The organism is Azospirillum formosense, from assembly GCF_040500525.1.
GTDB lineage: Bacteria > Pseudomonadota > Alphaproteobacteria > Azospirillales > Azospirillaceae > Azospirillum > Azospirillum formosense_A.
Map to the genome: position 1 here is coordinate 1 of NZ_CP159405.1, position 110929 is coordinate 110929.

Below are 110929 nucleotides of genomic sequence, written 5' to 3' on the forward strand. Positions count from 1 at the left end.
ATGGACGACCACAACACCGACAAGGAAAACGCCGAACTGCTGGACCGCCCGGTCCAGCTGGCGCTGCGGCTGGATTCGCCGCTGCGCGGCGACGTGAACAACGACCGGGCCCTCATGGCCTATTCGCTGTTCGGCCTGTCGAAGGACAAGGTGGAAAGCCTTCCCACCTACGACGACGGCAAGGTGAAGATCGAGGTGCGCGCGCCGCGCGACGTCGGCGTTGCGACGATCTGGGACAAGTCGGTGCTGATCTACGCCGTCTCGCTGCTGCGCGAGAAGATGGCCGAGGGCAAGATGGGTCCGGAGGTCGGCAAGCTGCACTTCACCACCAGCGACCTCCAGCGCATCGTCGGCAAGACCGCCGGGGGCAGCGCCTACGACAAGATCGAAGGGGCGCTGGAGCGGCTGCAGGGCACCCAGATCAAGACCAACCTGGAGGCCGGGGGCGAAGGCGAGAGCGGCGCCTTCTCTTGGATTTCCGACTACAAGCTGCTGTACCGCCGCGGCAAGAAGGACGGCGAGCGGCAGGTGCGCGGCCTCACCCTGGTGCTGTCGAACTGGGTCGTCAGGGCGGCGCTTGGCAACAACCTGCTGACCTATTCGGAAGATTACTTCGCGCTGAAGCCCATCGAGAAGCGGCTCTACGAGATCGCCCGCGCCCATCTGGGCCACGGCACCGCCTTCTGGATGGCGCTGGAGCCGCTGCGCAAGCGGGTCGGCTCCGACAACGACCTGCGCAAGTTCAAGAACGCGCTCGGCCCCGTGCTCCAGGCCGACCGCATCCCCGGCTACGGCGTGCGCATCGTCGAGGCGGCGGAGTACAAGGAGCTGATGACGGCGCGCGGCGCCTCGATCGCCCGCGTGCTGAACGCCGACCTGCCGGTGATCTTCTGGCGCAAGGACGCCGGCGAGCCGGAGAGCTGGATCGACATTCCCAGGGTCGAGTTCGACGAGGTGGTCTGACCCCCCTCCCCTGCCCTACTCCGCCAGCAGCCCGTCACGGAAGGTCCGGGCGGCGTGGCTCAACCCGCGCTCGCGGTGGCGCAGCAGGCGGAAGGGGCGCTCGGGCAGCGGGAAGGGAACGCGGTGCAGACGCCCGGCCGCCAGCGCGCCGCGCGCCACCAGATCCGACAGGGCGGTGGCCCCCGCCCCGGCCATCACCGCCGACAGCACCGCCTCGTTCGAGGGCAGCTCCAGCGCCACCGGCAACTCCTCCGGCGCCCTGCCCCGCCCGCGCAGCGCCTCCTCGAACTCGGAGCGGGTGCCCGACCCGGCCTCGCGCAGGACCCAGGGGGAGCGGTTCAGCTCCTCCAATGGCAGGTCGCTCCGCCCGCGCCAGGGGTGGCCGTCCCCGACCAGCAGCAGCAGGCGGTCGCCGGGCAGAAGGTCCTGGTCGAGCAGCGGGTCCGCCACCTCCCCTTCCACCAGCCCGAGATCGGCGGCGCCGTCCAGCACGGCCTTGGCGACTTGGGCGGTGTTGGCGGCCTTCACCGCGACGTCGACGTCCGGATAGCGCTGGTGAAAGGCGACGAGCCGTTCGGGCAGCCAATAGCCGGTGATGGTCTGGCTGGCGTGGATGGCGATGCGGCCGCGCTTCAGCGCCGACAGGTCGGCCAGCATCCGCTCCGCCGCCTCGGCGCGGGCGAGCACCGCGACGGCCTCGCCGAGGAACAGGCGCCCGGCCTCCGTCAGCTCGATGCGGCGGCCCACCCGGTCGAACAGGCGGACGGCGTGCCGCGCCTCCAGGCTGGAAACGGCGGCGCTGACCGCGGATTGCGTCAGATTCAGGGTCGCCGCCGCCCGCGTCACATGCTGCTGCGTGGCGACCGCCACGAAGATGCGGAGCTGTTCGAGAGTCATGCGGTCCCCTGCCTTCCAACCGTTCGATAAATCCGAATGATTCGTCCATTATAATCCGTTGGAACGAACGGTCCACAGGGCGCAGCTTCCCGGCATCGGAATTCGAGGACGCCATGCCCAACCTTCTTCCCCCATCGCCCCGCCGGACCCTGGCCACCCTGTCGCCGGGGATTCTGCTCTGCTCCGGCGTGAGCGGCGCGGCGCTGGCCTTGCAAAGCCTGGAGCAGCAAGTCTTCGGGCAGGCCTGGCTGGAGGCGCTGGTCCTGGCGATCCTGATCGGGGTGGCCCTGCGCAGCGTCTGGGCGCCGGGACGGCGCTGGCAGGCGGGAACGGACTTCAGCGCCAAGACGCTGCTGGAGGTCGCGGTGATGCTGCTGGGCGCCTCCATCGATCCGCAGACGATCCTGGCCGCCGGGCCGGGGCTGGTGGCGGGAATCGCCGGGGTGGTCGCCCTGGCCCTGGCGGTCAGCTACGGCATCGGCCGCCTGCTGGGATTGCCGCCGCGCATGGCGGTGCTGGTCGCCTGCGGCAACTCCATCTGCGGCAACTCGGCCATCGCGGCGACGGCGCCGGTGATCGGGGCGCACGGCGACGACGTGGCGGCGGCCATCGCCTTCACGGCGGTGCTGGGGGTTCTCGTGGTGCTCGGCCTGCCGCTTCTGGTGCCGCTGCTCGGGCTCAGCCCGATGCAGTACGGCGTGTTCGCCGGGCTGACCGTCTACGCGGTGCCGCAGATCCTGGCGGCGACGGCGCCGGTCGGCGCGCTGAGCGTCCAGGTCGGGACGCTGGTGAAGCTGCTGCGCGTGCTGATGCTGGGACCGGTGGTGGTGGCGCTGGCCCTGATGGCGCAGCCGGAAGGTGCTGCCCGGGATGGGGGCGCCAGGACCCGTCCCCCGCTGCGCCGTCTGGTGCCCTGGTTCATCCTCGGCTTCCTGGCGCTGGCCGGGCTGCGGGCGGCGGGGCTGATCCCGGACGCCGCCCTGGCGGTCAGCCAGAGCGCGGCGGGCGTCCTGACGGTGCTGTCGATGGCCGCCCTGGGGCTTGGGGTGGATGTGCGGATGCTGTCGCGGGCCGGCCTGCGCGTCACCGCCGCGGTGGTGCTGTCGCTGGCGGCGCTGGGCGCCATCGGGCTGGGGCTGATCCGGTTGCTGGGGATCATGTGAGCGCGGATGGCGGCGCGTCGGGGCGGCAGCGCTTGCAGGGACGGAAGCCCGCCGCCTGCGCCGCCGCCGCGTCCGGGTGGAAGGAGACGTTCTCCCGCTTGGCCCGCCGCGATGGGCAGGAGGGGCGGCAATAGACGCCGGTGGTGCGCACCGCGTAGACGAAGCGCCCGTCGCCGTCATGGTCTCGGCGCGTCACCGCGCCCCACATCGCCTCCTCGTCCATGATGCCCTCCCGATCCTGCCGCCGGGATCGTCGCCGATGCCCCGAAGCGGGGCCACCCGTTTCCTGCGCCACGCAAAAAGACGGCCGGCAGGGGTCTGCCGGCCGCGAGGTTCGGGGAGGGAGGGACGCGAGGCGGGGTGCCTTACTTCTGGATGCCGATGACCTGCTGCTGGGCCTTGTTGCCGATGCCGGCGGAGAGGTTGGAGACGGTGCCGAGGTTCTGGTTGAACAGGGCGCCCGGCGCGCCGAACTGCATGGCCTTGACCTGCTGCTGGGCGGTGTTGCCGATGCCGACCGCGCTGTTGCTGACGGTGCCGGCGTTGCTGTTGAAGCTGCCCAGGGCGAAGGGCGCCTTCGCCCCGCCGCCGCCCGCCTGCATGCCGAAGACCTGCTGCTTGGCGGTGTTGCCGACGCCGGCGGCGAGGTTGGAGACGTTGCCCAGGTTGGAGGCGGTGCCGAAGGGCCCGGCCAGCCCGCCACCCGCCTGGACGCCCATCACCTGCTGCTGCGCCTTGTTCTGGATGCCGGCGGCGGTGTTGGAGATGACGCCCAGGTTGCTGGCGTTGCCCAGCGGGATGCCGCCGGTCATCAGGTCGCCGGCGAAGGCCGGGCCAACGGAGGCGGCGGAGCACAGGACGGCGACGGCGGCGGCGATCAGGGTGGTGCGGCGCATGGTGTGGTTTCCTTCCGGTGTCTGGGGAGTTGGTGTCTGGGGGAGTTGGCTGCCGGTTCCGTCTGCGTCGGCGCCCGGCCTGTCCGATGACCAGACCCTACGCCCCGCTGCCCATCCCCGCTGTGGCCTGCGCCACACTGTGGGACAGCTTTTCCAGAAGGCCGTTATTCCCGCCCATACCGTTGAGGTGCGGGGGATTTCCTGTACGATCCCCCGACGCCTTTTCCGGCACCCGCCCTAGTTCCGTGCGGGGCCACCACAACGATGCGAGACGGCGCAATGCTTCAGACACCCGACCGGCTGGACCCGGAGGTCGTGATCTTCGATTTCGACGGCGTCATCATCGACTCCGTGCCCACCAAGAACGGCGGCTTCGCCATCCTCTACGGCATCGACGATGCGGAGACGGAGGAGCGGATGCGGCAGACGATCTGGCGCAACGGCGGCCTCAGCCGGTTCAAGATGCTGGGGATCCTGGAGCGGGAGATGTTCGGGCGCGACCCCGGCCCGGCGGAGATCGACGAGCTGGCCCGCCGCTACGCCGAGATCGTCGATCCGCGCGTTCCCGATTGTCCGCTGATCGCGGGCGCCGAGACGGCGCTGGACCGGCTGGACGGCACGCCCTGCCACCTCGTCTCGGGCACGCCGCACGAGGTGCTGATGGGCACCGTGCGCGCCAAGGGGCTGGAGCGGCATTTCCGCAGCATCACCGGCTCTCCCAACGTGAAGGCGGAGGTCTTCGCGCGCATCGTCGCCGAGGGCGGGCACGACCCGGCGCGGTCGCTCGCCATCGGCGATTCCCTGACCGAGCTGGAGGCCGCCCGCAAGGCCGGCATGGCCTTCGTCGGCGTGGTGTCGGAAGGGTTGCCGAACCCCTTCCCGCCCGACGTGACGGTGGTCGGCGACCTGCACGGGCTCGCCCAACGCCTCTGAGCGGAGGCGTTGCGGAAAACGGTCTCATCGGGGTATTGTTTATGAGCCCAACAATTCATAAATGATTAGGGCAACCTATGACGAAAGGGAGGTCAGTATGCCCGTGCCGAAAGAGGCTGCCGAAGCCGCCCGTGACCGTTATCTGGCGATCCTCAGCGGGTACCCCGGCATGACCCGCGCCGAAGTCACGAAACTGTCCGACGACTACGCGATCGCGGTCAATTTCGCGTCGGGCATCCCCGACGATCTTCCCAAGGATCTGGACGGCGTGCCGGTGATCGCACGCACCCAGTGACGCTGATCCGACGATACGTCCGGTGACACGCAAACGCGACGCCCGGTCCAGACCATGGACCGGGCGTTTCGTTTGTCCGGCGCTCAGGCCGGGTTGGATGGGGTGGTGGCGTCGGCGCGCTCGGCCGGCCCCTTGTTCATCGCCATCGCCATCATCTGGCTCGCCTGCGCGGTGCAGGTCGCGGCCAGCGTGCGCACCGTCTGGCCGCCTTCGACGAGAAGCCGGCTGAGCATGGGGCCGGGCGCTTCGAAGGTGCCGATGAAGACCCGCTCCTCCTCCCCCTTGCCGGCGAAGCCGCGCTTGAACAGGTGGACGCCGGGGTTGACCTGGGCGTTGACCCCGTGCAGGTCGTAGCGCTTCCCGCCGTTGGCCTTCACCCACTGCATCGCCTTCCAGTGGACGAGGAAAGCCGCGTTCAGCGGCAGTCCGGCCTCCGCGGTGGCCGAGTTCTGCATCAGCGCGGTGTCGCCGAGCAGCGACACCACCACGCCGGCCACCGGCTCGCCGTTGTGTGAGGCCATCACGGCGTGCATCTTCATGCCATCGGGCAGGGCGCGGTGGACCTTCGTCAGGGTGCGGCTGTCGAAGGCGCGGAAGCCCTTGCGGCGCTGCGTCTGGATGAACAGGTCGTCGATGGCGTCGAGGATCTCCGGCGAGGAGCCCTCGACGATTTCCAGCCCGGCCCCCTCGGCCTTGGCGAGGCCGCGGCGCCAATGGCGGGACAGGTCCTTGTGGATCGTCGCCTCGTCGCGGGTCAGGTCCATGATGAAGGTGCGGTAGGGGGCCTTGGCGTCGCTGTGCCGCATCCCCAGCGCCTCCATGGCGGACAGCGCGCGGGCGCCCTCCCCTGCCCCGTCCTCGACGCGCGGCAGGACGCGCAGGAACAGGCCGCGCCGGACGCTGTACTCGGCCTTCATCGCCTCCATGATGGCCAGGAACGCCTCCGGATCGGCTGGGCGGCCCTTGGGGCGCCACAGCGGCCCCCACATGACCAGCGCGATGCCGCCGATGCCCGGCACGCGGCGGACCAGCAGCTGCGCCGCGGCGATCGGCTGGCCGTCGCGGCGCAGCACGATGTGGCTGAGGTCGCGGCCGGGATGGGCGATGCGCCCGAAATCCCAAGTCTGGAAGATGTTGGCGTCATCGAAGCCGTTCATGACGGCGTACCAGCCGCCGCGGTCCATACGGTCGACTTCGACAGCCGGTGAAGCGTCCAGGCAATCGCCCCCAAATGCGTCGGTGTGAATCTGGCGTTTCCCCAGCGAAGTCACGTCGAGCCTCTCGCGTGGTTGGTCGAATGGGCGCAGTCGGGGCGGACGTGGAACCTCGCCCGTCCCGCTTCCCTGGCCGGAGGCCAGAGCCGTCGCATCGTCGAAGGTCGAAGCTCCGCGGAAGGTCTTAGACAATTCACGCGTGGCCTACGGACTTTGCGATCGTTCACAAACAATAGGAGACGCACGGGAAAATCACACAAACCCTGATGGGTTCGCGCAAAATCCCACTGGATTATTCTCTGTGGCTAAGCGCTTTTTCTGGGGATTGCATGGATACGCCCGTATCGAGCGGTATGCTGCAATGCAATACGACCAATTTGACGCCGGTCGGGCGGATTTTATCCGGTGCCGGCGTTCAGAACATGGTCAGTTGGATGATGCCGTCCGCGCGGGCGTGGCGTTCCGCCGCGTTGGCGGCGGCGTCCTGGGCGCCCTCCTGCGACTGGGCGATCCCGACGGCGATGCGCTCGCCGGCCACCGACACGGTCCAGGTCCAGCGTCCGTCGGTCCGCCACGACACCGCCAATTCACAGCCGTGCGCCTGACACACCAGTTGCCGCACCGACCAGTTCGCCGCCATTCGCGCAACCCCACAGCCCCGGTGCCGCCGCCGGCCCCGCGGACCCAGTTATGCACCGGAGCGGTCCCCTTCCGCCAGTGCCGGCTGCGGCGAGGCGGTGGACGTCAGCGTTTGGCGAAAGCCGAGGCCCGCACGGCCCTGACCCGGTTCGCAGCCGTGGGCATGGCTGTTCCCTTCCAACCGCGCCCGATTGACGGGACCCGGCTCCATCGCGAGCATCTGCGCGTTGGGAGCCGTACGGGCCGCCGTCAGGGCGTGGACGCCGGTGTAGGCTGCCATGACGAACACGACGCGCGCCGGCGTGGCGAGACGCTGCCAGAGGCGCAGCGATGCCGGCTCGCACCGCCCGCGCCACCCCAGGCTCATGCAGACGAGATCATCGTTTCGCTGCTGGGATCGCGGCGATGGCCCTGCCGTGCCTTCTCCAGCACCCCGGCGTCGAGAAGGAGCAGCCGGTCGGCCGCTGGTTCCGCCGGTGTCGTCGACCGCGACGCAATCGAAGTCCGTAAAAAGGCCGGGGTCGTTCTTGGCTGCCGCCATCACGGAATTGATCGCCTGCTGGGCATGGGCCTGATGGCCGAAGCCGACCGGAAACACCGCCGCGCATTTCAACCGCGACGGCGGCGCCGGAGCCCGGCGGAACAGAGGTGAACCGATGGTGAAGACTCCCGCGCCGGTGAGTTCCTGCAGCCGCCACTGCCCGAAGACGGGATGGAGTCACGGGCGCGGGTGATGCCATCCTTGTCCGTCGCCTGGAAAGGCATGTGGACCAGCAAGCCCCCCGGACGCAACGCGGCGTGGAGGCAGGGAGGAAGGGCATCCACCTCCGCCTGGGAAATACGCTCGATCGCATCTGGCAGGAGGCGGTCCGGGAGAGGGCCGGTTGCTGCGGACCACGGGTAGACACCCATTGCGAGGGTTGGGACGACTTGATAGCTTCCGGGACGACTCCGGCAAATGGGGCGACGAGGGGGCAATGACCGGCGACGATTTGAAGCTGCTGCGCGAGAGGCGCGGCCTCACCCAGACGCAGATGGCCGCGTTCGTGAACGAACTGACCGGCCGCCGCTACGACAAGCAGAGGCTCAGCAAATGGGAGACGGGGCGCGAGCCCCTGCCCCGCGACGTGCTGGGCCGGCTGCTGCTGCTGTCCCTGGAGCAGCCGGCGACCGAGACGCCGCGGGCCGGCACGACCATCGCCGTCGGCCTGCAAAAGGGTGGCACGGCCAAGACGGCGACCTCGATCAACGTCGCCTTCATGTTGGCCCGGTCGGGCAACCGCGTGCTGCTGGTGGACGCTGATCCGCAGGGCAACGCCACGGTCCATGTCGGCGTGCCGCAGACCGACGTGGTGGCGCTGACCGAGCAGGGCAGGGTGCTCTACCACGCGCTGATGGGCAAGGCGAAGCTGGCCGACGTCATCCGCCCGACCAGTGTGGAAGGGCTGGACGTCGTGCCGTCGAGCATCGCGCTCGCCAGCGCCGACACCGAACTGCCCGGCAACCTGACCAACGCCCAGACCGCCATGGCGGAGATGCTGGACGCGGTGCGGGGCGCGTATGATTTCATCCTGATCGACTGCGCGCCGAACCTGGGGGCGGTCACCATCAACGCGCTGACCGCGGCGGACTATGTGCTGATCCCCTGCCAGGCGGAGCCGCACGCCATCCTGGGCGTCAACGCCTTCCTGGACACCGTGACGAAGATCCAGCGGCGGCTGAACCCGAACCTGCGCATTCTCGGCGTGCTGCCGACCATGCTCAATCCCCGCCAGACCCAGGACCGCTCCTCGCTGGAGGACATCGGCCGGCTGTGGGGCGAGGATTACCGGGTCTTCCCGCCGGTGCCGCGCGCGACGATCTACGCGCAGGCCGCCGGAGCCAACGTCATCACGCTGGACGCCGACATCGGCGCGCCGGGCGTGGAAAGCTACGCCGCCATCGCCGGTGCCCTTCTGAAGGCCACCGGACGCATCCGGGAGTCGTCCGATGCCGCCTAAGAAGCTGACCCGCCAGACCGCCGCCACCGTCCTGCAGGCCAAGAACACCGCCCCGGCCCTGGAGACCGACCGGCTGTTCGGGCTGACCGGCGCCCTGCCCCGGCTGATCGAGGCCGACGTCGCCGCCATCCGCACCGACCCCAACCAGCCGCGCACCGTCTTCGACGAGACGGCCCTCGCCTCGCTGGCCGCCTCCATCGAGCGGCACGGGCTGCAGCAGCCGGTGCTGGTGCAGGAGACGGCGGAGAAGGGCGTCTACCGCCTCGTGGCCGGCGAGCGTCGCCTGCGCGCCCACCAGATGCTCGGCCGCCCGACCATCGCCGCCATCATCACCAAGGGCAAGGCGGAGGAGATCGCGCTGATCGAGAACGTCCAGCGCGTGGACCTGGACGCCATCGATCTGGCCCGCGGCCTAACCCAGCTCATCGACAGCCACGGCTACGCCCAGGCGGAGGTCGCCGCGGTCCTCGGCTGCTCGGAGGCCGAGGTGTCGAAGCGGCTGAAGGTGCTGGACCTGCCCACCGACATCCTCCGCGAATACCGGGAGAACCCCGACGCGGTGTCCCGCTCAGCCCTGGTCGAGCTGGCCTTCGTCGGTGACGAAGGGGAGGTGCGGCGGCTGTGGCAGTCGGCGCGCACTGGCGGGCTGACGGTGCAGTCGGTGCGCGCGGCGCGGGCGTCCAAGGCGCCGGGAACCGCGGAGCCGATGCGCGTGCTCGGCCGCTCGATCAACCGCATCGAGAAGGAGCTGAAGGCCATCGACGCGGTCAGCAACGCGATGCAGAAGGAACATCGGGAGCTGCTGCGGGACCTGCGGATGCGCATCGACGATCTGCTGGGGGAATGACCGCTTTCGAAATCGAAAGCGTCTTAAGGTTGTAGTTCTTAGAGATTGAAGCAACCTATAAGGGCTTTCGAAGTCGAAACGTGAAATGCCCCCAGGGCGTCAATCCTGGACGGTATTGCCCCCACCCCGACCCTCCCCCGCCAGCGCAGGGGAGGGGGCAAAAAAAGTCCCTCCCCTGCGCTGGCGGGGGAGGGTTGGGGGCAAAGCCCCTGCAAATCATGCAAAGAAGCACCGCGTGAACGGCGCCGTGCTTTGCCTTACACGGCCTGCTGCGGGCGCATGTCCGCCGGGTCGATGCCGGCGATCGCGACCGGCTTCTTCATGGCGTCGCGGCGGAAGGGCTCGCCCAGCTCCTGGTTCAGGATCACCTCGACGAAGGTGGTGATGCCGCGGCCCTGGTCCTCGATCGCCTGGCGCAGGGCGGCGGTCACCTCGTCCTGGGTGCGCGCGGTGACGCCCTTCAGGCCGCAACCCTCGGCCACCTTGGCGTAGCTGAGCTTGGGGTTCAGCTCCGTGCCGACGAAGTTGTTGTCGAACCACAGCGTCGTGTTGCGCTTCTCCGCCCCCCATTGGAAGTTCCGGAAGATCACCATGGTGACCGCCGGCCATCCCTCGCGCCCGATGGAGGACATCTCGTTCATCGAGATGCCGAAGGCGCCGTCACCGGCGAAGCCGACCACCGGCGTGTTCGGGCAGCCGATCTTCGCCCCGACGATCGACGGGAAGCCGTAGCCGCAGGGGCCGAACATGCCGGGCGCCAGATATTTCCGCCCCTCCTCGAAGGTGGGGTAGGCGTTGCCGATGGCGCAGTTGTTGCCGATGTCGGTGGACAGGATGGCGTCCGCCGGCAGGGCGGCCTGGATGGCCCGCCACGCCTGACGGGGCGACATGCGGTCGGACTCGCGCTCGCGCGCCTCGGCGTTCCAACTCGTTCCGGGATCGTCCTCCTCATGGTCGAGCGAGGACAGGAGCTGAAGCCACGCCGACTTGGTCTGGTGGATCAAGGCGCGGCGCTCCAGCCGGCCCGCGTCCCCGGCGCCGGGGGCGAGTTGCGCCAGGATCTGCTGGGCGACTTGGCGGGCGTCGCCGCAGATGCCGACCGAGACCTTCTTGGTCAGGCCGATGCGGTCGGGGTTGATGTCCACCTGGATGATCTTGGCGTTCTTCGGCCAATAGTCGATGCCATAGCCGGGCAGGGTGGAGAAGGGGTTGAGCCGCGTGCCGAGCGCCAGAACGACGTCGGCCTTGGCGATCAGCTCCATCGCCGCCTTGGACCCGTTGTAGCCGAGCGGCCCGACCGACAGCGGGTGGCTGCCGGGGAAGGCGTCGTTGTGCTGGTAGCCGCAGCAGACCGGCGCGTCCAGCCGCTCCGCCAGCGCGATGCTGTCCGGAATGGCTCCGCCGATCACCACCCCGGCGCCGTTGAGGATGACCGGGAACTTCGCCTCCGACAGCAGGCGGGCCGCCTCGGCGATGGCCTGCCGCCCGCCCGCCGGGCGCTCCAGCCGGACGATCTGCGGCAGCTCGACGTCGATCACCTGGGTCCAGAAATCGCGCGGCACGTTGATCTGCGCCGGGGCGCAGCCGCGCCACGCCTTCTCGATGACGCGGTTCAGCACCTCGGCCATGCGGCTGGGGTCGCGCACCTCCTCCTGGTAGCAGACCATCTCCTTGAACATGGCCATCTGCTCGACCTCCTGGAAACCGCCTTGGCCGATGGTCTTGTTGGCAGCCTGCGGCGTCACCAGCAGCATCGGCGTGTGGTTCCAGTAGGCGGTCTTGATGGAGGTGACGAAGCCGGTCACGCCGGGTCCGTTCTGGGCGATCGCCATGGCCATTTCCCCGGTGACCCGGCTGTAGCCATCGCAGATCAGGGCGGCGTTGGTCTCGTGCGCGCAGTCCCAGAACCGGATGCCGGCCTTGGGGAAGAGGTCGGAGACCGGCATCATGGCCGATCCGATGATCCCGAAGGCGTGCCGGATGCCGTGCATCTGAAGGACCTTCACGAACGCTTCCTCGGTGGTCATTTTCATGGTGCGCATCCTCGTTTCATGGATGGGTGGCGTGGGATGAAAGGGGAGGGTGGCCAGGGTGATCGGCCGGCGGTCAGCCGGCGATCACGCGCGGCATGGCCCGCTCGCCGGGGCCGGGACAAATGGCCGGCCGGTGCACGGCGATCAGGGGGGCGTAGCCGTCGGTCCCCTCCGGCATCGGCATGGCGAACCAGCGGTAATGGCGTCCGCTCCAGACGAGCAGCCCTTGGCTCAGGCCGTGCCCGTCCACCGCGAAGCGGTCGATCAGGCGTCCCGCGAGGCCGGCGGACAGCGGTTCGTAGACAATGCCGGGGCCGGAGCGGAACCCGACGCGGGGGCAGGAGGGCGAGCCGCAGATGTAGAGGCTCCGGGCGTCCATCGCCTTGGCGCGGGTCATCAGGAGGGCCAGGGCGGGGCCGTGATCGGTGTGGTCTTGCGGCATGTCTGCTCCTTTCCCGATCGAGGGATGAAGAGGCGGGGCCAGAGTGGAGGGGTCAGGCTTCCCCGGCGCCGTAGAAGAGCGTCACGGTGTGCTTCGCCTCGGCGAAGAAGAGCCAGCGCTCGGCGATCACCCCCAGGGCGGCGGCGGCGGCGGCCAGCAGAGCCAGCGTGCCGGAGAGGGCGCCGGGGCCGGCGACCAGCGCGCCGAGGCTCAGCGCCGTCGGCAGGGCGAAGGCGGCGAGGCGGGTGATCAGGCGCAGGCGGACGGCGTGGCGGCGCCCGACGCGGAAACCCATTTCCTTCAGCAGGTAGTTGTCCTCGCTGTGCGGGGCGTCGAGCAGGCGGACCCGCCCGATGTGGCCCAGCCCAGTCGCCGTCTCCGCCGTGCTGACGGGGCGGGCGGTGGCGCAGTGCCGCCAATGCCCCTCCTTGGCCGCCCAGGCCAGCGCCACCGACGCCAGGGCCAGCAGGGAGGACCAAGCCGACGCCTGCCCCGCCACACCCAGCAGCGCGTTCAGCAGCAGCGCTCCGGTCATCAGCGACAGCGCCAGATAGGTGCGCGGCACCCAGGGGTTGGCCCACTGGCGGATGGGCTTCAGCGAGGCGTAGATCATCGCCGTGCAGTAGACGGTGACCGCCGCCATCGCCGCGGTGATCCAGCCGGCGACGCCCGCCACCCCGCCGCCATCGGCAGAAAGGACGATCCAGGCGATGGCGAAGACGCCCGCCGGCAAGAAGGTGGCGACCGCCGCCACCCCTTCGCGCGACAGCCAGGAGCTGCGCCACTGCGACAGCGCACGCCACGCCCGCTCCGGACGGCCGAGATGGGCCAGCGAGGACAGCAGCCCGGCCACCACCAGCCCCAGGGCGAGGGCGAGGGCGGCGAGGCCGAACAGCGGGCTCGCCGGCAGCAGGCCGAGGGGCGCCAGCAGGCCGAGCAGGGCAAGCAGGCCATAACCGGCGCCCGCAGCGCTCGTGAAGAAGATGATGGAGAAGGCCGGATGCATGGAACTCCCTCCCTCAGCGCGCCAGGATGCGGTCGGCCCATTTCAGCAGGCCGTGGAGCGGCAGGTCGTCGTTGGCGCTGTCCTTGGTGACGCGCTCGTCGAGCGCCAGGGCGGGGCGGGGCCGCGGCGGCAGGTACTTGTTGGTCGGCTCGTAGCCCAGCTCCGGCATCAGGTCGTAGCCGCCGCGCTCCGCCACCAGCTTCGAGACGGCGGAGGACGGGTCGGCGAGGTCGCCGAAATGGCGGGCGGAGGTCGGGCAGACCATGACGCAGGCCGGCACCCGGTCCGCCTCGTGGAGGTTCTCGTTGTGGATGCGGTCGATGCACAGCGTGCATTTCTTCATCACGCCGACGTCCTGGTCGAACTCCCGCGCGCCGTAGGGGCAGGCCCAGGAGCACAGCTTGCAGCCAATGCACAGATCCTCGTTGACCAGAACGATGCCGTCCTCGGCCCGCTTGTAGGAGGCGCCGGTCGGGCAGACGGTCACGCAGGCCGGCTGTTCGCAATGCAGGCAGGAGCGCGGGAAGTTGGTGGTGCGCGACCCGCAGCCGCCCTGCTCCGACCCCGCCTCGAAGCTGTGGATGCGGTTGAACCACACCCCGTCCGGCCCGGCGCCGTAGGCGTCGGTGTCGGTCAGCGGCGCCATGTGGCCGCCGTCGTTCCACTGCTTGCAGGCCACCGCGCAGGCGTGGCAGCCGACGCAGGTGTCGAGGTCGATGACCAGCCCCAGCCGGGGGGCGCCGGGTTCGCGGTTGGGAAGGCTCGTCATGCGCGGGTCCTCCGGAATACGGCGCCGGTGCGCAGGATGGCGGGCGGCGGCTCGACGCCCGGCGGCATGGCCTGGGCGGGGAAGCGCGGCATCGTCTCGGCCCGCTCCTTCGGCGGGGCCTTCTCGACGCGGACGCGCAGGTCGTACCAGGCGGCCTGCCCGGTCACCGGATCGGCGTTGGCGTAACGGTAGCCGTTGCGCTCCGGCAGCAGTTCGGAGATCAGGTGGTTGAGCAGGAAGCCCTTGGTCCCTTCCGGCGCGTCGGTGGACAGGTTCCAGGCGCCGGAGCGCTTGCCGATGGCGTTCCAGGTCCACACCGTCCCGGCCTCCACCCCGTCCATCAGATGGACCGGCACCCGGATGCGCCCGGTCGGGCTGGTCACCCAGGCCCAGTCGCCGTCGGCGAGGCCAAGTTGCTCCGCGGTGGAGCGCGCGATGTAGAGGCTGTTGCGCGCCAGGATCTGCCGCAGCCAGGCGTTCTGCGAGCCCCAGGAATGGTACATGGGCATCGGGCGCTGGGTGACCGCGTGCAGCGGGAAGGCACCCTCGTCCAGCCCCTCCTCCTCCAGCGGCGGGTACCAGAAGGGCAGGGGGTCGAAGTAGGTCTCCACCCGCCGCCGCTTGTCGGCGGGCGGCACCACCGCGCCGTGCCCGCGCGCGGCGAGGCGGAATTTCTGGAGCGGCTCGACGTAGAGCTGGAGGATCACCGGCTCCGGCTTGTCGAGGAAGCCCATGCGGGTGGCGGTTTCCAGATAGGCCTGGTTGGCGTGCTTGAAATAATGCTGCTCCGGCGGCAGCTCAAAGTGCCAGAAGCAGCCGTTGCGGACGTAGCGGTCGAGCTGGTCCGGGTTGGGGGCGCCCTTGCCGGCGTCCGTCCCGTCGGCGCCGCGCCAGCCGGCCAGCGGGCCGATGCCGGGCTTGCGCTCGTGGTTGGTCATGTAGTCGGGATAGCCGCCGGGGTAGCGCGGGCTGCCATCCTCCCGGACGAAGGCGGGCAGGCCGAGGCGGGCGCCCAGCTCGATCAGCACGTCCTGGAAGGGCCGCACGTCGCGGTCGGGGGTCAGCACCGGCTGGCGGATGGAATCGCCGGGGCCGTGCGCGCTGCCGATCGGGCGGTCGAGCAGGGAGATGCAGTCCCACCGCTCCAGATAGGTGGTGTCGGCCAGCACGAGGTCGGCGTAGGCCACCATCTCCGACGCGTAGGCGTCGCAATAGACGATGAAGGGGATGCGGTATTCGCCGCTGTCCGGGTCCTTGTCGGACAGCATCCGCATCGTCTCGGACGTGTTCATCGACGAGTTCCAGGCCATGTTGGCCATGTACATGAACAGCGTGTCGACGCGGTACGGGTCGCCCTCCCAGGCGTTGGCGACGACCATGTGCATCAGCCCGTGCACCGACAGCGGCGCGTCCCAGCTGAAGGCTTTGTCGATGCGCAGCGGCTGCCCGTCCTCGCCGACCAGCAAATCCTCCGGCCCCATGGGGTAGCCGAGCGGCATCCCGTGGATGGCCTTGCCGGGGCCGGTCTCGCCGCGCTTGCCGGCGGGCTTGGGACCCGGCGGGGCGGGGCGGGGGTAGGGCGACTTGTAGCGCCAGCCGCCCGGCACGTCGATGGTGCCCAGCAGGATTTGCAGGATGTGGATGGCCCGGCAGGTGTGGAAGCCGTTGGAGTGGGCGGAGATGCCGCGCATGGCGTGCATGGCGATGGGCCGCCCGACCATCCGCTCGTGGCGCCGCCCGGCCCAGTCGGTCCAAGGCTGCTCGATGGTCAGCGTCTCCTGGAAGGCGAGGTGGGCCATCTCGGCGGCAATGCGGCGGATGGTGTCGGCGGGGACGCCGCAGCGCTCGGCCACCGCCTCCGGGGCGTGTTGCGGGTCGAGGTAACGCTCGGCCAGCAGATGGAAGGAGGGCACGGCCCGCCGCCCGTCGGGCAGGGTGACGGCGCCGACCAGGGCCGGGCGGATATCGGCCGCGGTCGCCGGGACGGCGCGCTGCTCCACCGCGTCCCAGGCCAGCGGGGCGCCGTCGGCGTCGCGGGCGAACAGGCCGTCGTCGGGGGCGCCGGGGGCCTGGATGACCAGCCAGGGGGCGTTGGTGTAGCGGACGAGATACTCGGCGTCGATGCGGTCGGCGCGCAGCAGCTCGTGGATCAGGGCGAAGACGAACAGCCCGTCGCTGCCCGGACGGATGCCGACCCACTCGTCGGCAATGGCGGAATAGCCGGTCTTGATCGGGTTGACGGAAACGATCTTGGCGCCGCGCGCCTTCATCTTCGACAGGCCGATCTTGATCGGGTTGCTGTCATGGTCCTCGGCCACGCCGAACAGCAACAGGTAGCGGGTGTTGTCCCAGTCCGGCTCCCCGAACTCCCAGAAGCTGCCGCCCAGCGTGTACATGCCCGCCGCGGCCATGTTGACGGAGCAGAAGCCGCCGTGCGCCGCGAAGTTGGGCGTGCCGAACTGCGCCGCCCAGAAGCCGGTCAGCGACTGGCTCTGGTCGCGCCCGGTGAAGAAGGCGAGCTTGCTGGGGTCGCTGTCGCGGATCTTGCCGAAACGCTCGGTCAGGATGGTCAGCGCCTCGTCCCACTCGATCTCACGGAACTCGCCGGTGCCGCGCTCCCCGGTGCGCAGCAGGGGCTTGCGCAGCTTGGCCGGGGAGTTCTGGGTCATGATGCCGGCGGACCCCTTGGCGCAGATCACGCCGTGGTTCACCGGATGGTCCTTGTTCCCCTCGATGAAGCGGAGCTGGCCGTCCTTGATGTGCACTTTGATGCCGCAGCGGCAGGCGCACATGTAGCAGGTGGTGTATTTGACCGTGTCGGAGACGGTCGGCGAGGGGTCGATGTCCTCGCGCGGCGACTGGTAGCGGTCGAGCCAGCCGCGCGCGTCCTCGGGCGCCGCCGGCCCGCTCCTTCGCTGGAACCCCTGGGTGAAGGCGAACCCGCGTGCGCGCTGGCCGCCGACGTCGTCGATCTTCGCCATCCTGTTCCGTTCCCTTCCGGAATGCCTCCCCCGTTCTCTCCCGGCGGAGGGCCGGGAGAGGGGGCGGTGCTGCCGTGCCGTTCTTCAAAAAGGCCGCTGCGGGCTCAGTCCGCGAGTTGCCGCGCGCCCGACCGTTTCGCGGCCTCGGCCATCAGCGCGTCGAGGGCCGCCGGGAGGTCGCCGGGCACGTCCACCACGACGGCCCCGGCGCGTTCCAGCGCACCGCGCTTGGAGGCGTAGCTGCCGCGGTCGCCGGTCACGATGGCGCCGGCATGGCCCATCTTCTTGCCCGGCGGGGAGGCGCGGCCGGCGATGAAGGAGACGACGGGCTTGTCCGTCTTCGCCACCAGCTCCGCCGCTTCCTCCTCCATGCTGCCGCCGATCTCGCCGATCAGCGCGATGGCGTCGGTGCCCGGATCGTCGATCAGGGCGGCCAGCGCGTCCTTGGTCGTGGTGCCGATCATCGGGTCGCCGCCGATGCCGAGGAAGGCCGACTGCCCGTACCCGCCGCGCACGAGGTTCAGGCAGACCAGCGTGCCCAGGCTGCCGCTGCGCGAGATGACGCCGACCCGGCCCGGCTGGAAGACGCGCGGGTTGAAGGCGGGCATGATGCCGACGAAGCATTCTCCCGGCGTCACGATGCCGGCGGTGTTCGGCCCGATGATGCGGGTGCCGTGCTCCGCCGCCGCGGCGTGCATCTCCATCACGTCGTGGGAAGGGATGTGCTCGGTCAGGCAGACGACGGTCTTCGCCCCGGCCTCGATGGCGTCGGTGGCGGCGGCCTTGGCGGCGGCGGGCGGGATGAACATCACCGACACGTCGAAGCCGCCGTTCGCCATGGCCTCCTTCGCGGTGGCGAAGATGGGCACGCCGCAATGGCTCTGCCCGGCCTTCTTCGGGTTCACGCCGCCGACCACGGTGGTGCCGTAGGCCTGCATCTGCTCGGTCCAGAAGGTGCCCTGCTTGCCGGTGATGCCCTGCACCAGGACCCGGTCGCTCTTGCGTACGATCATCGCACGGCCTCCACGGCTGCCGAAATGGCGTCTTCCATCCGGTCGTAGGGTTCGATCCCCAGCTCCTCGCGCACCATGCGCACGGCCTCGTCCTCGCCGGTGCCGTGGATGGAGAAGAAGACGGGGACGGTGGGGTTCAGCGTCTTCCAGGCCTGGATCACGCCGCCGGCCATCACGTCGGTGCGGGCGAAGGCGCCGCAGAAGTTGACGACAAGGCTTTTGACGCCGGGGTTGGACAGCACGAGGTCCAGCGCCTCCGTCCCCTTGGTGTAGGCCTCGCCGCCGATCTCCAGGAAGTTGGCGGGGCGCCCGCCGGCGTGGCTGACCACGTCCATGGTCGTCATGGTCAGCCCGGCGCCGTTGGCCAGGACGCCGACGTTGCCCTCCAGCTCGATGTATTTGAGGTCGAGCGCCCGCCCGCGCTCCTCCAGCGCCGACAGCGGTTCCTTGGCGCCCAGTTCGGCGATGTCCGTTTGCCGGTAGAGCGCGGCATCGTCCACCGTCAGCTTGCAGTCCAGCGGCACGACGCGGCTGTCGGCCAGCAGAGCCAGCGGATTGATCTCCAGCAGCTCGGCGTCGTGCTGGCGGTAGACGCGGTAGAGATCGACCAGCATCGCCGCCACCGGCACGGCGGCCTCGCCGAGGTCCAGCCCCAGCAGCAGGCGCCGCGCGTCCGCCGGGCCGAAGCCCTTGCGGATGTCCACCGCCATGCGGCGCAGGGACTCGGGGCGGGTCGCCGCGACCTCCTCGATGTCCATGCCGCCCTCGGTGGAGAACAGCACGAGCGGGCTGCGGCTGGCCGGGTCGTTCAGCACCGCGGCGTAGAATTCGCGGGCGATGGCCGCCTGCTCCTCGACCAGCACGCGGGCGACCGGGAAACCGCCGATCTCCATGCCCAGGATGGCCTGCGCCGCGGCGGCGGCCTCCTCCGGCGTGGCGGCCAGCTTGACGCCGCCCGACTTGCCGCGCTTGCCGGTCGGCACCTGCGCCTTGACCACCACCGGCCCGATGGCGCGGGCGGCGGCCTCGGCCTCCTGCGCGCTGGCGCAGAGGCGCCCCTGCGGGACGCTCACCCCGGCGCGGGCGAGCACGGTTTTTCCAGCCTGTTCCTCGAAGTTCATCGTCGCCTCCGTCAGCGTCCGTGGCGGGACCAGAAGGGGCCGAACAGGGCCTCTTCGCTCGGCTTGTCCTCCGGGATCGGGCGGACGAGGTGGGTGATGTTGACGAAGTGCTTCCAGCTCAGATTCTCGGAGATGGAGTTCTTCTGCCAGCTCCCGCAGCCCATCGAGAGGGTGAAGTTCAGCCCGCTGTCGAAGCCGCCGCCGTTGCCGAAGGTGTGGGCGAAGTTGACCAGCACGCGCACCACGTCCAGCTCGTCGGCCAGCCGCTTGGCGTGCGCCTCGTCCCGTGTGTGGATGCCGCAGGAATGGCCGCGCCCCTGGTGGTCGAGGATCTTGCACACCTGATCGACCGCCGCGTCGAAGTCCGGCACCCGGTAGACGGCCAGCACCAGCGACAGCTTCTCGCCGGAGAAGGGATGCGCCTTGCCGACGCCGGTCTCCTCCACCAGGAAGAAGCGGGCCCCGCGCGCCTTGGGCGCCAGTTCGAACGCCTCGGCCAGGATGGCGGCGTCCTTGGCGATCAGCTTGCGGTTCAGCTTGCCGTTCTCCCACAGGCGGGACTGCACGCGCTCCCGCTCCTCCGCGGTGCAGAGGTAGGCGCCGGCCTCCTCCAGCGCCGCGATGGTCGCGTCGTAGACGGAGTCGAGGACGACGAGCGCGTTCTCCGACGAGCAGGAGGTGGAGTTGTCGAAGGTCTTCGACGCGCAGATCTTGCGCGCCGCCTCGGCCAGGTCGGCGCTCTCGTCCACGATGACCGGGACGTTGCCGGCCCCGACGCCGATGGCCGGGGTGCCGCTGGAATAGGCGCGGCGCACGTTGTCCTGCGAGCCGGTGACGACGACGAGGTCGACCGCCTCCATCAGCGCCTGGGTCAGGCCCTTGGTGATGGGGGTGGGGATCATCTGCACCAGATCCTCCGGAGCGCCGATGCGCGCCAGCTCGGCCCGCATCAGCTCGACCGTGCGGCCGGTGGCGGCGGAGCCCATGGGGGAGGGGGCGATGATGATGGCGTTGCGGCCCTTGACGGCCATCATCGCCTTGTTGACCGGGGTGGCCGCCGGGTTGGTGGAGGGGGTGACGGCGCCGACGACGCCCAGCGGCTTGGCGATCTTGACGATTCCCTTGGCCGCGTCCTCCTCGATCACGCCGACGGTGCGCACCCGCATCAGGTCGCGCAGCGTGCCGAAGGTCTTGCGCTGGTTCTTGACGATCTTGTCCGCGACGTTGCCGAGGCCGGTGTCGGCCACCGCCAGCTCCGCCAGGGCGCGGGCGCGGCCCGGTTCGTAGATGGCCCAGGCGAGCGCGGCGACGGCGTCGTCCACCCGCTCCTGCGTCGCGTCGGCGAAGGCGCGCTGGGCGGCGCGGGCGCGGGCGACGAGGGCGGCGATGGCCTCCTGGTCGGCGCTGGCCGGCGTTCGGTCGAGCATGATGTTGTCCATTGTGCTTGTCTCTCTCCCTGAAGGTTCGTTCGTTGGTTCGGACGGTCAGGCTTTGAGCACCCGGTGTGGCGGCTCCTTGGAGGCCGGACCGCCGTGGGTCGGGTCGCTTTGAGCCGTGTCCTTCGGCGGGCGGCGGAGCAGGGGCTTGCCCGACGGCCACATCGACCAGACGAGGAAGGCGGCGGCCAGGGCCAGGATCGTTCCGCTGATCGGGCGGCTGACGAAGACCGCCATGTTGCCGTCGTAGTTGGCGAGCGAGGTGAGGAAGTACCGCTCGCACAGCGGGCCCAGGATCACGCCGACCACCAGCGGGGCGGGCGGGAAACCGGTCCGCTTCATGACGTAGCCGGCGATGCCGAAGGCGAGGCAGACATAGACGTCGAAAAGGTTGTTGCGCACGCCGTAGGCGCCGACGACGCTCAGCACGATGATGAAGGCGCCGAGGATGGCCGGCGGCACCCGCATCAGCGTCGAGAAGACCCGCGCCACGCCCATCGCCGCGACGATCATCAGCAGGTTGGCGATCAGCATGCTGGCGAAGATCGTGTAGACCAGCGAGGCGTTCGAGGTGAAGAGGAGCGGGCCGGGGTTCAGCCCGTGGATCAGCATGGCGGCCAGCATGATCGCCGTGGCGGCGCTGCCGGGGATGCCCAGGGTCAGCAGCGGGATCATGGCGGTGCCGGTGGTGGCGTTCTTGGCCGCCTCCGGGGCCGCCAGCCCCTCCTCCACGCCGGTGCCGAAGCGGTCGCCCTTGCCCGACGCCTGCTTCTCCACGCTGTAGGCGATGACCGAGCCCACCGTGGCTCCGGCGCCGGGGATGACGCCGATGGTGCAGCCGAGCCCGGTGCCGCGCAGGATGGAGGATTTCACCCGCCACAGGTCGGACAGGCCGATCTGCTTGCCGGGCTTCGTGGCGATGGAGCGCGCGCCGCCGGCCCGCTTGCAGATCAGGTCCACCACCTCGCCGATGGCGAAGAGGCCGATCATCACGACGGTGAAGTTGATGCCGCTCTCCAGGTCGGGGACGCCCAGCGTCAGGCGGGGCATGCCGTACATCGGATCGACGCCGACCGTGCCGATCAGCAGGCCGAGGAACATCGAGAGCGCGCTCATCAGCGGGGCGTGCTTGGCGATGGCGATGACGCTGATCAGGCCCAGGATGGTGGCGGCGAAGAATTCGGGCTGGTCGAACTTCAGCGCGAAGCTGGCGAAGGGCGGCGCGCCGAAGGTCAGCAGCAGCGCGCTGGCCAGCCCGCCGAAGGCGGACGCGGTGATGGCGATGCTCAAGGCCCGCGAGGACAGGCCCTTGCGCGTCATCGGGTAGCCGTCCCAGCAACTCGGCAGCGAGGCCGGCGTGCCGGGGATGTTGATGAGGATCGATGAGATCGAGCCGCCGAACACGCCACCCACATAGATGCCGCCGAGGAAGGACATCGCCGTGACCGGCGGCAGCAAATAGGTGAAGGGCAGGGCGATGGCCATGGCGTTGACGAAGGAGATGCCCGGCAGCGCGCCGGCCACGACCCCGAGCATCAGGCCCGAGACGAGAAGGACGAAGTTGTACGGGTCGAGGGCGCCGGCGAAGCCACCGGCCAGATTGGCGAGGATATCCATGGGACGATCCTTCCGGTGGCCGGCTCAGTAGATGCCGAGCAGGCGGTAGAGCGCGACGGTGAAGTCGTCGAAGACGCCGTGGCCGCGGTTCAGCGGCATCTGGGCGAGCAGGACGAAGACGTAGAGCAGCACGACGCAGCCGATCCCGGTGACCAGCGCCAGCGTGAGCGGGCGCCGGATGCCGCCGATGACGCACCACAGGGCGACGAAGGCGAGGGTGGCGACCGGAAAGCCGAGCTGCGGCAGGGCGATGCCGTACAGGATCACCAGCCCCAGCCCGATCATGGCCCGGCCATTGGCGTAGCCTACGTATTCCTCGTCGATCGGTTTCTGCTGGTGGACCGCGCGGCGCAGCGCAAGGAGTTCCTTGGCGATCCAGATCAGGGCGCACAGCCCGACCGCGCCCAGCATCAGCCGGGGCCATCCCGTCGGTCCCACCGGGTCCGGCAGGCCGGCGATCATGGTGCTGTCGCGCACGATGTGTTGCGAGAGAAGAAGCGACCCGAGGAGCAGGGCCGAGGGCGTCGCCAGCCGGCGAAGACCGTGGGACAGGGGAGTCACGGTTCCCTCCCTGAAGAGCGATGAAACGGGTGGGGCGGATTTGGAACCGGACTCAGCCCGGCGTCTGGCCGACGGTCTTCGTCGCGAAGCGGTCCAGATAGCCCTTCACGGTTTCATAGAAGGCCTTGACCTCCTCCTTGGCCTGGTCCGGCGTCACCAGAGTGTCGACGCAGGTGAAGGTGTCGGCGCAGAAGGTCTTCCATTCCGGGCTCGCCAGCACCTTGGCGGCGGCCTCGTGCAGCTTCTGCACGCGCTCGGGCGGCGTGCTGGCGGGCACCGCCAGCGTGCGGAAGTTCGGCAGGTCGCCGATGTCCAGGCCCAGCTCCGCCGAGGCCGGCACGTCGGGGAAGGAGGGGTGGCGCTGCTTGTCGAACACGACGATCGGGCGCAGGTCGCCGGATTTCAGGAACTGCGCGACGTCGCCCGGCTCCTCGTAGATCGCGTCGGTGTGGCCGCCGATGGGCGAGGCGTAGCGCTCCGACGGGCGGGCGAAGGGGACGTTGGTCACCGGCACGCCCTGGGTGCCGAGATACTTCAGCGTGATGTCGTCCTGCGTGCCGTAGCCGGAGGTGGCGACGCGCAGTTTGCCGGGGTTGGCCTTGGCGTGGGCGGCGAACTCCTCGTAGGTCTTGAAGGGGCTGTTCTTGGAGACGTAGAGCATCGACGGCGAGTTCTGCATCATCGCCACATAGACGAAATTGTCCGGCTTCGCCGTGCCCAGGCCCGACGCCCAGGAGGAGACGGACAGGGCGATCAGCGTGCCGACCGTGTAGCCGTCGGCCGGGTTGGTCAGGACCCGCGTCAGGCCGGCGTTGCCCGACGCCCCGGACACGTTGACGACGGGCATGGCGACGCGGAGATGCGGTTCGGCGAGGCGGGCGAACTGGCGCGCCATCAGGTCGGCGCCGCCGCCGGCCCCGAAGGTCGCGATGACCTCGATGGGGCGCGACGGGTAGTCGTCGGCGCGTGCGGGGGCGGATGACAGGACGGGCGACAGCAGCGCGGCCACCGCCGCGGTGAGCGTCAAGGCGTTGCGGAGCATTTGCATTCCCTCCCAGGGTTTGTTTTTTTGGCGGGGTTCGTTTTTCTGGCCGTCAGGCGTGCAGGCCGGGTGCGGCGCCTCCCTTGGCTGCGGTGGCGGGATAAGGCGCGCCCGGTGTTCCGGAAGGGCGGCGCCCGGCGGCGATCTGGGCTATGGCGGCGGCGGCGATGCGGGCCGCCGGCGGGTCGGCGCGCGAGGTGAGGACGATCGGCACCGCGGCGCCGAGCACGATGCCCGCGGCGACCGCTTCCAGGAAATGCACCAGCGCCTTGAACAGGGCATTGCCCGTCTCGATGTTCGGCACCACCAGGATGTCGGCGGCCCCGGCGCAGGGGTGGGTCAGATTCTTGATTCGCGCCGCCTCGGCGGACACCGCGAGGTCGAGCGCCAGCGGCCCGAACACCGTCGCCCCCGGCACCTCCTGTTGGCACAGGCGGGTCAGCCGGTCGGCGTCCAGGCTGGAGGGCACGCGCTCGGTCACCTCCTCGGTGCAGGACAGCAGCGCCACGCGCGGATCGTTGCCGCCGACCAGCCGCCACAGCTCCACGGCGTTGCGGATGATGTCCAGCCGGGTCGTCAGGGACGGCGCCACGTTGATCGCCGCGTCGGTGATGATCAGCTCGCGGCCCGATCCCGGCAGCGTCATGTGGAAGGCGTGGGTGAAGCGGCGCCCCGTGCGCAGCCCGTTTTTCGGGTCGAGCGCCGCGAGCATCAGCGTGTCGGTGTGGATGTGCCCCTTCATCAGCGCGCCCACGTCGCCGGATCGGGCGAGCGCCACCGCGATCCGCGCCGCCGCCGCGTCGTCGCGGGCCGGAACCACGCAGGCGCCGTGGAGCGTCCAGCCGATCCGGCGGGCGCTGTCGGCGATGGCCGCCGGATCGCCGACCAGCACCGGCTCGATGAGGCCGAGCGCGGTGGCGCGCCGCGCGCTTTCCAGCGCGACCGGCGAGCCCGCGGCGACCACCGCGGTGGGAACCGGCTCCAGGGCGGCGCTGCGCGCCATCAGCCGGGCCGGGCATCCGGCGGCGGTGGTTTCAAGCGTCCTTGCCATGGCGTCCGTCTTCCTTAGGGTGAGAGGGCCGGCTCGGCCGGGGCGGCGTCGATGCCCAGCGCGCGGGCCATGTCGCTTGCGGCGCGGTGCAGGACCGGCAGGCGCTCGGCCACCGACTCCCGCGACAGCCGGACCTTCGGCGCCTGCACCGCCAGGGCGGCGACCATCCGTCCCGCGCCGTCGCGGATCGGCACCGCCGCGCAGAAGACGCCCGGCATGTATTCCTCGTCGTCGAAGGAGTGGCCGCAGGCGGCGATGCTGTCCAATTCCGCGCGGAACAGCGCCGGGTCGCACAGCGTCGCCGCCGCCATCCGGGGCAGCGGCAGGCAGTCCAGCAGGCGCCGCCGCGGCAGCTCCGGCAGGAAGGCGAGGAACAGCTTGCCCATCGCCGTGCAGTGCAGCGGCACCCGCGAGCCGACGCCGAATTCCAGCCGCAGCGGCCAGCCTTCCACCTCGACGCGGTCGAGATAGACGACGTCGCCGCCCTCCAGCACGCCGACGTTGCAGGTCTCCCCCAGCTCCAGGCTGAGCGCCCGCAGCCGGGCGTGCGACGGGGCCTGGACCAGGGAGCTGCGCAGCGCGTTGAGCGCCAGGCTGCGCAGCTTCGGGCCGACGGTCACCAGCCGGCCGTCGATCGGGCGGGCGAGGAAGCCGCGCTCCTCCAGCATGGCGATCAGCCGGTGCGCGGTCGGCTTCGGCAGGGCCAGCTTCTCGGCGATGTCCTTGACGGTCATCGGCTGCCCCGCCGCGGCCACCGCGTCCAGCAACGCCAGGACGCGGTCGGCGAGGGGCCGGCGATCACCAGGGGTGTTGTCACCGGCGTTGGTGTCGGCGGCGTCTTCGATTGTCGGTTCGCGGGGCTCCCGCAACGGAGCGGAGCCCAAGGCGATCTTCCGCGTCATCGTTCCTCCCCGTGACTGGAAGCGTATCGCGCGGCCTCTTGGTCTCATTCAGCGATACGATTTGTATCATTAACTCACAGGACCCTGGGTCGCGCAAGCCCAAAAAGTTCGTGTACCCAATTATCCATACATACGGGGGCATGCACCGTCGGCATCCCGCGGCGTGGGCGATGAAACGTCCGGTTTTGAAGAACGATGGGGGTAGGGAGGTTATCCGAACTGCGCGGACAGGGACTCGGCGCCGCGGCGGAGGATGGGCAGGACCTGCTCGACGCGGTCGTGCGACAGCCGGACCTTCGGGGCCTGCACGGCGATGGCCGCCACCGTCCGGCCCGTGGAGGACAGGATCGGCACCGCCACGCAGAACACCCCCACCACATACTCCTCGTCGTCGAGCGAGTAGCCGCGCGCGGCGATGCGCTCCACCTCGGCGGCCAGCGCCGCCGGATCGGTGAGGGTGTGGGCGGTCTGCGCGGAGAAGGGGCCGGAGGCGAGAAGGCGGCTGCGCATGCCGTCCGGCAGGGTGGCGAGGAACAGCTTGCCCATGGCCGTGCAATGCATCGGCACGCGCGATCCCACGCCGAACTGGAGCCGCAGGGGCCAGTGCTCGACCTCCACGCGGTCGAGATAGACGACGTCGCCGCCGTCGAGGACGCCGACGTTGCAGGTTTCGCCCAGTTCGGCGCTGACCGCGCGCAGCACGGAGCGGACCGGCGCGCGCGACAGCGAGGCGCGCAGGATGCCGACCGCCAGCCGCGCCGCCTCGACGCCGATGATGACGTCGCGCGTTTCCAGGTCCCGCGCCAGAAGCCCCTTGTCGATCAGGCCGTTGACGAGGCGGTGGGCGGTCGGCTTGGGCAGTCCGAGCGTCGTCCCGATGGTCTTCACCGCCAGCGGGCCGGCGGCCGACGCGACCAGTTCCAGGATGGCGAAGGTCCGGTCGGTGGCGGCGGCCTTCGGCTTGGCCGCGTCGTCGGAGACGTTGGCGGCGGCGTCGGGAGTCTGGGTGCTGCGCGTCTTCAAGGTTCGCCCGCCCTGGCGGTTTCGTCGTCTCATTGAGTGAGACGTGACGCATATAGAGCGGCCGCTTTGCGCAGGCAATAGGCAACGGGTACTCAGCGCGGGCTTGGAATGGGAAGCCGTGCCGGTCCGCCCGAACGCCCGATCCATCCGCCTGCCAGCGGTCACAAAGAAATGTTTTTTCAAAAGCCGCGTTCAGAGCAAAATTATTTTCTACGACGAAGCGCCATCCCGGCCAAAAAAGTAAAAAATTCTCATACGAACCATGCGATATTGAGAATAACCACAGGGGCTTCGCGAAAATTGCCGAAGCGTGAGTCTAAAAAGAAAACCGAAAAGTAAAATCCTAGCTGGTCTGGGTTTTTACATAAGAAAGAGGGACTTCCGTTGTCGACTTCATTTCCTCCATGGCGAACATCGACGAGACATCCTGAAGCTCGATGCGCTCAATGAGCTTTCGATAGAAGGCGTCGTAGGCCTTGATGTCCGGAATGACCACCCGCAGAAGATAATCGATTTCGCCGCTCAGCCGGTAGAGATCGACAACCTCCGGTATGTCGGCCACCACGCGGCGGAACTCCTCCAGCCATTCCGCCGAGTGTTTGCTGGTTCGGACGGCCACGAAGACGGTCACGTCGACGTTCAGCTTGGCCCGGTCCAGCAGAGCCACGCGGCGGCGGACATAACCTTCCTGTTCAAGGCGTTGCACACGGCGCCAGCAGGGAGTGGCGGACAGCCCGACCTGCTTGCCGAGGTCGGCGAGCGACAGGGTCGCGTCGGCCTGGAGAGCGGCCAGGATCTTCCGGTCGGTGGCGTCGATGGTCATCGGGGTTGCTCGGGGCCTTCACGGTTGGGACGGATGATTTTGCTCGTTTGGCCCGCCAGGAGAAAAGCTTTTTCGTTTTGAGGATTTTGCAAGCACCCGCATGCCGTTCCCGCAGGCGGACCGCCCGGCCTTTGGGCAGCCCAGCCTTCGAACGGGCGACGGTCGCCGCCGCAGGGCCAAACCAGGAAAGATCAGGATGATGACCGACACCATCGCCACGGACAAAGCCCCGGCCGCCATCGGCCCCTACGCCCAGGCCCGCGTCGCCGGGGGGCTGCTGTTCGTCTCCGGCCAGCTGCCGATCGACCCGGCCACCGGGGCCTTCGCCGGCCCGGACGCGCCCACCCAGGCGGCGCGCAGCCTGACCAACATCGCGGCGATCGCCGAGGCCGCCGGAACCAGCCTGGCGAAGGCCGTGAAGATGACCGTCTACGTGACCGACCTCACCCAGTTCAAGGCGGTGAACGAGGTCTATGCCGGCTTCTTCCAGGCGCCGTTCCCCGCCCGCTCGACCGTCGAGGTGTCGGCGCTGCCGCTCGGCGCGTCGGTCGAGATCGACGCCGTCATCGCGCTCTGAGGGTGACATGACCGCTTCCGCGCAGACCGTGACGCTGCAACCCGGCGCCGGTTCGATCCGTCAGCCGCTCCGCCTCGATTACACCCCGTTGCCCGAGGCCACCGGCCGCGACTGGACCCGGCGCGCGATCGAGCTGCTGGAGACCGAGGCGGCGCGGTCGCCCGACACGCCGCTGCTGAAGCTGGACGTTCCGGAGCTGTCGGGGATCGACATCTACCTGAAGGACGAATCGACCCACCCCACCGGCAGCCTGAAGCACCGCGTCGCGCGGTCGCTGCTGCTGTTCGCCATCTGCAACGGGCGGATCGGCGAGGGCACGCCGGTGATCGAGGCGTCGTCGGGGTCCACCGCGGTGTCGGAAGCCTATTTCGCCCGGCTGCTCGGCCTGCCCTTCCACGCGGTGATGCCGCGCGGCACTTCGGACGAGAAAGTCGCCGCCATCGAGCTGCACGGCGGGCGCTGCCATTTCGTCGAGTCCTCGAAGGCGATCTACGCCGAGGCGGCGGCTCTGGCGGTGCGGCTGGGCGGCGTCTATCTCGACCAGTTCACCTACGCCGAGCGCGCCACCGACTGGCGCACCGACAACATCGCCCAGTCGATCTTCGGCCAGATGCGCAGCGAGCGCCACCCGGTGCCCGACTGGATCGTCATGAGCGCCGGCACCGGCGGCACCGCCGCCACCATCGGGCGCCACATCCGCTACCGCCACCTGCCGACCCGGCTGTGCGTTCCCGACGCCGAGCATTCGGTCTTCTACGACAGCTTCGTCAACCGCGACGCCGCGCTGACCTGCGAGCGTGGGTCGCGCATCGAGGGCATCGGGCGGCCCCGCGTCGAACCGTCCTTCATCCCCGAGGTCGTCGACCAGATGATCAAGGTGCCTGACGTGGTCTCGCTGGCGGCGATGCGGGTGCTGTCGCGGCGGCTCGGCCGGATGGTCGGCGGGTCCACCGGGACCAACTTCTTCGGGCTGTGCTGGATCGCCGGACGGATGCGCGACGCCGGGCGGGCCGGTTCACTGGTCACGCTGATCTGCGATTCCGGCGAGCGCTACCGCAACACCTACCACGACGACGCCTGGATGGCGCGGGCCGGTTTCGACACCGCCGCCGACGAGGCGCGGATCGAGGCCTTCCTGCGGGGCGGCCCGTCCCTCTGACGCAAAAAGAACAAGCGCGTTCAAAAAACAAAAATCGCCACCGCAAGACAACTGGCAGAAAAACAGGAGCATTCACCGATGGACGAGTTTCGCACACTTCTGCGCAACGCGATGAAGAGCCGCGCGATGGTCTATGAGGCGGCCTTCGACGAGATGCGCAAGGAGATCGGCGAGGAGAAGGCCCGGGAGATCATGGCGCGCACCATTTATCGCCGGGGTGCGGCCATCGCCCACAATTTCGCGCCGCACGCCCCGGCCGATCTGGCGGGCCTGCGGGACTCCTTCCTGAAATTCATCCCCGACGCCGAGGCCCAGTTCGGCCCCGAGGTCGTGCGCTGCACCGACGAGGTGCTGGAGATCCGCTTCCACACCTGCCCGCTGAAGGAAGCCTGGCTCGAGGCCAACCTGCCGGCTGAGACGGTGGAGACGCTCTGCGAACTCGCCGGCGCGGTCGACAAGGGCACCTTCGAGACCGCCGGCTTCGAGATCGAGGTCGACACCTGGAAGCCGGGCCGCAGCACCTGCTGCCACCTGACGATCACGCCGGGCGCCGCGGCACCCGCCGCCGCGAACTGATTGCCCAGCCTCGCCGACAGGGGAACCGAACCATGAGGAAGCAGACCGTTCTCGGCACCGCTCTGGGCGCCGTTCTTGGCGCCATGCTGGCCGCCACCGCCGTCCAGGCCGCCGACCGCGAGATCGTCATCGGCTATCAGGCGCCGCTCAGCGGCGACCGCAGCCAGTACGGCGAGATGTTCCGCAACGCCGCCCAGATCAAGCTGGAGGAGTTCAACGCCTCGGGCAAGCTGGCCGGCGCCAAGGTCGCCATCACCTTCGAGGACAGCAAGGACGATCCCAAGGAGGCGCGCAACATCGCGCACAAGTTCCTCGACAATTCCAAGATCGTCGGGGTGATCGGCGACTTCTCCTCCACCGTGTCGATGGCGGCGGGCGAGATCTACGCGGCGGAGAAGATGCCGCAGCTCTCCCAGACCGCCTCGCACCCCGATTTCACCAAGCTCAGCCCCTGGCAGTTCCGCAACATCACCACCCAGGCCTTCGAAGGCCCCTACAACGCCGACTGGATCATCGCGGCGGGCATGAAGACGGCGGCGGTGATCTACATCCAGAACGACTGGGGCATCTCGGCGCTCGACGGCTTCGTCAGCGGCTTCAAGGCCAAGGGCGGCAAGATCACCGCCACCGAGGCGTTCAACCCCGGCAACCGCGATTTCCGCTCCATCCTGACCAAGGTCGCCCGGCAGAAGCCCGACGTGATCTACCTCGCCATGTTCTACGAGGAGGGGGCCGCCTTCGCCCAGCAGCGCGAGCAGCTCGGCATCAAGATCCCGCTCTACGGCACCAGCTCCCTCTATTCGCCCAAGCTGATCGAGCTGGGGCGTGAATCGGTGGAGGGGCTGCACCTCGCCACCACCTTCACGCCCGACAACCCCGATCCGGCGGTGCAGACCTTCGTGAAGGAATACGCCGCGCGCTTCAAGTCGGAGCCCGGCATGTTCGCCGCCCAGGCCTACGACGCGGTCGGCATCATGCTGGACGCCGTCGCCAAGGCCGGCCCGTCGGTGACGCGCGAGAGCCTGCGCGACGCGCTGGCCGCCACCACCGACTATCCCGGCGTGACCGGCGCCACCAGCTTCGACCCCGTCACCCGCGAGCCGGCGAAGGCGCTGGCCAAGATGATGGTGAAGGACGGCCGCTTCCAGGTCGTGACCGGTCCCTGACCGGCCCCTGACGGGCGCGGGCCGGGACGACCGTTCCCGGCGCGCGCCACACGATCCGCTTTTCGGGACACACGCCGTGGTGCGCGCTCCGCCGGGACCGGCGGGCGCGCTCCCCGAAGCCTGGAGCACGCCATGGTCTTCGATGTCTTCTTCCTTCAGCAGGTCATCAACGGCCTGTCCATCGGGTGCGTCTACGCCCTGATGGCGATCGGCTTCACGCTGATCTTCGGCGTCCTGAACGTCGTCAACTTCGCCCATGGCGAGGTCTACACCATCGGCGCCTTCGTCGGGCTGATGGTCATCACCGCGATGGCCCCGCCGCTGCTGGCGGTGGTGCCGCTGGTCCTGGCGGTGGGCGCGGTGTCCGGCGTCGGGCTGGAGCGCATCGCCTTCCGCCCCTTCCGCCGCTTCACCGACGAGGCCAGCCAGAAGTCCCGCGCCATGCGCGAGGCGACGCTGCTCTCCTCGCTCGCCGTGTCGATCGTGACGCGCGAGATCATGATGCACATCTTCGGCGGCGACATGCAGGGCATCCCGTCCGGCTACCTGCTGCAGCAGCCGGTCGCCATCGGGCCGGTCATGGTCGCCAGCGGCAGCCTGGTCATCTTCGCCACCTCCGCCGTCATGCTGGGCGCGCTGCAGTTCCTGCTCTACCGCACCCAGACCGGCCTCGGCATCCGTGCCGTGTCCAACAACCAGCTCGGCGCCCGCTACGTCGGCATCAACACCGACCGCACCATCGTCACCACCTTCGCGGTCGGCTCGATGCTGGGCGCCACGGCGGGAATCCTGGTCGGCCTCTACGACGGCGCGATCTCGCCGCACATGGGCTTCGCGCCCGGCGTCAAGGCCTTCGTCGCCATGGTGATGGGCGGCCTGTCGAGCATCCCGGGGGCGGTCGCCTGCGCCCTGCTGCTCGGCGTGTCGGAGAGCATCGCGACCGAGTTCCTGTCGAGCGGCTGGAAGGACCTGATCACCTACAGCCTTCTGGTCATCACGCTGGTCTTCTTCCCGCAAGGATTGTTCGGACATGGACGTGAACGTGCCTGACGCCCGGCTGATGCCGGACACCCTCGCGCCGCCCGCCGCGTTTTCCGGGCGAGGCCGGCGGTTCGCCTGGACATTCCTCCTGCTGGCGGTCGCCTTCGGCGCCGTGCCCGCCGCGATCGTCGGCACCGGGTCCAGCTACCTCGCCCAGATCGCCATCACGACGATGATCTTCGTGATCCTGTCGGCCAGCCTGAACCACGTGACGGGCACCGCTGGGCTGCTGTCGATCGGTCACGCCGCCTTCTACGGCATCGGCGCCTACGCGGCGGCGCTGCTGTCGACCAGGCTCGGCCTGCCCTTCATCGTCACGCTGCCGGCGGCGGGGCTGATCGCCGCGCTGTTCGGCTTCCTCGTGGCGCTGCCGACCATGCGGCTGGTCAGCATCTACTTCGCCGTCGCCACGCTCGGCATCGGCGAGATGATCTACGTGGTCTTGCTGAACTGGGTGGACCTGACCCGCGGCCCGATGGGCATCCGCGGCATCCCGCCGATCGAGCTGTTCGGCTGGCAGGCCGACACGCTGCTCAGCCGCTATCTGGCGGTCGCGGTCATCGCCGTCGCCTGCGTCTGGGTGCTGCACCGGCTGACCCACTCCTACTACGGCAACGCGCTGCGGGCGCTGCGCGAGGACGACCAGTGCGCCGACAGCATGGGCATCAACGTCGAGCGGCTGAAGATCGAGTCCTTCGTCGTCGCCACCTTCTTCGCCGGCATCGCCGGGGCGCTGCTCGCCCACACCTCCGCCTACATCGCGCCGGACAACTTCCGTTTCATGGAATCGATCCTGATCCTGGCGATGGTGGTGGTCGGCGGGCTGGGCAGCCTTCCCGGCGCGGTCGTCGGCGCCCTGTTCATGATCGTCCTGCCGGAAGCGCTGCGCGACATCGGCGATTACCGCATGATCGCCGTCGGGGCGACCATGTTCCTGTCCATCCTGCTGCTGCCCAAGGGCATGCTGGCCGAAGGCACCGCGCTGGGCTTCGTCCGCCGCTCCTTCTCCCGCGGCTGGGCCACCATCGCCGGCGGCACGCCCGTCGGCTGGAAGTGAGGCAGATCATGAGCAACACGCTTCTCTCCATCCAGGGGCTGACCCGGCGCTTCGGCGGCCTGCTGGCGGTCAGCGACGTCAGCGCCACCATCGCCAAGGGCGAGCTGGTCGGGCTGATCGGCCCCAACGGCGCCGGCAAGACCACCCTGTTCAACCTGATCACCGGCTTCACGCCACCGTCGGACGGCACGGTGACCTTCGACGGGCAGGACGTCACGGGCCGCAAGCCCTGGCAGATCGCCCGCATGGGCATGGGCCGCACCTTCCAGAACCTGCGCGTCTTCCCCAACATGACGGTGTTCGACAACGTGTCCGTCGGGGCGGTCGGCGCCTTCGGCCAGTCGCCCTGGCGGGCGCTGGTCAACGGCGGCGCCCACAGCCGCGCGGTCAGCGAGCGGAGCTGGGAGGCGCTGGAGCGCGTCGGCCTGACCGCCCAGGCCGAGGACATCGCCGCCAACCTGTCCTACGGCAAGCGCAAGTATCTGGAGATCGCCCGCGCCCTGGCGACCGCACCCCGCCTGCTGATCCTCGACGAGCCGGCGGCCGGCCTCAACGACACCGAGACGGCGGAGCTGGCCGACTTCATCCGCCGCCTGCACGCCGGCGGCGTCACCGTCCTGCTGGTCGAGCACGACATGGGGCTGGTGATGGGAAGCTGCAGCCGCGTCATCGTCCTGGCGTCGGGCCGCAAGATCGCCGACGGCACGCCGGAGGCGGTGCAGCGCGACCCCGCCGTCCTCGAAGCCTATCTGGGAGTGGAAGACGATGCCGCTTGACGGAGCCCAGGCCAGCAACACCGCCGCCACCACCCGCCGCATCCTTGAGGTCCGCGACCTGACGGTGCGCATGGGGCCGCAGGAGATCCTGCGCGGCGTCTCGCTCGACGTGGCGGAGGGGGCCATTGTCGCCGTGCTGGGCGCCAACGGCGTCGGCAAGACCACGCTGATGCGCGCCTTGTCCGGCATCTACCGCACCAGCGGCGGCGCCACCGTCTTCGACGGCGAGGACATGACCGACAGCCCCAGCCACGAGGTGGTGCGCCGCGGCCTCGCCCAGGCGCCGGAGGGGCGGCAGATCTTCGGCACCATGACGGTGCGGGAGAACCTGCTGCTGGGCGGGCGGACGCTGCGCCACGACCGCGCCGCCCGGATGGAGCGGATGCTGGAGCTGTTCCCCCGCCTGCGCGAGCGGCTAACCCAGAAGGCGGGGTCGCTGTCCGGCGGCGAGCAGCAGATGCTGTGCATCGCCCGCGCCCTGATGTCGAAGCCGCGCCTGCTGCTGCTCGACGAGCCGTCGCTCGGCCTCGCGCCGATGGTGGTGAAGCAGATCTTCGACCTGCTGGTCCAGATCCGCGGCGAGGGCACCTCGATCCTTCTGGTGGAGCAGAACGCCCGCGCCGCGCTGCGCGTCGCCGATCATGCCTATGTCATGGAGGCGGGAAGGGTGACACTCTCGGGCAGCGCCGCCGATCTGGCCGCCGACCCGCGCGTGCGGGCGGCCTATCTGGGCGGCTGACCGAGAAAGGATCGCAGTGATGACCACCGACACCGAAAACGCCGCTCCTGCTTCCGCCCCCCTGCCCATCCTGGAGCGGCGGCGCATCGAGGCGGCCTTCGCCAAGGCGCTCTATGACCAGCTCCTGCCCGAGATCGGGCGGGAGCGGGCGCGCGCCGTGCTGGCCCGCGCCATCGAGGTGATGGCCCGGGAGGCCGGCGCCGCCATGGCGGCGGAGGACCGCGCCACCCGCGGCACCGCCGACCTCGCCACCTTCCACGAGCGGCTGGCCCTGTGGACCGCCGGGGACGCCCTGCGGCTGGAGGTGATCGAGAGCGCGCCCGACCGGCTGGGCTTCAACGTCACCCGCTGCCGCTACGCCGAAAGCTACCGCGCTATGGGCGTGGAGGAGATCGGCGACATCCTGTCCTGCAACCGGGACGGCGAGTTCATGTGCGGCTACCGGCCCGACGTCCGCTTCACCCGCACCCAGACCATCATGCAGGGCGCCAGCCACTGCGACTTCCGCTACAGCCTGCCGGCGGGCGGACCCCAGGAGTCCCCGGAATGACCATCCCCGCGAACGTCCGCCTGCACCCCGCCGCCGAGGCCCTGGCCCCGGAGATGCGGCAGTGGCGGCACCATCTGCACGCCCATCCCGAGACCGCCTTCGAGGAGCACGAGACCGCCGCCTTCGTTGCCGACAAGCTGCGCGCCTTCGGGCTGGAGGTGGCGACGGGGCTGGGGCGCACCGGCGTGGTCGGCACGCTGAGGGGCCGCCGCCCCGGCGGCCGGGCCATCGCGCTGCGCGCCGACATGGACGCGCTGCACATCCACGAGACCAATGACTTCGCCCACCGCTCGGTCAATCCGGGACGGATGCACGCCTGCGGCCACGACGGCCACACCACGATGCTGCTGGGGGCGGCGAAGATCCTGGCCGACGATCCCGACTTCGCCGGGACGCTGCACGTCATCTTCCAGCCGGCCGAGGAGAACGAGGGCGGTGCGCGCGAGATGATCGCCGAGGGGCTGTTCGAGCGGTTCCCGGTGGACGGCGTCTACGGCATGCACAACTGGCCGGGCCTGCCGCTCGGGCAGATCGCGCTGCGGCCGGGGCCGATGATGGGCAGCTACGACATCTTCGAGGTGACCGTCCATGGCAAGGGCAGCCACGCCGCCATGCCGCATCTCGGCCACGACCCGATGACCGCCGCCGGTCATCTGCTGACCACCCTGCAGACCATTCCCGGCCGCAGCCTGCACCCGCTGGACAGCGCCGTGGTCTCCACCACCTGGATCACCGGCGGCGACACCTGGAACGTCATCCCGGCGGAGGTGACGCTGCGCGGCACCGTTCGCGCCTTCAAGGAGGGGGTGCAGGACGTGGTCGAGGCGCGGCTGCGCGCGCTGGCCGAGCACACCGCCGCCGCCTTCGGCTGCACCGCCAGCGTGCGCTACGAGCGGCGCTACCCGGCGACCGTCAACAGCGCTGCCGAGACCGCGCTGTGCGCCCGCATCGCCGCCGCGCTGGTCGGGGAGGAAAACATCGACCACGACCAGATGCCCTCCATGGGGGCGGAGGATTTCGCCTTCATGCTGAAGGAGCGGCCGGGCTGCTACGTCTGGCTGGGCAACGGGCCGACGGACGGCGGCTGCCTGCTGCACAACCCGGGCTACGACTTCAACGACGCCAACCTGGCCATCGGCGCCAGCTATTGGGTGGCGCTGGCCAGGACGCTGCTGGTGGAGGAGGCGACGCGATGAGCGCGCTTCTCAAACCGCTGCTGGACGCGCCGCTGCCGGACTCCCACTGGGCGGCGAGCGCCGTCGCCGGTCCGGAGACCGGCCCGCTGGACGGGTCGGTTCGGGTGGACGTGGCGGTGGTCGGGGCGGGAGTCACCGGCCTGTCGACGGCGATCCATCTGGCCGAACAGGGCGTGCGCGTGGCGGTGCTGGAGGCGCGCGAGCCGGGCTTCGGCGGGTCGGGCCGCAACAACGGCCAGATCATCCCGACGCTGTCGCGCCTCGACCCCGCCAACCTGACGGCGGCCTACGGCGAGGCCAAGGGATCGGCGCTGGCCCGCTTGGTCGGCGGCTCGGCGGCGCTGGTCTTCGACCTGATCGAGCGCTACCAGATGCGCTGCGACGGCGTGCAGAAGGGCTGGATCCAGCCGGCCCACCGGCCCGGCCGCATGAAGGCGGCGGAGCAGCGGGTCGCGCAATGGCGGGCGCTGGGGGCGGAGGTCGCGCTGCTCGACGCGGCGCAGACGGAACGGGCGCTGGGCACGCGCTTCTGGCACGGCGCCATGGTCGCCCCGACCGGCGGGCATGTGAATCCGCTGTCGCTGGCCCGCGAGATGGCGCGCGCCGCCCTCGGGCTGGGCGTGGCGATCCACAGCGACACGCCGGTCGTGTCGATCGCGCGCGCCGGCACCGGCTGGACCCTGACCACGCCACGCGGCGGCGTGACCGCCGACCGCGTCGTTCTGGCGACCAACGCTTACACCGACGATCTGTGGCCGGGGCTGCGCCGCTCCGTCGTGCCGGTGCTGAACTTCCAGATGGTGACGGAGCCGTTGTCCGCCGCCCTGCGCGCCAGCGTGCTGCCCTCCGACATGGCGTGCAGCGACACCCGCGGCGACCTGCATTTCTTCCGCTGGACCGCCGACAACCGGCTGGTCTCCGGCTGCACGCTGGTGCGGTCGGCGGACGTAGAGCGGCGGGCGCGGGAACGCACGCGGGAGCGCATCCGCCGCGTCTTCCCCCAGATCGGCAACCCGGCCATCGCGCGGAGCTGGAGCGGGCATCTGGCGATGACCGCCGATTTCCGGCCCCATTTTCACGAGCTGGCGTCCGGCGTGACCGGGGCGGTCGGCTACAACGGGCGCGGCATGGCGCTGGGCACCGCGGTGGGCCGCGAACTGGCGCGCCACGCGATGGGAACGGGCGCGGCGGAGCTGGCCTTGCCCTTCACCCCCGTGAGGCCGCTGCCGTTCCACGATCTGGTGACGCGCTTCTCGCGGCTTTACATGCTGCATCTGCGCCGGCTGGACCGCACGGACTGACGGTGGCGGCGGCCTTCTCTCCGCCTCCAGCCGCGCCGGTCGGAGGGGAAAAGCCGTGCCGCCTCGCTCTCACGACAACCAGCAGCGCCGCCGCCAGCAGCACCAGCAGGGCCGGCGCGAAGGCGCCGACGCCCAGCCGTTCGAGCAGCACGCCGCCAACGATGCCGCCGCCGGCGATGGCCGTGTTCCAGGCGGTGACCAGCATGGACTGGGCGACATCCGCCGCGTCGCCCGCCGTCCTGGCCAGGGCCGTCTGGAACAGCGTCGCCGCACCGCCGAACGCCAAGCCCCAGGCGGCCACCGCCGCAAGGACCACGGCCGGGGCATCGCCCGCCGCGCCGAGCACCAGCGCGGACAGACCGAACAGGCCGGTGCTGGCCAGAGTCAGCGCCCGCAGATGGCCGTCGATCAGTGCGCCGACGATCCAGATGCCCAGCAGCGACGCGACGCCGAACAGCAGGAGCGCCAGATCCGTCCGCCCTTCCATGCCCGACGCCGCCAGGAACGGCGCGATGTAGGTGTAGAGGATGTTGTGCGCCAGCACGAAGGCCAGCACCACGAACAGCACCGGGCGCACGCCGGCCATGGTGAACACGCGCGCCGGCGTCAGCCGTTTGCTTGCCGCCTGTCCGGCGAAGTCCGGCAGCGCGACGCGCACCCAGATCATGAGCGCCAGCGCCAGAGCGCTCATGATGCCGAAGCACACCCTCCAGCCCACCAGATTGCCGAAAAGGGTGCCCGCCGGCACGCCGAGCGCCAGCGCCAAGGGCGTACCGGCCATCGCGACGGCGATGGCCCGGCCCTTCTGGTGGTCGGGCACCATGCGCGCGGCGTAGCCCGCCAGCAGCGCCCATGTCAGGCCGGCCGACACGCCTGCCAGGAGACGCGCCACCATGGTCAGGGCGAAGCTGGCGGAAAAGGTCGTGACGGTGTTGGCGACGACGAAGCCGGCGACGGCCGCCAGCAGCAGCGGGCGGCGGCGCACCCCCTGGGTGGCGGCGGTCAGCGGGATGGCCGCTGCCAGCGAACCGGCGGCGTAGATCGTCACGGTCTGGCCGACCCAGGCCTCGGTCACACCCAGCCCTTGGGCCATCTGCGGCAGCAGTCCGGCGGGCAGCGCTTCGGTGAGGATGGTGATGAAGGCCGCCATGGCGAGCGCCAGCAGCGAGGCCAGGGGCAAAGGGTCCGAAGCGGCGGCGCCCGTGCGCGGGGGCGTCCTCCTCATGGCCGCGCATCCAAAGCGCCGTAGACCGCGTCGCGCAAGTCGGTGACGAAGCGGCCGGACATGCCTTCGTAGAGCGTGTTGGTGAAGGCGACGACGCTGAGGCCCCGCGCCCGGTCCACGAACCAGGAATGGCCGTAGGCTCCGCCCCAGCGCCAGGTGCCTTCCGATTCGGGCGAGGCGGCCGAGGCCGGGTCGCGCAGGACCGAGAAGCCCAGCCCGAAACCGAAGCCGGGCGCGTTGGGCAGGTCCCGGCCGTCCGTCTGGTCCCGGGCCATCTCCGCGATCAGCGCGCCGGGCAGGAGCGCACCACCGCCTTGGCGCAGGGTTTCCAGCAGCCGCAGAAGATCCTCCGCCGTGCCCGCCATGCCCGCGCCGCCCGACGGAAAGGCCTGCGGATCGAAGATGCGCGCAGGGCTGTAGGCGATGCCGACGGCGCCCTCGAAGGGGGAGACCGTCTCGCCCTCGGCCAGCCGATGCGGCCGCGGCGTGCCGTTCACATAGGCGGTCGCCACGCGCTGGGGATCGCGGGCGGTGAAGCCGGTGTCCGCCATGCCCAGCGGGCCGGTCACCAGACGGCAGACCGCCTCGTCCAGCGTTGTGCCGTGGACCCGCGCGACCAGCGCGCCCAGCACGTCGGTCGCCAGTGAGTAGCCCCAGCCCGTCCCCGGTTCGTAAAGCAGCGGCACGCCGGCAAGACGGCGCAGGTTCTCGTCCAGGCTGATGCCGGACGCGTCCATGCCGTCCGACACGCCGGCCCGCGCATAGGGGCCGTCCGCGTCGGCCTCGAAGAAGCGGTAGCCGAGACCGGCCGTGTGGCTGAGCAGCTGCCGCGCCGTGATGCGCGCCGGTCGGCCGTCGGCCAGCCGGGGCTGGAACCGGGGCAGCCAGCGCGCGATGTCCGCGTCGAGGTCGAGCCGGCCTTGCGCCACCAGAGCCAGAGCCGCGGTGGAGACGATGGGCTTGCTGACCGAGGCCAGACGGAAAACCGTCTCCACGGCCATCGGCCGCGCGCTTTCGCGATCGGCGAAGCCGGCGGCCTGCCGATGGACCAGCGCGCCGTCCCGCGCCACCAGGACGACGGCGCCGACAAGCCGCTGTTCGTCGAGCGCCCGCTGGACAGCGCTGTGGATGCGCTCACGGAGGGTCGCCGGCGGAACGCCCTGGCGGAGGACAAAGGGTGGATGGGTCATGGCACGCGGCTCGTTTCAATGGGCGATGCCGTGACGATAAAAATCCTGCTATTAAAGAAAAAGATGGGCGCAGTTCCTGATTATACGGAGCTGGATGTCCGCAATGGAGGCGCGGGATGGACAGCCTGAACGGCTTCGTGGTGTTCGTGCAGGTTGCCGAGACGCGCAGCTTCGTCGCCGCCGGCCGGCTGCTCGGCGTGTCGGCCTCGGCCGTCGGCAAGAGCGTGGCGCGGCTGGAGGAGAAGCTGGGCGTGCGCCTGTTCCACCGCAGCACGCGCAGCGTCACGCTGACCGCCGAGGGCACGCTGTTCCTGGAGCGCAGCCGCCGCATCCTGGCCGAGATCGAGGCGGCGGAGCTGGAGCTGTCGCAGGCCTCCGCCGCGCCGCGTGGGCGCCTGCGCGTCAGCCTGCCGCTGGTCAGCTCGCTGGTCCTGCCGGTGCTCGGCGAGTTCATGCGCGCGTACCCCGAGATCGAACTGGACCTGGACTTCACCGACCGCATGGTCGACGTGATCGAAGAGGGCTTCGATGCCGTGGTGCGCACGGGCGAGCCGGCCGACTCACGGCTGTCGGCGCGCCGGCTGGGGAGCTTCCGTTCGTTGCTGGTCGCCTCGCCGGACTATCTGGCGCGGCGCGGCACGCCGCGGACGCCGGCTGACCTGCGGCAGCACGCCTGCCTGCATTACCGCTTTCCCAGCAGCGGCAAGCTGGAAACCTGGGCGCTGCGGCAGGTCCCCGGCGAGCCCGAACTGCAACTGCCGACCTCGATGATCTGCAACAACATCGAGACGCGCGTGTGTTTCGCGCTGCAGGGCCTGGGGATCGCCTACCTTCCGGACTTCGCTATCCGCGAGCCGTTGGCCGATGGCCGGCTGGAGCCGGTCCTGGCCAATCACGTGGAGCGCACCGGCGTTTTCCATGTGCTGTGGCCGGCGAGCAAGCACCCCTCGCCGAAGGTGCGGGCGCTGGTGGATTTCCTGCGCGCGAGGGTGTTCCCGGCCGCGAAGGCCAAGCTCGGCGGTTGACAGTCCGGGGGCGGCCCGGCCACTGTGGCGCCATCCCGAAGCGGCCCCACGCGGATTGCCCCGGCTCATGGCCACCGTTTCCGAAGCCCTGTCCATCGCGCTCGACCATCACATCGCCGGGCGCGTGGCGGAGGCGGAGACCCTCTATGGCCGGATCCTGGAGGCGGTCCCCGGCCATCCCGGCGCCAGCCACCTGATGGGGCTGCTGCTCGCCCAGACCGGGCGGGCCGCGGCGGCGCTGTCCCATCTCGACGCCGCCGTGGCCGGCGATCCGGCGTCACCGACCCACCATCTCAACCGCGGCAAGGTTCTGGACGCGCTCGGACGGACCGCGGACGCGGCGGCGAGTTGGCTCGCCACGCTGCGCCTGCAGCCGGATCATAGGGAGGCGGCGGAGCGGCTGGCCCCGGCGCTCCGCGTCCTGGCCGAGACCGCGTTCGATTCCGGCGCCCTGGCCTCCGCGGCGGCGCTTTACGAACGGGTGCTGGCCCTCGACCCGCAAAACCTGTCCGCCGCCTTCGACGCGGCGATGGCCGGCAAGGGGCTTGGACGGCTGGGGACGGCGGCCCGGCTGGCGGGATTCGCGGCCCGGCTCGACCCGACGCTGTTGCGCGCCCGCATGGCCGAGGCGGAGGCACGGCAGGCGCTTGGCGAGACGGAACGGGCCATCGCCGCGCTTCGTCCGGCGCTGGCCCTGGACCCCGCGCAGGGCGGTTGTTGGGCGAGCCTGTGCCTGCTGCGCAACGACCTGGGGCAGCGCGGCGCGGCGGTCGCGGCGGCGCGGCGCGCGGCGCTGGCGGCACCCGCCGACAGCGGGCTTCTGGTCCGGCTCGCCGCCGCCCAGCAGATCGCCGAGAAGCCGCGCGCGGCCCTGGCGGCGGCGCGGCGCGGCCTGTCGCTCGACCCGGCTTCGGCGGAGCTGCACCTCGCCCTCGGCGCGGCGCTCGACGCGGTGCACGCCCTGAAGGCGGCCGGGCGGGCGCTGGACCACGCCGGCCGGCTGCGTCCCGGCGACGCGGCGGCGCTGGCCGAGCACGGCCGGCTGTGCGAGCGCGCCGGCCTGGCGGAGCGGGCGGCGGCGCTGCTGCGACGGGCGCTGGCCGCCCGTCCGGACGACGGGGATTCCTGGGTGGCCCTCGGCCGCGCCGCGCTGCGGCGGGGTGATGCGGCGTGGGCCGGCCGTTGCGCGCGCCGCGCGCTGCGGCTTGCCCCGGCCTGCCCACCGGCCTGCTGCTGGCCGGCGAGGCCCGCGAGGCGCAAGGGGCCGACCGCGAGGCGCTGGCCCTCTACGACCGGGCGATCGCCGCCGCACCGGGCCTCGGCACCGGCTTCTCCCGCCGGGCGATGCTGCTGCTGCGCCGGGTCGTGGGCGACAGCCCGCCGCCGCGCCAACCGTCGGGCAAGCGCCGGCTGTCGGTGTCCACGCTCGGTCATGCGGGACGCTTCGGCAACCAGCTTCTTCAATACGGTTGTCTGCGCGTCTGCGCGGAGCGGAACGGGATGGAGCTCGAAACGCCGGAATGGATCGGTCGCTATCTCTACGGCCTGGACGATCCGCTTCCCGGCCCGCCGCTGCCCAGCCTGCACGAGGAGGACTGCGGCGTTCCGGCGCTGCTGAACGGGCGGGCGCTGGCGGGCGCGGACGGTCACGACGTGGTCGGCTATTTCTGCGGCGAGACCACGCCTCTGGCACCGCACCGCGAGCGGTTCCGCGCCTTCTTCACACCGGTCGGCGCGGTGGCGGAGCGCGCCGCGGCGGCGCTCGACGGGTTGCGGGCGCGTGGGCGGACCCTGGTGGCGATTCATCTGCGCCGCGGCGATTTCGGCCGGAACGACCGGTTCTGGATCGCGCCGGAGGGCTGGTATCTCGACTGGCTGGCCGATCTGTGGACGACGCTGGACCAACCGGTGCTCTACCTCGCCACCGACGCGCCGGAACTGGCGGACCGCTTCGCCCGCTACCGCCCCGTCCTCGCCGGCGATCTGGGGGCGCCGCTGCCGGGGGCGGAGTTCTTCACCGACCATTGGATCCTGTCGCGGGCCGACCACGTCGCCGTGTCCAACAGCTCCTTCTCGGTGACGGCGGCGCTGCTGAACCCGGCGTTGCGCGCCGCCCTGCGCCCCGACCGCGAACGGGCGCGGCTGGTGCCCTTCGATCCCTGGAACGCGCCGGTCCTGCTGCCCTGACCGGTGTCAGCCGGGACGGCGGACGTAGAGCGCGTCGCCCCAGCTGTGATGGTAGGGGCTGGTCTCGGCGACGCGGTCGAAGCCGTGGGCGAACAGGATGTCGTCCACATCGGCGGCGAGGCCCGAGCCCTCGTACAGCTCCGCGTAGCTCACCTCGGTCACCACCGCGTCGAACCGGGCCAGCCAATCGCCGCAGCCGGTGAGAATCCGGCACTCCGACCCCTGCGCGTCGATCGCCAGCACGTTGAAGTCCTCCGGCGCGAGGCCGTTGGACGCCAGCAGGGCCGGCAGGGTCCGGGTCTCCACCTCGATGACCTCGTCGACGGTGATGTGGGGATAGACGGCCAGATGCCCGGTCGGCTCCAGCAGGGAGCTGGACTGGCGGCTCGACATGCGGGAAAAGCGCGCCCGCCCGGCCCGGTCGGACACCGCGGCGTTCAGGCAGACGACGTCGCCGTTGCCGGCGAAGCGGGCCTGCAGCGTGGCGAAGGTGGCCGGGTCCGCCTCGACGAACAGGACGTGGGCACCGCCGGCTTCCCGGTAGTTGGCGTATTCCTCCCCCTCATGGGCACCGACATGGATGATGCCGCGCGGGACGACGCCGTGGCGGGGAAACAGGTCCTTGTAGCGGAACATGCCCTGGCTGCGCGCGAACAGCCGGTTCCAGTGCCGGGGGGCGACCGCCATGTGCGTGCCGCCGCGCCCGTCCTCCGGCGGCGTGGCGCGGAATTCCAGATTGCGGTCGGCGAAGCGGAACAGCGAATAGCCATGGGCTTGAAGGCGCGCGTAGAGCGCGGCCAGTCGTCCGCCGGTCTCGGTTTCCTCGAACTGGAGGAAGTCGATGCGGCGCAGGCGCAGCAGATCGGCGGCACCCTCCAGCACCGCCAGGGCGTCGCCGCAGCCGTCCAGAACCAGCCAGTCGATGTGGCGCGGCCCGACCGGACCGCACCACGCGTCGAGTTCCGGCGCGGAGGATGGCAGGGCAAGGCACGCTCGGCCGGCGGCGGAGTCCGTCCAACGCCCGGCACCGGTTCCGACCGCCACCAGAGCGGCCTCGGGCGGCAGGAAGGCTTTTTGAAGCGGGAGGCCGGGAAGGGGAAGCGTCTCGTGCTGCATCTCGTCACCGCAATGGGGCTGATGAACAGTCCCAAGGGATGATCGCAGCCGCTTCCCGTCGCCTTGGCACGGTCGCCATTGTGGAAGCGGACGCGGGGCGGGTCAACGCTGCCGCCCCGATCGCGTTGGCTTGCGGCGTCAGGCCGCGCGGTGGAGGAAGCCCAGATGCTGCGGCGCCAGGGTGGAGGCCCACTCCTCCGCCGCGTCCTGCGCCTCGCGGCGGGTGGCGAACCAGCGGGCGTCGGGGGTCCAGCTCAGCCCTTCATGCTCCGCGTGCCAGTTCCACCAGCCGTCGGTGGCCTCGCAGACCGTCAGCATCACGCCGAACGCGGATTCCAGGGCGCGGGCGCCGGTCTTAGCCTTTTCGTTATGCCAGTCCATAAGCGTTACTCCAGATGTCCTGCCTTTCGGCATAGCATAGTTCGGTAGACGAACAAAACCAAAAACGGAGGAGGCTGCTCGGGATTGCCGGTCCGGGCGTTGCGTCCCCTCACTCCGGTAAGGACGCAAACGCCGCGGGTTGCGTGACTATTCCATGGCGCGGGCGGCGCGCGCGTTGGACGGTGCGATGTCCCAGCCGGACGGTCATGATTCCCAGGGCGATTCCCACGGCGTCCCCGGCCAGATCGGACAGGCTGGCCTCGCGTCCCGGGACGAAGGATTGCGCCACCTCGATGGCGGCGCCGAGCGCGAAAACCGCCAGCACCGCCAGGACGGCGGCGCGCCGGCTGGCGCTGGCCAGGAGGCCGAGCAGGGTCAGGAGCCCGAAGGCCCCGGCGTGCACCAGCTTGTCGAAGCCGTAAAGGCCGCTGGGCGCCAACCGCGGTTGCAGCGCCGCCCAGAAGGCGATTCCCATCAGGCCGAGCAGGGTGCCGAACGCCAGCCGGCGCCAGAGAAGGGGAAATGGGCGGAACGTCATGACGGCCTCCTGCGACGAAGGCCATCCTGCGCGGAACACTCTCAAGAGCCGGTTAACCGCCTAATGTCCGCGCTGTGACATCAGGCGGGCAAGAGCCGTTTCAGGAACCGGTCGCCAGCCCCATGGCAATGCCGCGCGCTTCGGTGAAGGCGGCGCGCTGCTGCACCAGCGTCCCGTCGGCGTAGACGCCCCAACCGCTCTGCGAGCCGGTGGCGTGGTAACGGATTTCAATCCGGCGGTGACAGTCCTGCATCACGAAGTGACACGGGCTGATCTTCTTCCACATGGACACCATCGGCATATCGGGCACCCATCCAAGCGATGAATTACGATGACTGTACCAATGGCTGATTATGGTTGCCGTGATATTAACGAGACGGCCCCCGATTCCCGCGCAAAATGGGTAGTGGCCTGTTCAGGCGCGGTTTTTCCGAGTTTCCGGGCATCCGGGAGCGTCCTGGACCGGCTTTCCGGGGTGGGGCATATGCCCGATGGGAGGACGTGCCTCGGACTTCATTGGTTAATATTCTACTAACGGACGGGTGGTCGGCCCGCCAACGATAGGGTAGGGTGGCTCATCTCAATCACCTTCGAGAGTGACTGGACGATGCAATCGGTCTCCATCTTTCTGATCGACGCCAACAAACTTTTCCGCGAAGGCATGAAGGCCCTCTTCTCGGAAGGGGAGTTCCGCATCACGAAAGAGGCCGCCAGTTTCAGCGACGTACCGCCGCCGGGCATGATGGAGGGCGACACGCCCGAACTGATCATGATGGACCCGGCTTCCGCTAACGGCACGGTCCAGGCCGTCACCGTCCTGCGGGAGCAGTATCCGAGCGCGCGGCTCGTCCTTCTGGCCAGCCACCTCGACGCCCAGGAAATGGCCAACGCCATCCAGGCCGGCGCCGACGCCTTCCTGATGAAGGACATTTCCCCGGCCGCGCTGGCGCAGTCGCTGCGTCTGGTGATGATCGGCGAAAAGGTCTTCCCGACCCATCTCGCCGCCCTCCTCATCACCGGCAAGGCCGGCGCCAACACCAGCGCCAACGGCCCGACCGCGGCCAAGGGCCTGTCGCAGCGCGAGACGCAGATCCTGGAGCGGCTGCTGCAGGGTGACAGCAACAAGATGATCGCCAATCATCTGAACATCACCGAAGCGACGGTGAAGGTTCACCTGAAGAGCCTGTTGCGCAAGATCAACGCCTCCAACCGCACCCAGGCCGCCATCTGGGCGCTGGAGAACGGCTTCGGCGGCAAGGTCGAAAAGCCGATGGAAGCCGTCGCCTAAGGTTCAGGACGCCGCGCCATCCCGGAACCCCGTGGCTTCGACGCCTGACCGCTGGAAAGCTCAGGCTGGAAAGGTCAGAACGAAGCGGGTTCCGGGGCGGCCGCCCTGATCGGGGCGGTCGATCTCCAGCGTTCCGCCGAGCTGGCGCACCAGACCGTGCACCAGCGTCATCCCCATGCCCTGCCCCATACCCTGCCCCGACCCGGCGGGCTTCACCATGCCGGCGCCGTCCGGCAGGCCTCCCCCGTCGTCGGTCACCGTCAGCCGCCGGTCGTCTCCGCAGGCTTCGAAGCGGACCGTCACCGTCCCCTGCTGTTGCGCGCCGAAGGCGTGCTTCAGGGCGTTCAGCACCAGCTCCGTCACGATCAGCCCCATGGACGAGGCCTGCGCGGCGGGCATCGGGATTCCGTGCGCGGCGTCGATGACCAGCGTGCAGCGGCCCGAATCGATGAAGGCGCCGGTCAGGCTTTCTCCCAGCCGTTGCAGATAGTCGGCCGCGTCGAGCGTGGCGAGGTCGTTGCGCGTCGCCTCGAACAGGCGGCGCTGCACCAGCGCCATCGCCTGGATTCGCGAGAAGGCCTGCTCCACCGCCTTGCGCGCCGCCGGGTCGGTGACCGTGGCGGTCTGCATCGACACCAGCCCGTGCAGAAGCTGGAAGCTGTTCATGATGCGGTGGCTCATCTCGTGGGCCACCAGCTCGCTGCGGCGGGCCTCGTCGAGCGCCGCGGCCAAGCCCTGCGCCGCCCGCTTCTCCGCGTCGATGTCGCTGACCACGACGACCACGCCGGTGATCCGCCCGCCGCCGTCGCGCAACGGGGCGGCCGACACGCGCGTCCAGTGCTCCGTCCCGTCGGCGGCGCGGTGCAGGAAGTCCATGCCGGGCACCACGATCTCGCCCCGCAAGGCGCGCGCACCCGAGAAATCCTTGCGCTCGACCGGTCGCCCGTCGGGGTGGAAGGCGCGCCAACGCTGCGCTTCCTGGTCGTCGGCGGACGGCAGGGAACCGTTGGTGTAGTCGCGCATCAGCCGGTTGCTGCGGGTGATGCGCCCCTGCGTGTCGTAGACCGCGACACCGACGGGAAGATGCTCCAGCACGGAGGACAGCAGCGCCTCGCTGGACTGGCGCTCGCGCTCCGTCCGGTCCCGTTCGATCAGCAGGGCGGCGGTGTGGGTCAGTCGATCCACCCATTCCAGGTCCTGCGGGCCGGGGACGCGAGGGGTGGCATGATGAATGGTAAAGGCGCCCAGCACCGCGCCGCTGGCGGCGCGGATCGGGGTGGACCAGCTGGCGGCGATGCCGTGTTCCCGGGCCAGCGCGTGGTAAGGCGCCCAGCGCGAGTCCAGCGCGACGTTCTCGACCACCACCCGCTCCCCGCTGTGGACGGCCAGCCCGCAGGAGAAGGTTTCAGGGCCGATCGCGGCCCCGTCCATCGCCCGCGCGTAGGAGTCCGGCAGGCCCGCCGCCGCGGCGAAGCGCAATGTGAGGCCGCCCTCGCTCACCAGGACGATGGCCGCCCGCGCGTCGAACCGTTCGGCGCCCGCCCGCACCAGCGGGGCCAGTGCCTCGTCCAGCCCGGCGCCGCCGATCGCCCGCTCCAGGGCGGTCTTCTGGGCGAGCAGCAGCCGTTCCGATCCGTGGACGCCGCCACTGTCCCGCTCCGCCTTCCGGTCGCCCAAAATGCCGTCGCCTTTGCGCCTGATGCCGCGCCCCACAGGGCAACGGCATGTTACGCGTCCGCCCCCGGCCGCGCCAGAGAATGCGGCCGCGGCTTCGGTTGGACGCCGATTTTGCGTGGACGCGCCCGCGTCGGTTGGTGTCGTCAGTTGGTGTCTTCGGGGTAGGGGGGCGAGGTGCGCCAGGAGAACAGCGTCATCGCCCGGTAGCTCTGCTCCCCCGACAGGCCGTAGGCCGGCTCCGTCGAGGCGACCAGGGCGCCGCTCTGGTTGTCGTAGGCGAAGGCGGAGAATTTGGCGACCGCCTGGTTCTCGGTGGAGCTGTAGACCGACGCTTCCGGCAGCGTGATCGCACCGGGCAGGGTGATCGGGGGAATGCCCAGCACCGTCTTGCTCTGGTTCACCGACAGGGCGCCCAGCCGGATCTCGATGATCGTGTCGGCGGCGGCCCGGTCGGGGACGAGGCGGACGCCCTGGCGCAGCAGCGATTCCTTGATCGCGCTGGCGGCGTACTTGGCGTCGGTGCCGTCGAAATTGCCGGTGTCGAGGAAGGCGCGCTTGTCCGCCGGCAGGTCCAGCCTCAGGCGGTTGGCGGCGTTGTCGGCGGCGCTGGAGATCAGAAGCTGTTCGGTGGCGGTCCGGGACGGAAGGCTTTCCTTCACATCGGTGCATCCGGCGGCCAGGGCCGCGGTGGCCGCCAGCGCTGCAAGGATCATCGGTCTGTTGCGGGGCATTCGGGTCCTCGTGCTTTTCGTCTCCGGCTTCTCAGGTTCGCCCGCTCCGGGCAAGGGAGAGATTTGGGACCAAGCCCACAGGCCGAACAGAAAAAAAGCCACGCATGGAAACCATGCGTGGCCTGAGTCTAGGGAGGAAACGCCCTATAGAGCGTGCTGCCGAGGCAGCAATAGAAAGATAGGGCTGACGAGGCGTTCTGTCCAGGGGTTATGTAAACGTTTTCATCTCAAGACTGTTTTCGCAGCGCTGTTACGCCGCCACCACGCTACTGGCCGGACGCTTCAGGAGACGCAGCGCGACCGCGGTGGTGACCGTTCCGGCGACCAGGGCCACGACGTAGCCCGCCAGATGGGTGACGGCGTTGGGGATGGGCAGGACGAAGATGCCGCCGTGCGGAACCTTCAGCTCGGCCCCGATGCCCATGGAGATGGCCCCGGTCAGCGCCGCGCCCAGCACCAGCGCCGGGATGACGCGCAGCGGGTCGCGGGCGGCGAAGGGGATGGCGCCCTCGGTGATGAAGGCGATGCCCAGGATGCCGGCGGCGTTGCCGGCCTCCCGTTCCTCCTTGGTGAAACGGTCGGCGAACAGCTTGGTGGCGAGCGCGATGCCCAGCGGCGGCACCATGCCGGCGGCCATGGCGGCGGCCATCGGCGTGTAGACCTGGGACGCGATCAGGCCGGTGGAGAAGGCGTAGGCGGCCTTGTTGACCGGCCCGCCCATGTCGAAGGCCATCATCGCGCCGATCAGCAGGCCAAGCAGGATCGCGCTGCTGCCCTGCATGCCCTTCAGCCAGGCGCTCAGCGTCGCCAGGGCCTCCGCCACCGGGGCACCGACCACGTAGATCATGGCGAGGCCGGTGATCAGCGAGCCGAGCAGCGGCAGGATCAGAACCGGCTTCAGCCCCTCCAGATTCTTGTGCAGCCTGATGTTGCGGTTGAGGACGCTGGTGGCGTAGCCGGCGATGAAGCCCGCGACGATGCCGCCGAGGAAGCCGGCGCCGAGGTTGGCGGCCAGGATGCCGCCCACCATGCCCGGCGTGATGCCCGGCCGGTCGGCGATGGAGAAGGCGATGTAGCCGGCCAGCGCCGGAACCATCAACGCGAAGGCGCCCTTGGCTCCGATCTGGAACAGCGCGTTGCCCAGCGTGCCCTGCTGGCTGTCCTCGAACACGTAGATGCCGCCGAGCGCGAAGGCGATGGCGATCAGCAGGCCGCCGGTCACCACGAAGGGCAGCATGAAGGACACGCCGGTCATCAGATGCTTGTAGGGGCCGCTGCGCTGCGCCGCCGCGTGCTCCGCCTTGGCGGCCTTGCCCGCCGCCACGCCGTCGGCCGGAGCCGGGGCGCCGCCGTGGGGCTGCGCCTCGGCCAGGGCGCGTTCGACCAGGGCGCGGCCGTCGTTGATGGCGGGCTTGGTGCCGCTCTTGAAGACGCGCTTTCCGGCGAAGCGGGCGAGGTCCACCTGCGTGTCGGCGGCGATCAGCACCACGTCGGCCTCGCGGATCTCCTGCTCGGTCAACGTGTCGCGCGCCCCGACCGAACCCTGCGTCTCCACCCGAACGGCGTGGCCCAGCGCCTGGGCGGCCTGCTGGATGCCTTCCGCCGCCATGAAGGTGTGGGCGATGCCGGTGGGGCAGGAGGTGATGGCGACGATTTTCTTCGTCGCCGTCCGGGCCGGGGCCGGAGCGGCCAACGCCTGTTCCAGCACCGCCCGCGCGTCGCGCAGCACGGCGTCGAGCGCCGCGGCGCTGCGCGTCAGCCCGGCGAAGCGCTCCTCGCCCAGATCGCCGGAGCCGACGAGAATGACTCCCTGCGCGCCCTGCGCCGCCCCGGTGGGCAGCGTGTTGCGGACGCCGAGGCTGGAGCGCACCTCCACCTGGATGGTGTGGCCGAGCGCCGCGGCGGCCTTGCGCAGCGCTTCGGCGGCCAGGACGGCCTGGGTGCTGAGATCGCCCGCCGCGATCACGGCCAGCATGTTCGCCATGGTTTCCTCCCGAGCGGTCGCCCGCTCCCCGTTCATTGAAGCGTTGATATCTCGACCTGTCCGGCCAGCGCGCGGACCGCGTCCGCCCCCGGCAGGTTGGGTCCGAAGCAGCCGAGCTTCGCCGTGGCGAAGGCCACGGACAGGCGGGCGGCGTCCTCCAGCGTCCGATCCGCGCCGAAGGCGGCGATCAGCCCCGCCACCATGGCGTCGCCGGCCCCCACCGTGCTCAGCGCGTTGACCGCCGGCAGCCGGGCGTGCAGCGCCGGGCCGTCGGTCACGAACAGCGCGCCGTCCGCCCCCAGCGAGACCACCACGACCGCCACGCCGCTGCGGTGCAGGCCGCGCGCCGCCTCCAGCAGGTCGGCGGTGGCGGGCAGGGGCGTGCCGGCCCAGGCCTCCAGCTCGTGCCGGTTCGGTTTGATGCAGAAGGGCAGGTCCGGGGCGGCCAGCGCCGCCGCCAGCGGCGGGCCGCTGCTGTCCAGCACCACGCGGGCGCCCTGGGCGTGCAGGTCCGTCGTCAGCGTCGCGTAGCTGTCCGCCGGCAACCCGTCCGGCAGGCTTCCCGCCAGCAGGACCGGCGTGCCCGGCAGGACCAGCTCGCGCAAAGTGCGGCGCACGCGGTCGAGCGCGTCGGCGTCGGCGGTCAGGCCGGGCAGGTTGAGGTCGGTGGTGTCGGCGGCGGCGAGGTCGGCGATCTTCACGTTGACCCGCGTCTCGCCGGGCAGCCGGACGAAGCGGTCGGCGATGCCCTTGGCCGTGAACAGCGCTTCGAAGGCCGCGGCGTTGCCGCTGCCCAGCAGACCGGTGGCGACCACCGGCGTCCCCCAGTCGGCGAGGCAGCTCGCCACGTTCACGCCCTTGCCGCCGGCGTTGCGCCGCACGGCGTTTGCCCGATGCACATGGCCGGGGCGCAGCGCCTCCACCGTGATGGTCTGGTCGATGGCCGGGTTCAGCGTGACGGTAACGACGGGCCGGATGTCCTCTTCGAGCGTGCTCATGCAGCACCCCCGTCGAGCGCGCGCACCGCGTCGGCGGTCTCGCAGTCCAGCGCCCGTTGCGCGGCGTCCTTCAAGGCGGACAGGTCGCTGCCGCGCAGCCGGTCCTTCACCGCGGGGATGTCGCGCGGCGTCATCGACAGCTCGCGCACGCCGAGCCCGGTCAGCAGGGCCGCGCCGAACGGGTCGCCGGCGATGCCGCCGCAGACGCCGACCCAGCGGCCGTGCCGCTCCGCCCCCTCCACCGTCAGGCGGATCAGCCGCAGGACGGCGGGGTGCAGGCTGTCGGCCTCTGCCGCCAGTTCGGGGTGCTGGCGGTCGATGGCCAGCGCGTATTGGGTCAGGTCGTTGGTGCCGATGGAGAAGAAATCGACATGGCGGGCCAGGACATCGGCCTGGATGGCCGCCGCCGGCACCTCGACCATGATGCCCAGCGGCACGGCCGGGGCGTCCAGCTCCGTCCGGATGCGCTCGCAGGCGGCGCGCAGGGCCTGCACCTCGCCCAACGCCGTGATCATCGGGAACATGATCGACAGGGCTCCTCCCTCCCTGGCCGCCCGGTAGAGCGCGCGGAGCTGTGTCTCCAGAAGCTCGGGCCTGCGCAGCAGAAGCCGGGCGCCGCGCACGCCGAGGAAGGGGTTCTCCTCGTGGGGAAGCTGGAGGTGCGGCACCTGCTTGTCGCCGCCGATGTCGAGCGCGCGGACGATCAGCGGGCGGCCCTCCAGGGCGGTCAGCATGCCGCGGTAGGTCTCGTACTGCTCGTCCTCGCTCGGGGCGTCGCCGCGCTCCAGGAACAGGAACTCGGTGCGCATCAGACCGACGCTCTCCGCCCCCTGCGAGAGGGCGACCGCCACCTGATCGGGGCGGTTGACGTTGGCGCCGATCTCCATCGCGTGGCCGTCGCGGGTGCGGGCGGGCAGGCCGCGCCGGGCCTCCTCCTCCGCCTTGCGGGCCTCCTCCCGCGCGATCCAGGCGCGGGCGTCGGCGGTGTCGGCCTCGGCGGGGGACAGGTGCAGGCGCCCGCTCTGCCCGTCGAGGATGGCCGGGGTGCCGTTCGCCAGCTCCATCAGCGCCGCGCCGCCCGCCACCATGGCCGGCAGTCCCAGCGTGCGCGCCAGGATGGCGGTGTGGGAGGTCGGGCCGCCCTGCGCGGTCGCCAGCCCGATCACCCGCGCCATGTCCAGCGCCGCCGTGTCGGAGGGTGACAGGTCCTCCGCGATCAGGATGCAGGGGGTGTCGGGCAGGTCCGGCGCGCCGCCGGTGCGCAGCGCCGGGTCGATCCGCGCCAGCACCCGCTGGCCGACATCGCGCAGGTCGGCGGCGCGGGCCGCCAGCACCGGGTTGTCGAGCGCGGCCAGCCCGGCGGCGGTGCGCTCCACCGCCTGATGCCAGGACCAGGCGACGCCGTGACCCTCGACCATCAGCTGGCAGGCCAGTGTCACGAGGTCGGTGTCGTTCAGGATTTCCGCCTGGGCGGTGAAGATCGCCGCTTCGGAAGGCCCGAGCCGCCGGGCGGTGTCGTCGGCCAGCGCCCTCAGATTTTGGCGGGTCAGGCTCAGCGCCTCGTGCAGGCGGTCGCCGCCCTCGATCAGCGGGACCGGCTCGTCGGGCACCGACACCGCGGCGCGCGGCAGCACATGCACCGGCCCGATGGCGAGGCCGGGGCTGGCGGCGATCCCCGGCACGGCGGGCAGCGGATTCGGCGGCGTCCAGCCGCGCGCGGGGGCGCGGGCCTTCTGCGCCGCGGCGGCGTCCGCCTTCTCCCGCGCGGTCAGGCGGGTGATGGTCGCCTTCATGCGGGCCAGCGCCGTCACGGCGTCCTCGCCGTCCGCCGAGACGACCACGCTGTCGCCGGCGCGCAGGCCGAGCTGGAGCAGCGCCACCAGCGCCTTGGCGTCAGCCACCAGATCGCCGTGGCGGACCTGGATGCGGGCGGCCGAGGCGCGCGCCGTCTCCACCCAGGCGGTGGCCGGGCGGGCGTGCAGGCCGGTCGGGTAGTCGACCACCCAGTCGAACCGCTCCGCCAGATCGCTGTCCGGCGTGGCCGGGGCGGCAACGGGCGCGTCCTCGCTGAGGGCGGCGGACAGGGCGGCGGGGTCGGTGACGGTGAACAGGGCGGTCAGCCGCGCCTCGTCCTGCATCAGCCGGGTCAGGCGGCGCAGCACGGCGATGTGGGCGTCGGACTGGGCGGCGATGGCGACCACCAGATGGGCCGTCTGGCCGGAATTCCATGCGATGCCGCCCGGCACCTGGAGAACGGCGATGCCGCTGCGGCGGACCATGCCGCGGTCCTCGACCATGCCATGGGGGATGGCGACGCCGTGGCCGAGAAAGGTGTTCGCCACCGCTTCCCGGCGCAGCATGCTGACGGCGTAGGCCGGATCGATGCAGCCGGCGGCGATCAGAAGCTGGGCGGCCTCGCGGATCGCCTCCTCCTTGCCGGCCGGGCTGGCGTTCAGCCGCAACAGATCGGGCCGCAACAGATCGGTGGGCATGATGGCGGTGTTGGCGTCGGGGGCCATGGCGGGTCCGTCTCCTCCGTTCGGTGTGGCGCCGGGCGGTCTTGGGTGTCGTCCTTGCAGCGCTGTTATTGAAAACGATTACATCCGGCCCTGTCAACGGAGTTTGCATTGAACACGCGGACTCCTTCGGGCAAACTGTGCCGTATGGGGCGGTGGTATGGCCCTAAGGGATGGAAACGATTTCAAAAACGGTTTCACGACGGATCGGTGGCCGGAACATCATGAGCGACAGCGTCAAAGCCACCGGAATCAAGGCGGTCGGAATCAAGGACGTCGCCCGCGAGGCCGGCGTCTCGGTCGCTACGGTGTCGCGGGTGCTGAGCAACGGCCCGGTCAGTGACACGCTGCGCGCGCGGGTGGAGGATGCGGTGCGGGCCACCGGCTACCGTCCGAACCTGTCGGCGCGGCGGCTGCGCTCGCAGCATTCCCAGACCATCGGGCTGATCGTCTCGGACATCCGCAACCCCTTCTTCACCGCGGTCAGCCGCGCGGTGGAGGACGCCGCCTTCCAGGCCGGCATGCGGGTGATCCTGTGCAACACCGACGAGAACCCGGAGCGGGAGGCCATGTACCTGCGGCTGATGCAGGAGGAGCGGGTGACCGGCCTGATCTTCGCGCCGACCCGCGCGACGCTGGCCCAGCTCGACCGGGCCGACCTGGATTTCCCGGTGGTGCTGATCGACCGCAGCGCGCCCGCCGGACGCTTCGATTCGGTGGTGCTGGACAACCCGCAGGCCGCCGCCCTGCTGGTCGACCACCTGCATGGCCAGGGCTACCGCCGGATCGCCGGCCTGTTCGGCAACACCAGCACCACGGCGGTGGAGCGCCACGCCGGCTATCAGGCGGCGCTGGCCGCCCACGGTCTGCACGCGGAGGCCCGCTTCGTCCCGCCGACGGCGGAGGCGGCGGAGGCGGAGATCGCCCGCTGGCTCGCGGAGGCGCGGCGCTCCGGCGCCATGCCGGACGCGGTGATGGTCAGCAACAGCCTGCTGCTTATGGGGGTGGTGAAGGCGACGCGGACGCTGGGGCTGGCGATCCCCGGCGATCTGGCGGTCGCCGGCTTCGACAACGAGCCGTGGACGGAACTGGTCGGCCCCGGCCTGACGGTGATCGAGCAGCCGGTCCACGAGATCGGGCGGGCGGCGATGACGCTGCTGTTCGAGCGGCTCGACGATCCGGAGCGGGCGACGCGCAAGGTGGTGCTGTCGGGGACCTGCGTGGCGCGGGGATCGACGGGTGGGGTGGGGTGAGGGGGGAGTGGTTGCGGCGGTGCCCCTCTCCCGGCCTCCCCCCGCTCCGCAGGGGGAGGAGAAAAAGCCCTCCCCTGCGAAGCGGGGGAGGGTTTGGGTGGGCGCGCACCGCAGCCACTTTCCAAAAACTACCCCCGCTTCCTCCGCCCCGGCGCCCGCACGGGGTCCGGCACCGGGGCCAGCATGCCGGCGCTGACGAAGCTGCTGATCTCCGTGATGATCTCGTCCGGGTCGCCGGGGTTGCAGATGCCCGGCGCCAATTCCTCCAGCCGGTGGGTGTCGGAGAAGGCGTAGAGATAGGCGCCGATCATCAGCGTCATCCGCCAGTAGACGTCGCGCTCCGACAGATGCGGCAGCGCCTCCTTCAGCGCGGCGGCGAAGATGCGGGTCGAGGCGTCGTAGGCCTCGTTGCGCAGCCTGTAGGAAATCTCAGGCGGCTCGGTGTGCAGCCGGGCCTGGAGCCGCATGAAGGTGCGGCCCCCCTCCGTCTCGCGCATGGCGAGCGCCGGCATCAGGAAGGCGTAGACGATGTCGCGCACCGCCGGCGGCGCGGACCCGCGGCGCAGCGCCTCCAGCCGCTCCATGCGCTCGTCGGCGATCTTCCGGCCGCGGCGCAGGAAGACCTCCTCGAACAGCCCGTGCTTGGACCCGAAGTAATAGCTGATGAGGGCCTGGGTCACCTCGGCCCGGTCGGCGACGTTGCGCAGGCTGGTGCCGGCGTAGCCGAGGTTGGCGAACTCCAGCTCCGCCGCGTCCAGGATCTGATCGCGGACGTTGCTGGTGCCCTCCGGACGGCCCGGGCCGGCGCGGCGGCCGCGCGGGGGGCGGCCCCGCGCGGCGCCGCTCTCCGGCACGGTGTCGGCAACGGGCGCGCTGTCCTGGACTTTGCTCATCGGTCGGCTCATCTCACTCCCGGCGGCACTCTTCGGATGGAAAGTCTAACATGGTGCAACGCCCGATCCTCCTTTCAACCCCGACCGCGTCTCACAGGGCGAGAATGCGGTCCGCCGGAACCACGTCGCCGTATTTCTGGCCGATGTCGAACAAGTTGGCCTCGTGCGGCGCCAGGGCGCGGTCGCCGACGCAATCGGCCATGACGACCGGGCGGAAGCCGTGGCACATGGCGTCCACCACGCTGGCCCGCACGCAGCCGCTCGTCGTCGCTCCGGCGATCAAAAGAGTCTCGACGCCGCGCTGTGTCAACCACGGCGCCAGCCCGGTCCCGAAAAAGGCCGAGGGAACCGTCTTGCGCACCACCAGCTCCCCCGCCACCGGAGTCAGCTCCGGCACGATGGCGCTGATGGCGGCGTGCTCCGTCAGGGTCTGCATGCCCGGCACCTTGATGGAGAAGACGTTCCCGTCCGACCCGTCGTCGGCGTAGACGATCCGGCTGTGGGCGACGAACCAGCCGCGCTGCCGGGCCTTTTCCAGCACCTGCGCGGTGCGGGCGATGGCCGGCGCGATGTTGCCGCCGCCGAACACCGCCGGATCGGCGAAGCCGTTGACGAAATCGACGATCAGCAGACCGATCTGGCCCTGGATGCCCAGCGACCGGCCGAAGCCCTGCCGCTCGTAGACGGCCTGTTCCGAAACACTCATGCCAGCTCCTTTCCGGCGAGCAGCTTGCCCTCGCGGACGACGTCGCGCCCGTCCAGGCTGACGGTGCAGTTCCGCATGGGGATGTCGATGTGGCAGGCGGTGGTGCGCGACCCGCCCGCTTCGTTGTTGGGGCCGAGCGAGAAGAGGAAGTTGCCGGCGAAGGCCCGCGCGTCCATGCCCAGCGTCTGTTCCCGGTCGTAGAGGCCGAGCGTCGACCAGCGCGCCCGCGTTTGCGTGCCCCAGCCGATGTGGGAGATGGCGTAGGCCTCCGGGTCGGCGAAGGCGTCCATGTAATCGTTCAGCAGGTCGGCGTCCAAACCGCCGGTGATGGCGGTGACGTAGCCCTTCTCCACCGTCATCTCGATCTGCGAGGTCAGGTAGGACTTCATCGGCAGGAGGATGTCGCCCTTGTCGAGCACGATCCGCCCGCTCGCCTGCCCTTCGTTGGGGAAGGTGAAGCCGAAGCCGCTCGGCCAGTGGTCCCAGCGCCCCGGCTCGTCGACGAAGCCGTATTCCTGCACCGTCGGAAACTCGCCGATGGGCAGGCGCAGGTCAGTGCCGGCGCGCGAGGTGACGTGCATCTCCTTCGCCGCCTTCAGCAGCGCCGTGGCCTCGCCCACGGTCGCCTTGTCCTCCAAGCTGGGCAGCAGGCGGACCAGAACCTCCGGCGGCTCGACGGCAAGGAGAATTTTCGTGCCGCTCTCCAGGATCTCCATCTGCTCCGGCGAGAAGAGGAGGGTCATCAGGTCCAGCACCAGATCGCTTTCCTTCAGCGCGGCCATGGCGGCGCGGTTCCCGGTCAGCGGGGTGGTGCCGAGATAGGCGAGGCTGTCGCGGCTGTGGGCGTGCTCCGCGTTGACCGGCGGCAGGTCCAGCCGGTTGACCCGCGCCCCCAGGGTGGAGGCGGCGATCAGGGCGGTGCGCAGGGTCTGCGGGTGGGTGCCGTCGCTGGTCAGGACGGTGACCACCTCCTGCGGCTTCAGCTTCGACAGGGTCAGAACATGGGTCCAGGCGCGGACCATATCGGCGTCACTGACGGGCATGATGCGTGTCCCTTTCCGGATGGACGGTCAGACGGCGGTGCCGAGGAACGTGCCGAAGGCGCGGTAGAAGCCCTCTTCGTCGTCCCAGGGGATCATGTGGCCGGCCCCCTCGACGCGGGTGACGGCCAGCTCGGGCTGGAGCCGGCGGAGCTCCGCCTCCTCCTCGGGCCGGATCACGTCGCCGCGTCCGGCGGCGATCAGCAGGGCCGGGCAGGGGATGCGCGGGAAGTCGGCGTGGATGTCGTCGGTCTGGAAATCGTTGAAGGCGGTGACGATGGCCCGCTCGTCGCAGGTGTGCAGCCATTCGGCGCGCAGGCGGAGCTGGTCCTCCGTCCAGGTCGGGCAGAAGGGCCGCATCGCCTCCAGGTCGGCGCCCTCGCGCATCAGGCGGATGGAATCCACGTACCAGGGAAGCTGCGCGGGGTAGGGACGGCGGCCCGGCCCGGAGACCGGCGGATCGACCATGACCAGCCGCGCCGGGGCGGCGCCGTGGCGGCTGACCGCGCGCAGGCCGATGCGCGCGCCCATGGAGTGACCGACCAGCGCGTAGTCGCGCAGACCCAGCGCCGCGGCAAAGGCCGTCACGTCGGCGGACATGGCGTCCAGCCCGTAGTCGAGCGCGTCCGACGCCTCCGACAGGCCGCGCCCCCGCACGTCGAGCACGTAGGTGTCGAAGTTGCGCCCGAAGCGCTCCGCCACGAAGCCCCAGGTGACGGCGGGGCTGGTGATGCCCGGAACGATCACCACGGGGCGGGTTTTTCCCTCGCCGCCGTAGCGCAGGTAATGCTGGCGGATGCCGTTGGCGCGGACGTTCGCGCCGTAGCGGTAGGTGCTGCTGGTCATGGCATAACCCCCGCTCAGTAAGCGCCGGAGAGCAGAGCGCCGGCCCCCGGAACGCGCGCCGGCAGGCCCAGCGCCTTCAGCTTGGCGTAGGTGGTGGCGACGGCGGCGCTCAGCACCGGCTTGCCGGTCATCGCCTCGACCTGCGCGATGGCGGGCAGCGACGGCATCTGGACGCAGGCCGACAGGACCACGGCGTCCACCCCGGCGGTGTCCATGCCCGCGACGATCGCCGGCAGGCGGGACGGGTCGTGGCGCCCGACCTCCAGATTGTCGGGGATCTCCAGAGCGCGCCAATCGGCGACCTGCACGCCCTCATGCTCGATGTAATCGACGACCAACTGAGCCAGCGGCTTCATGTAGGGAGCGACCAGCGCGATGCGCTTGGCTCCCAGAACATGCAGCCCGTCGACGAGCGCGCCCGCGCTGGTGATGACCGGGGCGGCCCCGCCATTCTCCACGGTGCGCCCGTGCAGCCGCTCCTGCGAGACGCGGTGGTAGCCCTTGCCCATGCTCATGATGGCGACGAGACAGGCGTAGCCCAGCACGTCGACGCGGGCGTCCGACAGCTCCAGCGCGCAGCGGTCGGACTCGGCGTCCATGGCGGCGAGCTCCTCCTTCTTCACCGTCTTCATGCGCATGCGGCTGGAATGGAAGGTGAAGCGGGTGCCGTGCGCCAGCGCGTGGGCGGTCAGCATCGCCGGGATTTCCGTCTCCATGGTCGTGTTGGAGCTGGGGACGATCTGGCCGATGCGATAGGTCTTGTTGGTCATGGTCGGTCCTTGAGGAAGTCTTCTTGCGGCTGGCCCCCACCCCGGCCCTCCCCCGCTCTCGCGGGAGAGGGTGCCTTCTGCGAAGCGGCGGCAGTTCCCTCCACCTCGCAGAGGGGGAGGGTTAGGGAGGGGGCATCACGCGACGAGGCGCGGCTTGTCGGAGAGGTTCGGGCGGAAGGCGCGGGCGTCGTACTGGTAGACCCAGTTGGCCTGGATGCCGGTGGCCTGCGGGTTGAACAGCCCGCGCAGCCAGTACATGAAGTCGCGCTTCGCCTGGGCCAGCGGGGAGGGCAGGTGGTAGGTCCGCCCGCGCTCCCGCGCCTCCAGCTGGACGCGGCTGGTGCGGGGAAGCCGCTCCGCCTCGTAGTCGCGCAGCGCCGAGGCCACGTCGCTGCCGTGCCCCTTCAGGGACTCGGCCAGCACATGGGCGTCCTCGATCGCCATGGCGGCCCCCTGCGAGAGGAAGGGCAGCATGGGGTGCGCGGCGTCGCCCATCAGCGTGATGCGGCCCTTCGACCAGCTTGTCATCGGGTCGCGGTCGAACAGGCCCCATTTGTAGACCTGGTCCACCTTGCTGAAGAGAGTCTCGACGTTGCGGTGCCAGCCGCGGAAGGCGCCGAGCATCTCCTCCTTGCTGCTGGGGGCGTTCCAGGACTCCTCGACCCACTCCTTGGTCTCGGCGACGGCCACGATGTTCACGGCGTTGCCGCCGCGCACGTAGTAGGTCACGACGTGGCTGTGCGGCCCGAACCAGAAGGAGGCGTCGGGGCTGACGTAGTCCACCACCCCGCCGGTCGGCACCACGGCGCGGTAGCACATGTGGCCGGTGAAGCGCGGCGCCTCCGGCCCGAACAGGGCGGAGCGCACGACGGAGCGCACGCCGTCGGCGCCGACGATCAGGTCGGCCTCGTACTCGCTGCCGTCGCTGAAGCTGGCGACCGCCGTGCTCTTGTCCTGGCGCACGCCGGTGCAGCTCACCCCGAAATTGGCGACGCTCTCCGGGACCAGCGAGGCCAGGATGGCGTGCAGGTCGGCGCGGTGGATGTGGATGAAGGGCGCGTCGTAGAGCACCGGGCAGGTCTCGATCAGCGGCGTGCGGAAGCTCTCCCGCCCGCTGTGCCAGTTGCGCCCGACCAGCGACTGCGGCAGGAAGCCGGCGGCCAGCATCTGGTCGAGCAGCCCCAGCGACTTGATGACCTTCACCGCGTTCGGCGTCATCTGGATGCCGGCGCCGATCTCGCCGAAGCCCGGCGCCCGCTCGAACAGGCGGACCTCGAAGCCGCGCTGGAGCAGGCTGCCGGCCAGCGCGACGCCTCCGATGCCGCCGCCGACGATGCCAATTCGCATGTTGGTTCGCACTCTTGCCTCCTGAAGGACGGCGACCGAGAATTGTTCGGTCGTTCGTTTAATTATTCGTGACACGGCCTTTCGCCGTCGCTGTGGCCCTCAGCCGCCCAGATAGGCGCGCAGCAGGTCGGGGTCGCCGCGCAGCTCCGCCGAGGGGCGGCTGGCGGTGATGCGGCCCGTCTTGACCACATAGGCCCGGCTGGCGACGCCCAGCGCGTTGTGGATGTTCTGCTCGACCAGCAGGACGGTCACGCCGTGGGCGTTGACGGAGCGCACCACGTCGAACACCTCGTCGGCCATCTTCGGGCTGAGGCCGAGGCTGGGCTCGTCCAGCATCAGCAGCCGCGGCTCCGACATCAGCGCGCGGGCGATGGCGAGCATCTGCTGTTCGCCGCCGCTGAGCGTGCCGGCCATCTGGCGCGACCGCTCGCGCAGCCGGGGGAAGCGGTGGAAGGCCATGCCGATGCGCCGCTGCACCTCCTCGCGCGAGCGGCAGAGATAGGCGCCGAGCGCGATGTTCTCCTGCACCGTCATGTTCGGCCAGACGTGCCGTTCCTCCGGGCAGTGGGCGATGCCGGCGGCGACGATGCGGTCGGCGGGCAGGTTCGCGATGGACTTGCCGTTCCAGGTGATGGTGCCGGAGCGCGCCTTCAGCAGGCCGGAAATGGCGCGCAGGATGGTGCTCTTGCCCGCACCGTTGGCGCCGATCAGGGCCACCGTCTCGCCGGCCCGCACGTCCAGCGACACGCCGTGCAGTGCCGCGGTGGAGCCGTAGGCGACGTGCAAGCCCTCGACGGCGAGGACCGGCGCGTCGGCCGCCTGCGCAATGGCGGAAGGCGAGGGGGATTCGGAGAGCAGCGTCATGCGGCGGCCTTTCCGAGATAGGCTTCGGCGACCTGCCGGTTTTCAATGATCTCGGCCGGCCGGCCCTCGGCCAGCTTGCGGCCGAAGTTGAGGACGACGATCCGGTCGGACACCGACATGACCAGATCCATGTTGTGCTCCACGATCAGCAGCGCGTCGATGCTGCGCCCGATCAGCGTCTTCAGAACGGCGCCGAAGGTCCCGGCCTCGTGGCTGTTCAGCCCGGCGGCGGGTTCGTCGAGCATCAGCAGGCTGGGCTTGGCGGCCAGCGCCACCGCGACCTCCAGCAGGCGCAGTTCGCCGCAGGACAGCAGATGCGCCGGGGCGTTCATGCGCTGGGCGAGGCCCATGGTCTCGACGATGGCCGCGGCGCTCTCCCGCGCCTCGCGCTCGGCGCGGCGCACCGCCTCGCCGGGGAAGAAGGTGGCGAGGAGGGATTGCCGGCTCGCCATGTAATGGCCGGTCAGCACATTCTCGAAGACCGTCAGCCGCTTCATGACGTTGGTCTTCTGGAAGCTGCGCACGAGGCCGAGCCGGGCGATGGCGTGGGGCTTGCGGTTGGTGATGTCCTGCCCCTTGAAGCGGACCCGCCCATTGCTCGGCGCGTAGAAGCCGGTCAGCATGTTGAAGCAGGTCGTCTTGCCGGCGCCGTTGGGGCCGATCAGGCCGACGATCTCGCCGGGCTCGATGTGGAAGCTGAAGTCCTTCACCGCCGTGATGCCGCCGAAGGTCATGGTCAGGTCGTCGGCGCGCAGCAGCGGCTGCCGGTTGATGGTCGGCTCGGTTGTCGCCGTCATACGGTGCGCTCCTTCGCGGCGTTGAGGGTCGGCTTGGCGGCCTGCTGCTCGCGGCGCAGGGCGATGAAGCCCATCAGGCCGTTGGGCAGGAACAGGACGATGGCCATGACGATCAGCCCGAACAGGGTGAGGCGGAGTTCCTGCACCTCGCGCAGATATTCCTCCAGCACGGTCACGATCACCGCGCCGGCCAGGGGGCCGATCAGCGTGCCCTTGCCGCCCAGAAGAACCATGATGATCATCGTCGCCATGAAGGCGAAGCGGAACACCTCCGGCCCGACGAAGGAGATGTAGTGGGCGTAGAAGCCACCGGCCAAGCCGGCCAGGAAGGCGCCCAGCACGAAGGCCTGCATGGCCGTGCCGAAGGGATCGACGCCGATGGACTGCGCGACGTAGCGGTTCTCGCGCACCGCCACCGCCGCCCGGCCGGCGTTCGAATAGACGAAGCGGTAGGAGAGGTAGAGCGCCACCGCGGCGATGCCCAGCACGATCAGGAAGAAGCCCGCCTTGTCGGTGACGGCCACGTCCCCGAAAAGGGTCTGGCCGACGCCCGCCAGACCCATCGGGCCGTTGGTCACCGCGATCCAGTTGTTGGCGACGATGCGCAGCACCTCGGCGAAGGACAGGGTGACGATCACGAAATAGGGGCCTTGCAGGCGCAGCGTGATCGCCCCGATGGCGAAGCCGAAGACGGCGGAGACCAGCCCGGCCAGAGGGATCGTCACCCACATCGGCATCCCGGCCTGGGTGGACAGCAGCGCCGCCGTGTAGGCCCCGGTGCCGAGGAAGGCGGTGTGGCCCAGCGAGAACTCGCCGACATAGCCGACCACCAGATTGAGGCTGCTCGCCAGCACCGCGTAGAACAGCGCCATGATGGCGAGGTGCAGGATGTACTGGTCCGACACCGCGAAGGGCAGAAGCGCCGCCCCCGCCAGAAAGGCCAGGAGGATGTTGCGTTCCAGGGTCATGTCAGGCCCTTTCCGTGCGGATCGAGAACAGGCCCTGGGGCCGGAACAGCAGGATCAGGATGACCAGGACGAAGCCGATCACGTCCACCATGCCCATGGAGACGTAGCCGCCCCACATCGCCTCGGCGACGCCCAGCAGCAGGCCCCCGGCGATGGCGCCCGCGAAGCTGCCCATGCCGCCGAGGATCACCACGACGAAGCTCTTCAGGCTGATGAGCCCGCCGACCGACGCCTGGGCGGAGTAGATGGAGGCCAGCAGCATCCCCGACAGGGCGGCCAGCGTGCAGCCCAGCGCGAAGGTGGCGGCGTAGACGTGGCCGGTGCGGATGCCGGCGAGGCTGGCCGCCATCGGGTCCTGGAAGGTGGCGCGCATCGCCGCCCCCAGCCGGGTCCGGCGGATCAGCAGATGGGCGCCGACGATCAGGGCGATGCCCACCGCCACGGCCAGCAGGCGCAGCTTGGTCACCGCGATCGGGCCGAAGAACAGCGGCCCTTCGGCCACGGCACCGGCCACCTTCATGGGCGCCGGGCCGACCAGCAGGAGCGTGCCGTTGACCAGGAAGATCGACAGGCCGATGGTCAGCAGGATGCCCGGCTCCTCACCCTGGCCGCGCACCCGCTCGATCAGGAAACGGTCGACCAGCCAGCCGACGGCGGCCATGAAGGCGGCGACCACGATCAGGCCGCTGAAGAAGTCGAGACCCAGGTAATTGGTGACGAACCAGCCGCTGACCCCGCCCAGCATGTAGAATTCGCCATGGGCGAAGTTGACCACGCGCATCAGGCCGAAGATCAGCGTCAGGCCGAGGGCGGAGAGCGCGTAGAACACGCCCATCACCAGCCCGTTGGCCAGGAACTGCGGAAAGAGATCCATGACGTTCTCGCAAAAGCAGGCCCGCACAAACGGTGCGTTGGATCGGTGCGCGCCGCGGGGACGGTGCCGTCACGGCAGCCCCGCGGCGCGTCCGCCGGTCAGTGCGGCGCGTCCACCGGGGTGGAGGCGATCACCTTCGGTTCGCCCTTCTCGATCCGCACCAGCACCGCGTCGAAGCCATAGGCCTGGCCCTTGTCGGTGAACTTGTAGACGCCGTTCGGCGCCTCGTAGCTGGTCTTGGCGAGCGACGCCCGGATGGCCTCGGCGTCGGTGCCGCCGGCCCGCGCGATGGCCTGTCCGGCGATGTTCAGCGCGTTGTAGCCGGCGGCGCCGTACTTGCCGGGCTTGATGCCGTACTTCGCCTGATATTTCTGGACGAAGGCCTGGTTGCGCGGGGTGTCCATGCTGGAGGCGTAGGGGACGGCGGCGTGGATGCCCTCCGCGGCCTCGCCGGTCAGGTTGATGAAGTCGGCGGTGGCCCAGGAGCCGACGCCGAACACCTTGGTGTCCAGCCCCATCTCGCGGATCTGCTTGACCAGGATGGAGCCGTCCTGCGTCTCCGCGGCGACGAACACGCCGTCCGGCTTGGCGGCGCGCAGCTTGGTCAGCAGCGTGAAGAAGTCGGTGGCGCCGTGGTCGAAATACTCGGTCAGCACCGTCTTGACGCCCAGCGCCGTCAGGTCTCGGGAGAACTCCTCGACGCCGCCGCGGCCCCAGTCGTCGTTGACGCCGATGTAGGCGACCTTGGTCAGCTTCAGGTCGTTGGCGAGGATCTTGGCAAAGGCTTCCGCCATCAGCGCGTCCGTCTCGGCGGCGCGGAAGAAGTAGGGGTTGCCCTGCTCCGTCAGGCTGGCCTTCGACGACACGCCGGTGATCAGCGGCAGCTTGTATTTCTGTGCCACCGGCATGATCGCCGCGGTGGCGGAACTGCAGAAGGCGCCGACCAGCGTGACGACCTTGTCCTTCTGCACCAGCTTCTCGACGGCGTTGACCGAGTTGGCCGGGGTGCACTGGCCGTCCTCGACGATCAGTTCGATCTTCTTGCCGAGGACGCCCCCCGCGGCGTTCATTTCCTCGACGGCGAGCCGGGCGCCTTCCACCACGGACTTGCCGTTGTAGGCGACCGATCCGGTCAGCGGCTGGACCAGCCCGATCCTGACCGTGTCCTGCGCCTGCGCCGGAACCGACGCGGCGATGCCGGTCAACAGCAGGCCGCCCAGAACCACGTTTCTCATCTCTCCCTCCGCGTTCGACGGTGATGTCGCGATGACGGCGAATGACGATTCCCTGTCGGCGCCCCGCCGCTCTCGGCGTGGGCGCGTCGGCCCGTTGCGGGAACGGCGTGCCGTCCGATGCGGCAACCGTTCCCGTGTTTTATTATACGGCCAATTAATTATGCAGGGATGCTAACGGTCGCGTCGCGGCGCTGTCAATCGCTTTTCCGACGAAGACGGTTGGGGATTTTTTACGGATGTGTCCCACGGCGGTGTTTTGGCGCCGTGGTCGGCGCGCTCCTCAACGGAGCGCGTCGAGCGTGTCGGCGTTGGGGCAGAGAAGCGCGTGCTCCGGCTGCGTGCAGCCTTCGGCCAGCAGGTGGCGGCAGGTGCGGGCGCTGCGGCAGAGCGCGCAGACGCGCTGCAGGTCGTTCATCAGGTCGGGGCGGTCCCGCTCCACCGCGGCGCCGTCAACGCCGTGCAGGGCCATCGCGGCGGGCAGCAACGCGCCGACATGGCCGGCGCGCAGCACGGCCGGGGCGGTCAAATCGGTCAGACCGGCGTCAGCCAGCACGCGGTCGCGGTCGTGCGGCGCCAGTGCCTGGAGCGTGTCCAGGGACCGCGCGCCGCGCCAACCGCGCAGGAGTTTCGCGCACAGGCCCTCATGCGGCGCGGGGGCGGGGGTGGTCATGGGAGTCTCCAAAGCGAGTTATTAATCGTTCGATTAATATTCCCGGCTGGAGCCCTCCGCGCCTTGATGTGGATCAGCCGCGCCCGGCTTTTATCACGGGGCCGGCCGCGTCCCGACGCAGCGCACGGCGTAGCGCCGGTAGCCGAAACCGGACTCGCCCTCGCAACGCTCGACCACGAAGGCCGCGCGCCGTGTGACGACGCGGCTTCCCGTGTCGAGCGGGGTGTCGTGCGCCAGCTCCAGCATCATGCGCTGCTGGCGCCGCGGGGGGGACAGCAGCAGGGCGCGGGCCTTGCCCAGCCGCCGCCCCTCGGCGTCGCGGCAGCGGGCGGGGACCTCGAACATCCAGAAGGCGAGCGCGGCTTCGGACATGGGCGGAGTCCTTCGTGGGATGATGGGGTGTTCGGGTGCCGACGCCGCCCCCTCCCTAACCCTCCCCCTCTACGAGGTGGAGGGGACTGCCGCCGCTTCGCGGAAGGCACTCTCTCCCGCGGAAGCGGGGGAGGGCCGGGGTGGGGGACCGTTTCGTTCACGCCGCGACCGGAATCGGCTTCGGCAGCAGCGGGCTGTCCACCTCCTGCATCACGCCGTCGCGCAGCGAGAAGGCCGGAACGATCATCTCCGGCGCGGTCACCCGCTCGCCGCTGTTGTCGCTGAGCTGCCAGCGGCCGGCCTTGACCTCCAGAACCGCCACGTCGGCGGCCATGCCCGGAGTCAGCGCGCCGATCTCGTCGGTCATGCCAAGCATGGCGGCGGGGTTGCTGGTCACCGTCTTCAGAACGTCGCCCAGCGCCATGCCCAGCGTCAGAAGCTCGGTCATCGCGTGGGTCAGGCTGAAGGGGGCGACGCCGTAGAAGGGGTTGGCCTCGCGGTCGCCGCCGGCGCCCGCCGTCGGGGCCTTCACGTTGTAACCGTGCAGGTCGGCGCCCAGCGTGTAGGGCAGGATGCCCGCCGCCAGCGTCCGCCGCGCCATCTCGAAGCTGAAATGCGAGCCGTGGCCGACGTCCACGGTCAGCCCGCGCTCCAGCGCCTTGTAAATGACCGGATGCACCTCGCCGGTGCGGGTGGAGATGAAGCCGCCGGGATGACGGGTAAAGGGATGGGCCAGGATGTCGCGCGGATCGAGCAGCGGGACCAGCTCCTCCACCAGCATGTCGGGATCGACGGCCTCGCCGCCCTCCACCTCCGGCCAGAGCTGGCCGAGATGGACGTAGAGCGGCACGCCGATGCCGTCGGCGATGCGCTTGGCCTGCTTGATGACGTCCAGGCCCCAGCGCGAGGCGCCGCCGACCTCGGCGTGGGCCTTGATGCCCTTGACGATGTCGCGGTTCTCGCGCCCGACGCGGATGGTGGCGTTCACATCGACGCAATCCGGACGGTAGAGCTGCGGGTAGTAATGGCCCTCCAGCCCGCCGACCAGATAGGCCGACAGGAAGCACAGCGTGCGCGAGCGCGCCGGCTCGGCGATGAAGCGGCGGAAGGCCGGCAGGGTCATCAGGCTCGGCCCGCCCTGGTCGACCAGCGTCGACACGCCGGAGCGCACGCCCACCATGTCCGGGTTCAGCCCGAAGCGCCCGGTGACCTTCTCGAAGACGTGCGCGTGGGTGTCGATCAGGCCCGGCGTCACGAGCTTTCCGGAGACATCAAGGATGGTGTCGGCGGCATCGTCGGGCAGCCGTTCCGCCACCGCCGCGATGCGGCCTTTCGCGACCGCCAGATCGCCGACCAGATCCAGCCCGTTGGCCGGATCGAGAATCCGTCCGCCGCGGAGCACGAGGTCGAACGTGTGCGTCTCTGACATAACCCACCTTCTTGCGCTGATTTTTATCTGGCCGTTTCTTCAGCAAGGCGCATGCCAGGACGGGAGGGATTCGTCGAGGCGCACAAAACTTCAGCATGCTGACGAATGACCGCCGGTTGGGCATTCGGTGGTCAAAATACGCACAATACCGCATGCCACGGCATGCGCTCGCCACCCTGCGACGCGCCGTTTTCCGCAGTATGCTGACGATTTCCGGCGGAGCAGGACCGCGCGGCGCCCTGCTGCCGATTTGTGCACGAACCCCGAAGCCGGGGCGAAAACCGCGGGTTTTGGCGGGTTTTCAGGGCCGCCCACGGCCGCTGGGGCGCGCCATGAACCGGCCGTCAACGGACGCCCTCAGATCGTCAGCATACTGATGAGTGCCTGCGCGGCAGGCAAAGGTTGCGCAGGAATCGAGCGGAGGGGCGTTGCGCCCGGAATTCACGACTATTGATTGTTTTTCAAAAAGTTAGCCTGCGCTCTTCCGAGGTTGCGCCGTCCCGCCTTCAATCCGTTTGCCCAACATCAAGGCGATTTTCGGTCCTGGCGCCCCGCCGCGTCCGCCCGCCCACCGGACGGAAATGCGCCGCGCCCCGCCGGTTGGCACAGCGTTCGCAAAGGGATGGGAAACCAACGGAAAAAGTCGGATATCCATAAAAATGAGAGGGTTTCTTCCTGGCCCGCGGCCTTCTTCCGTGAGGTTCCCATGCTGAACACGCCGCGCAGCCGCCGGGGAATGGTCACCTCCCCGCATCATCTCGCCAGCCAGGCCGGGCTCCAGATCCTGCGCGACGGCGGCACCGCCGTCGAGGCGGCGGTCGCGGTCGCCGCGGCTCTGGCCGTCGTCTACCCGCACATGACCGGCATCGGCGGCGACGGCTTCTGGCTGATCGCCGAGCCGGGGCGCGATCCCGTCGCCATCGACGCCTGCGGCGGGGCGGGTAAGGCGGTCTCGCTCGACCTCTACCGGCGCCACGGCCACGAGACGGTGCCCTGGCGCGGGCCGCTGGCGGCGAACACGGTCGCCGGCACCATCGACGGCTGGCGCGAGGCGCTGGCCGTCAGCGCCGGCTGGGCCGCCCCGCTGCCGCTCGCCCGCATCCTTGAGGAGGCCATCGCCCACGCCGAGCAGGGCATCCCGGTCACCGCCAGCCAGGAAGGGCTGACCCGCCAGAAGCTGCACGAATTGAAGGACGTTCCCGGCTTCAAGGACACCTTCCTGCCGGGCGGCGCCGTGCCGCTGGAAGGCTCCACGCTGAAGCAGCCGGCGCTGGCCGCCACGCTGCGCCGGCTGGCGGCGGAGGGTCTGGACAGCTTCTACCGCGGGCCGCTCGCCGCCTCCATCGCGGCGGATCTGCAGCGCGCCGGCTCGCCGGTGGACGCGGCGGATCTCGCGGCCCACGCGGCGCACCGCCGCCCGGCCCTGTCGGTGGGCGTGCGCGGGGCGCGGCTGTTCAACCACCCGCCGCCGACGCAGGGTCTGGCCTCGCTGATGATCCTCGCCTTGTTCGACCGGCTGGGCGTGACCGAGGGCGAAGGCTTTGACCACATCCACGGTCTGATCGAGGCGACCAAGCAGGCCTTCCTGGTGCGCGACCGCGAGGTCGGCGACCCGGTCTACATGGGACGGGAGGCCCAGACGTTTCTCGACGACGCGGTGCTGGACGGTCTGGCCGCCAACATCGACCGCGCCCGCGCGCTGCCCTGGCCGCATGTCGCCAAGCCGGGCGACACGGTGTGGCTGGGCGTGATCGACGGGCAGGGCCGCGCCGTCAGCATGATCCAGAGCGTCTATTTCGAATTCGGCTCGGGCCTCGTCCTGCCGGAGACCGGGATCACTTGGCAGAACCGTGGCGCCTCCTTCCGTCTGGCGGAGGATGGCTGGAACGCGCTGGCTCCGGGGCGCAAGCCCTTCCACACGCTGAACCCGGCGATGGCCCGCTTCGACGACGGGCGCGGCATGGTCTACGGCACCATGGGCGGGGAGGGGCAGCCGCAGACCCAGGCCGCCGTCTTCTCCCGCTACGGGATGTTCGGGCAGGGCCTGCAGGCCGCCGTCACCGCGCCGCGCTGGCTGCTCGGCCGCACCTGGGGCGAGGACAGCGTGACGCTGAAGCTGGAAAGCCGCTTCGACCCCGCCCTGGTCGCCGCCCTGCGCGACGCCGGGCACGCGGTCGAACTGCTCGACCCGTTCACGAGCACCATGGGGCATGCGGGCGCCATCGTCCGCCATGCCGACGGAACGCTGGAGGGGGCGACCGATCCCCGCAGCGACGGCGCGGTCGCCGCCTGGTGACCGCCGAACCGAGGCACAATCAAGAACAGAGGGGGTTAGACGACATGCGGACGATGAAGACCACGGCGTTGCTTCTGAGCGCCGCGCTGCTGGCGCCGGGCGTGGCCTTTGCGCAGGAGACGATCAAGATCGGCGTGACCCAGCCGCTGACCGGCGCGGTCGCCGCGTCAGGCAACTACGTGGCCAACGGCGCGCGGGTGGCGGAGGAGGTCGTGAACGCCAACGGCGGCGTTCTCGGCAAGAAGATCCAGCTGATCATCGAGGACAACAAGAGCAACCCGAAGGAGGCCGTCGCCTCCGCCGAGAAGCTGATCGTGCGCGACAAGGTCCCGGTGCTGATGGGCGCCTGGAGTTCCACCTTCACCCTGGCGGTGATGCCGAAGCTGGTGGAGTACGGCGTGCCGCTGGTGGTCGAGACCTCCTCCTCGACCAAGATCACCACCTCGGGCAACCCGTGGGTCTTCCGCATCGCCCCGACCTCCGCCATGGAGGCCAAGTCCTTCGCGGAGAAGCTGGACCATTTCCAGCCGGCCATCCAGAAGGCTGATTTCCTGGCGGTGAACAACGACTTCGGGCGCGGCTCGGCGGACGAGTTCCGCAAGATGCTCCAGGCCAAGGGCGTCAAGATCGGCGTCACCGAGACGATGGCGCCGGAGGCCACCGACCTGTCGGCCCAGCTTTCCAGCATCAAGCAGTCGGGCGGCGACACGCTGTTCGTCACCACCGGCGTCGAGCAGATCACCCTGATCCTGAAGCAGGCGGCCGAGCTGCGCCTGCCGCACCGGATCATCACCAACGGTGGTTCCTCCTCCCCCGACCAGCTCATCGCACAGGCGGGCGCGGCGGCGGACGGCGGCTACTTCACCCTGTTCTTCGCCCCCTGGTTCCCGGAGAAGGCGGTGCACCCGACGGTCGCCAAGACCTTCGTCGATGGCTGGAACAAGAAGGGCTACGACTTCGCCGGCCTGACCGAGGGCTACCGCGGCTTTGACGGCATCATGACCATCGTGGAAGCCATCAAGACGGCCGGCAAGGCCGAGCCGCAGGCCATCCGCGACGCGCTGTGGACGGTGAAGCTGGCCGGCGTGAACGGCGACATCGCCTTCAAGAAGGACGGCCCGGAGGGCAAGGAGAGCGGCCAGAACGAGGCCAACGTCTACGTCGTCCAGGTGAAGGACGGCAAGGTGACGATGCCGTAACCGGCTTCACCGCCCTCTCCCGCCCCGGGAGAGGGAAGGGGCCCGCGCCGCAGGCGCGGGGAGGGTGAGGGGCGTACGAGGATCAAGGCGCTGATCCTCGGGCGACCCTCACCCGTCGCCTTCGGCGCCACCCTCTCCCGGGATGGAAGAGGGGAAGTAAGGAGACACGCGGTGGAAGCGCATCTGCAGCACCTTTTGAACGCCGTGGTCCTGGGGGGGACCTACGCGCTGCTGGGAATCGGCCTGACGCTGATCTTCGGCATCATGCGCGTGGTCAACTTCACCCATGGCGAGCTTTACACTTTCGGCGCCTACATGGCCTACATGCTGGCCGGGATGATGGGGCTGAACTTCTTCATGTCCCTGGCGATGGCCGCCGTTTTGGGCATGGCGCTGGGGGCGCTGATCGAATTCACGCTGCTGCGCCCGCTGAAGGGTGCGGACATCGACACCACCATGCTGGTGATGATCGGCGCCGGCATCGCCATGCAGGCCGGCGAGCAGCTCGTCTGGGGCGGTGTGGCGAAGTCGGTGCCCAGCCCCTTCCCGACCGAGCCGGTGGTGCTGGGGTCGGTGTCGGTGGGCATGAACCGGCTGTTCGTCCTGGGCGTGGCATTGCTGCTGCTGGGCGGCTTCTACCTGCTCATCAACCGGACCAAGCTGGGCGTGGCCATGCGCGCCACCTTCCAGGACCCGGACACGGCGGCGCTGATGGGGGTCAACCGCGGGCTGATGTACACGCTGACCTTCGCGCTCGGCTCCGGCCTCGCCGCCACGGCGGGGGCGCTGCTCGGCCCGATCTTCGTGGTCACGCCGACCATGGGCGATCTGGTGGCGCTGAAGGCCTTCGCCATCGTCATCCTGGGCGGGCTGGGCAACATCCCTGGCGCCACCATCGGCGGCTTCGTCCTGGCGCTCGCCGAGGAATTCGGCGCCGGCTACCTGTCGTCGGGCTACCGCGACGCCATGGGCTTCATCCTCATCATCGCCGTGCTGATCGTGCGGCCCCAGGGTCTCTTCGCCATGAAAGAGCGGATCGGATGACGACGCGTCTCCTCCCCTGGCTGTTCGTTCTGGTCATGGCGGTCGGGCCGCTGTGGCTGGGCGACCAGTACATCCTCTACGTCCTGACCTCGACCGGCATCTTCATCATCGGGGCGATGAGCCTGAACCTGCTGCTCGGCTACACCGGGCAGCTCAGCCTCGGCCACATCGCCTTCTTCGGGATCGGGGCCTACACCAGCGCGCTGCTGTCGCTGGGCTTCGACCTGGATCTCGGCGGGGCGGAACCCTTCGTGCTGGGGCCGCAGCCGGTGTGGATCGCCTTCCTCGGCGGCATCCTGATGGCGGCGCTGTTCGGCTTCCTGATCGGCAAGCTCGCCTTCCGGGTGCGCGGGGCCTACTTCGTCATCGTCACCATCAGCTTCGCCCAGGTCATGCGCATGGTCGCGCTGAACTGGGTGGACCTGACCGAGGGGCCGATGGCGCTGAACAACATCCCGCCGCTGTCGGTCTGGCTGCCGTGGGACGGGGTGATCCCGCTCTACAAGAAGGAATACAATTACCTTCTGGTGCTGGCGGTCGCGGTGGTCTGCTTCCTGGTGATCCAGCGGCTGGTGCAGTCGCGGGTGGGCCGGGCGCTGGTGGCGCTGCGCGAGAACGAGTCGCTGGCGCGCTCGGTCGGGATCGACGTGACGCGCTATCTGGTCGTCGCCACGGTGATCGCGGCGGGCATGGCCGGGGCCGCGGGCGGGCTCTACACCCACTACATCCGCATCGTCGACCCGGACGTCTTCATGTTCATCTACACGGTGACCATGGTCATCATGGTGGTGACGGGCGGCAAGGGCACGCTGGCCGGACCGATCGTCGGCGGCCTCGCCTTCGGCATCCTGCCCGAGGTGCTGCGTGAAGTGGCGCGGCCCGAGGTGCAGTGGATCATCTACGGCGTCGCCATGATCGTGGTCGTCTTCTTCCTGCCGCAGGGCATCGTCCCGGCGGTGAAGACCTGGGTCGCCGGCCGCCGCAAGCGCGTCGCCGGGACGGCGCTGGGCCTGCGCAAGGAGACCTCGGCATGAGCCTCGCCCTCGACGAATCCGCCGCGCCAATCCTTGAGGTGCGCGAGGTTGCCGTCCACTTCAGCGGCCTGATCGCCATCGCCTCGATGAGCTTCGCCGTGCCGGAGGGGGAGATCGTCAGCCTGATCGGCCCCAACGGGGCGGGCAAGACGACGGCCTTCAACGTCATTACCGGCTTCCTGAAGCCAACCGGTGGCAAGGTGCTGTTCCGCGGCACCGACCTGACGCGCCTGTCCTCCAACCGCATCGCCGGCCTGGGCGTCGTGCGCACCTTCCAGCGCACCAGCATCTTCGCCGGCTGCACCGTCTTCGACAACGTGCTGACCGGGATGCACCGGCAGGGCCGGGCGGAGACCTGGGGGGCACTGCTGCGGCTCGCCTCGGTGCGGGCGGAGACGGAGCGGATGCGGGCGGCGGTGGCCGAGATCCTGGCCTTCGTCGGCCTGTCGCACCGCGCCGACGAGCTGGCCGGCAACCTCGCCTACGGTGAGCAGCGGCTGCTCGGCATCGCCATCGCGCTGGCCGCCGACCCCAAGCTGCTGCTGCTGGACGAGCCGGCGGCCGGGCTGAACCCGTCGGAGACGGAGGCCTTCATGGGCGTCGTCCAGCGCATCCGGGACCGCGGCGTGACCATCCTGCTGGTGGAGCACGACATGCGCATGGTGATGACCATCTCCGACCGCGTGGTGGTGCTGAACCACGGGCGCATCATCGCCGAAGGCCCGCCGGAGGTCATCCGCGCCAACCCGGACGTGATCCAGGCCTATCTGGGCCAGGGGGTGAAGCATGCTAAAGGTTGAGGGGATCACCGTCTGCTACGGCCAGATCCCGGCGCTCCGCAACGTCTCGCTGACGGTGGAGGAGGGGGAGCTGGTCACCCTGATCGGCGCCAACGGCGCCGGCAAGACCACGACGCTGCGCGCCATCAGCGGCCTGCTGCCGCTGGCCTCGGGCCGCATCACCTTCGAGGGGCGGGAGATCGGCAACGCCGCCCCCCGCACGGTGCTGGCGCTGGGCGTGGCGCACTGTCCGGAGGGGCGGCGCGTCTTCCCCCACCTGACCGTGCGCGAGAATTTGGAGATGGGCGCCTATCTGCGCCGCGACCATCAGGCGGTGGCCCAGGATATGGAGCGGCTGTTCCACCGCTTCCCCCGCCTGAAGGAGCGGCTGAACCAGCCCGCCGGCACCATGTCGGGCGGCGAGCAGCAGATGCTGGCCATCGCGCGCGCGCTGATGTCGCGCCCGAAGATCGTGCTGTTCGACGAGCCGTCGCTGGGCCTCGCCCCCAACCTCGTGGAGCGCACCTTCGAGATCGTGTCGGACATCCGCCGGGAAGGGACCACCGTGCTGATGGTCGAGCAGAACGCCTACGCCGCGCTCGACATGTGCGACCGCGCCTACCTGCTGGAGAGCGGGCAGGTGATGGAGCAGGGAACCGGGCAGGCCATGCTCGCCAACGACCACATCCAGCGCGCCTATCTGGGCGGTTAAGAAAAAAGAGAGGGTCAGGGAATGGGAGAGGTTAGCACCGCTGGATCGGGCGCCGGTTCCGGTGTCGGCGCCAGGGTCCGCCGCAAGGAGGACGACCGGCTGCTGCGCGGGCGGGGCCGCTTCGTCGGCGACATCGCCCTGGTCGGCATGAAGGAGCTGGCCTTCGTGCGCAGCCCGGTCGCCCACGCGACCATCACCGGCATCGAGATTCCGGAGGAGCACCGCGGCGCCGTCTTCACCTGGGCGGACCTGGCGGCGGGCGGCGTCAAGCCGATCCGCGCCGTGTCGGGCCTGCCCGGCTTCAAGGTGTCGGAGCAGCCGGCGCTGGCCGACGGCAAGGTGCGCTTCGTCGGCGAGCCGGTGGCCGTCTGCGTCGCCGCCACCCGCGCCGAGGCCGAGGACATCGCGGCGTCCGTCTTCGTCGATTACGCCGAGCTGCCGGTGAATGCCGACATGCTGGAGGCGGTGAAGCCCGGCGCGCCCAGGGTGCACGACCATTGGCCGGACAACGTCTTCCTGGAGACCAACGTCGGCGGCAACATCGCGGAGATCGCCGCCACCGCCCCGGTGAAGGTGTCGCGGACCATCCGCACGGCGCGCCAATGCATGGTGCCGCTGGAGGGCAAGGGCGTGGTCGCCCACTGGGACCGCCATGTCGAACAGCTCGTCCTGACCACCTCCACCCAGATGCCGCACATCGTGCGCGCCGGCCTGTCGGAATGCCTGGACCTCGACCAGGGGCTGATCCGCGTGGTGGCGCCGGACGTCGGCGGCGGCTTCGGCTGGAAGGGCCTGCTCCAGCCCGAGGAGATCGTGGCCGCCTGGATCGCCATGCGCCTCGACCGCCCCGTCCGCTGGACCGAGGACCGGCGGGAGCATCTGGTGGCCGCCGCCAACGCCCGCGAGCACCATTACGAGATCACCGCCTACGCCGACGCGCGCGGGCGGCTGCTGGGGATCGAGGCCGACGCCTGGGTCGATGCCGGGGCCTACTCCGTCTATCCCTTCTCGGCCTGCCTGGAAGCGGCGCAGGTCGGCAGCATCCTGCCCGGCCCCTACGACTTCGCGCATTACCGCTGCCGCACCTTCTCCGTCTGCACCAACAAGCCGCCGATCGTGCCTTATCGCGGCGTGGCGCGCACCGGCGTGTGCTTCGCCATGGAGCAGATGATCGACGCCGTGGCCGACGCCGTTGGGCGGGAGCCGTGGCAGGTGCGGCTGGAAAACCTCGTCCCGCCGGAGAAGATGCCCTTCGACAACGTGACGCGGAAGCATTTCGACAGCGGCGACTATCCCGAATCCGTCCGCCGCGCCGTCGCCGCCATCGAGCTTGACGGCTGGCGCGCCCGCCAGAAAAACGGAGAGGCGGACGGCCGGCTGATCGGCGTCGGCTTCGCCACCTATTGCGAGCAGTCGGCCCACGGCACCGCCGTCTATCACGGCTGGGGCATCCCCATGGTGCCGGGGCACGAACAGGCGCAGGCCCGCATCACCCCGGACGGCGGGCTGGAGCTGCGCGTCGGCGTGCAGTCGCACGGCCAGAGCATGGAGACCACCTTCGCCCAGGTCGCCCACGAGGTGCTGGGCATCCCGCTGGAGAAGATCAAGCTGGTGCACGGCGACACCGGCCTGACGCCCTATTCGACGGGCACCTGGGGGTCGCGCAGCATGGTCATGGCCGGCGGTGCCGTCGCCACCGCCTGCCGCACGCTCGCCGAGCGGCTGCGCCGGATCGGCGCGCATCTGATGCAGGCCGGGCCGGACGGGGTGGTTCTGGAGGAAGGGGCGGTGAAGGCCGGGGCCGCCGCGGTGACGATCCGCGAGATCGCCCACACCTGGTACCGCGCGCCGCAGCTCCTCCCCGCCGACGTGGACCGGGGCGGGCTGGAGGTCACCGCCGGCTACAAGCCGGGCAGCGACCACGGCACCTTCTCCTACGCCACCCACGCCGTGGCGGTGGCCGTGGACCCGGAGATCGGGCAGGTCGAAATCCTCGACTACGTGGTGGTCGAGGACGCCGGGACCATGGTCAACCCGATGGTCGTCGACGGCCAGATCTACGGCGGCGTTGCCCAGGGCGTCGGCACCGCGCTCTACGAGCGGATGCCCTACGACGCGGAGGGCCAGCCGCTCGCCTCCACCTTCGCGGATTACCTGATCCCCGGTTTCACCGAGGTCCCGCACGTGAGGATCATCCACATGCTGACCCCCTCGCCCTACACCGAGTTCGGCGTGAAGGGCATCGGCGAGGGTGGCGCGATCGCCCCGCCGGCGGCGATCTGCAACGCCATCAACGACGCGCTGAAGCCACTGGAGGTCATCGTGACGAACGCGCCGATGACTCCGGAGGTCATCCTTGCCGCCATCGCCGAAACGCGGGGTGCGGCATGAAGGCGGTCGATTTCGACTACGCGCAGCCGGCGACGCTGGACGCGGCGCTGGAGCTTCTGGCGCGCGAGGACGTGATGGTGCGGCCCGTCGCGGGTTCGCAGTCGCTCGGCCCCATGCTGAACCTGCGGCTGGCCCAGCCGGAGCTGCTGGTGGACATCACCCGCATCGCCGAGCTTCGGACGATCCGTCGGGAAGGCGACCGGCTGGTCATCGGCGCCTGCGTCACCCACGCGCGGCTGGAGGACGGCGACTACCCGGACGTGACGCGCGGCGTTCTGCCGTCCGTGGCGGCGGTGATCGCCTACCGCGCGGTGCGCAACCGCGGCACCATCGGCGGCAGCCTCGCCCACGCCGATCCGGCGGCGGACTGGGTGAACGTGCTGACCGCGCTCGGCGCCGACGTGGTGATCGCGGGCCGAAGCGGGCGGCGCAGCGTGCCGATGACCGACTTCATCCTCGGCGTGTTCGAGACGGCGTTGCAGCCGGGCGAGATCGTCGCGGAAATCCATGTCCCCGCCCTGTCCGACCGGGCGCGCTGGGGCTATTACAAGGTCTGCCGCAAGACCGGCGAGTTCTCCCACGCCACCGGGGCGGTGCTGATCGACCCGGCCCGCGGCGTCCAGCGCTGCGTCGCCGGTGCGACCTCCGGCAAGCCGGTGGTGATCGACGGCCCGGCCCTGTTCGAGGGCGGCTGCACCGAAGCGGCGATGGCGGCGCATCTCGCCGGCAGCCCCGCCGCGGACGACCCCATCGCCCTTCGGACCCACACCGTCGCGCTGAAGCGCGCCATCGCGCAGGTGATGTCATGAGCGCCCACGCCAAAACCATTTCCCTGACCGTCAACGGCACGCGCGTCGAGGCCAGCGTGCCGCCGCGCCAGCATCTGGGCGACTTCCTGCGCGAGCGGGAGCTGCTGACCGGCACCCATCTGGGCTGCGAGCACGGCGTGTGCGGCGCCTGCACCATCCTGATCGACGGCGAACCGGCGCGCTCCTGCATCACCTTCGCGGTGGCCTGCGACGGGCGGTCCATCACCACGGTGGAGGGGCTGGACGACGATCCCGTCGCCACGGAGCTGCGCGAGGCCTTCTCCGCCGAGCACGGCCTCCAGTGCGGCTTCTGCACGCCGGGGATGCTGGTGGCGGCGCGCGACGTGGTGCTGCGCCGCCCGGACGTCGACAACCCGGCGATCCGCACGGCGATGAGCGGCAACCTGTGCCGCTGCACCGGCTATGTCGGGATCGTCAACGCCATCCGCCGCGTCATCGACGCGCGCAACACGAACGCGGGGTAAGCCCATGCCGACCATGACCCAGACCCTTGCCGTCAATTTCCCGCGCGCCCGCGTCTGGCCGCTGCTCGGCGACGTGGAGCAGGTGATGTCCTGCATGCCCGGCGCCTCGCTGACCAAGCCGCGCGAGGGCGACCGCATCTTCGGGCAGATGCGCGTGAAGCTCGGCCCCATCGCCGCCGTCTTCGCGGGGGAGGGCACGCTGGCGATGGACGAGGCGACCCACACCGGCGTCATCCACGGCCAGGGCACGGACCCCAAGAACAACTCCCGCGCCAAGGCCGACGTGACCTTTTCGGTTTTGGAAGAGGGTGCGGGGACGCGCATCGACCTGACCGTCGATTTCACCCTGACAGGCGTGCTGGCCCAGTTCAGCCGCGGCGCCATCGTTCAGGAGATCGCCAACCGCCTGACCGCCGAGTTCGCCCGCAACCTGGAAGCCAAGCTGGCGGCGAGCGCACCGGCGGAGGTGATGGCGGCTGCGTCTTCGGACACGGCGGCCGCCCCGGTTCCCGAGCCTGCCGCCGAGTCCGCCCCCGAACCGACCCCCGAGCCGGCCCCCGAGCCAGCCAAGGAACTGAACGCTGGCAATCTGCTGTGGGTGATGCTGAAAGACTGGCTGCGTGGCCTGTTCGGCGGCCGCTCTCTGCAAAACAACCACAGCCGTTCCCGATAATCCCTCTTCCGCCCCGGGAGAGGGAGTGCCGTGCCGTTTCCGAACGTGAGATTGACCACCGCATCATGCCGAACGATCCTCTGAACGCCTTCGTCCCCGACGGCCGGACCGAGGTCGCCGGTGCCGCAAGCGGCCCGCTGGCCGGGCTGCGCTTTGCGGTGAAGGACCTGTTCCACATCGCCGGCCTGCCCACCGGGGCCGGCAACCCGGACTGGCTGCGCACCCACGAGGTTCCGCGGGAGACCGCCCCCGCCGTGCAGCGGCTGTTGGACGCCGGGGGGCGCGTCGCCGGCAAGACCCTGACCGACGAGCTGGCCTGGAGCCTGGCCGGCGAGAACGCCCACTATGGCACGCCGGAGAACCCGCAGGCGCCGGGCCGCATCCCCGGCGGCTCCTCCAGCGGGTCGGCCTCCGCGGTGGCGGGCAGGGCGGTGGATTTCGCCATCGGGACGGACACCGGCGGGTCGGTCCGCCTGCCGGCGAGCTATTGCGGTCTCTACGGGATCCGGCCCACCCACGGGGCGGTTCCGCTGGACGGCTCCGTTCCCCTGGCGCCGAGCTTCGACACCGTGGGCTGGTTCGCGCGCGAGGCGGCGCTGCTCCGCCGCGTCGGGGCGGTGGTGCTGCCCCCGGCGTCCGCCCCGGCGCTCCGCCGCCTGCGGGTCGCCGAGGACGCCTTCGCCGTGGCGGGGGAGACGGTGCGCGCCGCCCTCACCCCGGCCTTGGAGCGGCTGCGCGAGCGGTTCGGGGGTGCGGAGACCGTGACGCTGGCCCCGGAGGGGCTGGATCGATGGCGCCCGGTCTTCCAGACGCTCCAGGCCGCCGAGGCCTGGGCGGCGCACGGCGCCTGGATCGCGGCGACGAAGCCGACCTTCGGCCCGGGGGTGCGCGATCGCTTCGCCGCGGCCGCCACGCTCGATCCCGCCCTGGCCCGCGCGGCGGCGGAGGCGCGGGAGGGCATCCGGCGGCGAATGGACGCCCTTCTGGGAACGGACGGGCTCATCATCCTGCCCAGCGCGCCGGGCATCGCGCCGCTGCGCGGCTCGTCGGGGGCGGCGGTGGACGCGGAGCGCGGTCGGGCGCTGGCGATCCTCTGCCCCGCCGGTCTGGCCGGTCTGCCGCAAGTCTCCATTCCCGCGGCGCGGCTCCAGGGCTGCCCGCTCGGCCTGTCGCTGATCGGCCCGCGCGGCAGCGATTCGACGCTTCTGGCCATCGCCGAGGACCTCTTCGCATGACGCTTGAGATCAACATCCCCGAGGTGGTGGCCGAGGTCACCGCCGCCTTCGAGCGCTACGAGCGCGCGCTGACCGGCAACGACGTGGCGGTCCTGGACGAGCTGTTCTGGAACCACCCGGCGACCCTGCGCTACGGCGTGGGCGAGAACCTGTACGGCTACGACGCCATCGCCGCCTTCCGCCAGGGCCGCCCGGCGGCGGGGCTGGACCGGAGCTTGCGCAACACCGTCATCACCACCTATGGCCGCGACATGGCGACCGCCAACACCGAATTCACGCGCCCTTCCACCGAGCGCGTCGGGCGGCAGAGCCACACCTGGGTCCGCATGCCGGAGGGCTGGCGGATCGTCGCGGCGCATGTGTCGCTGATGGGCTAGGCGCCACCGTCTTCCGGCCCGGTTGCCGATCCTCCGGCCCGCCGCCATCCTCTCTGGAAGTCAATTTTCCAAACCCGCTCCGACGGACCGCCCGCGATGACATTAGACGACCCCCTGATCGAAGAGGCGTACCGCGTCCTGGCGGAGCGTCCCGGATTCCTCATCCGCCGCCTGCACCAGATCCACGTCGCCATGTTCATGGAGGAGTGCGCGGAGTTCAACATCACCCCCGTCCAGTACAGCGTGCTGACCGCCCTGGCGGAACGCCCCGACCTGGATCAGGTGACGCTGGGTGCCCAGATCGGCATCGACCGCACGACCACGGCGGGCGTGCTGGCGCGGCTGGCCGAGCGCGGGCTGATCCAGCGCCGGGCCAGCCCGGTGGACAAGCGCATGAAGCTGGCCGCCATCACGGCGGAGGGCCGGAAGCTGCTGCGCCGCATGGACAAGAAGGCCCAGCGCGCCCACGACCGCACCATCGCGCCCCTGCCGAAGGAGGACCGGGCGGTCTTCCTGCGCTACCTGCTGCATCTGGTCGACGCCAGCAACGGCTACGGCCGCGCCCCGCTGCATTTGCCGTAACGGCACCGTAAACACCGAGAGAGTTGGGGATACACGCGATGAACGACGCCACTTCGCGGGCCGTGGAGCGGATGCTGGCCGCCGTTCCGGTGTGGACGGAAACCGGAACCGCCGGGGAGCGGATCGGGCTCGACCGCCACACGCTGCTGCACGCCGGGCCGCCCTTCGCCGATCCGGCGGAGATCTGCCCGCCGATCCTCAACGCCGCCGCCGCGGCGCTGCTGTTCGAAGGTGTGGCCGGCGGCGTGGAGGAGGCCCGTGCCATGGTCTTGAGCGGCGCCGTGACGCTGCGCCCGGCGCAGGACATGGGCGTGGTCACCCCGCTGGCCGCCGTCGTGTCGCGGTCGATGTGGCTGCATGTGGTGGAGGATGCGGGCGGCTCCGGCGCCCGCGCCTACAGCCCGCTCAACGAGGGCGGCGGCCCCGCCTTGCGCTTCGGCATCGTCAGCGGGGCGGTGGTGGAGCGGCTGCGCCTGCTGCACGGCGCGGTCGGCCCGGCGCTGGCCGGGATCGGGCCGGTGGAATTGCGTGGCATCGCCTGCGAGGCGATGGGGCAGGGGGACGAGTTGCACGGGCGCGTCGGGGTGGCTTCGGCGCTGCTGACCGAGACGCTGGTGTCGCGGCTGGGCGGGACCGGCGCGGTCTGCGCCTTCCTGAAGGAGGCCGGGCAGTTCTTCCTCAACCCCTGGATGGCCGCCTGCAAGGCGATGATGCTGGCCGCCGACGGCGTGCCGGGGGCGGCGCTGGTCACGGCGGCGGGTGGCAACGGGGTGCGCTTCGGGCTGCGCCTGTCCGGCATGATGGGCGAGGGCTGGGCGAGCGCGCCGGTGGCCGCCCCGCAAGGGCCGGACATTGGTACTCCCCGCCCGCGCCTGCCGGCGATCGGGGACAGCGCCGTCATCGACGCGCTGGGCTTCGGCGCGCTGGCCCTCGACGCCGCCCCGCTGCTGCGGGCGGAGCTGGGGGCAGCGGCCGAAACGGCCATCGCGGCGGCGGACCGGCTGCTCTGCGCCGACCATCCCGTCCACGGGCGGCGCGTCGGGCTGGACGCCCGCGCCGTGCTGCTGGGCGGCCCGGTGCCCCCCGTCTGTCTGGCCGCCCTGCACGCGGCGGGGGAGGACGGGATCGTCGGGCGCGGCCTCGCCTGGCATCCGCCCTCCTGCCACGCCGAGGCGGTGGCGGCGGTGCACCGGTTGAGCCGCGCCGATTTTCCGGACGCCTCCACCTCCTGCGCGTGACGTCAGCGGGGGCGCGAGCCTGTCAGCGTCACACCCCGGCCGTCAGCTCGGGCACCGCCTTGAAGAGGTCGGCGACGAGGCCGTAGTCGGCGACCTGGAAGATCGGCGCCTCCTCGTCCTTGTTGATGGCGACGATGACCTTGCTGTCCTTCATGCCGGCGAGGTGCTGGATGGCCCCGGAGATGCCGACGGCGATGTACAGCTCGGGCGCCACGATCTTGCCGGTCTGGCCGACCTGGTAGTCGTTCGGCACGAAGCCGGCGTCCACCGCCGCGCGGCTGGCCCCGACCGCCGCCCCCAGCTTGTCGGCCAGCGCCTCCAGCAGCTTGAAGTTGTCGCCCGACTGCATGCCGCGGCCGCCCGACACCACGATCTTGGCCTGGGTCAGCTCCGGACGCTCCGATTTCGTCAGCTCCTGGCCGACGAACCTGGCCGAGCCGGCGTCGCCCGTCCCGGCGATGCTCTCGACCGTCGCCGAGCCGCCCGTGGCGGCGGCCGCCTCGAAGGCGGTGGTGCGCACCGTGACGACCTTGATCGGGTCGGCGGACTTCACCGTGGCGATGGCGTTGCCGGCGTAGATCGGCCGCTCGAAGGTGTCGGCGGAGACCACCCCGGTGATGTCGGAGATCGCCGCGACGTCGAGCAGCGCGGCGACGCGCGGCAGCAGATTCTTGCCCTCCGACGAGGCGGCGGCCAGAAGATGCTCATACTTTTCGGGGCCGTAGCCCTTGGCCAGACCGACGACCAGCGGCGCGACGTTCTCCGGCAGCGGGTGGGCGTAGGCCGCGTCGTCGGCCAGCAGCACCTTGGCCACCCCGGCGATCTTGGACGCCGCCTCGGCGACGGCCTGGGCGCCCTGGCCGGCGACCAGCACGTGGATGTCGCCCTGAACCGAGCTGGCGATCTTGGCGGCGGCGCCGACCGCGTTCAGCGTGGCGGCCTTCAGCGCGGCGTTGTCGTGTTCGGCGATGACGAGAATGGACATGTCAGATCATTTCCCCTTTAGAGCCGGTGGGCCCTTCAGATCGCGCGGGCTTCGTTCTTGAGCTTGTCGACCAGGGCGGCGACGTCGGCGACCTTGACGCCGGCCTTGCGCTTGGCCGGCTCGGCGACCTTGAGCGTGGTCAGGCGCGGCGCCACGTCGACACCCAGCGCGTCGGGGGCCAGCGTCTCGATGGGCTTCTTCTTGGCCTTCATGATGTTGGGCAGCGAGGCGTAGCGCGGCTCATTCAGGCGCAGGTCGGCGGTGACCACGGCGGGCAGCGTCAGCTGCACCGTCTCCAGGCCGCCGTCGATCTCGCGGGTCACGGTGACCGCGCCCTCGCCCGGCGTGACCTTGGAGGCGAAGGTGCCCTGCGGCCAGCCCAGCAATGCTGCGAGCATCTGGCCGGTCTGGTTGCAGTCGTCGTCGATCGCCTGCTTGCCGAGGATGACCAGCGTCGGGCCTTCCTTGTCGACGAGCGCCTTGAGCACCTTGGCGACGGCCAGGGGCTGCGTCTCGGCGTCGGTCTGGACCAGGATGCCGCGGTCGGCGCCCATGGCGAGGCCGGTGCGCAGCGTCTCCTGGGCGGCCGTCGGGCCGACGGTGACCACGATGACCTCGGTCGCCGTGCCGGCTTCCTTGAGGCGGACGGCCTCTTCGACGGCGATCTCGTCGAAGGGGTTCATGCTCATCTTCACGTTGGCGGTCTCAACGCCGGAGCCGTCCGCCTTGACGCGGATCTTGACGTTGTAATCGACCACCCGCTTGACCGGGACGAGGATCTTCATCGGATGCGGTCCTTGTTTGGCCGGGCCGCGCTCAGGCGCGCAGGATCTTGCCGGGGTTCATGATGTTGTGCGGATCGAAGGCGCGCTTCAGCGTCGCCATCATGTCCAGCTCGACCGGGGACTTGTAGCGCGGCATCTCGTCGATGCGCAGCCGCCCGATGCCATGCTCGGCGGAGATGGAGCCGCCAAGGTCGACCACGATGTCGTGGACGATGGCGTTGACCGTCGCAAGCTTCGCCTTCCATTCGGCCGGGTCGCCGCCCTCCGCCTGGATCGGGTTGAAGTGGATGTTGCCGTCGCCGAGATGGCCGAAGGCGAAGGGGCGGATGCCTGGGCATTCCCGCTCCAGCGCCGCGTTGGCGCGGTCGAGGAAGCGCGCCACGCGGGAGATCGGCACCGACACGTCGTGCTTGAAGGACACGCCCTCGCGCTTCTGGCCTTCCGGGATGCCTTCGCGGATGCGCCACAGCGAATCGGCCTGGGCCTTGGAGGCGGCGACGACGCCGTCCAGCACCTCCCCGGCCTCCATTCCGGCTTCCAGAATGCCTTCCAGCATCTCCATCAGGCGGTTGCCGCCGTCCTGGTCGGCCAGCTCGACCAGCACGTACCAGGGATAGCGGTCGCGCAGCGGGTCGGGCACGTCCGGCACATGGCGGCGGGCGACGTCGATGCAGTCGCGCTGGATCAGCTCGAAGGTGATGATGCGGTCGCCGGCGACACCCTTGGCGCGGGTCAGCAGATCGACGGCGTCGCTGGGGGCCGACACCGCGACCAGCGCCGTGGCTGTGGCGCGCGGCAGCGGCGACAGCTTCAGCACCGCGGCGGTGACGATGCCGAGCGTGCCTTCCGACCCGATGAAGATCTGCTTCATGTCGTAGCCGGCGTTGTCCTTGCGCAGCCCGCGCAGCCCGTCCCAGATCCGCCCGTCGGGCAGCACCACCTCCAGCCCGGCGACGAGGTTGCGCATGTTGCCGTAACGCACGACCTGCACGCCGCCGGCGTTGGTGGCGATGTTGCCGCCGATCTGGCAGGAGCCCTCGGCGGCGAGGCTCATCGGGAACAGACGGCCGATGTCGCGCGCCGCGTTCTGGATGTTGGCGAGGATGCAGCCGGCCTCCACCGTCATCGTGTCGTTGTCGATGTCGATCTCGCGGATGCGGTTCAGCCGGTTGGTGGAGAGGACGATCTCCGTCCCGTCCGCGTGCGGCTGGCTGGCCCCGGTCAGGCCGGTGTTGCCGCCCTGGGGCACGATGGGGGTGCGCGTCTGCGCGCAGACGCGCACCACGGCGGCCAGCGCCTCGGTGCTGTCGGGCAGAACCACGGCGGGGGAGCGGCCGACCCAGCCGTCGCGCCAGGATTCCATGAAGGGCTGCATGGTGCCGGGGTCGGTGATCAGCCCGCGGTCGCCGACGATGGCGTGGATGGGGGCGAGCACGGCCGTCGCGAAGTCCGGCCGCCCGGTGGTCAGGGTGTCGTTGGACCCCGAGATGTCTTTGGACAAGGAGGCTCTCCCTGGGCTTCGGTTCGGCGTCACAGCGCGCGATAGGCCGTCTTGATGATGGTGTAGAACTCGATGGCGGAGCGTCCCTGCTCACGCGGGCCGTAGCTCGACATCTTCCGGCCGCCGAAGGGGACGTGGTAGTCGACGCCGGCCGTCGGCAGGTTCAGCATGGTCATGCCGGCCTGGATGTTGGCCTGGAAGTGGCGGGCGTGCTTCATCGAGTTGGTGATGATGCCCGACGACAGGCCGTAGTCGGTGTCGTTGGCGACAGCCAGGGCCTCCTCGTAATCCTTGACGCGGATGACGCTGGCGACCGGGCCGAACACCTCCTCCCGGTTGATGGTCATGGCGTTGCTGGTTTCGGTGAACAGCGTCGGGGCGAGGAACCAGCCGCGCGTCGGCCGGTCCAGTCGCCCCCCGCCGGAGGCCAGCTGCGCGCCTTCCTTCAGGCCGGTGTCGATGTATTGCAGGTTCTTGGTGAGCTGGAACTCGTCGATGACCGGGCCGATCTGGGTCTCCGGCAGCAGGGCGTGGCCGACGCGCAGCGCCGCCATGCGCTCCGTCATCGCGGCGACGAAGGCGTCGTGGACGGAGTCCTCGACGATGAAGCGGCCGGTGGCGGTGCAGCGCTGGCCGGCGTGGAAATAGGCGCTGTTGACGCCGATTTCGGCGGCGCGCTCCGGGTCGGCGTCGCCGAGCACGACCAGCGGATTCTGGCCGCCCAGCTCCAGCTGGACGCGGATCATCCGCTCCGCGCAGCGCACGGCGATGCGCCGCCCGGTGTTGACGGAGCCGGTGAAGGACACGGCGTCCACCGCATCGACCACGGCGGCGCCGACGTTGGGGCCGGCGCCGATCACCAGATTGAACAGGCTCGCGGGCATGCCGTGGGCCTCCAGCGCCTCCGCGATGAGGCGGGTGACGGCGATGGAGATGCCGGGGGTCTTCTCCGACGGCTTCCAAATCACCGCGTTGCCGAAGGCCAGCGCCGGGGCGATCTTCCACATCGGCGTGGCGACCGGGAAGTTCCAGGGCGTGACGAGGCCGATGACGCCGACCGGCTCGCGCGTCACGTCGACCTCGACGCCGGGCCGGACCGAGCCCAGCGTCTCGCCCGGCGCGCGCAGCGCCTCGGCGGCGAAGAAGCGGGCGAGGTGGGCGGCGCGGGTGATCTCGCCCAGCGCGTCGGGGATGGTCTTACCGCCCTCGGTCGCGGCGATGCGCGCCAGCTCGTCCTTGCGGTCGAACAGCGCGCGGGAGATGGCGTCGAGCACCAGCGAGCGCTGCTCCACCGTGGCGGCGCGCCATTGCGGCTGGGCGGCGCGCGCCGCGGCGACGGCCTCCGCCACGTCGTCGGCGCCGGCCAGCGAGTAGGAGCCGGCCAGTTCGTCCAGATTCGACGGGTTGAAGATGTCGAGCCGGTCGCGGCCCGGACGCCAGGAGCCTGCGATGAAGTTGGTGATGCGATCGGAAGCGGGGGACATTGGTTGTCTTCTCCGGAAAACGGTTCGTTGGGAAGCGCTGCCCCCTTCCTGACCCTCCCCGCCCTTGGCGGTGGAGGGGACTGCCGCCGCGTCGCGGAAGGCACCCTCTCCCGCGAAGCGGGGGAGGGCTGGGAGGGGGCCGGTGGCGTCCTGCGCTCAGGCGCGCGCCACCCGCTCCTTCAGGGCGGTCAGCGCCCACAATGTTTCGATGGTCGGCACCGGCACGCCGCGGCGGCGGGCCAGCTCCAGGACGGTGGTCACGATGGGGTCGATCTCCATGCTGCGCCCCGCCTCGAAATCCTGGAGCATCGACGGCTTGTGGCCGGGCACGCCGCTGCCCCGGCTCAGCCGCTCGTCGATGTCGTCGGGCAGGGCGACGCCCCAGGCATGGGCGACGTTCAGGCATTCGCGCATCAGCCGGCCCTGGACGGCGGCCATGCCGGGAGCCTGCTCCATGGCGCCCATGGTGGCGCCGGTCAGCACGCTGGTCGGGCCGACCGCCATGTTAAGCATCAGCTTGCTCCACAGCGGCACGCGGATGTCGGCGGGCAGGCGGGCGGTGGCGCCCGCCGCGTTGAAGGAGTCGGCCAGGGCCGCCAGCTTCTCCGCGTGATCGCCGGGCCGGGGGGCGCCGAAGGCCAGCACCGGCATGGCGGTGTGGGCGACGGTGCCCGGCTCGACGATGCGGGCGGGCAGCACCTCCATCACGCAGGCGGCGACCCGCTCCGGCCCGATGGCCGACCAGACGGCGCCGCCGGGATCGACCACCTCCAGCGGCTCCGGCGTCACGCCGTCGCTGGCGCCGTACAGGTACCACCAGGGAATGCCGTTCTGCGCCGCCACCACCAGCGTGTCCGGCCCGCACAGGGCGGGGAAGGACGCGGCGAGGGCCGGCAGCCCGTGCCCCTTCACCGTGACGATCACCACGTCCTGCGGGCCGAGGTCGGCGGCGGTGTCGCTGGCCCGCGGCCGGCTGTTCAGCGTCCCCTGCGGCGTCTGCACGGTCAGCCCGCCGTCGCGGATCGCCGCGAGATGGGCGCCGCGGGCCAGCAGCGACAGCTCGTGCCGGCCCGTGGCGGCGAGATACCCGGCCAGCGCGCCGCCCACGGCCCCGGCTCCTACGACGGCGATGCGCATGACGCTCTCCCTCTCTCGGTCTCGATCACTTGAATTCCAGCGGCGGCAGGTCGTCGTCGAGGTCGCCGCCGAGGCCCTTGAACTGCTCCTCGACCTGCTTGTCGTCGAGCTTGGTGGCGGTCGACTTGTAGTGCATGACCATCTGCGGGAAGGCGATCACCAGGGCCACCATGACGAGCTGGATGACCACGAAGGGCACCGCGCCCCAGTAGATCTGGCTGGTCAGGACGGGGGCCGTCTCCTTCTTCGTGATGCGGTCGATGTAGGGCACCTTCGGCGCCACCGAGCGCAGGAAGAACAGCGAGAAGCCGAAGGGCGGGTGCATGAAGCTGGTCTGCATGTTCACCGCCAGGATGATGCCGAACCACACCAGATCGATGCCGAGACGGTCCGCCGCCGGGGCCAGCAGCGGGATGACGATGAAGGCCAGCTCGAAGAAGTCGAGGAAGAAGGCCAGCAGGAAGACCATCACGCTGACGGCGATCAGGAAGCCCATCTGCCCGCCGGGCAGGGAGACCATCAGCTCCTCGACCCAGATGTGGCCATTGACGCCGTAGAAGGTCAGCGAGAACACCCGCGCGCCGATCAGGATGAACAGCACGAAGGAGGCCAGCTTGGCGGTCGCGTAGGTCGCCTGCCGCACCATGTCGAGGTTCAGCCGCTTCTTCATGGCCGCCAGAGCCAGCGCGCCGACCGCGCCCATGGCGCCGCCCTCGGTCGGGGTGGCGAGGCCGACGAAGATGGTGCCCAGCACCAGGAAGATCAGCGCCAGCGGCGGCACCATGACGAAAGTCGCCTGCTCGGCCATGCGCGAGATCAGGCGCCGGCCGCTCGCCCGCTCCACCACCGCGACCGCCAGCGCGTAGAGCGCGCCCGCCGCAACGGAATCGCCGATCAGGGCCAGGGTGGTCCATTCGTTGACCGTCAGCCACGCCGCCGCCGCGGTCAGCGCCGCCGTGGCGACGGTCTGCAGGACGAGGCGCCGCGCGCCGAAGCCGCGGTTGAACGCCGCCGCCAGGAAGGCGACCAGCACCGCCACCGAGAGCAGCAGCACGACGTAGTCGGCGCCGGACTTCACGTCGGTGCGGCCCATCACCCAGGTGGCGACCGCACCCGAGAACAGGGTCAGCAGGCCGAGCTGCCACACGCCGCGCGTTCCGTTCGGCTCGCGATGGGCGATGGCCTCCGGCGGCAGGCCGGGGGCGGCGTTGGGCCAGATCATCGAGACGACGAAGACGTAGAGGGCGTAGAGGCCCGACAGCAGAAGGCCGGGGATGAAGGCGGCCTCGTACATGTCGCCGACCGAGCGGCCGAGCTGGTCGGCCATGACGATCAGAACCAGCGAGGGCGGGATGATCTGGGCCAGCGTGCCCGACGCCGCGATGACGCCCGACGCCAAGCGGCGGTCGTAGCCGTAGCGCAGCATGATCGGCAGCGAGATCAGGCCCATGGAGATCACCGAAGCGGCCACCACGCCGGTCGTCGCGGCGAGCAGCGCGCCGACAAAGATGACGGCGTAGGCCAGACCGCCGCGGATCGAGCCGAACAGCTGCCCGATGGTGTCGAGCAGATCCTCGGCCATGCCGGACCGCTCCAGCACCAGACCCATGAAGGTGAAGAAGGGCACGGCCAGCAGCACGTCGTTGTTCATCGTGCCGTAGACGCGCTCCGGCAGCGCCTGGAACAGGTCGGGGCGGAACAGACCGATCTCGATGCCGATCAGGCCGAACAGCAGCCCGTTGGCGGCCAGCGCGAAGGCCACGGGATAGCCGAGCAGCAGCATGCCGACCAGCGTGGCGAACATGATCGGCGCCATGTTGTGGCCGACCCAGCCGCGCCAGCCGTCCTGTTCGGCGAGCGCCGCGGCGCCGGGCACCGGCAGCACGTAGAGCGCCACGGCGACCACCGCCAGCAGCACGAGGGAGATGACGGACAGCCGGACGGCGCGCGGCGAAAGGGAGGGGGAGGTCGTGCTCATCGCGCGGTCACCGGCTGGGAAGGGTGTCGGGGTGGGAGGCGCGCTCGCGCTCGGCGGCCAGCAGCCGTTCCGCCTCGGCCTCGGCCGCCGCCTGATGGCCGCCGGCCCGGTGGTTGTCGTCCTCCAGATGGCCGGACATGATCGCGGCGCGCTTGGCCAGCTCGGACAGGCCCTGGATGAACAGGACCGTGAAACCCAGCGGAATCAGCAGCTTCGCCGGCCATTGCGGCAGGCCGCCGGCGTTCATCGACTGCTCCTCGATCGCGTAGGAGGCGATGGCGAAGGGCCAGGAGGTGACCATCATCACGAAGCTGAAGGGCAGCAGGAAGGCCAGATGGCCGAACAGGTCGATGGTGTCGCGGGCGCGCTTGCCAAGCTGCGCGTTCACGATGTCGATGCGGATGTGCTCGTCCTCCTTCAGCGTCCAGGGGGAGCAGAGCAGGAACACCGCGGCGAACAGCACCCATTGCAGCTCGAGCCACGAATTCGAACTGACGTCGAACGTCTTGCGGACGACGGCGTTGACGGCCGACACCAGGATGGCCAGCACGATCAGCCAGGATATCGCCTTGCCCAGCCGCGCGGTGACCGCGTCGACCAGCCGGCAGGCCCCGACCAGGGCCGTCATGAAGGGGGAAGCGTTGGGGGTCGGCATGGTGGGCAGGCCCTCCGGGAAAAGCCGGTCGCGCGAAACGCGACGATGCCACGGCCGGAGAGCGGCGGCCCCGCTCCCCGGTCATGGTTGACAAGGTGCCGGATCAGCGCCGGGCGAGACGGAGTACGGCGCTGTCGTAGGCGTATTCCGACGCCTGGTTCCACAGGTTCGAGTCCGTCTGGAAGCGGCGGTAGCTCTCGTAGAACTTCTTGAAGGTCGGGTTCTTGTCCGACAGCTCGTCGTAGAGGTCCATGGCCGCCTTGTGGCTGGCCTGCAGCACATCCTGCGGGAAGGCGCGCAGCTTGGCGCCCTTCTCCACCACGCGCTTCAGCGCCGCCGGGTTCAGCACGTCGTAGCGCGCCACGCTGTCGACGTTGGCCAGCGCCGCCGCCGAGGTCAGCGCCGCCTGGTAATGCTTGGGCAGGCTGTTCCAGCGGTTCGTGTTGATGAAGAAGTGCTGGAGCGAGGTGCCGTCCCACCAGCCCGGGTAGTAGTAGTTCGGCGCGATCTTGTAGAGGCCGAGCTTCTCGTCGTCGTACGGGCCGTTGAACTCGGCGGCGTCGATGGTGCCGCGCTCCAGCGCCGGGTAGATGTCGCCGCCGCTGACCTGCTGCGGCACGACGCCCAGCTTGGACAGGATCTGGCCGCCCAGGCCGGAGATGCGGAACTTCAGACCCTTGAGGTCCTCCATGCTCTTGATTTCCTTGCGGAACCAGCCGCCCATCTGGGCGCCGGTGTTGCCGCCGGCGAGCGCCTTCAGATTGTGCCCCGCGTAGAACTCCTCCAGCAGCTTGCCGCCCTCGCCGTGGTAGAACCAGGCGTTCTGCTGGCGGGTGTTCAGGCCGAAGGGCAGGCAGCAGCCGAAGGCGAAGCTCGGGTCCTTGCCGACATAGTAGTAGGACGCGGTGTGGGCCATCTCCACCGTGTCGTTGCTGGCGGCGTCGAGCGCCTGCAGCGCCGGGACCAGCTCGCCGGCGGCGAAGACCTGGATCTGGAACTTGCCGTCGGTGGCCTCGGCGATGTTCTTCGCCATCACCTCGGCGCTGCCGTAGAGAACCTCGATGTTCTTCGGGAAGCTGGACACGCAGCGCCAGCGGATCGTCGGCTCCGACTGGGCGATGGCCGGGGCGGCGAGGGTGGAGGCGCCGGCAACGACGGCGGCACCCTTGAAGAATTGACGGCGCTTCATGTTGGTCTTCCTCCCGAGATTTTTATGGCCGAGATTTTTGTTGCCCGGACAAGGCGATGCCGGTCCGAGGCGTTTGGTCCCTGGTGCGTGGCCGGGGAAGCTGTGGTGACCGTGACAGTGGATCAGCCGGCCGCACAGCGGAATGCGTTTTGCCGGCATATCAGCCATAAGCGCGGCAAGCCATCAGGGGTGCGGACGGTTTCGCCCGAAACCCGCGGCGGCCCCGCCCAACCGGTGCGGGCTCGGACGGTTTGCTATGCCCGCAATGAATATCTGCTACAGGCACGCCATGCGCTCCGCGCCGCGCGATGGGCCGATAAGCTGGGGGCAACTGGTCTCCGACCGCCATCAAACCGACGGATGTTCAATCGCATGAACGGTGTGCGCCATGTCTAGGCTGTCCTCTCCGCTCAACGCCGCCGGAGCCGCCTATCTCGAAGCGTTGCAGGAACGTTTCCGCGAGGACCCCGCGTCGGTGGACGTGAGCTGGCGCGCCGTCTTCCAGATCCTGGACGAGCTGGGCGCCGTTCCCGCCGGAATGCCGGCTGGCGTCCCCACCGGCGATCCGACGGTTCCGCTGCGCCAGGAGGAGATCCGCCAACGCGGCCACGCCGCCGCCGCGCTCGACCCGCTGGGCCGCGCCGCGCCTCCCGCATCCTCCGCGTCCGAGGACGCCCAGACCGCGCGCCTGCGCCGGCTCTATCAGGGCACGCTGACGCTGGAGACCGCGCACATCGACGATCCGGCCCTGCGCTCCTGGCTGCGCGACGCCTATGAGGGGGCGGAAGCCGCTCCGCCGGCCGAGGCGCGCCGCCGCGCGCTGGCGCTGCTGACCGCGGCGGAGGAGTTCGAACGGCTGCTCGCCGTCCGTTACCCGACCAAGAAGCGCTTCGGGGCGGAGGGCATGGAGACGCTGATCCCGCTGCTCGACCGCATCCTCGCGGCGGCGGCGGCGGCGGGCGTCACCGAGGTCCAGGTCGGCACCATGCACCGCGGCCGGCTCAGCCTGATGGCCAACGCGCTGGGCAAGCCGCTGGTCGAGCTGTTCGCCGGCATCAAGGGCATGCACCCCTTCCTCACCGATCCGCCGGTTCCCGCCGACGTGCCCTATCACATGGGGGTGGAGAGCACGCTCTCCTTCGGCGAGCGGTCGCTGGCCCTGACCCTGTCGCCCAACCCGTCGCATCTGGAGGCGATCAACCCGGTCACGCTGGGCCGCGCGCGGGCCCGCCAGGACCTGGAGCGGGCCCAGGGCGGCGAGGCCAAGCGGGTGCTCTGCGTGCTGCTGCACACCGACGCCAGCGTGATCGGCCAGGGCAGCGTGACGGAGGCGCTGCAACTGTCCGGCGTCCCCGGCTTCACCGTCGCCGGGACCATCCACGTCATCGTCAACAACCAGATCGGCTTCACCACCGAGCGGGAGGAGGCGCGGACCTCGCTCCACTGCACCGGCCTGTGGAAGGCGGTGGACAGCCCCATCCTGCACGTCAACGCCGACGATCCCGACGCCGCCCTGCGCGCCGCCGACCTCGCCGTGGCCTTCCGGCAGGCGCACGGGCGCGACGCGGTGATCGACCTCGTCGGCTACCGCCGCAACGGCCACAACGAGATCGACGAGCCGCGCTTCACCCAGCCGCTCGATTACAAGGCGATCGACGCCCACCCGCCGGCCCGCGCTCTCTACGCGCAGCGGCTGGCCGCCGACGGGCTGGTCGGCCCCGAGGAGGCCGAGGCGCTGGCAGCCGGGCACAAGACCCGCTTCCAGGAGGCGCTGGCCGCGGCGTCCGACCACCGGCCGAACCACGACGGCTTCCCCGGCGGGCGCTGGTCGCCCTTCGCCCCGGCCGGCGCGCTTCCCGCCGAACCGGACACCGGCATCGCCGACGACCGGCTGCGCGGGCTGCTGGCGGCGCTGGCCGCCATTCCCGACGGGCTCGCCGTGGACCGCAAGGTGGAGCGCGTCATCCGCCGCCGCGCCGAGGAGCCGCTGGACTGGGCGACCGGCGAGGCGCTGGCCTTCGCCACCCTGCTGGCCGAGGGCACGCCGGTGCGGCTGACCGGTCAGGACGTGGTGCGCGGCGCCTTCTCGCACCGCCACTTCGCGCTGACCGACACCGTCACCGGGCGCCGCCATGTCAGCCTGAACCATCTGGGTGTGGAGCAGGCGCGGTTCGACGTGGTCAACAGCCCGCTGTCGGAATACGCCGTCCTCGGCTTCGAGTACGGCTACAGCCTGGAGCGGCCCGACGCGCTGGTGATCTGGGAGGCGCAGTTCGGCGACTTCGCCAACGGCGCGCAGATCATGATCGACCAGTTCGTCGTCAGCGCCGAGGACAAGTGGCGCCAGCCCTCCGGCCTCGTCATCCTGCTGCCGCACGGGCTGGAGGGGCAGGGGCCGGAGCATTCCTCCGCCCGGCCGGAGCGCTTCCTCCAGATGGCGGCGCGCGACAACATCCGCGTCGCCCATCCCTCCACCCCGGCCAACTACTTCCATCTGCTGCGCCGGCAGATGCTGCGCCGCGACCGCAAGCCGCTGGTGGTGCTGAGCCCGAAGACGCTGCTGCGCCTGCCCGCCGCCGTGTCGACCCTGGCCGAGCTCGCGCCGGGCACCGCCTTCCAGCCGGTCATCGCCACCGCCGGGGCGCGGGTCGAGCGCATCCTGCTGTGCAGCGGCAAGCTGGCCTATGAGCTGGAGCGCGAGCGCGCCGAGCGTGGGGCCGAGGCCGTGGCGGTGGTCCGGCTGGAAATGCTGTATCCTCTGCCCGACGCCGCGCTGTCGGCGCTGTTCCGCCGCTGGCCGGGCGCGTCCTGCGCCTGGGTGCAGGAGGAGCCGTGCAATCTCGGCGCCTGGACCTACCTGGACCGCCGTCTGGAGGCGTTGCGGGCGGCCGCCGGCTGCGCCGAGCCGCGCGTCGCCTGCGTGGCCCGCGACGAGGCGGCCTCGCCCGCCGGCAGCTTCCACGGCGACCACGAGGCCGACCAGCGCCGGCTGGTGGAGCAGGCCTTCGCCGGGATCGCCGCGTCCCTCCCGCCCCGCGAGACCATCGCGGCGGACTGAGCCAGAACAACACCAAAACAACACGCACCGAGGAAACCCGCCATGTCGTCCACACCAACCTCCAACGGCCCGCTTGCGCTGTCCGACCTGCTGCCCACCACGGCGGCGGCGCTCGACGCGGTGGCGCGGCTGGCCGAGGCCGCCGAGCGCGGCGTCGCCGCGCTGGTGGCGCCGGAGGGGCGCGTCGATGCTGCGGCGCTCGACCGCCATCAGGTGGCGGCGCACGGCTTCGCCTGGGTGGCGACCTACGCCGAGGCGCTGCGCCAGATGCAGGGCTGGGCGGAGCGGCTGGACCGCGCCGGCCGGCTGGGCGAGCTTGAGGCCTGCATGCTCCAGGCCGCCTTCGGCGAGTATCTGGCCCAGCTCGACGGCGGGTTGGCGATGAGCCAGGGCGAGATCGTCCGCCCCGCCGATTTCGGGCTGGACGACGCGGAGCGCGCCGCCTTCCGCACCGAGGCGGTGCGCCGGCTGATCGCCGCCGGCAACGCCTCCGCCCTGCGGCTGCGCATCGCCGAGCTGCTGGCCGACGCGCTGCACGGCGGCGGCTTCGGCGAGGCGGCGCTGGAGGACGAGGCGCTCGACATGGTGCGCGAGCAGTTCCGCCGCTTCGTCGCCGACGTGGTGGAGCCGCACGCCCACGAGTGGCACCTGAAGGACGAGCTGATCCCGATGCCGGTCGTCGAGCAGATGGCCGAGATGGGCGTCTTCGGCCTGACCGTGCCGGAGGAGGACGGCGGCCTCGGCATGGGCAAGCTCGCCATGTGCGTGGTGACGGAGGAGCTGTCGCGCGGCTACATCGGCGTCGGCTCGCTGGGCACCCGCGCGGAGATCGCCGCCGAGCTGATCCGGCTGGGCGGCACCGCCGAGCAGCGGGCGCGCTGGCTGCCGCGCCTCGCGTCCGGCGAGATTCTGCCGACCGCCGTCTTCACCGAGCCCAACACCGGCTCCGACCTGGGCAGCCTGCGCACCCGCGCGGTGCTGGACGGCGACACCTACCGCGTCACCGGGGCGAAGACCTGGATCACCCACGGCAGCCGGTCGGACCTGATGACCTTGCTGGTTCGCACCGATCCGGACGCTCCCGGCTACCGCGGCCTGTCGATGCTGCTGGCCGAGAAGCCGCGCGGCACCGAGGCCGACCCCTTCCCGGCCGAGGGCATGAGCGGCGGCGAGATTCCGGTTCTCGGCTATCGCGGCATGAAGGAGTACGAGATCGGTTTCGACGGCTTCACGGTGCCGCGTGAAAACCTGCTGGGCGGCGTCGAGGGCCAGGGCTTCAAGCAGCTGATGGCGACCTTCGAATCCGCCCGCGTGCAGACCGCCGCCCGCGCCGTCGGGGTGGCGCAGAGCGCGATGGAGCTTGGCCTGCGCTACGCCCAGGAGCGCGTTCAGTTCGGCCGCCCGCTCGCCGCCTTCCCGCGCGTCGCCGGCAAGATCGCCTGGATGGCGGTGGAGACGATGATCGCCCGCCAGCTCACCTACTTCGCCGCGCGCGAGAAGGACAGCGACCGCCGCTGCGACATCGAGGCCGGCATGGCGAAGCTGCTGGCGGCGCGCGTCGCCTGGTCGAACGCCGACAACGCGGTGCAGATCCACGGCGGCAACGGCTACGCGGTCGAGTATCCGATCAGCCGTGTGCTGTGCGACGCCCGTATTCTGAATATTTTCGAAGGGGCGGCGGAAATCCAGGCCCAGGTTGTGGCGCGCGGCCTGCTCACCCGGCGCAATTGATCGCGAGACACGGCGGAGGACCGGGCAGGACTGACCTGTCAGGACTCCGCTTGTGTCATACCGGCGTATTCGCTAATCGACCCGGAGGCCGAACGACGAGACCTGTCCTCCGATGGAACTTCTGGAACTGCGCTACTTTGTTCAGGTGGCCGACCTTGGCAGCTTTTCCAAGGCGTCGGTCAAGCTTGGCATCACCCAGCCGGCGCTCAGCCGGCAGGTCCAGAAGCTGGAGCACGAGCTGCGCACCAGCCTGTTCTACCGCCATGGCCGCGGCGTCTCGCTGACCCAGCAGGGGCGCAAGCTCTACGACGTGGTGCGCCATCTGCTGGGCGCGCTGTCGGAGATCAAGGAAGAGATCCAGGACCAGTCGGAGCGGCTGACCGGCTCGGTCACGCTGGGCCTTCCCCCGTCAATCTGCGCCACGCTGGGGGCGCCGCTGGCCCGCCGCTTCCACGAGAACTACCCCGACGCCACGCTGCGCATCCACGAGGTGTTCAGCGGCACGCTGCTGGAATGGGTCGAGGGCGGGCGGTTGGACCTCGCCGTGCTCTACGACGCCCGGCGGGGGCGCAGCATGTTGTCCTCGCCGCTACTCGTCGAAAATCTGCTGCTCGTCCAGCCCGCCAAGGACGCGGTGGCCGGCGGCGACGGGCCGGTTGAGGTGGAGACGCTGGGCGGCCTGCGCTTCGTCCTGCCGGGACTGGAGAACGGCCTGCGCCGGGTGGTCGACGCCGCGGTGCGGCGGGCCGACATCGACCTCCAGGTCGACATGGAGATCGATTCCGTCACCGCCATCAAGCAGCTGGTGGAGGAGGGCATGGGTTCGACCATCCTGCCCTTCGGCGCCGTCCACCGCGAGGTGCGCCAGGGCCGATTGATCGCCCGCGAAATCAGCTCCAAGGACATGCACGCCATGCTCGTCACGGCGACGCCGCTGCACCAGCCGGTGTCGAAGGCGACGCGCGCCCTGCTGCGGCTGATCCACGCCGAGGTGGCGAAATGCGTCGCCAACGGCGTGCTCAAGGGCAAGGTCGTCGCCCCCGGCAGCGCCGGGGAGAACAGCGCGCCCTGACGCGATGGTCATGACCGGCTGTGCGGGCTGATAGCAGTTATGACGGATGGTCCATAGCACGGCCGGTGCGGCGCGGATAGCCTCCCATCACCACATAATCCCTTGGGGAGGAAATAAGAATGACGAAGCGTCTGGACGGCAAGGTCGCCCTGATCACCGGTGCGGCGCAGGGGCTGGGCCTCGCGATGGCCGAGACCTTCGTGCGCGAGGGCGGCCGCGTCGCGGTCGTGGACATCAACGGCGACGCCGCCAAGGCGGTCGCCGAACGTCTGGGCGAGTCCGCCATCGGCATCGCCGCCAACGTGACCAAGATGGCCGACGTCGAGATGACCATCGCCGCCACCGTCGAGAAGTTCGGGCGGCTGGACATCCTGGTCAACAACGCCGGCTCCACCCACGCCAACGGCCCGTTCGAGAACGTGACCGAGGAGGAGTTCGACCGCGTCTTCGCGCTGAACGTCAAGTCGATCTACCTCTACTCCAAGGCGGTCGTCGCGACCATGCGGGCGCAGAAGTCCGGCGTGATCCTGAATCTCGGCTCCACCGCCGGCCTGCGGCCGCGTCCGGGGCTGGTCTGGTACAACGCGACCAAGGGCGCCGTGCACAACATCACCAAGTCGCTGGCGCTGGAGCTGGCGCCGGACAACATCCGCGTCTGCGCGCTCGCCCCGGTCGCCACCGAGACGCCGCTGCTCGCCACCTTCATGGGCGGCGACACCCCGGAGAAGCGCGCGCGCATGATGGGCATCGTGCCGCTCGGCCGCCTGGGCCAGCCGACCGACGTCGCCAATGCCGCCCTCTACCTCGCGTCGGACGAGGCGGCCTTCCTGACCGGCGTGGTGCTGGAGATCGACGGCGGGCGCTGCGTGTAAGGCGCGTCGGCCTTTGCCCCCACCCCGACCCTCCCCCGCTGGGCGGGGGAGGGGGAACAGTCCCCTCCCCTGCGTGAGCGGGGGAAGGGCTAGGGTGGGGGCACCCGTCCACCACGTTGTTTCCATCTGGATCGAGACTCCCATGTCCTCGCTTCTCTCCGATCTGCGCGTCGTCGAGGTGTCGGCCTTCATCGCCGCGCCGTTGGGCGGCATGACGCTGGCCCAGCTGGGCGCCGACGTGATCCGCATCGACCCCATCGGCGGCAACATCGACTACCGGCGCTGGCCGGTGGCGCCGAACGGCACCAGCCTCTACTGGACCGCGCTGAACAAGGCGAAACGGTCGGTGACGCTGGCGCTCGACCGGCCGGAGGGGCGCGAGATCGCCCAGGCGATTATCACCGCCTCGGGCGAGAACGCGGGCTTCCTGCTGACCAACCTGCCGGCCAGCGGCTGGATGGGCTATGAGGCGCTGTCGGCCAGGCGCGACGACCTGATCATGCTGCGGCTGACCGGCAACCCGGACGGATCGGCGGCGGTGGACTACACCGTCAACTGCGCCAGCGGCTTCCCGATGGCGACCGGGCGGGGCGGAGAGCCGGTGAACCACGTGCTTCCGGCCTGGGACGTCGCCGCTGGCCTCTATCTGGCGACCGGCCTGCTGGCGGCGGAGCGGCACCGCCGCCGCACCGGACGCGGGCAGGAGGTGACGGTGGCGCTGGCCGACGTGATGCTGGCGACCGTCGGCAACCTCGGCTACCTCGCCGACGTCCGGGTGAACGGCGCGGTGCGGCCGCCGATGGGCAACGACCTCTACGGCGCCTACGGCCGCGACTTCGCCACCGCCGACGGGCGGCGGGCGATGGTCGTCGCCATCTCCAACCGCCAGTGGAAGGCGCTGGGCAAGGCGACCGGGCTGACCGAGCGGCTGGCGATGATCGGCCCGCTGATGGACGTGGACATGAACGACGAGGGCGGGCGTTTCCTGGCGCGCGACGCCATCTCCGCCGTGCTCGCCCCCTGGTTCGCCGCCCGCACCCTGGCCGAGGTGGAGAGCGCCTTCGCCGGGGCGGGCGTGCTGTGGGGGCCGTACCGGGACTTCGGCCAGCTGGTGGCGGAGGACGCGCGCTGCTCCACCGCCAACCCGCTGTTCCGCGAGGTCGAGCAGCCGGAGGTCGGTCCTCTGCTGGTTCCCGGCTCGCCCCTCGGATTCCCCGGCCTGGGCGAGCGCAGCGACCACCGGCCGGCGCCCGTCCTGGGCCAGGACACCGACGCGGTGCTGGCCGACCTGCTCGGCCTGCCGTCGGCCGAGATCGGGCGCCTGCACGACGCCGGCATCGTCGCCTGATCGCGGGCGAAGCGTGGAGTGAGACGACCGGCGCGCGGGCGTGTTGGTGAGGCTTAAGGCGGGCCGCGTCGGCCCGCCTCATGCCGGAGGATGACGCGATGGGCGACAACCGCAACACCGACTCCCAACCGCAAGCCGAGAACGACCGCGCGACGGGCAAGCCCGACGACCAGCCGGCGGCGACCAAGGACGAGATGACCAAGGCCCAGGAGGACGCGGCGCGGGAGCGCGCGGAGAAGGGCGGCTATCAGTGAACCGGCGTTTGATGACTGGCGCCAACTGACCGGCAACCGGCCGCGAGTTTGCCCTCGGGCAAAGACGGCGCATCAATCCCGCGCCATGGTCCCTTCCGGTCATCACTTCCGGAAGGACAGCGGACATGACGGAGACTGCCGCGCCGGCGACGGTCGTCATCGCGGACGGCGCTGCGGAGGGGGAGGCCGCCGATTGGGGGCCTCTCTCCAGCCTGCCCGGCAACCCCATGATGTGGATTCTCATCCTGGGGGAACTGGCGGCCTTCGGGGCGATGTTCATCGCCTTTGCGGTGACGCGCGCCCTCGACCCGGCGACCTTCGACGCGTCCCAGGCGCAGTTGGACCGTCTGTTCGGCGGCGTGAACACCATGGTCCTGGTGACGAGCGGCTGGCTGGTCGCGAGCGCCGTGCGGCGTCGGGCCTCGGGCCATTCCCATCGCGCAGCGATGCTGGGCGCGATGGCCCTCGGCGGTCTGTTCCTCGCCATCAAGGCGGTCGAGTACGGCGACAAGATCGGCCGGGGCCTCACGTTGGAGACCAACAGCTTCTTCCAGCTCTATTATCTGCTGACCGGCTTCCACGCGATGCACGTCGCCGCGGGGATCGTCATCCTGGGCATCGTCACGTGGTGGGACAGCCTAGAGAATCTGGAGACCGGGGCCGCCTTCTGGCACATGGTGGACCTGATCTGGGTGCTGCTCTACCCCATCGTCTATCTGCTGAGGTGAGCGATGGCGATCCTGACACGCACCTGGATGCTTCTGATGCTCCTCACCGCCGTCTCGATGTGGGCCGGGCACGGCGAGGGCGCCGGCGGCCTCGGCCCGCTCGGGGTCGGACTCGTCCTCGCCGCGGCCAACCTCAAGGCCGACCGGATTCTCACCCAGTATCTGGACCTTCACCGCGCGGAGGGCGGCTGGCGGGCGGGGTTCCGGATTTTGCTCACCCTGCTGGGGGCAGCGCTCTTCGGGATCTACGTTCTTTACCCAATGATCGGCGCGGCTTTGCGCTGAGCGGCGGTTCGAGCCCGTCGCCGGGCCGCGCCGTCGGACATCGACGGTCGCGCCCAGCTCCGGAACGTCACTCGTAGCGGATGCCGATCGCCGAGGCCGCCTTCAGCGCCCGTTCGCGCGCGTCGTCGGTGTCGGTGCCGGCGGCGAGCGCCACGCCCATGCGGCGGTTCTTGCGGGTCGTCGGCTTGCCGAACAGACGGACGTCCACGTCATGCTCCGCGCTGCCGACGCGCATGGCGTCGGCCAGCCCTTCGATGGCGAAGCGCTCCGCTTCGCGGTCGGCCAGGATGACGGCGGAGGCGGCCGGGCCATGGACGTGGATCGCCGGGATCGGCAGGCCCAGGATGGCGCGGGCGTGCAGGTCGAACTCCGACAGGTTCTGCGACAGCAGGGTCACCATGCCGGTGTCGTGCGGGCGCGGCGACAGCTCGGAGAAGACGACCTCGTCCTTGGTGACGAAGAACTCGACGCCGAAGATGCCGTAGCCGCCGAGATTGTCCACGACCTTCGCCGCCATGTCCTTTGCGTCGTCCAGCAGCGCCGTGGGCATCGGCACCGGCTGCCAGGATTCCTGGTAGTCGCCGCGCTCCTGCCGGTGGCCGATCGGCTCGCAGAACAGGATGCCCTCGCGGGTGCGGACGGTCAGCAGGGTGATCTCGTACTCGAAGGGCACGAACTCCTCGACAATGACCTTCCGGCGGTCGCCGCGCATGTTGGCGACGGCGTAGGTCCAGGCGGCCTCAAGCTCCGCCGCGGTGCGGACGGTGCTCTGCCCCTTGCCCGAGGAGGACATGACCGGCTTGATGACGCAGGGCAGGCCGGTGTGCTCCGCCCCGGCGATCACCTCCTCCAGGCTTTCGGCGTAGCGGTACTTGGAGGTGCGCAGCCCCAGTTCCACCGCGGCGACCTCGCGGATGCGGTCGCGGTTCATGGTCATGGTGGCGGCGCGGGCGGAGGGGACGACGGTCAGGCCGGCGTCCTCGAACTCGTGCAGCACCTCGGTGCGGATGGCCTCGACCTCCGGCACGATGAAGTCCGGCGTGTGCTTGGCGATGGCCGCGCGCAGGGCGTCCGCGTCGAGCATGGAGAACACCTCCGCCGCGTCGGCGACCTGCATCGCCGGGGCGTTGGCGTAGCTGTCGCAGGCGATGACCTCGCAGCCGAGGCGCTTGGCGGCGATGACGAACTCCTTCCCGAGTTCGCCCGAGCCGAGAAGAAGGATTTTGGCCGTGAACATGCGCGGACTCCCGTGACGCAGACGCCCGCGGAGCTTTACCCCAACGCGGGCCGCCCGTACATGGCCGAACGCATGCGTACGCCGCATGGACCGGGCGCTATTGCAGGCTGCCCCAGCGCCGGGTGGCGGGTTCGGCCAGCGCCCAGCGCCACTGGCCGTCCTTGGCCCGGCAGATGGTTGTGACGTTGAAGTCCGGCGCGTCGTCGAGCGTGAAGACCACGTCCTTGCAGGGGATCGCCTCGCCGAAGCCGCGCGCCACCTGCACGGTGCCGGTCTTGCCGCTCAGCGGCAGCGTCTCCTCCACCGTCCAGGTCGCCGCCTGCCCGACGGCGAGCGGGCCGGCGGCGTGGGCGACGGCGTTGTGGACGTTGTCGGTGATCCGCCGCTCCGCGTACTTCACGCCCTGGTCGATGCCGTAGCTGACCCCGGCGCCGGCGATGACGCCCAGCACCGGGTTGCCGGTGGCCGAGCCGACCGTCGCCGCCACGCCCGCCGTGGTCACCCCCGTGACCGCCGAGCCGAAGCCGGCGCAGCCGGACAGCGCAAGCAGGGCGGCGGTGGCGAGGGCGGCTCGGCGGAGGGGGGATGCGGTCATCGGGCGGCACGGGCTTTGTGGGCGGACCGCGGCACCCTATCCTTTCGGATGGAGAGGCCGCCCGTGGTCAAAGCGTGACCTTCGCGGGCGGCTTGGCGCGCTTGTCCCTAGGCAGTATCCCTCTCCCGCCTCGGGAGAGGGTGGCCCGAAGGGCCGGGTGAGGGTAAAGCCGAGGATCAAGGCGCTTGTCCGTTGCCGGGACCCTCACCCTTCCCGCGCTTTGCGCGGGCCCCTTCCCTCTCCCGGGGCGGGAGAGGGGACTCAATGGCCATTGTCGTATGGACGGTGGCGGGCGCAGCCCCCATGCTTTGGAGGGGCGGCTACGGAAGAAGCAGGATCGGCATGGCGGGCAGACGCGGATGGATGGCGGGCGCGGGAGCCGGGCTGCTGCTCGCCCTGCTGGCTGGGCCGGCCGCGGCGGAGCGGATGGTCACGGACTCCTCCGGACGCCGCGTCGCCCTGCCGGACCGGGTGGAGCGGGTGTTCCCCGCCGGGCCTCCGGCCTCCGTCGTCGTCTACATGCTGGCGCCCGAGAAACTGCTGGGCTGGACGCGGGCAATCAGCCCGCCGGAGCGGCCCTTCCTGCCCGACCGCTACGCCGACCTGCCGGAGTTGGGGCGGCTGACCGGGCGCGGCAACACCGTCAATCTGGAAACCGTGGTGGCCGCGAGGCCGGACGTCGTCGTCGATGTCGGCAGCACCGCCCCGACCTTCGTGTCGCTGGCCGACCGGGTGCAGGAGCAGACGCGGGTGCCGACGCTGCTGATCGACGGGCACCTCGCCGACTCCGCGCGCACCTTCCGCACGCTCGGCGCGCTGATGGGGGTGGCGGAGCGGGGGGAGGAGCTGGCCCGCTACGCCGAGACGACGCTGGCCGAGGTGCGCCGCCGCTTCGACGGCGTGCCGGAGGACCGGCGGCTGAAGGTCTACATGGCGCGCGGGCCGCGCGGCCTGCAGACCGGCATCCGCGGCTCGATCAACGTCGAGGCGTTGGACGTCGCCGGGGTGCGCAACGTCGCGGCGGAGACTCTCGGCAACGGCGGGCTGGTCAACGTGTCGATGGAGCAGGTTCTGGCTTGGCAGCCGGACGCCATCGTCACCATCGACCGCGGCTTCTACGAGAGCGTGTGGACCGACCCGCTGTGGCAGGGGGTGAAAGCGGTGCGCGACCGGCGAGTCTACCTGTCGCCGGGCTTGCCCTTCACCTGGATCGATTCCCCGCCCGCCGCCAACCGCCTGCTCGGCCTGCGCTGGCTGGGCGCCGTCCTCTATCCGGAGCTGTTTCCGGAGGATCTGCGCGAGGAGACGCGACGTTTCTATGCCCTCTTCTACCACCGGGAGCCCACCGCGCAGCAGATCGACGCCCTCCTCGCCGGCAGCCGCCCGCCGGGGTGAGGTCCCTTTCGCGCTGACGCTGGGCGGGGTGGCCGCGCTGCTGGTCGCCGCGGTCTGCGTCGCCTTCAGCACCGGCGCCTATCCCGTCCCGCCGGGGGAACTGGCCGGGCTGCTCGCGGCGAAGCTGGGCCTTGGCAGCGCTGCCGTCGCCCCGGCGGTGGAGACGGTGATCTGGGACATCCGCGGCCCGCGCGTGCTGACCGCCATGCTGGTCGGGGCCGGGCTGGCCGCCTCGGGAGCGGCGTACCAGGGGCTGTTCCGCAACCCGCTGGTCTCGCCGGACATCCTCGGCGTGTCGTCGGGGGCGGCGCTGGGGGCGGTGCTGGGCATCTTCGCCTCGCTGCCGGTGCTCGCCATCCAGGGCATGGCCTTCGCGGGCGGGCTGCTGGCCGTGGGGGTGGTGCTGGCCGTCGCCTCGGCTATCCGGGGGCGCGACCCGGTGCTGGTCCTGGTGCTGGGCGGCGTGGTGATCGGGGCGCTGCTGGGCTCCGGCGTGGCGCTGCTGAAGTATCTGGCCGACCCCTACAACCAGTTGCCGGCGATCACCTTCTGGCTGCTCGGCAGCCTGTCTGCGGTCAACCGCGGCGACCTCGCGGCGCTGGTCCCGCCGGTGGCGGTGGCGTTGCTGCCGCTGGTGCTGCTGCGCTGGCGGCTCGACGTGATGACGCTGGGCGACGAGGAGGCGACGGCGCTCGGCGTGCCGGTACGGGTGGTGCGGATCGTTGTTATCGTGGCGGCGACGCTGATGACCGCCGCCGCCGTGTCGGTCAGCGGGATCGTCGGCTGGGTCGGGCTGCTGGTGCCGCACCTCGCCCGGCTGATGGTCGGCCCGGCCTTCGTCCGGCTGCTGCCCACGGCGGTGCTGCTGGGGGCGGCCTATCTGCTGGCGGTGGACACGCTGGCGCGCAGCCTGGGGCCGGTGGAGTTGCCGCTGGGCGTGCTGACCGCGGTGATCGGCACGCCGGTCTTCCTCTGGCTGCTCGCCTTCGGAAAGCGCGGCTGGTCATGAGCGCGCGGCTGTCGGTGGAGGACCTCGCCTTCGGCTACGGCGAGCGGGTGGTCGGCGCCGGGGTCGGCTTCGCCGTGGCGGCGGGGGAGGTGCTGTGCCTGCTCGGCCCCAACGGCGGCGGCAAGACGACGCTGTTCAAGACGTTGCTCGGCCTGCTGCCGCCGCGCGGCGGGCGGGTGAGGGTCGATGGCGAGGACACCGCCGGCTGGTCGCCGCGCCGCCGGGCCCTGGCCTTCGGCTATGTCCCGCAGGCGGGGGCGGGGCAGTTTCCCTTCACCGTGCGCGAGATGGTGCTGATGGGCCGCACCGCCCACCGCGGCGCCTTCAGCGCCCCCGCCGCGTCCGATCACGCCGCCGCCGAGGCCGCGCTGGAACGGCTGGGCATCGGGCATCTGGCCGAGCGCGACTGGCTGCGCATCAGCGGCGGCGAGCGGCAGATGGCCCTGATCGCCCGCGCGCTGGCGCAGGCTCCCCGCGTCCTGGTGCTCGACGAGCCGACCGCCAGCCTGGATTTCGGCAATCAGGTCCGCGTGCTGGAGCAGGTGCGGCGGCTGGCGGACGGCGAGGGGAGAGAGGGGCTGACGGTCGTCTTCTCCACCCACCACCCGGAGCAGGCCTTCGCCATCGCCGACCGGGTGGCGCTGCTGCACGGCGGCCGGCTCGCCCGCTTCGGCGCGCCGGACGAGGTGATCACCGCCGCCATGATGCGGGAGGTTTACGGGACGGAGGTCGAGGTGGTGCCCGTGGGGGCGGACGGGATGCGGGTGTGCCTGCCGGTTGGGCTGAGGCGGGCTCAGGTCCGGTAGGACGGGGAGAGCCGCCCGGCCGCCGGCGACTTCGCGTAGCGCAGCGCGACCAGCCCCAGGAGGATCGCCGCGTAGACGAAGGGCGGGTACTGCCAGCCCTTGACCAGCATGACGTAATGGACGCAGCCCGCCGCCCCGGCGACGAACACCGCCTTGTGCAGCGCCTTCCAGCGCCGCCCGCCGAGCCGCCGCACCATGCCGTTGGTCGAGGTCGCTGCCAGCGCCGTCAGGATCACGAAGGCGCCCATGCCGACGGTGATGTAGGGCCGCTTCACGATGTCCTTCCACACCGCCGCCCAGTCGAAGAACTGGTCCACCCCCACATAGACGGAGACGTGCAGCAGCGCGTAGAAGAAGGCGAACAGCCCGATCATCCGGCGGAAGCGCGCCAACCCCGCCTGACCGGTGAGGATGCGCAGCGGCGTGACGGCGAGCGCGACGAGCAGCAGGCGCAGCGCCCACAGCCCGCTCTGCCGCACCGCCTCGGCCACCGGCTCGGCCCCCAGCCCGCCGCTCATGCCCAGCCAGACCATCCAGCCGAGCGGGGCCAGCCCCAGGGCGAACACCGCCGGCTTCGCCCAGCGCGAGGACAGAGCCTGGGCGACCGGACCTTTCGACACACTTTTTTGGGCTGCGGCCATCTCAGTAGTTCTTCCGCAGGTCCATGCCGGCGTAGAGCGACGCCACCTCCTCGCCATAGCCATTGAAGGGCAGCGTCTTGCGGCGGGAGAACTCGCCGACGCGGCGCTCCGTCGCCTGGCTCCAGCGCGGGTGGTCGACCTCCGGGTTCACGTTCGAATAGAAGCCGTACTCGCGCGGCTGCGAGCGGTTCCAGGAGGTCGGCGGCTGGTCCTGGGTCAGGGTGATGCGGACGATCGACTTGATCGACTTGAAGCCGTACTTCCACGGCACAACCAGCCGCACCGGCGCGCCGTTCTGGTTGGGCAGCGTCTCGCCGTACATGCCGACCGCCAGGATGGTCAGCGGGTGCATGGCCTCGTCCATGCGCAGCCCCTCGACATAGGGCCATTGCAGCACGGGATACTTCAGGCCGGGCATCTGGGAGCGGTCGGCCAGCGTCTGGAAGGCGACGTACTTGGCGTTGCCGGTCGGGTCGACGCGCTTCAGCAACTCGGCCAGCGGGAAGCCGACCCAGGGGATGACCATCGACCAGCCCTCGACGCAGCGCAGGCGGTAGACGCGCTCCTCAAGCGGGAAGGACAGCAGGTCCTCGATGCCGAAGGTGGCCGGCTTACCGGCCTCGCCGTCCACCGCGATCTCCCACGGGCGGGTGCGCAGGGTGCCGGCGTTCTCGGACGGGTCGGTCTTGTCGGTCCCGAACTCGTAGAAATTGTTGTAGGTGGTCGCCGACTTCATCGGAGTCTGGGCGTCCATCTTGGGGTCCTTCGGGCTGACCGTCAGCGGGGCCTGGAAAGGCGCGGCCAGCGCCGGACCGGACAGGGCACCCGTGCCGCCGAGCGCCAGGGCGGCGGCGCCACCGGCCATGATCGAGCGCCGGGACAGGAACAGGCCGCGGGGCGTCACCTCGTTCTCGCTGGCTTGCGACGCGCTCCGGACTTTGATGAGCATGAACACTCTCCACAGGAAAGCCGCCGGGAGGCCACAGCGCCCCCCGTCCCTCATCTAGCCTTGGTCGCCGCTCCCGGCAAATCAAGCGCGGGACACGAGTTCGTGAGCGAAGAGTGAGGAGTCTTCGAGTCCCTCTCCCGTCCCGGGAGAGGGAGGGACCCGCCGCGAAGCGGTGGGAGGGTGAGGGTACTGCCGAGGATCGGGGTTTGATCCTCGGCAGTACCCTCACCCGCCCGCTGCGCGGGCACCCTCTCCCGGGGCGGGAGAGGGATTTGACGCATCCGCCTCAGTCTTCCGGAACCGCCGTGACGGCGCCGCTGTCGGAGGACTGGAGGATCGCCTCGATCAGGCGGTGGACCTTCAGCGCCTCCCGCCCCGACACGCGCGGCTGGCCGCCGCGGTCGAGCGCGTCGAGGAAATCGGCCAGGACGGCGCGGTGGTGGGCGTTGGAGAAGGCCATGGGGTCGGCCCCGCCGCCCAGCGTGCCCGCCGTCTCCCCGGCCTGGACCGTTTCGCCGGAGCGCAGTTGAACCTCCAGCCGGTCGCCGATCAACAGGGCGGAGCCGGCGGTGCCGGCGATCTCGATGCGCTCCGGATAGCCGGGATAGGCCGCGGTGGTGGCGTCCACCATGGCGAGCAGCCCGCCGTCGTGGCGCAGGGCGGCGCACACCACGTCCTCGGTGTCGATGGGGCGCAGGCCGCTGGTGTTGGCGAAGGCCGCCACCTTGCGCGGCAGGCCGAGCAGGCTGACATAGAGATCCAGCGTGTGGATGGCCTGGGTCAGCAGCACGCCGCCGCCGTCGCGCGCCTTCATGCCGCGCCCGGGCTGGGCGTAATAGGCGTCGTCGCGCCACCAGCGCACCACGACGGAGGCCGACAGCGGGCGGCCCAGCGTGCCGTCGCGCAGAAGCTCCGCCAGCTTTTCCGCGGCGGCGCGGAAGCGGTGCTGGAGCATGACGCCGAGCGTCAGCCCGGCGCGCTCCATGCTCTCCACCACGGCGCGGCAGCCCGCGGGCGTGGCGTCGAGCGGCTTTTCCAGCAGGACGTGCTTGCCAGCAGCGGCGCAGCGGGCCACGAGGTCGGCGTGGGTGTCCGGCGGGGTCAGCAGCAGGACGGCGGAGACGGTGGGATCGTCGAGGATCGCCTCCGCCCCGTCCACCGCCGGCAGGCCGAAGCGCGCCGCGAAGGCGGCGCGGCGGTCGGCGGACGGGCTGAAGCAGCCCGCCACCTCGACGCGGTCCGCCAGATCCAGCAGGCTCTGGGCGTGCGGCGTCGCCGCCATGCCCAGCCCGATCACGCCGACGCGCCGCCGCATCCGGCTCAGCCCTGGGCCAGGGCGGAGGCCTCGCGGGCCAGCCGCTCGATCTCGGACCAGCGGCGCTCCTTCACCGCGTCGGCCGGGGTCAGCCAGGTGCCGCCGAGCGCGAAGACGTTGGGGAGCGACAGGATCTCCTTCACATGCTCCGCCTTGAGGCCGCCGGTCGGGCAGAAGCGGATCTCCGGCATCAGCGGCGCCATGCCGCGCAGCGCCGGGGCGCCGCCGTTCAGCATCGCCGGGAAGAACTTCAACTCGCGGAAGCCGTGTTCCATGGCAATCAGCGCCTCGGCCACCGTGGCGATGCCCGGCAGATAGGGCAGGCCGGCGGTCTTGGCGGC

105 protein-coding genes and 2 pseudogenes (1 of these 107 cut by a window edge) are annotated in these 110929 nt (G+C 70.5%); 47 read left to right on the top strand and 60 right to left on the bottom strand.

Features of this window, described 5'->3' with window-relative positions:
- Window positions 1–963, top strand: a complete 963-nt coding sequence (locus tag ABVN73_RS24250) for a replication initiator protein A (protein WP_114858582.1) — start codon at window positions 1–3, stop codon at window positions 961–963.
- Window positions 964–978: 15 nt separating this feature from the next.
- On the opposite strand, the gene ABVN73_RS24255 is transcribed toward ABVN73_RS24250, so the two are convergent.
- The gene (locus ABVN73_RS24255; RefSeq protein ID WP_353861671.1) at window positions 979–1860 is read right to left on the bottom strand and encodes a LysR substrate-binding domain-containing protein; all 882 of its coding nucleotides are present in this window, start codon (window positions 1858–1860) and stop codon (window positions 979–981) included.
- A gap of 113 nt (window positions 1861–1973) precedes the next feature.
- On the opposite strand from ABVN73_RS24255, the gene ABVN73_RS24260 reads away from it, so the two are divergent.
- On the top strand, window positions 1974–3023 hold the full coding sequence (locus tag ABVN73_RS24260) for a putative sulfate exporter family transporter (protein ID WP_353861672.1): 1050 nt from the start codon (window positions 1974–1976) through the stop codon (window positions 3021–3023).
- 10 nt (window positions 3024–3033) lie between these two features.
- Here the strand turns inward: ABVN73_RS24260 and ABVN73_RS24265 are convergent.
- Both ABVN73_RS24265 and ABVN73_RS24270 read right to left on the bottom strand, forming a co-directional pair.
- Window positions 3034–3246, bottom strand: a pseudogene (locus tag ABVN73_RS24265) (Ada metal-binding domain-containing protein); the annotation flags it as partial.
- A 142-nt stretch (window positions 3247–3388) separates the two neighbouring features.
- A complete protein-coding gene (locus ABVN73_RS24270) occupies window positions 3389–3919 on the bottom strand; it encodes a hypothetical protein (RefSeq protein WP_353861673.1) in 531 nt (176 codons plus the stop codon).
- A gap of 279 nt (window positions 3920–4198) precedes the next feature.
- Between ABVN73_RS24270 and ABVN73_RS24275 the strand changes: the two genes are divergently transcribed.
- Window positions 4199–4852 (top strand): HAD family phosphatase, encoded by a 654-nt coding sequence (locus ABVN73_RS24275; RefSeq protein ID WP_353861674.1) that lies wholly within the window; start codon window positions 4199–4201, stop codon window positions 4850–4852.
- Between the two features lie 97 nt (window positions 4853–4949).
- Window positions 4950–5147 carry a hypothetical protein gene (locus ABVN73_RS24280; protein ID WP_035683083.1) on the top strand — a complete coding sequence of 66 codons (198 nt, stop codon included), beginning with the start codon at window positions 4950–4952 and terminating at the stop codon, window positions 5145–5147.
- An 83-nt stretch (window positions 5148–5230) separates the two neighbouring features.
- Here the strand turns inward: ABVN73_RS24280 and ABVN73_RS24285 are convergent, their stop codons facing one another.
- The 3 genes from ABVN73_RS24285 to ABVN73_RS24295 all read right to left on the bottom strand — a co-directional run bounded on the left by ABVN73_RS24285 (window position 5231) and on the right by ABVN73_RS24295 (window position 7598).
- The gene (locus ABVN73_RS24285; RefSeq protein WP_353861675.1) at window positions 5231–6331 is read right to left on the bottom strand and encodes a GNAT family N-acetyltransferase; all 1101 of its coding nucleotides are present in this window, start codon (window positions 6329–6331) and stop codon (window positions 5231–5233) included.
- Window positions 6332–6776: 445 nt separating this feature from the next.
- Entirely contained in the window at window positions 6777–7001 is a 225-nt protein-coding gene (locus ABVN73_RS24290) for a hypothetical protein (RefSeq protein WP_014200230.1), read from the bottom strand.
- A 48-nt stretch (window positions 7002–7049) separates the two neighbouring features.
- On the bottom strand, window positions 7050–7598 hold the full coding sequence (locus ABVN73_RS24295) for a hypothetical protein (RefSeq protein WP_353861676.1): 549 nt from the start codon (window positions 7596–7598) through the stop codon (window positions 7050–7052).
- A 379-nt stretch (window positions 7599–7977) separates the two neighbouring features.
- Between ABVN73_RS24295 and ABVN73_RS24300 the strand changes: the two genes are divergently transcribed.
- Both ABVN73_RS24300 and ABVN73_RS24305 read left to right on the top strand, forming a co-directional pair.
- Window positions 7978–9000: an AAA family ATPase gene (locus ABVN73_RS24300; protein ID WP_353861677.1), complete on the top strand. Its 1023-nt coding sequence runs from the start codon at window positions 7978–7980 to the stop codon at window positions 8998–9000.
- Complete coding sequence (locus ABVN73_RS24305) at window positions 8990–9847, top strand: ParB/RepB/Spo0J family partition protein (protein WP_035683077.1); 858 nt, start codon at window positions 8990–8992, stop codon at window positions 9845–9847. The genes ABVN73_RS24300 and ABVN73_RS24305 overlap by 11 nt, the downstream gene beginning before the upstream one ends.
- 257 nt (window positions 9848–10104) lie before the next feature.
- On the opposite strand, the gene xsc is transcribed toward ABVN73_RS24305, so the two are convergent.
- The 15 genes from xsc to ABVN73_RS24380 all read right to left on the bottom strand — a co-directional run bounded on the left by xsc (window position 10105) and on the right by ABVN73_RS24380 (window position 27661).
- Window positions 10105–11880: a sulfoacetaldehyde acetyltransferase gene (gene xsc / locus ABVN73_RS24310; RefSeq protein WP_353861678.1), complete on the bottom strand. Its 1776-nt coding sequence runs from the start codon at window positions 11878–11880 to the stop codon at window positions 10105–10107.
- Between the two features lie 73 nt (window positions 11881–11953).
- Entirely contained in the window at window positions 11954–12322 is a 369-nt protein-coding gene (locus tag ABVN73_RS24315) for a hypothetical protein (protein WP_353861679.1), read from the bottom strand.
- A 52-nt stretch (window positions 12323–12374) separates the two neighbouring features.
- Window positions 12375–13328, bottom strand: a complete 954-nt coding sequence (locus tag ABVN73_RS24320) for a DmsC/YnfH family molybdoenzyme membrane anchor subunit (RefSeq protein ID WP_353861680.1) — start codon at window positions 13326–13328, stop codon at window positions 12375–12377.
- A gap of 13 nt (window positions 13329–13341) precedes the next feature.
- Window positions 13342–14097: a 4Fe-4S dicluster domain-containing protein gene (locus ABVN73_RS24325; RefSeq protein ID WP_353861681.1), complete on the bottom strand. Its 756-nt coding sequence runs from the start codon at window positions 14095–14097 to the stop codon at window positions 13342–13344.
- Complete coding sequence (locus ABVN73_RS24330) at window positions 14094–17078, bottom strand: molybdopterin oxidoreductase family protein (RefSeq protein ID WP_353861682.1); 2985 nt, start codon at window positions 17076–17078, stop codon at window positions 14094–14096. The genes ABVN73_RS24325 and ABVN73_RS24330 overlap by 4 nt, the downstream gene beginning before the upstream one ends.
- A 104-nt stretch (window positions 17079–17182) precedes the next feature.
- Entirely contained in the window at window positions 17183–18091 is a 909-nt protein-coding gene (locus tag ABVN73_RS24335) for a CoA-binding protein (protein ID WP_353861683.1), read from the bottom strand.
- Complete coding sequence (gene sucC, locus ABVN73_RS24340) at window positions 18088–19212, bottom strand: ADP-forming succinate--CoA ligase subunit beta (protein ID WP_353861684.1); 1125 nt, start codon at window positions 19210–19212, stop codon at window positions 18088–18090. Before sucC ends, ABVN73_RS24335 begins: the two co-directional genes overlap by 4 nt.
- An 11-nt stretch (window positions 19213–19223) precedes the next feature.
- Window positions 19224–20639 (bottom strand): aldehyde dehydrogenase family protein, encoded by a 1416-nt coding sequence (locus ABVN73_RS24345; RefSeq protein ID WP_353861685.1) that lies wholly within the window; start codon window positions 20637–20639, stop codon window positions 19224–19226.
- Between the two features lie 57 nt (window positions 20640–20696).
- On the bottom strand, window positions 20697–22265 hold the full coding sequence (locus tag ABVN73_RS24350; RefSeq protein ID WP_353861686.1) for a tripartite tricarboxylate transporter permease: 1569 nt from the start codon (window positions 22263–22265) through the stop codon (window positions 20697–20699).
- 24 nt (window positions 22266–22289) lie between these two features.
- Entirely contained in the window at window positions 22290–22826 is a 537-nt protein-coding gene (locus ABVN73_RS24355; RefSeq protein WP_353861687.1) for a tripartite tricarboxylate transporter TctB family protein, read from the bottom strand.
- Between the two features lie 52 nt (window positions 22827–22878).
- Window positions 22879–23868 (bottom strand): tripartite tricarboxylate transporter substrate binding protein, encoded by a 990-nt coding sequence (locus tag ABVN73_RS24360; protein WP_353861688.1) that lies wholly within the window; start codon window positions 23866–23868, stop codon window positions 22879–22881.
- A 52-nt stretch (window positions 23869–23920) separates the two neighbouring features.
- On the bottom strand, window positions 23921–24919 hold the full coding sequence (locus ABVN73_RS24365; protein ID WP_353861689.1) for a bifunctional enoyl-CoA hydratase/phosphate acetyltransferase: 999 nt from the start codon (window positions 24917–24919) through the stop codon (window positions 23921–23923).
- Window positions 24920–24933: 14 nt separating this feature from the next.
- Entirely contained in the window at window positions 24934–25821 is an 888-nt protein-coding gene (locus ABVN73_RS24370) for an IclR family transcriptional regulator (protein WP_353861690.1), read from the bottom strand.
- Between the two features lie 210 nt (window positions 25822–26031).
- Window positions 26032–26844 (bottom strand): IclR family transcriptional regulator, encoded by an 813-nt coding sequence (locus ABVN73_RS24375; protein ID WP_353861691.1) that lies wholly within the window; start codon window positions 26842–26844, stop codon window positions 26032–26034.
- A 343-nt stretch (window positions 26845–27187) separates the two neighbouring features.
- Entirely contained in the window at window positions 27188–27661 is a 474-nt protein-coding gene (locus tag ABVN73_RS24380) for an Lrp/AsnC family transcriptional regulator (RefSeq protein ID WP_170295954.1), read from the bottom strand.
- A 205-nt stretch (window positions 27662–27866) separates the two neighbouring features.
- Between ABVN73_RS24380 and ABVN73_RS24385 the strand changes: the two genes are divergently transcribed.
- The 11 genes from ABVN73_RS24385 to ABVN73_RS24435 all read left to right on the top strand — a co-directional run bounded on the left by ABVN73_RS24385 (window position 27867) and on the right by ABVN73_RS24435 (window position 37805).
- A complete protein-coding gene (locus ABVN73_RS24385; protein ID WP_040138336.1) occupies window positions 27867–28244 on the top strand; it encodes a Rid family detoxifying hydrolase in 378 nt (125 codons plus the stop codon).
- Window positions 28245–28251: 7 nt separating this feature from the next.
- Window positions 28252–29403 (top strand): PLP-dependent cysteine synthase family protein, encoded by a 1152-nt coding sequence (locus tag ABVN73_RS24390; RefSeq protein ID WP_353861692.1) that lies wholly within the window; start codon window positions 28252–28254, stop codon window positions 29401–29403.
- A 78-nt stretch (window positions 29404–29481) separates the two neighbouring features.
- A complete protein-coding gene (locus ABVN73_RS24395) occupies window positions 29482–29979 on the top strand; it encodes an L-2-amino-thiazoline-4-carboxylic acid hydrolase (protein ID WP_114861325.1) in 498 nt (165 codons plus the stop codon).
- Between the two features lie 32 nt (window positions 29980–30011).
- Window positions 30012–31145 carry an ABC transporter substrate-binding protein gene (locus ABVN73_RS24400; RefSeq protein WP_353861693.1) on the top strand — a complete coding sequence of 378 codons (1134 nt, stop codon included), beginning with the start codon at window positions 30012–30014 and terminating at the stop codon, window positions 31143–31145.
- 132 nt (window positions 31146–31277) lie between these two features.
- A complete protein-coding gene (locus ABVN73_RS24405) occupies window positions 31278–32195 on the top strand; it encodes a branched-chain amino acid ABC transporter permease (protein WP_059399728.1) in 918 nt (305 codons plus the stop codon).
- A complete protein-coding gene (locus tag ABVN73_RS24410) occupies window positions 32176–33243 on the top strand; it encodes a branched-chain amino acid ABC transporter permease (protein WP_353861694.1) in 1068 nt (355 codons plus the stop codon). Before ABVN73_RS24405 ends, ABVN73_RS24410 begins: the two co-directional genes overlap by 20 nt.
- Before the next feature lie 8 nt (window positions 33244–33251).
- Entirely contained in the window at window positions 33252–34019 is a 768-nt protein-coding gene (locus ABVN73_RS24415; protein ID WP_353861695.1) for an ABC transporter ATP-binding protein, read from the top strand.
- Window positions 34009–34758, top strand: a complete 750-nt coding sequence (locus ABVN73_RS24420) for an ABC transporter ATP-binding protein (protein WP_353861696.1) — start codon at window positions 34009–34011, stop codon at window positions 34756–34758. The genes ABVN73_RS24415 and ABVN73_RS24420 overlap by 11 nt, the downstream gene beginning before the upstream one ends.
- 19 nt (window positions 34759–34777) lie before the next feature.
- Window positions 34778–35308, top strand: a complete 531-nt coding sequence (locus ABVN73_RS24425; RefSeq protein WP_051658725.1) for an L-2-amino-thiazoline-4-carboxylic acid hydrolase — start codon at window positions 34778–34780, stop codon at window positions 35306–35308.
- Window positions 35305–36504, top strand: a complete 1200-nt coding sequence (locus ABVN73_RS24430) for a M20 aminoacylase family protein (protein ID WP_353861697.1) — start codon at window positions 35305–35307, stop codon at window positions 36502–36504. The genes ABVN73_RS24425 and ABVN73_RS24430 overlap by 4 nt, the downstream gene beginning before the upstream one ends.
- Window positions 36501–37805, top strand: a complete 1305-nt coding sequence (locus tag ABVN73_RS24435) for an FAD-binding oxidoreductase (protein WP_353861698.1) — start codon at window positions 36501–36503, stop codon at window positions 37803–37805. The genes ABVN73_RS24430 and ABVN73_RS24435 overlap by 4 nt, the downstream gene beginning before the upstream one ends.
- Before the next feature lie 49 nt (window positions 37806–37854).
- On the opposite strand, the pseudogene ABVN73_RS24440 reads toward ABVN73_RS24435, so the two are convergent.
- Together ABVN73_RS24440 and ABVN73_RS24445 are read right to left on the bottom strand one after the other, a co-directional pair.
- Window positions 37855–39030, bottom strand: a pseudogene (locus tag ABVN73_RS24440) (MFS transporter); the annotation flags it as partial.
- Complete coding sequence (locus ABVN73_RS24445; protein WP_353861699.1) at window positions 39027–40220, bottom strand: serine hydrolase domain-containing protein; 1194 nt, start codon at window positions 40218–40220, stop codon at window positions 39027–39029. The gene ABVN73_RS24445 and the pseudogene ABVN73_RS24440, both read right to left, overlap by 4 nt.
- A 116-nt stretch (window positions 40221–40336) precedes the next feature.
- Between ABVN73_RS24445 and ABVN73_RS24450 the strand changes: the two genes are divergently transcribed.
- The 3 genes from ABVN73_RS24450 (at window position 40337) to ABVN73_RS24460 (ending at window position 43432) form a co-directional block, all read left to right on the top strand.
- Window positions 40337–41245 (top strand): LysR family transcriptional regulator, encoded by a 909-nt coding sequence (locus tag ABVN73_RS24450; protein WP_353861700.1) that lies wholly within the window; start codon window positions 40337–40339, stop codon window positions 41243–41245.
- A gap of 67 nt (window positions 41246–41312) precedes the next feature.
- Window positions 41313–42863, top strand: coding sequence for a tetratricopeptide repeat protein (locus ABVN73_RS24455; protein ID WP_353861701.1), 1551 nt, complete (start codon window positions 41313–41315; stop codon window positions 42861–42863).
- Window positions 42746–43432, top strand: a complete 687-nt coding sequence (locus ABVN73_RS24460) for a hypothetical protein (RefSeq protein WP_353861702.1) — start codon at window positions 42746–42748, stop codon at window positions 43430–43432. The genes ABVN73_RS24455 and ABVN73_RS24460 overlap by 118 nt, the downstream gene beginning before the upstream one ends.
- 6 nt (window positions 43433–43438) lie before the next feature.
- On the opposite strand, the gene ABVN73_RS24465 is transcribed toward ABVN73_RS24460, so the two are convergent.
- From ABVN73_RS24465 to ABVN73_RS24480, 4 genes are all read right to left on the bottom strand, one after another.
- Window positions 43439–44548 (bottom strand): FkbM family methyltransferase, encoded by a 1110-nt coding sequence (locus ABVN73_RS24465; RefSeq protein ID WP_353861703.1) that lies wholly within the window; start codon window positions 44546–44548, stop codon window positions 43439–43441.
- 138 nt (window positions 44549–44686) lie between these two features.
- The gene (locus ABVN73_RS24470; RefSeq protein WP_040137885.1) at window positions 44687–44929 is read right to left on the bottom strand and encodes a hypothetical protein; all 243 of its coding nucleotides are present in this window, start codon (window positions 44927–44929) and stop codon (window positions 44687–44689) included.
- Window positions 44930–45038: 109 nt separating this feature from the next.
- A complete protein-coding gene (locus tag ABVN73_RS24475) occupies window positions 45039–45467 on the bottom strand; it encodes a VanZ family protein (RefSeq protein ID WP_353861704.1) in 429 nt (142 codons plus the stop codon).
- Window positions 45468–45567: 100 nt separating this feature from the next.
- On the bottom strand, window positions 45568–45768 hold the full coding sequence (locus ABVN73_RS24480; protein WP_014200194.1) for a hypothetical protein: 201 nt from the start codon (window positions 45766–45768) through the stop codon (window positions 45568–45570).
- A gap of 306 nt (window positions 45769–46074) precedes the next feature.
- Between ABVN73_RS24480 and ABVN73_RS24485 the strand changes: the two genes are divergently transcribed.
- A complete protein-coding gene (locus ABVN73_RS24485) occupies window positions 46075–46755 on the top strand; it encodes a response regulator transcription factor (RefSeq protein WP_109068451.1) in 681 nt (226 codons plus the stop codon).
- A 60-nt stretch (window positions 46756–46815) separates the two neighbouring features.
- Here the strand turns inward: ABVN73_RS24485 and ABVN73_RS24490 are convergent, their stop codons facing one another.
- From ABVN73_RS24490 to ptsP, 5 genes are all read right to left on the bottom strand, one after another.
- A complete protein-coding gene (locus ABVN73_RS24490; protein ID WP_353861705.1) occupies window positions 46816–48432 on the bottom strand; it encodes a GAF domain-containing protein in 1617 nt (538 codons plus the stop codon).
- Window positions 48433–48575: 143 nt separating this feature from the next.
- The gene (locus tag ABVN73_RS24495; RefSeq protein WP_145689405.1) at window positions 48576–49163 is read right to left on the bottom strand and encodes a DUF6655 family protein; all 588 of its coding nucleotides are present in this window, start codon (window positions 49161–49163) and stop codon (window positions 48576–48578) included.
- A 250-nt stretch (window positions 49164–49413) separates the two neighbouring features.
- Window positions 49414–51147, bottom strand: a complete 1734-nt coding sequence (locus tag ABVN73_RS24500; protein WP_353861706.1) for a fructose-specific PTS transporter subunit EIIC — start codon at window positions 51145–51147, stop codon at window positions 49414–49416.
- 32 nt (window positions 51148–51179) lie between these two features.
- Window positions 51180–52145 carry a 1-phosphofructokinase gene (gene pfkB / locus ABVN73_RS24505; RefSeq protein ID WP_353861707.1) on the bottom strand — a complete coding sequence of 322 codons (966 nt, stop codon included), beginning with the start codon at window positions 52143–52145 and terminating at the stop codon, window positions 51180–51182.
- Window positions 52142–54664, bottom strand: a complete 2523-nt coding sequence (ptsP, locus tag ABVN73_RS24510; RefSeq protein WP_353861708.1) for a phosphoenolpyruvate--protein phosphotransferase — start codon at window positions 54662–54664, stop codon at window positions 52142–52144. The genes pfkB and ptsP overlap by 4 nt, the downstream gene beginning before the upstream one ends.
- A 221-nt stretch (window positions 54665–54885) precedes the next feature.
- On the opposite strand from ptsP, the gene ABVN73_RS24515 reads away from it, so the two are divergent.
- The gene (locus ABVN73_RS24515; RefSeq protein ID WP_353861709.1) at window positions 54886–55914 is read left to right on the top strand and encodes a LacI family DNA-binding transcriptional regulator; all 1029 of its coding nucleotides are present in this window, start codon (window positions 54886–54888) and stop codon (window positions 55912–55914) included.
- A gap of 128 nt (window positions 55915–56042) precedes the next feature.
- Here ABVN73_RS24515 and ABVN73_RS24520 read toward each other — a convergent pair whose 3' ends face one another.
- The 14 genes from ABVN73_RS24520 to ABVN73_RS24585 form a co-directional block, all read right to left on the bottom strand.
- Complete coding sequence (locus tag ABVN73_RS24520) at window positions 56043–56807, bottom strand: TetR family transcriptional regulator (protein ID WP_353861710.1); 765 nt, start codon at window positions 56805–56807, stop codon at window positions 56043–56045.
- Between the two features lie 91 nt (window positions 56808–56898).
- Window positions 56899–57513 carry an isochorismatase family protein gene (locus ABVN73_RS24525; protein ID WP_353861711.1) on the bottom strand — a complete coding sequence of 205 codons (615 nt, stop codon included), beginning with the start codon at window positions 57511–57513 and terminating at the stop codon, window positions 56899–56901.
- A complete protein-coding gene (locus ABVN73_RS24530) occupies window positions 57510–58556 on the bottom strand; it encodes a 2,5-dihydroxypyridine 5,6-dioxygenase (RefSeq protein ID WP_353861712.1) in 1047 nt (348 codons plus the stop codon). Before ABVN73_RS24530 ends, ABVN73_RS24525 begins: the two co-directional genes overlap by 4 nt.
- A gap of 27 nt (window positions 58557–58583) precedes the next feature.
- Window positions 58584–59399: an alpha/beta hydrolase gene (locus tag ABVN73_RS24535; RefSeq protein WP_353861713.1), complete on the bottom strand. Its 816-nt coding sequence runs from the start codon at window positions 59397–59399 to the stop codon at window positions 58584–58586.
- 14 nt (window positions 59400–59413) lie between these two features.
- Window positions 59414–60169, bottom strand: a complete 756-nt coding sequence (locus ABVN73_RS24540) for an Asp/Glu racemase (protein ID WP_353861714.1) — start codon at window positions 60167–60169, stop codon at window positions 59414–59416.
- Between the two features lie 135 nt (window positions 60170–60304).
- Window positions 60305–61516 carry an FAD-dependent monooxygenase gene (locus tag ABVN73_RS24545; protein WP_353861715.1) on the bottom strand — a complete coding sequence of 404 codons (1212 nt, stop codon included), beginning with the start codon at window positions 61514–61516 and terminating at the stop codon, window positions 60305–60307.
- Window positions 61517–61615: 99 nt separating this feature from the next.
- Window positions 61616–62380, bottom strand: a complete 765-nt coding sequence (locus tag ABVN73_RS24550) for an ABC transporter ATP-binding protein (RefSeq protein WP_035682991.1) — start codon at window positions 62378–62380, stop codon at window positions 61616–61618.
- Window positions 62377–63177 carry an ABC transporter ATP-binding protein gene (locus tag ABVN73_RS24555; RefSeq protein WP_353861716.1) on the bottom strand — a complete coding sequence of 267 codons (801 nt, stop codon included), beginning with the start codon at window positions 63175–63177 and terminating at the stop codon, window positions 62377–62379. The genes ABVN73_RS24550 and ABVN73_RS24555 overlap by 4 nt, the downstream gene beginning before the upstream one ends.
- Window positions 63174–64145: a branched-chain amino acid ABC transporter permease gene (locus tag ABVN73_RS24560; protein WP_353861717.1), complete on the bottom strand. Its 972-nt coding sequence runs from the start codon at window positions 64143–64145 to the stop codon at window positions 63174–63176. Before ABVN73_RS24560 ends, ABVN73_RS24555 begins: the two co-directional genes overlap by 4 nt.
- A 1-nt stretch (window position 64146) precedes the next feature.
- A complete protein-coding gene (locus ABVN73_RS24565) occupies window positions 64147–65019 on the bottom strand; it encodes a branched-chain amino acid ABC transporter permease (RefSeq protein WP_014200179.1) in 873 nt (290 codons plus the stop codon).
- A 98-nt stretch (window positions 65020–65117) separates the two neighbouring features.
- Window positions 65118–66254: a penicillin-binding protein activator gene (locus tag ABVN73_RS24570; protein ID WP_137143100.1), complete on the bottom strand. Its 1137-nt coding sequence runs from the start codon at window positions 66252–66254 to the stop codon at window positions 65118–65120.
- 280 nt (window positions 66255–66534) lie between these two features.
- Window positions 66535–66924 (bottom strand): hypothetical protein, encoded by a 390-nt coding sequence (locus ABVN73_RS24575; protein WP_353861718.1) that lies wholly within the window; start codon window positions 66922–66924, stop codon window positions 66535–66537.
- Between the two features lie 93 nt (window positions 66925–67017).
- Window positions 67018–67296, bottom strand: a complete 279-nt coding sequence (locus ABVN73_RS24580) for a hypothetical protein (RefSeq protein WP_353861719.1) — start codon at window positions 67294–67296, stop codon at window positions 67018–67020.
- A 157-nt stretch (window positions 67297–67453) separates the two neighbouring features.
- Window positions 67454–68725, bottom strand: a complete 1272-nt coding sequence (locus ABVN73_RS24585; RefSeq protein WP_353861720.1) for an amidohydrolase/deacetylase family metallohydrolase — start codon at window positions 68723–68725, stop codon at window positions 67454–67456.
- Between the two features lie 706 nt (window positions 68726–69431).
- Between ABVN73_RS24585 and ABVN73_RS24590 the strand changes: the two genes are divergently transcribed.
- From ABVN73_RS24590 to ABVN73_RS24655, 14 genes are all read left to right on the top strand, one after another.
- Window positions 69432–71021 carry a gamma-glutamyltransferase gene (locus ABVN73_RS24590; RefSeq protein WP_353861721.1) on the top strand — a complete coding sequence of 530 codons (1590 nt, stop codon included), beginning with the start codon at window positions 69432–69434 and terminating at the stop codon, window positions 71019–71021.
- A gap of 44 nt (window positions 71022–71065) precedes the next feature.
- Window positions 71066–72220 carry an ABC transporter substrate-binding protein gene (locus ABVN73_RS24595; RefSeq protein ID WP_353861722.1) on the top strand — a complete coding sequence of 385 codons (1155 nt, stop codon included), beginning with the start codon at window positions 71066–71068 and terminating at the stop codon, window positions 72218–72220.
- Window positions 72221–72391: 171 nt separating this feature from the next.
- Complete coding sequence (locus tag ABVN73_RS24600; RefSeq protein WP_035682121.1) at window positions 72392–73264, top strand: branched-chain amino acid ABC transporter permease; 873 nt, start codon at window positions 72392–72394, stop codon at window positions 73262–73264.
- Window positions 73261–74298, top strand: coding sequence for a branched-chain amino acid ABC transporter permease (locus ABVN73_RS24605; RefSeq protein ID WP_353861723.1), 1038 nt, complete (start codon window positions 73261–73263; stop codon window positions 74296–74298). The genes ABVN73_RS24600 and ABVN73_RS24605 overlap by 4 nt, the downstream gene beginning before the upstream one ends.
- Complete coding sequence (locus tag ABVN73_RS24610) at window positions 74295–75098, top strand: ABC transporter ATP-binding protein (protein ID WP_145626208.1); 804 nt, start codon at window positions 74295–74297, stop codon at window positions 75096–75098. The genes ABVN73_RS24605 and ABVN73_RS24610 overlap by 4 nt, the downstream gene beginning before the upstream one ends.
- The gene (locus ABVN73_RS24615) at window positions 75085–75789 is read left to right on the top strand and encodes an ABC transporter ATP-binding protein (RefSeq protein ID WP_014199601.1); all 705 of its coding nucleotides are present in this window, start codon (window positions 75085–75087) and stop codon (window positions 75787–75789) included. The genes ABVN73_RS24610 and ABVN73_RS24615 overlap by 14 nt, the downstream gene beginning before the upstream one ends.
- A 21-nt stretch (window positions 75790–75810) precedes the next feature.
- Window positions 75811–78180, top strand: a complete 2370-nt coding sequence (locus ABVN73_RS24620) for a xanthine dehydrogenase family protein molybdopterin-binding subunit (RefSeq protein ID WP_353861724.1) — start codon at window positions 75811–75813, stop codon at window positions 78178–78180.
- Window positions 78177–78989, top strand: coding sequence for an FAD binding domain-containing protein (locus tag ABVN73_RS24625; RefSeq protein ID WP_353861725.1), 813 nt, complete (start codon window positions 78177–78179; stop codon window positions 78987–78989). Before ABVN73_RS24620 ends, ABVN73_RS24625 begins: the two co-directional genes overlap by 4 nt.
- Complete coding sequence (locus ABVN73_RS24630) at window positions 78986–79474, top strand: (2Fe-2S)-binding protein (RefSeq protein ID WP_353861726.1); 489 nt, start codon at window positions 78986–78988, stop codon at window positions 79472–79474. Before ABVN73_RS24625 ends, ABVN73_RS24630 begins: the two co-directional genes overlap by 4 nt.
- Window positions 79475–79478: 4 nt before the next feature.
- On the top strand, window positions 79479–80147 hold the full coding sequence (locus ABVN73_RS24635; RefSeq protein WP_199230034.1) for an SRPBCC family protein: 669 nt from the start codon (window positions 79479–79481) through the stop codon (window positions 80145–80147).
- 65 nt (window positions 80148–80212) lie between these two features.
- Window positions 80213–81382, top strand: a complete 1170-nt coding sequence (locus ABVN73_RS24640; protein ID WP_353861727.1) for an amidase — start codon at window positions 80213–80215, stop codon at window positions 81380–81382.
- Complete coding sequence (gene hpxZ / locus ABVN73_RS24645; protein ID WP_035682152.1) at window positions 81379–81759, top strand: oxalurate catabolism protein HpxZ; 381 nt, start codon at window positions 81379–81381, stop codon at window positions 81757–81759. Before ABVN73_RS24640 ends, hpxZ begins: the two co-directional genes overlap by 4 nt.
- A gap of 96 nt (window positions 81760–81855) precedes the next feature.
- Entirely contained in the window at window positions 81856–82341 is a 486-nt protein-coding gene (locus ABVN73_RS24650) for a MarR family transcriptional regulator (protein ID WP_094307009.1), read from the top strand.
- 38 nt (window positions 82342–82379) lie between these two features.
- Window positions 82380–83579, top strand: a complete 1200-nt coding sequence (locus tag ABVN73_RS24655; protein ID WP_109068480.1) for a DUF1116 domain-containing protein — start codon at window positions 82380–82382, stop codon at window positions 83577–83579.
- Between the two features lie 28 nt (window positions 83580–83607).
- Here ABVN73_RS24655 and ABVN73_RS24660 read toward each other — a convergent pair whose 3' ends face one another.
- From ABVN73_RS24660 to ABVN73_RS24695, 8 genes are all read right to left on the bottom strand, one after another.
- On the bottom strand, window positions 83608–84564 hold the full coding sequence (locus ABVN73_RS24660) for an FAD-binding protein (protein ID WP_109469353.1): 957 nt from the start codon (window positions 84562–84564) through the stop codon (window positions 83608–83610).
- 35 nt (window positions 84565–84599) lie between these two features.
- Window positions 84600–85349 carry an electron transfer flavoprotein subunit beta/FixA family protein gene (locus tag ABVN73_RS24665; RefSeq protein ID WP_109469352.1) on the bottom strand — a complete coding sequence of 250 codons (750 nt, stop codon included), beginning with the start codon at window positions 85347–85349 and terminating at the stop codon, window positions 84600–84602.
- Window positions 85350–85380: 31 nt separating this feature from the next.
- Window positions 85381–86850, bottom strand: coding sequence for an FAD-binding oxidoreductase (locus tag ABVN73_RS24670; RefSeq protein ID WP_353861728.1), 1470 nt, complete (start codon window positions 86848–86850; stop codon window positions 85381–85383).
- Between the two features lie 29 nt (window positions 86851–86879).
- Window positions 86880–88334, bottom strand: a complete 1455-nt coding sequence (locus tag ABVN73_RS24675) for an aldehyde dehydrogenase family protein (RefSeq protein ID WP_353861729.1) — start codon at window positions 88332–88334, stop codon at window positions 86880–86882.
- Window positions 88335–88490: 156 nt separating this feature from the next.
- Window positions 88491–89471: a 2-dehydropantoate 2-reductase gene (locus ABVN73_RS24680; RefSeq protein WP_353861730.1), complete on the bottom strand. Its 981-nt coding sequence runs from the start codon at window positions 89469–89471 to the stop codon at window positions 88491–88493.
- A gap of 25 nt (window positions 89472–89496) precedes the next feature.
- Window positions 89497–91287: a TRAP transporter large permease subunit gene (locus ABVN73_RS24685; RefSeq protein WP_353861927.1), complete on the bottom strand. Its 1791-nt coding sequence runs from the start codon at window positions 91285–91287 to the stop codon at window positions 89497–89499.
- Between the two features lie 169 nt (window positions 91288–91456).
- Window positions 91457–92077: a TRAP transporter small permease subunit gene (locus tag ABVN73_RS24690; RefSeq protein ID WP_353861928.1), complete on the bottom strand. Its 621-nt coding sequence runs from the start codon at window positions 92075–92077 to the stop codon at window positions 91457–91459.
- Between the two features lie 130 nt (window positions 92078–92207).
- Complete coding sequence (locus ABVN73_RS24695; RefSeq protein WP_353861731.1) at window positions 92208–93293, bottom strand: TRAP transporter substrate-binding protein; 1086 nt, start codon at window positions 93291–93293, stop codon at window positions 92208–92210.
- A 388-nt stretch (window positions 93294–93681) separates the two neighbouring features.
- On the opposite strand from ABVN73_RS24695, the gene ABVN73_RS24700 reads away from it, so the two are divergent.
- The 8 genes from ABVN73_RS24700 to ABVN73_RS24735 all read left to right on the top strand — a co-directional run bounded on the left by ABVN73_RS24700 (window position 93682) and on the right by ABVN73_RS24735 (window position 102641).
- On the top strand, window positions 93682–96351 hold the full coding sequence (locus ABVN73_RS24700; protein ID WP_353861732.1) for a 2-oxoglutarate dehydrogenase E1 component: 2670 nt from the start codon (window positions 93682–93684) through the stop codon (window positions 96349–96351).
- 42 nt (window positions 96352–96393) lie between these two features.
- Complete coding sequence (locus ABVN73_RS24705; RefSeq protein ID WP_353861733.1) at window positions 96394–98082, top strand: acyl-CoA dehydrogenase family protein; 1689 nt, start codon at window positions 96394–96396, stop codon at window positions 98080–98082.
- Between the two features lie 112 nt (window positions 98083–98194).
- Window positions 98195–99154 (top strand): LysR substrate-binding domain-containing protein, encoded by a 960-nt coding sequence (locus ABVN73_RS24710; protein WP_353861734.1) that lies wholly within the window; start codon window positions 98195–98197, stop codon window positions 99152–99154.
- Between the two features lie 119 nt (window positions 99155–99273).
- Window positions 99274–100026, top strand: coding sequence for a glucose 1-dehydrogenase (locus ABVN73_RS24715; protein WP_040137916.1), 753 nt, complete (start codon window positions 99274–99276; stop codon window positions 100024–100026).
- Window positions 100027–100168: 142 nt separating this feature from the next.
- Window positions 100169–101374, top strand: coding sequence for a CoA transferase (locus tag ABVN73_RS24720; protein WP_353861735.1), 1206 nt, complete (start codon window positions 100169–100171; stop codon window positions 101372–101374).
- A 98-nt stretch (window positions 101375–101472) separates the two neighbouring features.
- A complete protein-coding gene (locus tag ABVN73_RS24725; RefSeq protein WP_353861736.1) occupies window positions 101473–101628 on the top strand; it encodes a hypothetical protein in 156 nt (51 codons plus the stop codon).
- Window positions 101629–101753: 125 nt separating this feature from the next.
- Entirely contained in the window at window positions 101754–102356 is a 603-nt protein-coding gene (locus ABVN73_RS24730; protein WP_353861737.1) for a cytochrome c oxidase subunit 3 family protein, read from the top strand.
- A 3-nt stretch (window positions 102357–102359) separates the two neighbouring features.
- The gene (locus tag ABVN73_RS24735; RefSeq protein WP_353861738.1) at window positions 102360–102641 is read left to right on the top strand and encodes a cytochrome C oxidase subunit IV family protein; all 282 of its coding nucleotides are present in this window, start codon (window positions 102360–102362) and stop codon (window positions 102639–102641) included.
- Between the two features lie 67 nt (window positions 102642–102708).
- On the opposite strand, the gene purT is transcribed toward ABVN73_RS24735, so the two are convergent.
- Both purT and ABVN73_RS24745 read right to left on the bottom strand, forming a co-directional pair.
- Window positions 102709–103878: a formate-dependent phosphoribosylglycinamide formyltransferase gene (gene purT, locus ABVN73_RS24740; protein WP_353861739.1), complete on the bottom strand. Its 1170-nt coding sequence runs from the start codon at window positions 103876–103878 to the stop codon at window positions 102709–102711.
- Window positions 103879–103975: 97 nt separating this feature from the next.
- Window positions 103976–104473, bottom strand: a complete 498-nt coding sequence (locus tag ABVN73_RS24745; protein ID WP_353861740.1) for a hypothetical protein — start codon at window positions 104471–104473, stop codon at window positions 103976–103978.
- 342 nt (window positions 104474–104815) lie between these two features.
- Between ABVN73_RS24745 and ABVN73_RS24750 the strand changes: the two genes are divergently transcribed.
- The 3 genes from ABVN73_RS24750 to ABVN73_RS24760 are packed head-to-tail and all read left to right on the top strand — an operon-like array spanning window position 104816 to window position 107683.
- A complete protein-coding gene (locus tag ABVN73_RS24750; RefSeq protein WP_353861741.1) occupies window positions 104816–105868 on the top strand; it encodes an iron ABC transporter substrate-binding protein in 1053 nt (350 codons plus the stop codon).
- A gap of 28 nt (window positions 105869–105896) precedes the next feature.
- Entirely contained in the window at window positions 105897–106877 is a 981-nt protein-coding gene (locus tag ABVN73_RS24755; RefSeq protein ID WP_353861742.1) for an iron ABC transporter permease, read from the top strand.
- The gene (locus ABVN73_RS24760) at window positions 106874–107683 is read left to right on the top strand and encodes an ABC transporter ATP-binding protein (protein ID WP_353861743.1); all 810 of its coding nucleotides are present in this window, start codon (window positions 106874–106876) and stop codon (window positions 107681–107683) included. Before ABVN73_RS24755 ends, ABVN73_RS24760 begins: the two co-directional genes overlap by 4 nt.
- Here the strand turns inward: ABVN73_RS24760 and ABVN73_RS24765 are convergent.
- From ABVN73_RS24765 to eda, 4 genes are all read right to left on the bottom strand, one after another.
- A complete protein-coding gene (locus ABVN73_RS24765) occupies window positions 107671–108324 on the bottom strand; it encodes a protein-methionine-sulfoxide reductase heme-binding subunit MsrQ (RefSeq protein WP_353861744.1) in 654 nt (217 codons plus the stop codon). The two genes, ABVN73_RS24760 and ABVN73_RS24765, sit on opposite strands and share 13 nt — an antisense overlap.
- A gap of 1 nt (window position 108325) precedes the next feature.
- Window positions 108326–109273, bottom strand: a complete 948-nt coding sequence (gene msrP / locus ABVN73_RS24770; RefSeq protein ID WP_353861745.1) for a protein-methionine-sulfoxide reductase catalytic subunit MsrP — start codon at window positions 109271–109273, stop codon at window positions 108326–108328.
- Between the two features lie 286 nt (window positions 109274–109559).
- Window positions 109560–110588, bottom strand: a complete 1029-nt coding sequence (locus tag ABVN73_RS24775; protein ID WP_353861746.1) for a Gfo/Idh/MocA family oxidoreductase — start codon at window positions 110586–110588, stop codon at window positions 109560–109562.
- Between the two features lie 5 nt (window positions 110589–110593).
- Window positions 110594–110929, bottom strand: partial view of a bifunctional 4-hydroxy-2-oxoglutarate aldolase/2-dehydro-3-deoxy-phosphogluconate aldolase gene (eda, locus tag ABVN73_RS24780; protein WP_353861747.1) — the 3' portion only. Its footprint extends 300 nt past the window's final position; only the last 336 of its 636 coding nucleotides appear in the window; its start codon lies off the right edge, out of view; its stop codon occupies window positions 110594–110596.

Coding starts and splice junctions, on each gene's coding strand:
- ABVN73_RS24255 (WP_353861671.1), bottom strand. CDS start 1,860: ATGACTCTCGAACAGCTCCGCATCTTCGTGGCGGTCGCCACGCAGCAG.
- ABVN73_RS24575 (WP_353861718.1), bottom strand. CDS start 66,924: ATGACCACCCCCGCCCCCGCGCCGCATGAGGGCCTGTGCGCGAAACTC.
- ABVN73_RS24640 (WP_353861727.1), top strand. CDS start 80,213: ATGCCGAACGATCCTCTGAACGCCTTCGTCCCCGACGGCCGGACCGAG.
- ABVN73_RS24285 (WP_353861675.1), bottom strand. CDS start 6,331: ATGGACCGCGGCGGCTGGTACGCCGTCATGAACGGCTTCGATGACGCC.
- ABVN73_RS24405 (WP_059399728.1), top strand. CDS start 31,278: ATGGTCTTCGATGTCTTCTTCCTTCAGCAGGTCATCAACGGCCTGTCC.
- ABVN73_RS24715 (WP_040137916.1), top strand. CDS start 99,274: ATGACGAAGCGTCTGGACGGCAAGGTCGCCCTGATCACCGGTGCGGCG.
- ABVN73_RS24745 (WP_353861740.1), bottom strand. CDS start 104,473: ATGACCGCATCCCCCCTCCGCCGAGCCGCCCTCGCCACCGCCGCCCTG.
- ABVN73_RS24545 (WP_353861715.1), bottom strand. CDS start 61,516: ATGCGAATTGGCATCGTCGGCGGCGGCATCGGAGGCGTCGCGCTGGCC.
- ABVN73_RS24420 (WP_353861696.1), top strand. CDS start 34,009: ATGCCGCTTGACGGAGCCCAGGCCAGCAACACCGCCGCCACCACCCGC.
- hpxZ (WP_035682152.1), top strand. CDS start 81,379: ATGACGCTTGAGATCAACATCCCCGAGGTGGTGGCCGAGGTCACCGCC.
- ABVN73_RS24765 (WP_353861744.1), bottom strand. CDS start 108,324: ATGGCCGCAGCCCAAAAAAGTGTGTCGAAAGGTCCGGTCGCCCAGGCT.
- ABVN73_RS24615 (WP_014199601.1), top strand. CDS start 75,085: ATGCTAAAGGTTGAGGGGATCACCGTCTGCTACGGCCAGATCCCGGCG.
- ABVN73_RS24680 (WP_353861730.1), bottom strand. CDS start 89,471: ATGCGCATCGCCGTCGTAGGAGCCGGGGCCGTGGGCGGCGCGCTGGCC.
- ABVN73_RS24660 (WP_109469353.1), bottom strand. CDS start 84,564: ATGTCCATTCTCGTCATCGCCGAACACGACAACGCCGCGCTGAAGGCC.
- ABVN73_RS24290 (WP_014200230.1), bottom strand. CDS start 7,001: ATGGCGGCGAACTGGTCGGTGCGGCAACTGGTGTGTCAGGCGCACGGC.
- ABVN73_RS24465 (WP_353861703.1), bottom strand. CDS start 44,548: ATGCAGCACGAGACGCTTCCCCTTCCCGGCCTCCCGCTTCAAAAAGCC.
- ABVN73_RS24365 (WP_353861689.1), bottom strand. CDS start 24,919: ATGGCAAGGACGCTTGAAACCACCGCCGCCGGATGCCCGGCCCGGCTG.
- ABVN73_RS24520 (WP_353861710.1), bottom strand. CDS start 56,807: ATGAGCAAAGTCCAGGACAGCGCGCCCGTTGCCGACACCGTGCCGGAG.
- ABVN73_RS24455 (WP_353861701.1), top strand. CDS start 41,313: ATGGCCACCGTTTCCGAAGCCCTGTCCATCGCGCTCGACCATCACATC.
- ABVN73_RS24585 (WP_353861720.1), bottom strand. CDS start 68,725: ATGTCAGAGACGCACACGTTCGACCTCGTGCTCCGCGGCGGACGGATT.
- ABVN73_RS24395 (WP_114861325.1), top strand. CDS start 29,482: ATGGACGAGTTTCGCACACTTCTGCGCAACGCGATGAAGAGCCGCGCG.
- ABVN73_RS24315 (WP_353861679.1), bottom strand. CDS start 12,322: ATGCCGCAAGACCACACCGATCACGGCCCCGCCCTGGCCCTCCTGATG.
- ABVN73_RS24560 (WP_353861717.1), bottom strand. CDS start 64,145: ATGACCCTGGAACGCAACATCCTCCTGGCCTTTCTGGCGGGGGCGGCG.
- ABVN73_RS24565 (WP_014200179.1), bottom strand. CDS start 65,019: ATGGATCTCTTTCCGCAGTTCCTGGCCAACGGGCTGGTGATGGGCGTG.
- ABVN73_RS24675 (WP_353861729.1), bottom strand. CDS start 88,334: ATGTCCCCCGCTTCCGATCGCATCACCAACTTCATCGCAGGCTCCTGG.
- xsc (WP_353861678.1), bottom strand. CDS start 11,880: ATGAAAATGACCACCGAGGAAGCGTTCGTGAAGGTCCTTCAGATGCAC.
- ABVN73_RS24530 (WP_353861712.1), bottom strand. CDS start 58,556: ATGCCCGTCAGTGACGCCGATATGGTCCGCGCCTGGACCCATGTTCTG.
- ABVN73_RS24390 (WP_353861692.1), top strand. CDS start 28,252: ATGACCGCTTCCGCGCAGACCGTGACGCTGCAACCCGGCGCCGGTTCG.
- ABVN73_RS24320 (WP_353861680.1), bottom strand. CDS start 13,328: ATGCATCCGGCCTTCTCCATCATCTTCTTCACGAGCGCTGCGGGCGCC.
- sucC (WP_353861684.1), bottom strand. CDS start 19,212: ATGAACTTCGAGGAACAGGCTGGAAAAACCGTGCTCGCCCGCGCCGGG.
- ABVN73_RS24525 (WP_353861711.1), bottom strand. CDS start 57,513: ATGAGTGTTTCGGAACAGGCCGTCTACGAGCGGCAGGGCTTCGGCCGG.
- ABVN73_RS24360 (WP_353861688.1), bottom strand. CDS start 23,868: ATGCTCCGCAACGCCTTGACGCTCACCGCGGCGGTGGCCGCGCTGCTG.
- ABVN73_RS24280 (WP_035683083.1), top strand. CDS start 4,950: ATGCCCGTGCCGAAAGAGGCTGCCGAAGCCGCCCGTGACCGTTATCTG.
- ABVN73_RS24570 (WP_137143100.1), bottom strand. CDS start 66,254: ATGAGAAACGTGGTTCTGGGCGGCCTGCTGTTGACCGGCATCGCCGCG.
- ABVN73_RS24430 (WP_353861697.1), top strand. CDS start 35,305: ATGACCATCCCCGCGAACGTCCGCCTGCACCCCGCCGCCGAGGCCCTG.
- msrP (WP_353861745.1), bottom strand. CDS start 109,273: ATGCTCATCAAAGTCCGGAGCGCGTCGCAAGCCAGCGAGAACGAGGTG.
- ABVN73_RS24725 (WP_353861736.1), top strand. CDS start 101,473: ATGGGCGACAACCGCAACACCGACTCCCAACCGCAAGCCGAGAACGAC.
- ABVN73_RS24690 (WP_353861928.1), bottom strand. CDS start 92,077: ATGACGGCCCTGGTCGGGGCCTGCCGGCTGGTCGACGCGGTCACCGCG.
- ptsP (WP_353861708.1), bottom strand. CDS start 54,664: ATGGCCCCCGACGCCAACACCGCCATCATGCCCACCGATCTGTTGCGG.
- ABVN73_RS24415 (WP_353861695.1), top strand. CDS start 33,252: ATGAGCAACACGCTTCTCTCCATCCAGGGGCTGACCCGGCGCTTCGGC.
- ABVN73_RS24495 (WP_145689405.1), bottom strand. CDS start 49,163: ATGCCCCGCAACAGACCGATGATCCTTGCAGCGCTGGCGGCCACCGCG.
- ABVN73_RS24480 (WP_014200194.1), bottom strand. CDS start 45,768: ATGCCGATGGTGTCCATGTGGAAGAAGATCAGCCCGTGTCACTTCGTG.
- ABVN73_RS24470 (WP_040137885.1), bottom strand. CDS start 44,929: ATGGACTGGCATAACGAAAAGGCTAAGACCGGCGCCCGCGCCCTGGAA.
- ABVN73_RS24335 (WP_353861683.1), bottom strand. CDS start 18,091: ATGATCGTACGCAAGAGCGACCGGGTCCTGGTGCAGGGCATCACCGGC.
- ABVN73_RS24500 (WP_353861706.1), bottom strand. CDS start 51,147: ATGGCGAACATGCTGGCCGTGATCGCGGCGGGCGATCTCAGCACCCAG.
- ABVN73_RS24590 (WP_353861721.1), top strand. CDS start 69,432: ATGCTGAACACGCCGCGCAGCCGCCGGGGAATGGTCACCTCCCCGCAT.
- ABVN73_RS24330 (WP_353861682.1), bottom strand. CDS start 17,078: ATGGCGAAGATCGACGACGTCGGCGGCCAGCGCGCACGCGGGTTCGCC.
- ABVN73_RS24515 (WP_353861709.1), top strand. CDS start 54,886: ATGAGCGACAGCGTCAAAGCCACCGGAATCAAGGCGGTCGGAATCAAG.
- pfkB (WP_353861707.1), bottom strand. CDS start 52,145: ATGAGCACGCTCGAAGAGGACATCCGGCCCGTCGTTACCGTCACGCTG.
- ABVN73_RS24610 (WP_145626208.1), top strand. CDS start 74,295: ATGAGCCTCGCCCTCGACGAATCCGCCGCGCCAATCCTTGAGGTGCGC.
- ABVN73_RS24385 (WP_040138336.1), top strand. CDS start 27,867: ATGACCGACACCATCGCCACGGACAAAGCCCCGGCCGCCATCGGCCCC.
- ABVN73_RS24275 (WP_353861674.1), top strand. CDS start 4,199: ATGCTTCAGACACCCGACCGGCTGGACCCGGAGGTCGTGATCTTCGAT.
- ABVN73_RS24555 (WP_353861716.1), bottom strand. CDS start 63,177: ATGACGGCGACAACCGAGCCGACCATCAACCGGCAGCCGCTGCTGCGC.
- ABVN73_RS24650 (WP_094307009.1), top strand. CDS start 81,856: ATGACATTAGACGACCCCCTGATCGAAGAGGCGTACCGCGTCCTGGCG.
- purT (WP_353861739.1), bottom strand. CDS start 103,878: ATGTTCACGGCCAAAATCCTTCTTCTCGGCTCGGGCGAACTCGGGAAG.
- ABVN73_RS24700 (WP_353861732.1), top strand. CDS start 93,682: ATGTCTAGGCTGTCCTCTCCGCTCAACGCCGCCGGAGCCGCCTATCTC.
- ABVN73_RS24435 (WP_353861698.1), top strand. CDS start 36,501: ATGAGCGCGCTTCTCAAACCGCTGCTGGACGCGCCGCTGCCGGACTCC.
- ABVN73_RS24705 (WP_353861733.1), top strand. CDS start 96,394: ATGTCGTCCACACCAACCTCCAACGGCCCGCTTGCGCTGTCCGACCTG.
- ABVN73_RS24540 (WP_353861714.1), bottom strand. CDS start 60,169: ATGACCAACAAGACCTATCGCATCGGCCAGATCGTCCCCAGCTCCAAC.
- ABVN73_RS24300 (WP_353861677.1), top strand. CDS start 7,978: ATGACCGGCGACGATTTGAAGCTGCTGCGCGAGAGGCGCGGCCTCACC.
- ABVN73_RS24350 (WP_353861686.1), bottom strand. CDS start 22,265: ATGGATATCCTCGCCAATCTGGCCGGTGGCTTCGCCGGCGCCCTCGAC.
- ABVN73_RS24400 (WP_353861693.1), top strand. CDS start 30,012: ATGAGGAAGCAGACCGTTCTCGGCACCGCTCTGGGCGCCGTTCTTGGC.
- ABVN73_RS24580 (WP_353861719.1), bottom strand. CDS start 67,296: ATGTCCGAAGCCGCGCTCGCCTTCTGGATGTTCGAGGTCCCCGCCCGC.
- ABVN73_RS24370 (WP_353861690.1), bottom strand. CDS start 25,821: ATGACGCGGAAGATCGCCTTGGGCTCCGCTCCGTTGCGGGAGCCCCGC.
- ABVN73_RS24550 (WP_035682991.1), bottom strand. CDS start 62,380: ATGACGCTGCTCTCCGAATCCCCCTCGCCTTCCGCCATTGCGCAGGCG.
- ABVN73_RS24325 (WP_353861681.1), bottom strand. CDS start 14,097: ATGACGAGCCTTCCCAACCGCGAACCCGGCGCCCCCCGGCTGGGGCTG.
- ABVN73_RS24460 (WP_353861702.1), top strand. CDS start 42,746: ATGGAGCTCGAAACGCCGGAATGGATCGGTCGCTATCTCTACGGCCTG.
- ABVN73_RS24730 (WP_353861737.1), top strand. CDS start 101,754: ATGACGGAGACTGCCGCGCCGGCGACGGTCGTCATCGCGGACGGCGCT.
- ABVN73_RS24410 (WP_353861694.1), top strand. CDS start 32,176: ATGGACGTGAACGTGCCTGACGCCCGGCTGATGCCGGACACCCTCGCG.
- ABVN73_RS24250 (WP_114858582.1), top strand. CDS start 1: ATGGACGACCACAACACCGACAAGGAAAACGCCGAACTGCTGGACCGC.
- ABVN73_RS24445 (WP_353861699.1), bottom strand. CDS start 40,220: ATGACCCATCCACCCTTTGTCCTCCGCCAGGGCGTTCCGCCGGCGACC.
- ABVN73_RS24750 (WP_353861741.1), top strand. CDS start 104,816: ATGGCGGGCAGACGCGGATGGATGGCGGGCGCGGGAGCCGGGCTGCTG.
- ABVN73_RS24620 (WP_353861724.1), top strand. CDS start 75,811: ATGGGAGAGGTTAGCACCGCTGGATCGGGCGCCGGTTCCGGTGTCGGC.
- ABVN73_RS24720 (WP_353861735.1), top strand. CDS start 100,169: ATGTCCTCGCTTCTCTCCGATCTGCGCGTCGTCGAGGTGTCGGCCTTC.
- ABVN73_RS24625 (WP_353861725.1), top strand. CDS start 78,177: ATGAAGGCGGTCGATTTCGACTACGCGCAGCCGGCGACGCTGGACGCG.
- ABVN73_RS24685 (WP_353861927.1), bottom strand. CDS start 91,287: ATGGCGCCGATCATGTTCGCCACGCTGGTCGGCATGCTGCTGCTCGGC.
- ABVN73_RS24260 (WP_353861672.1), top strand. CDS start 1,974: ATGCCCAACCTTCTTCCCCCATCGCCCCGCCGGACCCTGGCCACCCTG.
- ABVN73_RS24475 (WP_353861704.1), bottom strand. CDS start 45,467: ATGACGTTCCGCCCATTTCCCCTTCTCTGGCGCCGGCTGGCGTTCGGC.
- ABVN73_RS24655 (WP_109068480.1), top strand. CDS start 82,380: ATGAACGACGCCACTTCGCGGGCCGTGGAGCGGATGCTGGCCGCCGTT.
- ABVN73_RS24345 (WP_353861685.1), bottom strand. CDS start 20,639: ATGCTCGACCGAACGCCGGCCAGCGCCGACCAGGAGGCCATCGCCGCC.
- ABVN73_RS24710 (WP_353861734.1), top strand. CDS start 98,195: ATGGAACTTCTGGAACTGCGCTACTTTGTTCAGGTGGCCGACCTTGGC.
- ABVN73_RS24665 (WP_109469352.1), bottom strand. CDS start 85,349: ATGAAGATCCTCGTCCCGGTCAAGCGGGTGGTCGATTACAACGTCAAG.
- ABVN73_RS24450 (WP_353861700.1), top strand. CDS start 40,337: ATGGACAGCCTGAACGGCTTCGTGGTGTTCGTGCAGGTTGCCGAGACG.
- ABVN73_RS24630 (WP_353861726.1), top strand. CDS start 78,986: ATGAGCGCCCACGCCAAAACCATTTCCCTGACCGTCAACGGCACGCGC.
- ABVN73_RS24485 (WP_109068451.1), top strand. CDS start 46,075: ATGCAATCGGTCTCCATCTTTCTGATCGACGCCAACAAACTTTTCCGC.
- ABVN73_RS24270 (WP_353861673.1), bottom strand. CDS start 3,919: ATGCGCCGCACCACCCTGATCGCCGCCGCCGTCGCCGTCCTGTGCTCC.
- ABVN73_RS24305 (WP_035683077.1), top strand. CDS start 8,990: ATGCCGCCTAAGAAGCTGACCCGCCAGACCGCCGCCACCGTCCTGCAG.
- ABVN73_RS24635 (WP_199230034.1), top strand. CDS start 79,479: ATGCCGACCATGACCCAGACCCTTGCCGTCAATTTCCCGCGCGCCCGC.
- ABVN73_RS24595 (WP_353861722.1), top strand. CDS start 71,066: ATGCGGACGATGAAGACCACGGCGTTGCTTCTGAGCGCCGCGCTGCTG.
- ABVN73_RS24695 (WP_353861731.1), bottom strand. CDS start 93,293: ATGAAGCGCCGTCAATTCTTCAAGGGTGCCGCCGTCGTTGCCGGCGCC.
- ABVN73_RS24605 (WP_353861723.1), top strand. CDS start 73,261: ATGACGACGCGTCTCCTCCCCTGGCTGTTCGTTCTGGTCATGGCGGTC.
- ABVN73_RS24735 (WP_353861738.1), top strand. CDS start 102,360: ATGGCGATCCTGACACGCACCTGGATGCTTCTGATGCTCCTCACCGCC.
- ABVN73_RS24775 (WP_353861746.1), bottom strand. CDS start 110,588: ATGCGGCGGCGCGTCGGCGTGATCGGGCTGGGCATGGCGGCGACGCCG.
- ABVN73_RS24535 (WP_353861713.1), bottom strand. CDS start 59,399: ATGACCAGCAGCACCTACCGCTACGGCGCGAACGTCCGCGCCAACGGC.
- ABVN73_RS24760 (WP_353861743.1), top strand. CDS start 106,874: ATGAGCGCGCGGCTGTCGGTGGAGGACCTCGCCTTCGGCTACGGCGAG.
- ABVN73_RS24425 (WP_051658725.1), top strand. CDS start 34,778: ATGACCACCGACACCGAAAACGCCGCTCCTGCTTCCGCCCCCCTGCCC.